The organism is Williamsia sp. R60 (assembly GCF_054063855.1).
The window spans coordinates 1250256-1365598 of record NZ_JBSSGR010000002.1; the positions used below are offsets into that span (position 1 = coordinate 1250256).

Sequence of the window (115343 nt, forward strand, 5' to 3'; positions counted from 1 at the left end):
TCGCAGGTCCGGTACGCCGAGCTGCACGCCCACAGCTCCTACAGTTTTCTCGACGGGGCCAGCAGTCCCGAGGAGATGGCAGAGGAAGCGCATCGGCTGGGCCTCGAAGCCTTGGCGATCACCGACCACAACGGGTTCTACGGTGTGGTGCGTTTCGCCGAGGCAGCCCTGGAATGGAAGCTGCCCACCGTCTTCGGCTCCGAACTCTCGCTGCTGCGTGATGCCCCTCGCACCGGTGTGGCCGATCCGGACGGTTCGCATCTGCTGGTCCTGGCCCGGGGCCAGGAGGGCTACCGCAGGCTGTCCCGGCAGATCGCCGCCGGACACATGGCAGCAGGTGAGAAGGGACTGCTGCGTTTTGACGTCGAGACGTTGGCAGGGGCCGCGGACGGGCATTGGCTGATACTCACCGGATGCCGAAAAGGCACTGTGCGCCAGGCATTGTCGTCGAGCGGGCCGGATGCCGCCGATGCTGCGCTCGGTGAGTTGATCGACCTGTTCGGCCGCGACAACGTGGCCGTGGAACTGACCGCGCAGGGGATGGCCGATGACGACGAACGCAACGCGGTGCTCGCGGGGCTGGCCCGGCGCAATCGGGTGATGACGGTGGCGACCACGGGCGCCCACTTCTCGGCGCCACATCGCAGGCGGCTGGCGATGGCGATGGCCGCGGTGCGTGCCCGCCGCAGCCTGGACGAGATGGATGGCTGGCTCGCGCCCCTCGGGGGCGCCCACCTGCGCAGCGGAGACGAGATGGCGCGGCTCCTCAGTGCTCACCCCGATGCCATCGACAACGCCGCGATGCTGGCCGGCGAGCTCGCCTTCGGATTGCACCTGATCGCACCGCAGTTGCCGCCGTTCGACGTACCCGAAGGGCACACGGAGAGTTCGTGGCTGCGAGAACTGACCGCACGCGGGGCCACCGAGCGGTACGGCACGCCGCAGAGCCATCCCAAGGCGTATGAGCAGATCGAGCATGAACTCGATGTGATCGACACCCTCGGGTTCCCGGGCTACTTCCTGGTGGTCGAGGACATCGTCAGGTATTGCCGCGACAACAACATCCTCTGCCAGGGCCGCGGCAGTGCAGCCAACTCGGCGGTGTGTTACGCACTGGGGATCACCGCGATCGACCCGGTCGGCAACGATCTGCTGTTCGAACGATTCCTGTCGCCCGCCCGCGATGGCCCACCCGACATCGACATCGACATCGAGTCGGATCTGCGAGAAGAGGCCATCCAGTACGTGTACCGACGGTACGGGAGGCAGAACGCCGCTCAGGTCGCCAATGTGATCACCTATCGGGGCAAGTCGTCGGTGCGGGATATGGCTCGCGCACTGGGGTATTCGGTGGGGCAGCAGGATGCCTGGAGCAAACAGGTGCATCGATACGATGCGGCGAAGGCCAACGAACACGACATCCCCGACGATGTGGTCGACCTCGCCAATCAGATCAACGGCATGCCGAGGCATCTGGGTATCCATTCCGGCGGCATGGTGATCTGCGACCGACCGATCGCCGACGTCTGTCCCACCGAATGGGCCAGGATGCCCAATCGCAGTGTGCTGCAATGGGACAAAGATGACTGCGCTGCCATCGGTCTGGTGAAGTTCGACATGCTGGGTCTGGGAATGCTGTCAGCCATCCACTACGCCATCGACTTCCTCGAGCAGCACCGCGGCATCCATGTGGACCTGGCGAAGATCGACCTGACCGAAAAAGCCGTGTACGACATGTTGTGCAAAGCAGACACCGTCGGGGTGTTCCAAGTGGAATCGCGGGCGCAGATGGCAACGCTGCCACGGCTCAAGCCACGCAAGTTCTACGACCTGGTGGTGGAGGTGGCGCTCATCCGCCCCGGGCCCATTCAAGGTGGGTCGGTGCACCCGTATATCCGGCGTCGCAACGGATTGGAAGAGCCGACCTGTGAACACCCTTCGATGGAGGCGGCACTCGCGCGAACGCTGGGGGTGCCGCTGTTCCAGGAACAGTTGATGCAGGTTGCGGTGGATGTGGCCGGATTCAGTGCGGCAGAGGCCGACCAGTTGCGCCGGGCGATGGGGTCCAAGCGATCGCCGGAGAAGATGAACCGGCTACGCGGCCGGTTCTACCAGGGGATGGAGGATCTGCACGGCATCACCGGGGAGATGGCCGACCGCATCTTCGAGAAGATGGCAGCGTTCGCCAATTTCGGTTTCCCGGAGAGTCATTCGCAGAGTTTTGCGTCCCTGGTGTTCTACTCGTCCTGGCTCAAGCTGCACCACCCGGCGGCTTTCTGCGCGGCGTTGATCAAAGCGCAGCCCATGGGCTTCTATTCACCACAGACGCTGGTTGCCGACGCCCGGCGCCACGGCGTCGCCGTACATGGTCCTGACATCAACCTGTCGCAGGTGGACGCCGATCTGGAGAACGACGGACTCGACGTGCGCCTCGGGCTGGCGTCGGTGCGGTCGATCGGTACCGAGTTGGCCGAGCAGATCGTCGAGCAGCGCTTGACCGGTGGCCCGTTCACGGGCGCAGCGGACCTGTCCCGGCGCACGGATGTGAGCACCAACCAGCTCGAGGCCTTGGCCACGGCCGGGGCATTCGACTGTTTCGGCATCAGTCGACGGCAGGCGTTGTGGGATGCCGGTTCGGCAGCTCAGGAGAAGTCCGACCGGCTGCCGCTGCATGAGAACAGTGCTGCGCCGGCACTTCCGGGGATGAGTGAGGTGGAAATGGCGGCGTCGGACGTATGGGCCACGGGGGTCAGCCCGGGCAGCTATCCCACCGAGTTCATCCGCCCCCAGCTCGACGCGCTGGGAGTGGTCGCGGCGGCGGACCTGTTGTCGGTGCCCGACGGTTCCCGTGTGCTGGTCGGCGGTGCGGTGACCCACCGGCAACGCCCCGCCACGGCGGCGGGAGTGACGTTCGTGAACCTGGAAGACGAGACCGGGATGGTCAATGTGGTGTGCTCGGTGGGTCTTTGGGCGAAATACCGCAAACTGGCCCAGACGGCGCCCGCCCTGCTGATCCGGGGGCGGGTGCAAAATGCCGAGGGGGCGGTGACGGTGGTGGCCGACCGCCTGCAGCGCATGGACCTCCGTGTCGGATCCCGATCTCGTGACTGGGCCTGACCTGGCCTCGTGACCCACTCGGCGGGATCGGTGGGCCGTTTGATGGATCGCTGCGAGTACCGGCCGGCATTAGCATGACGGGATGCGCGGTGGGAGGGGCGAGAGTGGGTTCTCCGAACCCGTCTCAGGGGCAACCCCTGGGTACATCTCACAGTTGGTATCAGCGTCCGACGCCGGCAGGCACGCTCCGCGTGCTACGCGGCGCCGCAGACGAGAGTTCTGGTCGCCCCGCCGCCGCGCATCTGTCTCATGACCACCGACTCGACCGATCCGGGAGACTCCACCGACTCCGTGCATCCTGACGATCTGGGTGGCCTCGGCCCTGGGATCCGGATCCCGGCACGGTCGCTCGACCTGCTCATCAACCGGCTCGAGGTGGATCCGCGGTGGTCGGTCCATGCGCTGGGCGACATGCTGGCGGCCACGACGGCGCCTGCCACGGCCACGGCCCTGCTCGGCCTGCTGCTCGAGAAGTTCCCCGAGAGGCCTGAGCCGGAGGCCGTTCGCAGGGCGTTCTGGTCGATGGTCATCGAAAACCGCAGCCACGTCTTCGGTGAACTGCCGACGCCCGAGATGACGTTCGGTCTCACTCCGCTGGCCGACGCCACCGATGTGGCGCGCTGGCTCGGCCTCACGGTGGGCGAACTGGAGTGGTTCGCCGATCGGGGTCTCTGGCTACGCTCGAAAAAGACTGCGCTCGCCCATTATCGGTATGTCACGATCCCCAAACGTGACGGCGTCAGGGTGATCGAGGCGCCAAAACCCCATCTCCGTGAGATCCAGCGCCGGATACTCCGGGAGATACTTGATCGCATCCCACCGCATCGTGCGGCGCAGGGATTTGTCGCGGGCCGGTCCACGGCGAGTTTCGCCTGGCCACACTCCGACCGCAACGTGGTGTTGCGGGTCGATCTGCGGAACTGCTTCCCGACCATCACCTCGGCGCGGGTGCGCGCGGTTTTCGCAGCTGTCGGACATCGGCGGACATCCCGGCTCTTGTCCGAGATATGCACCACCGCAACACCTCCCGATGTGCTTCGAGGACTCGACTTCGCCCACGCGTCGCTGCTGCGGGCGCGGCATCTACCGCAGGGTGCCCCGACCTCGCCGGCCCTGGCCAACCTGGTCATGCGCACCATGGACCGCCGGATCTGGGGTTATGCCCGGCACAACAACCTCCACTACAGCCGTTACGGCGACGATCTGGCCATCTCGGGCGACGTCATGGACGCAGGGCAGGTGCTCTGGACAGTGCTGCGCATCATCGCCGACGAAGGCTTCACCGTTCACCCCGACAAGACGAAGATTATGTACTCACACCAGCGCCAGCAACTCGCGGGGCTGGTGGTCAACGACCGGCCCAGGGTCGGCCGGGTCGACTACGACAACCTCAGGGCATTGCTGCACAACGCAATTCGCACGGGCGCCCACGCCCAGAACCGCGACGACCATCCGCGTTTCCGCGAGCACGTGTACGGCAAGATCGCGTGGATCGCCGCCACCAGCCCAGCCCGGCGAAACACGTTGCTGGCCATGGCCGAACGGGTTGACTGGGATCGCTAGCCCAGTGCCGGCAGGGTGGGCACGTTCGGCGGCCTGTATTTACCGGCTCACAGCGACTAGCCTCGGTAGATGACGCGCAGCAACTATTCGAACAATCTCAACCGCCAGACACCGGGCGCTGTCGAGACCACCGACAGCGAGAACTCGCTGGACACTCAGATCGCGATTGTCTGGGCGCTCGAAGACGGGTGGCAGGGTGCTGACTCGCTGGCCCCGAGCCCCCAAGCCAAAGAGTTCTACGAGATCTACCGCGATGGACTGCCCAGTTCTTACTGGAACGAGTCGGCGCCGAGCGCAACCGTCGACGGTGGTTTGCACCTCGGATGGGAACGCAGCGACCACATCTATTCCGCCGACATCCTGCCCGGCGGCGAACTGGTCTTACGGGTGACCGCACCTCATGAGTCGGACAACGCCGAACTCCGACTGGATCAGCCGACAGCAGGGATGCTCCGCCGTTTCGTGATGCGTGGCCTGCCCATCGACTGAGTCAGACCAGCCCGATAGTCAGACCGCCCCGATCGCTAGACCGCCCCGGCGAAACCGTGCTGTCGCCATGCCTCGTACACAACGATGCTGGCCGCGTTCGCGAGGTTGAGGGAACGTCGGCCGGCCAGCATGGGGATGCGGACACGTTCGGTCACGTGCGGGTCGGACATCACCTCTTCCGACAGCCCGGTGGGCTCTGGACCGAACAGCAGAACGTCGCCGGGTTGATAGTGGATGTCGGTGTAGAACGTGTCGGCGTGGGCGGTGAAGGCGAAAACCCGTTGTGGGGCAAGCGCACCCCAGGCAGCGAACAGATCCTCGTGCACGGTCACCGACGCCATGTCGTGGTAGTCGAGCCCGGCACGCTTCACCTTGGGTTCGGACAGGTCGAATCCCAGCGGTTCCACCAGGTGTAGCTCACACCCGGTGTTGGCCGCCAACCGGATCGCGTTACCGGTGTTGGGGGGTATGCAGGGCTCGTGGAACAGCAGTCGGAACACTCGTCAAGCTTGACTCACCGCCATGGAGGACTCTTCGGCGGTGTCGCCGTGGCGGTGTAGACATGCACTCATGAGCGATGAGGCCACCGTGGACGAACGGTTCGATTTTGCCGACCATTCCGGCGAGGCATGGGTGGGCCGGCAGTTCGTCGGATGCAGTTTTGTCGAATGTGACCTCAGTGAGCTGTCCACGGAGGGCACAACATTCACCGATTGTGACTTCACCGGCGCGAGTCTCGCCCGCTCCCGCCATCGGTCGAGTGCCTTCCGGAATTGTCACTTCGAGCGCACCCATCTCAACAAGGTCGAGATGGCCGACTGCAGTCTGGTCGGCTCGGTCATCACCCACTCGCGGGTCCGGCCCCTCACGATGATCGACTGCGACATGTCGCTGATGTCGATCGGCGGTCTGGACATGTCGGGCGTGGTGCTCCGGGGATGCCGCCTCCGGGAGGCGAACCTGACCGAGTCCATCTTGATCGGCGCGGATCTCTCCGGCTCAGATCTCACCGGGATCCGGGCTGTGGGTGTCAAACTCGGACAAGCGAACCTGCGCGGTGCGCGGTGCGATCCGCTGCTCTGGCTGCAGGCGTCGGTGACCGACGCCTCGGTCGATCCCGACCAGGCCATGGAGTTCGCGGTGGCACACGGTCTGCGGATCGGGGGAGGAGAGTTGTGACCCACACACCTGGTGAGGCCCGGAGGCCTGGCAACGAGCACATCAGTGCGCCGAAGAAGCCGGTCATCCACCCGGTGGCCTGGACGCCGCCTCCGGCGAACACCGCGGGCTGGCCGGCTCCGCTCACCCCTGAAGTCACGGTGATCACCCTGGACGACGATTCACCCGAAGACGTCGTCGTGGACCGCGAGGGACGGATCTACACCGGTGCCATCGGCGGCAACATCATCCGCATCGACCCGGTCGACCACTCGCGGCAGGTGGTGGCGAACACCGGTGGGCGCCCCCTGGGTATGGAGATGCTCGGCGACCACCTGTTCATCTGCGACAGCGAGCGCGGCCTGTTGCACATGGACGTACGGTCCGGGCGCATCGACACCGTCGTCGACCAGGTTGATGGCGAACGGCTGACCTTCTGTTCCAACGTGGTGGTCACCGCCGCCACCGACGGCCCCGATCCACGGCCACTCGAGCTCTACGTGACCCAGTCGACCACCCGCCATCCGTACGAGATGTTCATGGCCGACATCTTCGAGCACTCGGGCGTGGGCAGACTGCTGCGCGTGGTGCTGAACGATCCCGGTGATCCGGGCTCTCACGAATCATCGACCTCACCCTGGTCGGGTACTGCTGAGGTGGTGCTGACCGGTTTGCAGTTCGCCAACGGGCTGGTCGTGCACCAGGGTCGGCTGCTGATCGCCGAGACCGGCGCCTACCGGTTACGGTCCTTCGATCTGGAGACGGGAACCGATTCGGTGGTTCTCGACGGTCTGCCCGCCTTTCCCGACAACAGTTCGCTGGCACCGGATGGTGAGCACATGTGGCTCGCCCTCGTGGCCAACCGCAACGGCACACTCGACGCCCTGGCCGGCAGACCCGGCCTGCGCAAACTGCTCTGGCGGCTGCCGGATCGTCTGTTGCCGAAGGCGGTGGCACCGATGCGTCTGCTGAAGATCCATCTGGCCACCGTCCGGGTCGTCGCGGAGTACCGGGTCCCCGTCCCCGGTTTCGGTCAGAGCACGGGTGTGGTCGAACACAACGGGCGCGTCTGGGTCGGCGGGATCGAGGCGCCCGCGGTGGCGTGGTTCGATCTCGAATGACCGCTCATCGACCCCGCGCGTGCCCCTGGCACCAGGTATCACCGACGCCTGGAACAATGGCAGCGTGAGCGCAGCCGTACTGGATGGAAAAGCCACCCGCGACGAGGTCTTCACCGACCTCAAGGCCCGCGTGGACAAACTTCGGGCCGCGGGGGTCACCCCCGGACTCGGCACGGTCCTCGTCGGCGACGACCCGGGCTCGCAGGCCTATGTCCGCGGCAAACACAACGACTGCGCCAAACTCGGGATCGCCTCCATCCGCAAGGACCTGCCGGCCGACATCACCACCGAACAGCTCAACGAGGCCATCGACGACCTGAATGCGGACCCGGCGTGCACCGGGTACATCGTGCAGTTGCCGCTGCCGAAGCACCTCGACGAGAACGCCGCCCTCGAGCGGATCGACCCGGACAAGGACGCCGACGGTCTGCACCCGATCAACCTCGGGCGGCTGGTCCTCGACGGTTCCGGAACCTCGTCCGACGCGCCACTGCCGTGTACCCCGCGGGGCATCCTGCATCTGTTGCGGCGCTACGACATCCAGATCGCCGGTGCCCACGTGGTGGTGGTCGGCCGCGGAGTCACCGTCGGCCGCCCCATCGGTCTGTTGCTGACACGGCGCACCGACAACGCCACGGTGACCCTCTGTCACACCGGTACCCGGGATCTGGCCGCCGAGGTCAGGCGCGGTGACATCGTGATAGCTGCAGCAGGTGTGGCCGGGCTGATCACCGCCGACATGGTGAAGCCCGGCGCTGCCGTGGTCGACGTGGGCGTGAGCCGCACCGATGCCGGCCTGGTGGGAGATGTCGCAGGCGATGTCTGGGACGTGGCAGGCCACGTATCTCCCAATCCGGGCGGTGTCGGTCCACTCACGAGGGCGTTCCTGATGGCCAACGTGGTGGAACGCGCAGAGTCCGCGCTTGCACAGCGTTGATCGCCGACAGCAGATGACGCCCAGATCGTCCGACATCCGAGGTGGGGCCGATCGTGCCGCACGGAACCGTGCCCGGCGGCTGCACCAGGTGCGCAGGCTGCGGTGGGTTCTCGTGCAGATCCCATTCATGGCCGTCGTCGCCCTGGTCGTGATCGCAGCGGTGTTCCTGGTGTTCGACCGCTGGCGTCGTGGAGCCTTTGTCTTCGGGTCGGCTGCCCTCCTCGCAGCGCTCTTACGTGCGATTCTGCCCAGTTCGAGGGTCGGTCTCCTCGAGGTGCGTGGACGATTCGCCGACGTCGTGGCCATGTCCTCGGCCGGCGTCGCAATACTGTGGTTGGCTACCTCGATCGACCCTTTGGGCACAGATTGATTACAATCGTGTCTGTTACTGCACCAGTCGGTTGACCTGAGCCGCGACGGTCGTTGTCGATCGTCGGCCAGGAGCCGGCAACAAAAGTGCTGGGGGGCACGCCAGGAGAGCTTGTCGCACGATGTGGAAGAACCGCATCCGCGCAGGCAGGCGACACATCAACAGTTCGGAAGAGAGCAATGAACACCTCGCTGGGCCTGTCCGCAGGCAGTGGAATGGTCCACTGCGTTCTGCTGACGACCGACGAGAGTGGTCGTGTCGATGCTCTGGGCCGGGTGATCGACGTCGACCCCACCGATGGACTGACCCGGGCCGGAAGGATCAATTCCGGCATCGATCTGATGCTCACCCAGGCGCGAGAGCGCGGCGACCGCGTCGGCACCATCGGCGTCGCCTACCGAACCGATGAGCACGCCCGGGAAATCGCGTCCAAGGGGACCGGCGCCAAACGTCAGATCCAGTTGGTCGCGGAGACCGAGGCCGTGGCGCACCAGCTGATCAGTACGGGCGAGATCAGTCGCTTCGCACAGGTGGTCGTCGTCGACCTCGGCGACACCGGGATGGGCATGTACTGCCTCGACCCGTCGAGTCGTCGCATCACCGATTACCAACGCAGCGAATCGGTTGCCGGTATCGCACTGGATTCGCTGATCGCCGATGACGTCGTGGGTTCTGGCCGCCTACGCGGACGTCGCAAGTCCACGGTCCTGAGTGCCTGCCGTACCGCCAAAGAGGAACTGTCCATCAAGGATTCGACCGCGCTGATGGTCGGTAACCGCACCGACCCGGTGACCGTCACCCGCACCTCGCTCGAACGGCTGACCACTCCGATGGCCGAGCACGCCGCGCGCGTGGTCGGCGATTACGTGAACGGGCCGCACGCCTCGGGGGCAGAAGCAGTAGTGCTCGTCGGTGGCATTGCAAACATCCCGATCTTCCGTGACCTGATCGTCGACGCCGCCGGTCTCGAGGCAGTTCTGCCCAAGGCGCCGGAGTCGGTGGCGGCCACCGGCGCCGCGAAAATCGCCGCGCGCGGACGTGGCGGTGCCGATCTGGCGTTCATCGGTGGCAGGCGCAGTCGCGATTGGCTCTCGGCCGCGCCGCTTGCCGTCTTCGGAGCGTTGCTTGCCGGCGCACTGATGACCGTGTATGCAGTGGGTTCGTCGTTGGCCGGCAATCCGAGTACTCCGGAGTCGCAGCCACCCATTTCGTCCACCACGACCACCACGGTGGCGCCCACGACCACCATCGAGATCTCCAGTCCGCGCGTGAGCACACCGGACCGTCCACTCGTGCAACCTCAACCGGTGACGATCACCACAACTGTCGATCCGGCACCACCGGCCGCCGGTGGAGGTGGCGGCGGTGGCGCCGGCAACTCGGACCCGGGTTGGGCCACAACGGAATTGCCGGCGGGTACCGGACCGTCCCGGCCGTCGACGTCCACGTTGAGCCCCTCGCTGTGGCCGTTCCCGTTGCCGTCGCTCCCGTGGACCCCGACACTGGTTCCGCCGACACGCAATCCGACGACGCCGCCTCCGGACAGCACTGCCATCGAGCCGCCACCCACCATCACGCCGAGCAGCCCGACGACGATCCCGGACGCCATCGCGACCACGCCGCCAGCGCCCTGAGCGTCGAGCCAGCAGGACCAATGGTCGCGGGTCAGCGCCGCGCCAGATCGACGGTTTTCTTCAGAAGCTCTGAGACCGAATCGAATTCGGTCAGGAATCCGTCGTGGCCGTTGGCCGAGTGCACAACATGCAATCCGTCGACGCATCCCGGCATCAGCTCGGCCAGCTCGACCTGCTGACGGATCGGGTACAGACGGTCGGAGTCGATACCGCCGATGATCACCGGCACCTCGCAGCTGCGCAGAGCCGCCTCGACGCCGCCGCGACCGCGGCCGACGTCGTGGTGGTTGAGGACCTGCGAGAGCACCACGTAGCTGCCGGGATCGAACCGCTGGACCAACTTGTCGGCCTGGTGTTCGAGGTAGCTCTGGACCGCGTAACGGCCACCCTCGAGTGGATTCTCTTGTCCCTGCGGCGAATTCGCGAAGCGCTCGTCCAACTCGAGTTCGTGGCGGTAGTACATGTGCGCAATGCGCCGCGCAACTCCCAATCCCGCGGTCGGCCTGCGGCCCGTGCCGTGATAGTCGCCGCCCTGCCAGTCGGGATCGGCTTGGATGGCGGCGATCTGGGTGGTCTGGGTGCCGATCTGGTCCGCGGAGGCCCGGGCGCCCACAGCCAAGATGAGTGCACTGCGCACTCGTTCGGGGTAGCCGATCACCCACTCGAGCGATCGCGCGCCGCCCATGGATCCACCGAGGACCGCTGCGACGGTGTCGATCTCGAGGGCGTCCATCAATGCGACCTCGGCCCGAACCTGGTCGAGCACGGTGATCTGCGGGAAGCGTGAACCCCACACGCGCCCTTCGGAATCGAGTGATGCCGGTCCGGTGGACCCCCGACAACCACCGAGGACGTTGGCCGAGACCACACACCATTCGTTCGTGTCGACGGCGGCGCCCGGACCGATCAGCCCATCCCACCAACCAGGGGAGGGCTGACCGGGTCCGGCCGGTCCGGTGACGTGGGAGTCACCGGTGAGCGCGTGTAGCGCCAGCACCACGTTGTCGCGCGCCTTCGAGAGTGTGCCCCACCGCTGGAAGGCGAGGGTGACGTTCTCGATGCGCTCGCCGTTGTCGAGCTCGATGGGCCCCACCGACACACTGGTCAGCTTCCCGTCAGGCAGCGACTCCCAATCCGGGTGGATTCGCGGGGGCGTGTGCGGGTCGGTGCTCAATGTCGGCTTGGGGCTCGTCGTCACTTGGCTGCGGCGAAGCCTGCGTCGAGGTCGGCAATGATGTCGGCGATGTTCTCGATGCCAACTGCCAACCGGACCAGCCCGGGGGCGACACCCGCGGCGAGCTGCTCTTCCGGCAGCAGCTGCGAGTGGGTGGTGGAGGCCGGGTGGATCACCAGCGAGCGCACGTCGCCGATGTTGGCGACATGGCTGTGCAGGGTGAGTCCTTCGACGAACCGCTTGCCGGCATCGACGCCACCGGCGATCTCGAAACCGATGATGGCGCCCTGGCCGCGCGGGGCGAGTTCCTGACCTCGCTTGTACCAGCGCGACGATTCGAGGCCGGCGTACGCGACCGACTCGACCTGAGCGTGCTCGGAGAGATACTTGGCGACGGCCTGAGCGTTGGACACGTGCCGCTCGATCCGCAGGCTCAAGGTCTCCAGACCCTGCGCGATGAGGAAGGCGTTGAACGGCGAGATCGCGGCGCCGGTGTCGCGCAGCCACTGGACCCGGGCCTTGAGCGCGTAGGCCGGTGCGCCGAGATCTGCGAACACGGCACCGTGGTAGCTGGGGTCCGGGGTGGTGAAGCCCGGGAACAGGTCTTTGCCGTCTCGCTGTCCACGCCAGTCGAAGGTACCGCCGTCGACGATCACTCCGCCGATCGCTGTGCCGTGGCCGCCGAGGTACTTGGTTGCCGAGTGGACGACGATGTCGGCGCCGTGGGCGAGGGGATTTATCAGGTACGGGGTCGCGACGGTGTTGTCGACGATGAGGGGCAGGCCCGCCTCGTGCGCGACCGAGCTGATTCCCGGTAGATCAAGGATCTCGTTGTTGGGGTTGGAGATGGTCTCACCGAAGAATGCGCGGGTGTTCGGCTTGATTGCCGCACGCCAGCTGTCGAGATCCTCGGGATCCTCGACGAAGCCCACCTCGATGCCCAGCTTGGGCAGTGTGTAGTGGAAGAGATTGTAGGTACCGCCGTAGAGCCGCGGGCTCGAGACGACGTGCCCGCCGTTTTCGACGATGTTGAGGATGGCGTAGGTCTCGGCGGCCTGACCGGACGCGACCAGGAGAGCGGCGACGCCACCCTCGAGTGCCGCGATGCGCTGCTCGACGGCATCCTGCGTCGGGTTCATGATGCGGGTGTAGATGTTGCCGGGTTCGACGAGTCCGAAGAGGTTCGCTGCGTGCTCGGTGTCACGGAATGTGTACGAGGTGGTTTGGTAGATCGGCAACGCCCGGGCCGAGGTCTGCGAATCGGGGCTCTGACCAACATGGACCTGCTTGGTCTCGAAGCTCCAGTTGTCGGCGGGATTGACGTCAGTGTCAGACATGGCGAACTTCTTCCTTCATGGTCGGTGGTGCATCCAACTGTTGGGTCCGACCTTCGGACCCGCGCTTGCCGCGGCGAAAAACCGCTGGCCTGGTCATCACCCGGAGCACCCCACCGCGGTTGGAGGGTTGCCGATCAGCGAGCCGGGGCTTGTCGCTGATACTCATGACCTGGCGATAAGGATATAACACGCGTCACCCGGCCAAAAAAGCATCCTGCGCAGACTGATTCTGACCTTGCGTAACAGCACTTTTTGCCCGCGTGCCCGCGGAGATTCGGCGGGAGTCGACAGCTTCGTGAAGTGGCGTCAAGGCCGCGCTCGGCACGGACTGACCTCCATGGCCCGGCTGTGGGCGAGTTCACCTCACCGCAGGGAATCATCGCGGTGGCCACGCAGTTGAAACCTTGGTTGCCCGGCAGTGTCGCCGCCTCACCCCAAGCACCTTCGAGAGGATGAACCATGTCTGCCGTCAGTACCCCGGTTTCCATCGCGAACCCGCAGGGATGGCGGGGCCGGCGGGGAAGTCGTCGCAACGCCGTCCTGGCGCTCGCCCTCGGTGCCTTCGGGATCGGCACCACCGAGTTCGTGGCGATGGGACTGCTCCCGTCGATCGCGGATTCCCTCGGGACCACCGAACCCACCGCCGGACACGTCATCTCCGCCTACGCTCTCGGTGTCGTGGTGGGTGCACCGCTGATCGCTGCGCTGACCGCCCGGATGTCCCGGCGCACACTCCTGATCGCCTTGATGGTGGCCTTCACCATCGGCAACGCCGCCACAGTGCTCGCCCAGAGTTACGGCATGCTCATGGTGGCCCGCTTTGTCGCAGGCCTTCCCCACGGCGCGTACTTCGGGGTCGCGGCTCTGGTCGCCGCACACCTCGCCGGCCCGGATGCACGGGCCAAGGCGGTGGGGCAGGTGATGTTGGGCCTCAGCGTCGCCAACGTGATCGGCGTCCCTGCCGCCACCTGGCTCGGCAGCACTCTGGGATGGCGCGCCGCATTTGTCGTGGTGGTGGTGATCGGGCTGCTGACCATCGGTGCCCTGTCGGTGTTCCTGCCCACGTTGTCCGGCATGAAGATCACCAACCCCATCACCGAACTGGGCGCCCTCACCCGGCCTCAGGTGTGGTTCACGCTGTTCATCGGCATCGTCGGATTCGGCGGGATGTTCGCGTTCTACACCTACATCAGCACCACGCTGACCAGCGTGTCCGGAGTGTCCGAGTCGTTCATCCCCATCGCACTGATGCTGTTCGGCCTGGGCATGGTCACCGGCAACATCGCCGGCGGTGCCCTTGCCGATCGCGGTGTGGTCCGGGCCATCTTCATCGGGCTGGTGGCGATCACGGTGGTACTCATCCTGTTCGCGTTGCTCGCCGACAACCCGTGGGCCGCCCTGGTGCTCACGTTCCTGATCGGTGTCAGCGGAACCGCGCTGACACCGGCGTTGCAGATCCGTCTGATGGATGTCGCCGAGGACGCGCAAACGCTCGCCGCTGCGCTGAACCACTCGGCACTCAACATCGCCAACGCCGGAGGGGCATGGCTCGGCGGTCTGGTGATCGCGGCCGGGTACGGGTACCGCGCGCCGTCTCTGCTCGGCGCCGGGTTGGCAGTGGCAGGTCTGCTGGTCCTGGCGTTGGCCCTCGCGTATGCCCGGCGGGCCGGGACCAAGGCTCCGGTTCTTCCGCAGTCGGACGAGCTGGTCGCGGTCGACGCACGTTGACCCGCACCGAGTTCACGGACCCCTGCCGGTGATGTCGTGACCCGCACGTAGGGTCGTCGGACGTGACGACAATCGTGACCACGATCAACGCAAATGGCATCCGGGCAGCGGTGAAACATCGCTCTGAGCGCAACCTGGGGCTCCTGCCGTGGCTGCGCGACACCGACACCCACCACGTGCTGCTGCAGGAAACCCGGGCCACCGAAGAGCAGGTGGTCGAAGCACTCGCCCCCGCCCTCGCCGACGGGTGGCATCTCACGCTGAACGAGTCGACGGTCAAGGGTCACTCAGGTGTGGCGATCCTGTCGCGCTCTACTCCGGAGCGTGTTCGTAAGGGGTTCGGCAGCAACGAGTTCGACGGCACCGGCCGGTACGTCGAGGCCGACTTCGGCGATCTGACCGTGGCCAGTCTGTACCTACCCAAGGGCGCTTCGGACGGCCCGAAGCGCGAGGAGAAGTTCCGGTTCCTCGATGAGTTCGCTGCCCATCTCGCGGCATTGTCGCGCAAACGCCGCGACGTGGTCATCGGTGGCGACTGGAACATCGCACCCACCGAGCTCGACCTGAAGAACGCGAAGGGAAACGTCAAGAACCCTGGCTTCCTGCCCGAGGAGCGGCAGTGGGTCGCCGGACTGCTCGAGGCCGGATGGGTCGACGTCGCCCGCGAACTGGCGGGTGAGGTTCCTGGCCCGTACTCGTGGTGGAGCTGGCGCGGCAAGGCCTTCGACAACGACGCCGGCTGGCGGATCGACTACCAGCTCGCGAACAAGCGACTGGGGCAACGGGCCACCAAGTCGTACGTGCACCGGGCCGACGCCTATGACCTCCGCTGGTCCGACCACGCCCCCGTCACGGTGGAGTACTCGTGAATCCACCCGCCGCAGAATGGAAGAATCACGCAGGTGACTGAAGCGACTACCGAGACCGGGACAACAGAGCGGCGCAGACGCGTGCTGTCGGGTATCCAGCCGACCAGCGATTCGTTCCATCTGGGCAACTACCTGGGTGCTGTTCAGCAGTGGGTGGCCCTCCAGGACGAGTTCGAGGACGCCTTCTACTTCATCCCGGACATGCACGCCATCACCGCAGCGCACGACCCCAAGGCGCTCCGCGACCGGTCGCGCCGCAGTGTTGCCCAACTGCTCGCCCTGGGCGTCGATCCGGATCGCGCGACCATCTATCTGCAGTCCCACGTGCCGCAGATCGCGCAGGTGACCTGGGTGCTGTCGTGCATCACCGGATTCGGCGAAGCCAGCCGGATGACGCAGTTCAAGGACAAGTCGGCGAAGCAAGGTGTGGACCACGCGAGCGTGGGTCTGTTCACCTACCCGATCTTGATGGCCGCCGACATCCTCACGTTCGGGGTGGATCAGGTCCCCGTCGGCGAGGATCAGCGCCAGCACCTCGAACTGACGCGAAACCTGGCGCAACGGTTCAACTCCCGCTTCGGCAAGACGTTTGTGGTGCCGGAGGCCTACATCGTGGCCGACACGGCCAAGATCTACGACCTGCAGAATCCGACGGCCAAGATGAGCAAATCCGCCGAATCCGATTCGGGCTTGATCAACCTCCTCGACGATCCCAAACGCTCGGCCAAGAAGCTGCGCTCTGCGGTGACGGACAACGGTCGCGACATCGTCTTCGACCGGGAGAACAAACCAGGGGTGAGCAACCTGCTGACCATCCAGTCGGCATTGACCGGCAAGTCCGTCGACGATCTCGTCGCCGGGTACGCCGGCCAGGGTTATGGCCAGCTCAAGGTAGACACGGCAGAGGCGTTGAGCGAGTTCGTGATTCCGCTGCGCGCGCGATTCGACGAACTGATGGCCGACCGCGCCGAGATCGACCGGGTGCTGGCCGCCGGGGCAGATCGTGCCCGTGACGTCGCGTCCCGCACCGTGCAGAAGGTGTATGACAAGGTCGGATTCGCCGCTCCGGTGGCACCCGACTGACCAGACGCTCGCCAGACGCCAAGGGCTCGACGGACGAACCGAACGGGGATTCGATGTCCACTCCAGAGACAGACAAAGCGTCCGAGAAGCCTTCTTTCCTGGACAGGCAGCGCGCGCAGCGGCCGTGGCTTGATCACCTGGTGGCTGCGGGCACGCGTTACCAGGACAGCAAGGGGGACTTCTTCGCTGCGGGCGCAACCTATTTCAGTGTGTTCGCCCTGTTTCCGCTGCTGATGATCGGGTTCGCCACCGCGGGCTTCGTGTTCGCGGGCAACCCCGACCTCCTGGACAAGGCGAAGGACGAGATCGCCGAGTCCGTGGACGGCAGCATGAGTCAGCAGCTGACCGATCTGATGGACCAGGCGATCGAGTCACGTACCACCATCGGGGTCGTCGGGTTGGTGGTCGCGCTGTACGCAGGACTGGGGTGGATGGCCAACCTGCGCAACGCACTGACCGTCCAGTGGGGACCCGAGCCGGAGTCCGCAGGGATGGTGAAGACCAAGCTGGCCGACCTCGGTGCGCTGGCGGGACTGTTCCTCGCGATTGTCCTGACGTTCTCCCTTTCGGCGTTGTCCAGCAGCGGACTCACACTGAAGATCCTCGAGTGGTTGAATGCCGACGACCTGCCCGGGGTGTCGGTGGGCATCCGGGCCGCGTCGTATGTGTTGTCGATCCTTGCGTCGTGGTTGCTGTTCACCTGGGTCATCGCGAAGTTGCCCAGGGTGGCACTGCCGCTCCGGAATGCGGCCAAGGCCGGCCTGCTGACTGCCGTGGTCTTCGAGATCTTCAAATTCGTGGCCTCGTTCTACCTCAAATCGGTCCTGACGGGTCCGGCGGGGGCGACCTTCGGGCCGATCCTGGGAATCATGGTCTTCGCCTTCATCACCACACGGATCATCTTGTTCGCCACGGCGTGGGCTGCCACTGATCCGATCAATCGCAGATTCGAAGCGACGCGGGTTCCCGATCCGGTGGTCATCAGTCCTCGGGTAGACGTCCGCGATGGCTTGTCCCCGCGAGGCACCGTGGCCGCCATCGGGGCGGGAGTTGTCACCGCGCTGGGCATCTCGGCATTACGGGGACGCAAACGCTGAGAGTGTCCCGGGTTCGCCGCACCGATTGACACCACGCGGTATCGGGTACGCACACGTCATGACGAATTCGCCCAGCACACCAACCGGTAAACCACTTGCCCTCGTGACCGGCGCCTCGAGCGGAATCGGCTACGAACTCGCGGCACTGTTCGCCGCAGATGGTTACGACCTCATCATCGCTGCCGACAGCAAGAAGATCGACGCCGTCGCCGAGCGTCTCGGTGAGACCGGTGCTCACGTTCGGTCGGTCACCGCCGATCTACGGACCGAGGACGGCGTGGCGCAGGTCTACGAAGCTGTCGCAGCAGACGAACGCCCCTTGGCCGCAGCGGCTCTCAACGCAGGTGTCGGGCGGGGCGGCGCCTTCCTCGACACCCCGTTGCCCGACACCATGTCGGTCATCGACCTCAACGTGACATCGACGGTGCATCTGACCAAACTCGTCCTCGAGGACATGGTGCGGCGCAATGAGGGCAAGCTCTTGGTCACCTCGTCGATCGCTTCCACGATGCCGGGGCCGTATCAGGCGGTGTACAACGCGTCGAAGTCCTTTGTGCAGTCGTTTGTCGAAGCGCTGCAAGGAGAGTTGAGTGACAGCGCGGTCACCGTCACATCACTGATGCCGGGTCCCACGGGTACCAACTTTTTTCATCGGGCGCAGATGGACGACACGAAGATGGGGCAGGCGAAGAAAGACGACGCCGGTGAGGTAGCGCGCCAAGGTTATGAGGCGATGATGAGCGGGAAGCGCAGAGTGGTGGCGAGCTCCATCATGTCGAAGGCGATGGCGGCGGTCGACGCTGTGACGCCGGACGTCGCGAAAGTGGCAGCGCACAAGTTCTTGGCCCGGCCGGGGTCGGGACGCTGACGCGGGCCGGATGAGCTTCTCGCTCAGGCCTTGTCGCGGGTGGCCACGCCACGGCCGCTGAGTACCTTGCCCACTTCGCCGATGAGGTTGCGGCGTCGCAGTGGGGGGCTCGCCCCGTCCTCGGATTCGAGCACGGCATCCACTGATTGTTCGATGGTCTCTGTTCCGCTGAACCTGGGAGCCCAGTCGAGTTCCTGCCGTGCTCGGGTGCAATCGAGAAGGGGTACCTGGTAGGCCAACTCGATCCAGCCCCGGTCCACCGGTTGCACGTGCAGCCGCCACGACAGGGCAACCGCGCCGGCGACCACCGGCTTCGGAACGTGAACCAGACGGGCGCCCAGCGCTGTGGCGATGTCGGCCGCGGTCACCGGCGGATCGGCGGCGAGGTTGAAGGCGCCGTCAGCGCGTCGATCGATGATGGTGCCGATCGCCACGGCAACGTCGCGGGCATGGACCGCGGGGATGGTCAACGAGCGATCCAGGGGCACTATCGGGAGCATCTTGAGCAGGCCGGCGGGGAAGTAACCGGGGAGGGCGTAACGGAGCAGTTCGGCGCCGATTCCTCCTTGGCCGATGAAGCCGGGTCGAAGTCTGGCAACGGGCGGCGTGTTCGGATGCGTCTGCTCCCACTCGTCGATCGACCGTTCCGCGTCGACCTTGCCGATGCTGTAGACCGACTCCTTGACGCCTGATCGCGACCACGATTCATCGACAGCGCGATGATCGTCGACGCCGCTGTACACCGCGCCCGACGACATGTGCACCAGGTGGCCGATGCCGGCGGCCGCCGAGGCGGCGAGCACATTGCCGGTGCCTTGCACTCCGGTCGCACGCAATTGGCCCACTCGATGCGACGGCTGGAATTGCCACGCCAGATGGACAACAACATCGACCCCTTCGAACGCCGCCGTCAGTTGCCGGACCGCATCCCGGCCACCGACGTCTATCGCAAGCCATCGGGCGCTGTCATACGGCGGCACCGACCGGGGAATCCGTCGCGCGATCCCGATCAGGTCATGTCCGGACCCGGCAAGCTCGGACAGGAGTGCCGTGCCCAGGTTGCCGCTGGCTCCGGTGATGGCGATACGCATGCCGCAGCATTACCCCGCGCGTTCTGATCGCAACCGGGCCGAGGTGTCAGCGCCGCCTGTTCACCCGTGCCCCGGCGTAGACCAGCCCGATGACAACCAGTGTTCCGACAAGCCCGATGGTGATCCGGGCCGTCCATGACGAGCGGCCCGAATCCTGGACGGATGGGGGCCCCGCCACGCCTTCGTCGGTGCCACCGGAGTACTCCACCGAACTCTGCGATGCGGGATCGTCGGTGAGCGAGCCGACGAACAGATCCGGTGACTGAGCGAACCCGTAATCGAGCATCGCCTCGGCCTGTCGCCAGAACGAGCCATAGGAGTCGTTGAGGCCGTACATCTGGACCACGAGGATGGTGCGTCCGTCCCGCTCCGCCGCGCCCACGAAGGTCTTTCGGGCATCGTCGGTGTAGCCCGTCTTGCCTGCCAAGGTGCCGGGATAGTCGTACAGCAGCTGGTTCATGTTGTAGAGGTCGATCCCGGGGTCCCCGGCAGGAGTCGACTGTGTGGTGGTCTCGGTGACCGCGCCGTCGACGCTCTGGTCGGTGGGGGTGGGCGTCGGCATGCCTGGGTAGCCGGGGAACCTCATCTGCGTCTGCTGCGAGATCTCCACGAAGTCGTCGTTCTTCAGGGCCTCGGCGAAGATGAGTGCCTCGTCGTACGGGGAGCTGCTCATCCCGGGACCGTCCAGACCGGAGGCCGACGCCGCGCGCGTGTCCAGGGCGCCCAGCTCGCGGGCCTTCTCGTTCATCCTCTCGACTGTCTCCTCAGGGCCGCCGAGAGCGCGGGCCAGGGCGTTGGCGCAGTCGTTGCCGGACACCATCATCAGACCTGCGAGGAGTTCACGCACCGTGTAGACGCCACCCGGCCCGACACCGGCAGCATCGCCCTCCACCTCGTCGTCCTCCTGCGTTCCGGTGACCGTGTCGTCGAGATCCAACTCGTCGAGGACCACCAGGATCAGCAGGACCTTGATGGTGCTGGCGGGACGGTACCGACCGTGAGGGTCTTTGGCCGCCAGTACCTTGCCTGCGGTCAGATCGGCGATCAGCCAACCTGCGGCGGTGAGTCCGGCGGGTGGGGGAGCCGCATTCGGTGCCGTGACCACGCCACATCCGCCGAGTGCTTCACCACCGACCGGTGGGCTGGGCACGGGCAGAGGTGCAGGTGAGGATGAGCCCGGCGGAACCACCTCGGATTCGTCGACAGGAGGAATCGGCAGCGTCCTGTACGGGCAGCTGTCGGTGATGGTCTCGGGTGCCGGCGCACCTGCGGTCGGTGTGCCCTGGATCGGCGCAGCGGTCACCTCGGCGGCGCCGAGCGAGAGAGACGTCAGCATCACCACGGTCGCCAGGGCTGCGGCACGCGTCATCGGTCGGATCATCGCCTGCAGGGTACCCGGGTCCGCAGACCGGGTGTGCTGCCTGTCGACAGTGTCCGTATTGAACCGACCCGGTGGTTTGCGAGCGGTAACGGTCGTCGAAATGTCGTTTATCCGAGTACGATTCGCTGAGTGACCCCCGCCGAGAGCACCGTCCCCGGGACGCGCCTGCCCGGCCGGCTGTGTCTGGCGGCGATTGCCGTTGTCCTCGCAGTGGCCATCGGGACGGCCGGGTGCGGATCGTCCGAACCAGAACAGGGTTCGTCCGTCGAGCAGTCGAGGGTGACCGCAACTGCCCGCGGGATGACTTTGGACGGAAAACCCTGGTGGCCCATCGGTTTCGCGGCCTATCAACTGGGTACCGATTGGCAACTCAACGAAGGTTGTGGCGCTCAGGTCGATCTGAACAAGTATTTCGCCTCGCTGCCCCCGAACGCGGTCACCCGGTTCAATCTCTTCTCGTCGTTCGCCAGGGACAAGGACACCGGTGAGATCGACTTCGGACGCCTGGACAAGATCTTCCAGGAGGCTGCCGACCACGACCAAATGCTCGTCGCGGTGCTCTCGGCGGGTGAGGGTGTCTGTGAGGACTTCGAATTCAAGGATCACTCGTGGTTCGCCGACCGCTGGGACGATCCCGCGACAGACGATTCGCTGATGGCATATACGTCCTGGCTGGATGCGGCGGTGGCCCGGTGGGGAAACTCTCGCGCGCTCGCCGGGTGGGAATTGGTCGGGGAGGCCGAGCCGAGCAATTGCAACGACAGTCGGTGTTCGTGGCAGAACCGGCTCTGTCCGCCTCGTTCGGCCGAAGTGCTCCGGAAGTTCTTCGATGTCGCCGGCGCGCGGCTGCGTGCACTCGACCCGGACACGCCCATCTGGGCCGGGCTCGCAGGCGGCGGTCAGTGTGGTTCGCGCGGCGACGAGTACCAGTATGTCGCTGCATCGCCGGGGATCGACGTACTCGATTATCACGACTACGGACCGCGGGGTGAGCCGCTGCCGGGAACGGCGACCGACGGACTGCAGCGACGGATCCAACAGGCCGGTCTGGTCGGCAAACCGCTGGTGGTTGCCGAGATGGGCCAGATGGCGGGGTCGTGTGGGCCGTTGCAGGGCCGGGCGGACGACCTGACGCGGAAGATCACCGCCCAACGGGCAGCGGGTACCGCCGGTGCGTTGTTCTGGGCGTTTGTGCCCGACCCCCGGCTCGGCGAGTGCACGCTCGACATCGGCCCCGGGGATCCCATCTTTGCCGTGATCCGGGCGTTGAGTCCCTAGAGCGTCGGAGCGTCCTCAACCCGGTAGACCCGCCAATCGGGCTGATCCTCACCGTCATTGGGTACCTCGAGCTCCAGAGTCGCGATGTCGGCGCCGGTTTCGTACAGCGTCGGATACCGCAGGTTCACCGCGTCGGACTCGCCGCGACCGGTGTTGGGCACCGACAACAGGTATCGGACCTGATTTCTGCTGGGATCGTTCAGGTAGGCGGTGAAATCCAGATCAGAGGGGACCACAAAAGTCTTGGGCTTTCGAGATGCGGCGACAACAGCGAATCCGTAGACGGTGTCGGTCAGCACCGAGCCCTCTGGCAGGTCGAGGCTGTCGAGATACTTCGCCAGCTCCCGTTCGGTGGAAAACGTTGACGCAATGCGGTGTTCGGTTGCCTTGCGTTCGGTGACGTTGTCCGGGTCCGGGTCGAGTACCGCACCCAGCGCATACTCCTGCGGGGCATATTTGGGTTTGCTCATGCCGTACGCCGAGGCGGGCACGGTGATCGCCACCAAGGCAACGGCCACTGCGAGTCCAGGCCACGTGCGGGCAGTACCCACCCGGTGGCGAGCGGGCGAACGGCGGGCCTCCGGTGGTTGCGGTGCGTATTTGCCCCGCCGTTTTGTGATCGTGCACGCCCGCGCAGGGACCAGGAGGATGGCGAGCGTGGCGGCCAACGGGATCGCGACGATGTAGAACCGCAGGAAGCCAAAGGTCGATCCACTGGCGTAGCTGTACCCCTGAAAGCCCAGAACGCTGCCGAACAACACGATCGGCACCAGCAGCGGAGCCCAGTCGCCACGCCACCATCCGGCGACTCCGGCAGCGAGGGCCAGCGGGATAAGCGTCGGTGCCAGGAGCACAGTGGACACCACCGCGAACTCGACACCGGGCACGAAATCTGTTCCACCGCCTTCGGACTGCTGGAGAATCGCCGAGTTGCCGTACTGAGAACTGAACTGTGCAAACGCCTGGCCCGTGATGAGCCAGCTGCTCGCAGCCCAGCCGATGAAGGCGAAAAAGCCCGGTGCGGCGACCAATCCGCCGTCCAGCAGGGCTCGTCGCCATCGCAGCCGCGGCGAGGCGCGGATGGCCGTGGTCGCTGCGACGAGCAGCGAGGCACAGGCGATGGCGGCGACGGCGTCATAACGGGTGAGGTAACCCAGACCCAGCGAGATGCCGGCAGCCGCGAGGTGGTGTACGTCGTCGTCTGTGGTCCAGGCGATCAGCCGGCGCACCGCCCAGCACACGAAGAACACAAATGGCGCCTCGCTCATACCGTTCGACCCGTAGAAGACGATCATGGGGTTGAACGCGAACAGCGCGGTGACGATCAAGGCGAACGACCGCGGCAGTCCACGGTCCGCGGCAGTTGCGAAGATCTGTACCGCGGCACCGGACATGAAGGCCGCCGACATGAGCACCCCGGAAAAGGCTCGTTCGGTCAACGGTGCCCACAGTGGGCTGAATGCCACTGCGGGCAACTGGATCAGCGAGGTCAGAGGCGTGAAGACGAAACCGATGGCCGCGACGTGCGGATCGCGACTGAACAGAACGGTTTGTGCAGCAGACACCCGGGACAGCGAGTCGCCGATGATGAATCCTTCACGCACGCACAGTACGTAGCCGACCACCACGTAGACGGCGAGACTGACGAAGTAGATGGTCCGGCCGAGTCCGCGATCAGACATTGCCGCCCGCCGCGTCGAGAGGAACCTGGCTCGGCCCGTTCTTCGATGCGGCTGCCGCCGCATCTGGTTGTCCGACACCGGAGTCGCTGTCCGGCTTCGCGGACAACCCATGGAAGGTCTTCTCCCAGTACGAGGGATTGCGGATCAGCTGGTAACACCCTTTTGCCGAGGCCACACTCATCATCACCCAGTAGAGCGGCACGGTCAGGGCAGGTAACAGCAGATCGGGACGATCGTCTTCGCGCAGCGCGATCAGGTTCATGTAGATGGTGGCGCCGTTGCCGAAGATCAGCGACACCAGTGCCGGGAAATAGATGTACCAGGGGAAGACTTCGCCGATGACCGCGGGCTGGCCGAGAAACCACGAGACGGTGATCAACCAGAAGACGAGATTGAGGCAGGCGATGACGGGTGTACCGGCCAACAGCAAGGTGAACCGGATGAAACTCACGGTACCGATCGCCCGCCACAGTCCCACCGGTCGTCGGACATGCACCAGCCAGGTCTGCAGATAGCCCTTGTACCACCGTGATCGCTGGCGGACCCAGTTGATGGGATCGCTGTTGGCCTCTTCCAGAGTCACCGAATCGATGACGGCCGTGCGGTAGCCGGTCTCGGCGATGCGGACACCGAGGTCGGCGTCTTCGGTGACGTTGAACGGGTCCCACGCACCGATCTCACGGAGTACCGAGCGCCGGAGATGATTGGACGTGCCGCCCAACGGGATCGGGGCCTTGCTGCGCATCAGGCCTGGCAACAGGTATCCGAACCACAGTCCGTACTCGGCGGTGAACCACCCGGTGAGCATGTTCTGCCTGCCGTTGTGGAACGCGAGTTTGGCCTGGACGCACGCCACCGAATCATCTTCTGAGGCAAAGGCTGCCACCACACGCCGGAGCTGAAGGGGATCGGGCAGGTCCTCCGCGTCATAGATGGTGACGATCTCACCGGTTGCCAGGTGCAGACCGTAGTTGCAGGCCTTCGGTTTGGTTCGGGGGTCGGCCGCCGGGACCAGCACGATGGTGATCATCTCGACGTCCTGACACCCCTCGGCCGCCGAGATCGTGACGTCGTCATCGGCCTCGAGTAACAACAGGACCTGCAACTTGTCCGACGGGTACTCGAGCGCGGCCATCGCGCCGATGAGATCGGCAACCACCTCTGGTTCGTTGTAGGCGGGTACCAGGATGGTGTACAGCGGGAGGTCGGCGTCGGGGATGGCCCGTGCCCGTTCGTCGCTGATGTTGATCGGGCCCGATGCCAACCCGCGCCGGAACAGCAGCAGCCTGTCGATCATCGACCAGACGTAACCGAGGGTGCAGACACCGATCAGGGCAGTTGCTGTCGGAATGGGTTGCCAGATGGCGAACCCGACAACCACCACGAGGAGCCCGATCAGGAAGTTCTTCTGCCATCCCAGAACTGCGATCGACGCCGATCTGAGCGGATCGGCCTCACGGAGCCCCTCGATGGCATCGTGCAACGCCGCGGCCTTGAACTCCTCGCTCAGTTCACCGGGAACCGAGGGACCCGTGGGGTGCTCCGGTGGCCCCGTCATGCGGGTACCTGCTTCTTGAGCGGCGCGAGCTGCGCCTCGACCAGGTCTCTACCGAACTCGGTGAGCAGCCCCTCGTCCTTGAACACAGGGTCGTTGTTGGTCACCACGGAATTGCCGCGGAGCAGCACGGTGAAGACCGTGTTGAGGTTGCTGACCAGTGCGTTGGCCGGCTCGGGAAATGGCGCATTCGCCTCGTGGTTGTCGACGGTGAGCACGGTCACCCGCTGTGCGGCGCCACCGTTTTCCCAGGTCCAGGTGAGCTTGGTCCAGGTGACGAGCAGCTTGTCGTCGACCACCGCGTACATCCGCCCGATGATCCCGTTACCGAGGTTGACGTCACGTCCTGCACTGGAGCGGGTCTGCGACATATCGTAGAGGACGTTGTCGGGGTAGATCGTGAACGAGATCGGCCGCCGGCTGGTGACGCTGTCGACCACCACCTCCCGCGGGCGGGACAGCTTGTCCCACTCGAAGTTCCCCTCTTCCGCGAGCATTCGCTGCCGGATCAGGACCGAGTTGGTGCCGAAGAACCTCTTGACCCACCGGTATTCGACGGTGCTCGTCGTCTGCCACTGCGGAGGGGAGATGAGCGGTGTACGGAACGGAAGGCCGTCCACCTGACGTACCGGGGGAAGGCTGGGAACGGGAAGCGTGATGAAGGCCAGAAGAATTGCGATGACCCCGACCACCGGCACCGATCGCCACACCTCGCCGGCGGTCAACGGGTTGATCGACCGTTCGAGTGGACGTTTCTTCTCTCCCCGGCGTGAGTAGAAGTAGAGACCGAGGCTGACCACCACCGTTGCGGTCAGTGTGGGGGTCTGCTGGTACACCATCACCGGCGCATTGGGATAGAACTCGATGAGTACCAGCAGGATTGCCCCACCGACCGCAAACGTCAACGCCGCGCCGGTCACCGCGCGTTGCCAGGTGCGTCCGACGGCGATGGCGGTCGCGAACGCAGCGAGTCCGAGGGCGACCAGCCCGGCGATCTGACGGCCGCCGCCAAGAGTGATCACCATGATCCGATAGGGCAGCGGGAACATCATGAGCAGGAGGAGCCATACCCACGCGAATCGGGTGACCGGCCGAAGACCGAACAGCATGATGCTGGCGCTGATGAGAAAGATCCACATCGCGAGCAGATCGAGATGGAGAAGGCTGAAGTCGTCCGAGTATCGGCGCAGCAGAACGCCTTTGATGAGCAGTGCCAGTACCAGCCCCATGAACCCGACGATCACGTCCGTCTGCCGGTCGTGAATCGGCAACTCGCCGGTACGGCGCCGGGCCACGCCCTGCGCCGCCAGCAACGCCAGCCACGGCACCGAGAAGACGTAGCCGATCAAACTACCCGAGTACGCCTCTTCGGAGATGTTGCGCCACGTCGAGTAGAAGGCGATGAACGTTGCGGCGAGAATGATGGCCCATCGCAACGCGATTCGCGATGCGGGGTGCCACCGCGAGAAGATCGATCCGGACGACGCCGCCACAGATCAGCTTCCCGGTTCGCGCCGGCGACTGCGGATCACGACGATGGCGACAACTATCGCGATCGCCACGAGAACACCCGCCCCGATCCATCGGATCAGTGAACGGTTGTCTTCGGTGTCGGAGGTGTTCGCCGTGGAGCCGATGTCGACGGTCAGCGCCACGGGGTCGCGGTCGGGAACCGCCACAAGGGCGTTGCCGTTGAGTCGGACCCAGCGATCCCGATCGGCGCCCAGCCATCCCAGCAACGCGTCGAGCTGGCCAGGGGCACCGGTCGAGGTGGCCACCAGGACTGTCCGCTCACCGTCGACCACGGTCTGCAACGAGCCGAAGTTCACCGCCGGGTCGAGTGTCAGTGTCGTCTCGTCGCCGTTTCCGTCGACCCCGGCGAAATCGATGGGGTTGTTGCCGGACTTGCTGACCGGCAGGTCGATGGTGGGATCGTCCCAGTTGTCGGCGGCGATCAGGATGGCCGGGAGCTTCGAGGCTGTCGCGGTCTCGAGCGGCACCACACTTGTTCCCAGCGGTACCGCGCTGAGTCGCTGAACACCCTCGATGATGGACACGGCACGGGCGGTGTCGGCGAAAGACCCGACTGTCAGACCGATTTGGAGTTCGGGCATCAACGTCTGCGGCACCGACTGGAACCCAGGCGGCACCGGCGGTGTGGCCGGACTGCTCTGAACCGGGCTGTCGCCACTGATGTCGAGCGTGATGGGGCTGGCCTCACCACATGCCCCGGTGTCACCGGCGGCGTCCACGGCCACGTTGAGGTCGGTGAAACGCTGGAGTAGCCGGTCGGGGATGGTGATCATCTTGTCGATGGTCCCGCTGGGCTCGGTGGCCCATCGGGTGACGACCTCATCACCGACCGAGACCACCACCTGGCCGCCATAGTTCGGCGGAAGCGGCGTGTACGACCCCTTGAGGTTGACCTTGATGTCGCCGGTGGGCCGGCCGAGGCGTGTCTGATCGAGGCCGATCGAGACCTCGGGATCGGTGAGGGCGGTGGCGCTGGCACCCGGCTCACCCAGGTCACGCAGCGTGGTCGCATCGGGCGGCAGTTGCGGGCTCGCGCGCAACGGCCCGGCTACTGCCTTCGAACTGACCGCCAGCCGCGACATGTCGCTGGTCAACAACCGCGTCTGGTTGGTCAGGTCTGTGGCCGGACCACTGAGCAACAGCGCCGGCACTCCCACGGTTCCGAGGAGGGTCACCGCGCTGTCGGGGCGTTCGATGACGGCAACCTGCCTCTCGAACGCCGTGGATGGTGTGGTGAGCGCGGACTGACCTTCCGGAAGTGTCTCCATCACGACGTCGACGGGTTGCTCGCCGTAATAGCCGACCACAGCAGATGCCAGCGCGACGGCCGCGTTGGATTCTGCCTGCGTCGGTGTTGCGGGGGTCGCGATGGTCAATCGCTGGAGGATCGGTGGCAGGAAGTCCGCGACGACGGTGGGCGCGATCTCGGTTCCGGAGAAGACCACCGACGGCGTGAGAAGCATGAGCTGATCGGTCTCGTCGAAGACACAGAAACCTGCCGGTGGCACAACAAAACTGCGAATGGTGACGATGACTGCGTTGTCGATGACCTCGGCGCCGCGCAACCCGATCGTGACCGGCGTCCGGTCGGCTGACGGCACGTCGATGGATGACAGTGTCTCGCCGTCTTGGACGACGGTCAGGGTGGCGCCCTGCGCATTCGGCGGCAGCTGAACTGTGGCTCGGATATCTGTCGGCGTCAGCCCTTCGGGCACAGGAATTGTCACCGTTGTCGAACCCTGCTGGCCGGGAAAGGCGAGATCTTCTGCTGCGCCCAGTGAATCGAGGCTCAGGGTGGGAGCGGCCGACACGATGCCGCCGTCGCCTGGCGCGGCGCCGGCGTGTGGCGCGGCAATAATGGCTGGGGCCGCTGCAAATGTCGCCGTGGTGATCGCGGCGAACAGGCGAAGTAATCGAGAGTGTGCCGTTGTCATCACGGCAATACTAAGCAGTAATCACTATCTGGCCCCGGACGAACGCGCTTTTTCTTTTACCGTGCCCGAAAATGCCCAGGTGACGTGCGAAGACCGGCGCCTTTCGGCGCGCCCAGGATTAATTCGCCGGAAGATCTGCGTACCCGCGAATACTCGCATTGCTGGCCGGTTCCCAGCCGATCAGCGGGCTGGGGGTTTCGACAACGGAGTAATCCGAGGCATCACCGGTGATGATCGTCGACCGATCGCGGTGCACTCCCACCGGGATGTCCCCGGCAAGGGTGACCCGGTTGACCCGACGGTATTGATCACCGAAGTCAGCGACGCCGTAATGCTGCGTGGACCGATTGTCCCAGATGGCAACATCGCCTTCATTCCAATTCCACCGGAATGTATTGTCGGGCCGTTCGATTCTGGCCTGAAAGAGTCTGAGTAGGTCTGCTGTTTCCGAAGTTTTGAACCCGGTGAATGACTGGACGAAGTGCCCGAGCGTGAGTGCGCGCTCCCCGGTCTCGGGATGAACGCGAACCACGGGGTGCTCTGTTCGGTAGATGGTCTTCCCGAACTCTGCTCGGTACTCGGGATCGGAACTGTCGCCGACCGTGAGGTGTTCGGCGTAGTCGTAGTCGTTCGAGTGCACAGCCCGCAACCGGTCGGCAAGCGCGCGCAACGGAACGGGGAGTGCAGCGTAGGCGGCGACGGTCGATGCCCACATCGTCGCGCCGCCGTAGCTCGGTCGCTGGATGGAACGCAGGACCGAGATCTTCGGGATTCGGTCGACGAATGTCACATCGGTGTGCCAGGAGTTCGCGGCCCCTTCGAGCGGCAGGAGGTCCTCACCGCGGGACAGCACGGTGGGGTGCGCCTTGGTGGGGCTGCCCAGGACGGATGCGAATGCGTACTGCGCGTCGTCGTCGAGGTGGTGCTGGCCGGTGAAGATCACGGCCTTGTGAGTGGCGATCACCGAGCGGATGGCCTCGATGGTGGCCGCATCGAGGTCTGCCGACAACCGCACGCCGTCAACCCGTGCGCCGAGGTGCTCGCCGAGTTTGGTCACCGACAGGGCAGTGCGCGGGACCGCGATGGAACTGACGGTGGTGGAACGCGATTCGGCGATGGCAGTCATATCGTCGAGTCTGTCCGAGCATGCCGCCGCGGGACAGGGTTCGGCTCAGGCTGAGTGAAAGTCGGGGCTCGGCGACCGCCGCCGAAGCCTGGTCCGGGAGGGGTCACCGGACCAGGCCTCGGCGCAGGTCAGATCTTGCTGTACGCCTCGGTCAGAACCGAACGCAGGATCTGCTCGATCTCGTCGAATTCGGCCTGTCCGCAGATCAGCGGTGGCGCGAGTTGGACAACCGGGTCGCCGCGATCGTCGGCCCGGCAGTAGAGGCCCGCGTCGAACAGTGCCGTGGAGAGGAAGCCGCGCAGGACGCGTTCGGACTCGTCGGGAGTGAACGTTTCCTTGGTCGTCTTGTCCTTGACCAATTCGATCCCGTAGAAGTAGCCCTCGCCACGTACATCCCCGACGATGGGCAGATCGTTCAGCCGTTCCAGGGTCGAGCGGAACGCCGGCGCGAGGTCCCTCACCCTGTCGTTGAGGCCTTCGCGCTCGAAGATGTCGAGGTTCGCCAACGCAACGGCGGCCGAAACAGGATGTCCGCCAAAGGTGTATCCGTGAGCGAACGAGGTCGAGTTGTCGTTGAAGGGTTCGAACAACCGATCCGAGGCGATCATCGCGCCGATCGGGGAGTAGCCCGACGTCATCCCTTTGGCGCACGTGATCATGTCGGGGATGTAGTCGAAGTCGCTGCAGGCGAACATGGAACCGATCCGCCCGAAGGCACAGATCACCTCGTCCGACACCAGCAAAACGTCGTACTCGTCGCAGATCTCGCGGACCCGCTGGAAATAGCCGGGTGGGGGCGGAAAACAGCCGCCGGCGTTCTGTACCGGCTCCAGGAAGACCGCCGCGACGGTGTCGGGGCCCTCGAACTCGATGGCTTCGGCGATCCGGTCGGCCGCCCACCTGCCGAACGCCTTCGGGTCGTCGCCGTGCTCGGTCGCGCGGTAGATGTTGGTGTTGGGCACGCGGAACGCACCGGGTGTCAAAGGCTCGAAGGCCTCTTTGAGTGCCGGGATGCCGGTGATCGCGAGCGCTCCCTGCGGTGTGCCGTGGTAGGCGATCGCCCGCGAGATCACCTTGTGCTTTCCGGGTTTGCCCTTGAGCTTGAAGTATTGCTTGGCCAGCTTCCATGCACTCTCGACGGCCTCGCCGCCGCCGGTGGTGAAGAACACCCGGTTCAGGTCGCCGGGGGCGTATCCCGCGAGGCGCTCGGCCAGTTCGATCGCTGGTGGCGTGGCGTACGACCACAAGGGGAAGAAGGCCAGTTCCTTTGCCTGTCTGGCGGCGGCGTCGGCGAGCTCGTCACGTCCGTGCCCGGCCTGCACCACGAACAGGCCCGAGAGGCCGTCGAGGTAGCTTTGCCCGCGATCATCGAAGATCCGCGCCCCTTCGCCGCGGGTGATCACGGGAGGGATGGTCTGGTCGCCGTGCCGGGAGAAATGTCCCCACAGGTGGCGTGCCGAGCGGGTGCCCAGGCTTGTTGTCTCGGTGTCGACAGCGGTCATCGCGTACCCCAATTGTATTGTTGTTTAACCAATTTCAGGTAGACCAGGGTCTCGGTCCCGGTCACACCAGGCTGCGATCGGACCTTCTTGTTCAGTACGTCCAGCAGATGCTCGTCGTCCTCGCACACCACTTCGATGACGATGTCGAAGGAGCCGGCCGTAAGCACGACGTAATCGATCTCCTCGATGGTTGCCAGTGCATCAGCCAACTCGGCAGTGTCTCCGGTGCAACGGATCCCGATCATCGCCTGGCGGGCGAATCCCACCTGCATGGGATCGGTGACCGCCACGATCTGCAATACCCCGGCATCGCTGAGTCGCTGAACCCGGTTGCGCACCGCAGCCTCCGACAGTCCCACCGCCTTGCCGACCGAGGCATAGGAACGTCGGCCATCGGCCTGCAGCTCCTCGATGATCTGCTTGGAGATGTCGTCTAGGGCTATCGGTTGCTGATCGGTCATGGTCCCGATTCTTCTCGATGCGCATCCTGGTTCGATCTTCGCATTGCCATGGTTACGGATTTCGTAGCCGACTGCAACAACAACGGGCGAATTGGTCGTTCAAAAGGCAATACGGTCGCGGAATTCGCAATCGGTCAGTAAGGTGGCAGGCACCGCTGACCAATCGACCACGCATGTGCGAGGACCTTCATGACCAAGACATCGTCGTTTGCCGCCAGCTGGGTGGGTGGTGCCGAGCTCGTCGGCGCAGGGCCCACGCACAACGTCATCGATCCGGCCACCGGTAAGGCTGTCGCCTGCACGTCCCTCGCCACGGCGCAGGACGTGGACACCGCGGTGGACGTCGCGCGAGATGCGCTGCGGGACTGGGCGTCCGCGACACCGGCGCATCGTGGTGCGGTGCTGGCCGAGCTCGCATCCGCCATGTCGGCCGCCGGCGACGCCCTCGCGGCCGAAGAGGTCAGTCACACCGGAAAGCCCATTCGGCTCGCCACCGAGTTCGACGTGCCCGGATGTGTCGACAACACCACCTTCTTTGCGGGTCTGGCCCGCAACCTGGAAGGGAAGGCGACGGCGGAGTACTCCGGTGAGCACACCTCATCCATCCGGCGCGAACCCGTCGGTGTGGTCGGGTCCATCACGCCGTGGAACTATCCGTTGCAGATGGCGGTCTGGAAAGTCATGCCTGCATTGGCCGCCGGATGCACCGTGGTCCTCAAGCCCGCCGAACTCACGCCCCTGACCACGTTGACGTTGGCCCGTCTGGCCTCGGAGGCCGGACTGCCCGACGGGGTGTTCAACGTGTTGACCGGTACCGGCGCGGAGGTGGGTGCCGCCATCGCCGGACATGCCGGCGTCGACGTGGTCACCTTCACCGGATCGACCGGGGTCGGCCGTCAGGTGATGGCGCAGGCAGCGGTTCACGGCACCCGGGTGCAATTGGAACTAGGGGGCAAGGCCCCGCTGGTGGTGTTCGACGACGCCGACCTAGAGGCAGCCATCCACGGCGCGGTCGCCGGGGCGTTGATCAACTCCGGCCAGGACTGCACTGCCGCCACGCGAGCCATCGTGGCTCGACCCCTATACGACGACTTCGTGGCCGGTGTGGCCGAGTTGATGTCCGCCGTGAGGATGGGTGATCCCACCGATCCGGCGACCGATATGGGCCCGCTCATCTCGGCTGTCCATCGCGACAAGGTGTCGGCGATGGTGGATCGCGCCCGCGACGGTGGCATCAGGGTGGTCACCGGCGGCACCGTTCCAGAGGGCCCAGGGGCCTTCTATCCGCCGACCCTGCTCGCCGACGTACCCGAGGATGCCGAGGTGTACCGAGACGAGGTCTTCGGACCCGTACTGACCGTCAGCGCTTTCGACGACGATGACGATGCACTGCGCCGCGCCAACGACACCGTGTACGGATTGGCCGCATCGGCATGGACCCGTGATCTGTACCGCGCTCAGCGTGCCTCCCGCGAGATCCGGGCCGGGTGCGTCTGGATCAACGACCACATTCCGATCATCAGCGAGATGCCGCACGGCGGAGTCGGTGCGTCCGGATTCGGCAAGGACATGTCCACCTACTCGCTGGACGAGTACCTCACCATCAAACACGTGATGAGCGACATCACAGGAGTATCGCAAAAGCCATGGCACCGAACAATTTTCACCCTGCCGCAGTAGAGAAGTCCGCGGCGTGGGCATCCTCGCCCACCGCCCGCGGAACGGCCGTGGTCGCCGAGGCGGCGCCGGCGCCCTTCTGGCTCGACCGGCCCGAACGCCCGATTGCCCGGGGGCGGCTGACAGGATCGGCCACTGCAGACCTGGTGATCGTCGGCGGTGGGTTCACCGGTCTGTGGGCAGCGGTGCAGGCGGCTGAGGCAGATCCTGCGCGGTCAGTCATCCTGCTCGAGGGCGCGCGGATCGCCGAAGGAGCGTCTGGACGCAACGGCGGGTTCTGTTCGGCCAGTCTGACCCACGGCCTGGTGAACGGACTGGACCGCTACGCCGATGAGTTGCCCGAGCTGCTCCGAATGGGTGTGGAGACACTCGATGAGATCGAGGCGGCGATGCGGCGCCTTGGCATCGACGCCGACGCAGAGCGCAACGGTGAGCTCGACATCGCCAATTTCCAGTGGCAGGTGGACGACCTGAAAGAGGTTGCGCGCCAGGGTCGAGCACTCGACCAGCCGTTGCGGTTCCTCGATGCCGACGAGCTCGCCCGCCACATATCGAGCCCGATGGCGCACGGGGCGGTGTACGACCCCGACGTGGTCCTGATCGATCCTGCGCGCCTCGCCTGGGGTCTGGCCGCGGCAGCCGAACGCCTCGGTGTCCGCGTGTACGAACACAGCGAGGTCACCGATCTCCGTTCGGTGGGTGATCGTGTGCACCTGCAGACGGGCTACGGCACGGTTGATGCCGCCAAGGTGATACTGGCGACGGCAGCATCAAAGCCGCTGCGCCGCAAGCTCGGTCATCTGATGGTGCCGGTATGGGACTACGCGATCATGACCGAACCGCTCACCGATGCGCAGCTCGCGGCCATCGGCTGGACGGGCCGTCAGGGACTTGCCGACTCGGGCAACCGTTTCCACTATTTCCGGCTCACCGCCGACAACCGCATCCTGTTCGGCGGCTGGGATGCGATCTACCACTACGGTTCGGACACCGATCCCCGGCATGCCCAGCGCCCGGCGGAATTCGCCCTGTTGGCCGAACATCTGTTGCAGGTGTTCCCGCAGCTGGAAGGGATCAAGGCCAGCCACGCCTGGGGAGGTGTGATCGACACCTGCTCGCGGTTCAGCAACTTCTGGGATGTGAGTATGGGCGGCAAGGTGGTGTCCGTACTCGGTTTCACCGGGCTCGGTGTCGGGGCCTCGCACTTCGGGGCGCGCACCGCGCTAGACCTCGTCGACGGCAAGGACACCGAACGAACCCGGCTGAAGATGGTGAAGAAAAAGCCGCTGCCCTTCCCGCCGGAGCCGCTGCGGTGGTTCGGGATCACCGTCACCCGCCATGAGTTCGCGCGTGCCGACCGCAATCAGGGCCGGCGGGGCCTGTGGCTCAAGACCATGGATGCGCTGGGCCTCGGCTTCGACTCCTGACCCGCCCTGCCAGCCCGAAGATGTGCCCTTTTGGCGAACAAAACAGCAGGTCGCGCCCGCCAAAACAGCACATCTTTGGGATGGTCAGGGCGTGAAATCCTTGGGTACGACGATGATCGGCGCATCGGTGTTCCTCAGGATGCGGGCCGACATGGAACCCAGGAAAGCCCGGCGTGGGGGAGCGAGCCGTCCTGATCCGATCACCACGACATCTCCCGGTCCCCAGCGCAATTCATCGAGCGCTTCCTCGACCGTGTCGCCGTCGGCGACAAGCGATTCGATGCCGACGGCTCCACCACAACTTTCTTCGGCGAGCCTGAGGTTGGCCTGCGCCGCGGCGACGTGGCGGGCGCGAACCTCGGATGAGCCGTCGTCGGTACCGGCGTAGCCGTCGTGGGAGACCAGCGACAGGAGGCGGAGATTCAATCCGCCTTCCCGCGCGAGGCCGAGGGCAAACGGGAGTGGATTGTCTTTCGATTCGGCAGTCGGCACGGCCACCGTCAGCGTGTCGATGGTGGGGATGTCGACGCGGCTGTATCCGCGGGGCGCCAGAGCGACCGGTACCGGTGAGGCGTGGGTCAGAGCCGACGAGATGGTTCCGAGGGTGTGTTTGCCCAGGATGCCGTCGCTCGTGCCGCCCACCACGATCATCGCTGCCTTGGTCTCGAGAGCGAACTCGATGAGACATTGGGGGAACGATTCGGCGACCGGGGTGTGCGTCTTCACATCGATGCCGTCTGGGATGTCCTCGACCACCTCGTCGAGCCACTGCTGTGCTTTCCGGACCAGTGCCTCTTGGTAGCTCGTCCGACCCGGTGAACCATCCGGCTCGGTTTCACGCACCACGCAGACGAGGTCGATCGCAGCCCCGGTGGCACGAGCGATGGCGATGGCGAGATTCACCCCGTCATCACCGGTGTCGGTGTAGAGGTAACCCACTGTCAATCTCATGAGTGTGAACCGGCTTTCGTTACAGGCGTTGTGGTCAGGGTGTGAGCAGGCACTGCGGGTGCGGACGGCTGTCCGACCTCAGTACACATCAGGGACCTTGACTTCGGTGCGGGCATTTAGGGTCTTGCCCTTCCAGAAGTCCTTCGGCCCGAAGGCGAAGCACAGCAACATCAGTGGGATCCCGAGCACCAACATGCCCACACCCATGACGAACACACCGCCGACGCCGCCGACGGAGGTGTACCCGTAGTCGATCGAGTACATGTCGACAGCGCTCTTGATGAAGGCCCACGTCATCGCAAGGGCACCGAGAAGCGGGAAGATGCCGCGGAAGAACAGGTTCCGGACAGACGTGAACAGTGTCTTGCGGAAGTACCAGACACAGGCATACGCGGTGATCCCGTAATAGAACGCGACCGCCAGGCCCAGAGACGCCACCGAGTCGCCGAGGGTATTGGCGCTGACGAGTGACAACACGAGGTAGAACGCGAGCGCGGCCCCGCCCATGACGGCTGTGCCGAATGCCGGTGTCATGTAGCGCGGATGGATGGTCGCGAAGCGTTTGGGGATCGCCCCGTAGACGGCCATGGACAGCGTTCCGCGGGCGGTCGGCAGGATGGTGGACTGTGTGGACGACAGCGCCGATATCGACACGGTGAGCAGCAGTAGCGCCGAGAGCACGGCGCCGGCAACCGGGTCACCGAGGATGGTCAGCACGTCGTCGGCGTTCTCTTCGTTGTTCAGGCCGATGCCGGTGTCGCCGAATCCGGCAAACGACTGGATGGCGTAGGCGACCAGGACGTAGGTGCAGACCAGGATGATCGTGGTGAGGACGGCGGCCCGGCCCGGTGTTTTAGCGGAGTCCTTGGTCTCCTCGCCGACGGCCAGGCAGGCGTCCCAGCCCCAGTAGATGAAGATGCAGAGGATGACGGCTTCGGCGATCGCCGACGAACTCAGGCCACTCGGCCACAGCCAGCTGAGCTCGGGATTGATTGCCTGGGGGCCGGCCTTGTCGAGCCCGACCTTGACGAGGGCGATCACGCTGGCGGTGATGAGGACACCGAACTGAACGGTGATCAGGACGTTCTGCATCCGCTCGCTGATGACGATGCCGCGGATGCTGACCCAGGTCATCATCACGATCAGGGCGCTGCCCAGCAGCACCTTGATCCAGATGTTCTCGGCCCAGGAATCGAGGTGGAGGAACCGCAGTAGGTAGACGCCGGCGACCTCGGCCACGTTGGCGAGCACGATGATCGCCGACACCGCCAGGCCCCAGCCACCGATCCAGCCGACCCAGGGCCCGAACGCCTTGGTGCCCCATGTGAACGTGGTGCCGCAGTCGGGGGTGTCCTGGCCGAGCTCGCGATAGGCGAACGCGATCAGCAACATGGGGATGAATGCGAGCACGAACATGGCCGGAGCCTTTTCGTGCACTGCTGCGACAACAAAACCGAGAGTGGCGGCGAGGCTGTAGGCGGGTGCCACGGCCGACAGGCCGATGACGACGTTGCCCACCAATCCCAGTGAGCCGGCGCGCAGACCCTTGTCTGAGACGGCGGTACCGGGTGCTTCCGAAATGGCCATGGGTATCTCCGGACGGTGAGGGGATCGAACATGCTTACCGTACGGTTTCGACAGTCAAACCGCGCCACAACAACGAAATTGTTTCCAGATCAGTAACACAACGACTGATTTAGTTGATGAACCCGCCGCGGACTCGACTATTTGCGCGTCTCGCGGGCTTCCTGGTCGGCAACAACGCGCAGGCCCTTGCCCCCGTTAATCCGACGTGGATCGATAGAGGACCATTGTGTGTTGTGAACGCTCCGAAGAATGCCACCGCCATCGACCCCGACGACATCGGTTTTCGTATAGACCCGGTGCTGGCGCGCAGCTGGCTGCTGGTGAACGGTCTGCAGTACGAGAGGTTCCAGGCTGCTGTCCAGTCGCGTGCCGACATCGTCGTTCTCGACATCGAGGACGCTGTCGCCCCGAGGGACAAGGTGGCCGCTCGTGAGAACGTGGTCCGCTGGCTCGGCGACGGAAATCGCGACTGGGTACGTGTCAACGGCTTCGGTACGCAGTGGTGGGCCGACGATCTCGACGCGCTGAGCAAGGTGACAGTCGGAGGCGTGATGCTGGCCATGGTCGAGTCGGTCGACCACGTGACCGAGACCGCCAAACGACTACCGGGTGTGCCGATCGTCGCGTTGGTCGAGACCGCCCGCGGTTTGGAGCGGATCAGCGAGATCGCTTTGGCCAAGGGTACTTTCAGACTGGCCTTCGGTATCGGCGACTTCCGGCGCGACACCGGTTTCGGCGATCAGCCCGCCACACTCGCGTACGCTCGATCGCGCTTCACCATCGCCGCGAAAGCGGCCCACCTGCCGAGTGCGATCGACGGGCCCACGGTCGGGTCGTCGGCGCTCAAGCTGAGCGAGGCCACGGCCGTGAGTGCCGAGTTCGGGATGACGGGAAAGATCTGCCTGACGCCCGACCAGTGCGCTGCGGTCAACGAGGGTCTCTCACCGTCGCACGAGGAGATCGCCTGGGCGCTGGAGTTCTTCGCCGAGTTCGAACGTGACGGCGGCGAGATCCGAAACGGGTCCGATCTGCCACGCATTGCTCGCGGCACCAAGATCCTCGACCTCGCGCGTGCCTACGGCATCGAATTCAGCGAAGAATACGACGACCCCGACCACATGCCAGCCCCGTCGGACACCTACCACTACTGAACCGGCCCCGGACAGCACAATGGCCGTCACCTCGAGGTGACGGCCATCGTGTGTGTAGCGAACTTGCTCAGATCAGCGGGCAAACATCAACGCGCGCTTGACTTCCTGGATCGCCTGGGTCACCTGGATGCCGCGAGGGCAAGCGTCGGTGCAGTTGAAGGTGGTGCGGCAACGCCACACGCCGTCGACCTCGTTGAGGATGTCCAGACGCTCTGCAGCACCTTCGTCGCGGCTGTCGAAGATGAAGCGGTGAGCGTTGACGATGGCTGCGGGGCCGAAGTAGCTGCCCTCGCTCCAGTACACCGGGCAACTGGTGGTGCAGCATGCACACAGAATGCACTTGGTGGTGTCGTCGAACCGGGCGCGATCGGTCTGGCTCTGGATGCGCTCACGGGTCGGCTCGTTGCCGCTGGTCATCAGGAACGGCTTCACGGCGCGGAACGCGTCGAAGAACGGCTCCATGTCGACCACCAGGTCCTTTTCCACCGGTAGGCCGCGAATCGGCTCCACCGTGATGGTGATCTCCTTGGACTTGTCCTTGGGGAGCATGTCCTTCATCAGCAGCTTGCAGGCCAGCCGGTTCACGCCGTTGATCCGCATGGCGTCCGAACCGCAGACGCCGTGAGCGCACGAGCGGCGGAACGTCAGGGTGCCGTCGAGGTAGCCCTTCACGTACAGGAGCAGGTTGAGCAGGCGGTCGGTCTGCAGAGCAGGCACGCGGAAGCTCTCGAAGCCCTGTGCGTCCGGATCTTCCGGGTTGAACCGGCGGATCTTCAGGGTGACCATGGTCGCCTCATCGGGGACCGGGGGGAGTGCGGGGCCGTCGGGTGCTTCGCCGGCGGCGACATCAGTGGTTACGGTCATCAGTACTTCCGCTCCATCGGCTCGTAACGGGTCTGGACCACTGGCTTGTAGTCCAACTCGATGTCGGAGAGAAGGGTGTCGCCCTTCTTGTACGCCATCGTGTGCCGCATGTAGTTGGTGTCGTCACGATCGGGGTAGTCCTCGCGGGCGTGACCGCCGCGCGATTCCTTCCGGTTCAGCGCGCCCACGACGGTGACCTCGGCCATCTCCAGGAGGAAGCCGAGTTCGATCGCCTCGAGCAGGTCGCTGTTGAAGCGCTTGCCCTTGTCGTGAACACGAATGTGGTTGTAGCGCTCCTTGAATCCGTGGATGTCGGTGAGCGCCTGCTTCAGCGTCTCTTCGGTACGGAACACCGAGGCGTTCGCGTCCATCGAGGCCTGCAGTTCGGTACGGATGTCGGCAACCCGCTCGTGTCCGTGCTCGGAGAGAATGGTCTCGAGCCAGCCGTCGACCATCTTGGTCGGCTCCTCGGGCATCTCGTGGAACTCGGTGTTCTGCGCGTACTCGGCCGCAGCGATGCCGGCGCGACGACCGAAGACGTTGATGTCGAGCAGCGAGTTCGTACCGAGGCGGTTCGCACCGTGGACCGAGACGCACGCGCACTCGCCGGCGGCGTACAGCCCGTGCACGACCTCGTCGTTGTTCGCTAGCACCTCGCCGTTGATCTTGGTGGGGATGCCGCCCATGACGTAGTGACAGGTGGGGAACACGGGGACGTACTCGGTGACCGGATCGACGCCGAGATACGTGCGGGCGAACTCGGTGATGTCGGGCAGTTTCTCGTTGAGGACTTCCTCGCCGAGGTGGGTCACGTCGATGTAGACGTAATCCTTGTTCGGTCCGGCGCCGCGGCCTTCGAGAACCTCCAGAACCATGGAGCGGGCGACGATGTCGCGGGGAGCGAGGTCCTTGATGGTGGGGGCGTAGCGCTCCATGAACCGCTCACCGTCCACGTTGCGGAGGATGCCGCCCTCTCCGCGTACGGCCTCGGAGATCAGGATGCCCAGCCCGGCGAGACCTGTCGGGTGGAACTGGTGGAACTCCATGTCTTCCAGCGGCAGACCCTTGCGGAAGACGATGCCCATGCCGTCACCGGTGAGGGTGTGCGCATTGGACGTGGTCTTGTACATACGTCCCGAGCCGCCGGTCGCGAAGACGATCGACTTCGCGTGGAAGACGTGGATCTCGCCGGTGGCCAGCTCGTAGGCGACCACACCGGTGGCAACCTTCTCGCCCTTGTCGTTCTCGGTGAGGCAGATGTCGAGCGCGTAGAACTCGTTGAAGAACTCGACGTCCTGCTTGACGCAGTTCTGGTACAGCGTCTGCAAGATCATGTGGCCGGTGCGGTCGGCCGCGTAGCAGGCCCGGCGGACCGGGCTCTTGCCGTGGTCGCGGGTGTGCCCACCGAATCGACGCTGGTCGATCTTGCCCTCGGGGGTCCGGTTGAACGGCAGACCCATCTTCTCGAGGTCGAGCACGGCGTCGATGGCCTCTTTCGCCATGATCTCGACCGCGTCCTGGTCGGCGAGGTAGTCGCCGCCCTTGACGGTGTCGAACGTGTGCCACTCCCAGTTGTCTTCCTCGACGTTGGCGAGCGCGGCGCACATGCCACCCTGGGCCGCGCCGGTATGGCTACGGGTGGGGTAGAGCTTGGTCAGCACGGCTGTTCGGGCGCGCGGCGCGGCTTCGATGGCCGCGCGCATTCCGGCGCCGCCGGCGCCGACGATCACCACGTCGTAACGGTGTTCCTGCATCTATGGCTTCTCTCTCATCAGTGTCACCGGATGCGGCCGGTGGGTGCTCGCCGGAGGCATGCGGTCGTGGCCGAAAGGCGGATCGGGGTCAGCCCACGCTTGTGATGTCAAAGGTGAGCAGGGCGTACGTGCCCGTGAGCAGCACCAGGATCATCGACAGCACCAGCAGGACGTTCAGCCAGAAACGTGTCGAGTCTTTACGCGAGTAGTCCGCGATCACCGTGCGGACACCGTTGCCACCGTGTAGCTGGGCCAGCCACAGCATCGAGATGTCCCAGACCTGCCAGAACGGTTCTTTCCAACGCGCCGCGACGAACGAGGCGTCGATCCGGTGAACACCGTCGTCCCAGGCCAGCATGATGAACATGTGGCCGATGGTCAGGATGATCAGCGCGAGACCGGAGAAACGCATGAAGAGCCATGCGTTCTTCTCGAAGTTGCCGCCCTTGGGGCGGCGCGGTGAGCGCGGGTTGTCCAGACTGGCCGGCCGGTCGTGGTCGGTGCCGTACGTCTTGGCTATCCGGGGGGTTTGTGATGTGGTCATCGTCCGGCCTCCCTAGATGTGTTCCACGATGAGCTGCAGCAACCGGACCGTCGCCGCGCCGAACAGGATGACGAACAAGCCCAAGATGATCCACAGCATCTGACGCTGGTACTTGGGACCCTTCGACCAGAAGTCGATGAGGATGATGCGAACACCGTTGAGAGCGTGGTAGAGCACACACGCCACGAGGCCGATTTCCATCAGGCCGACGATCGGGTTCTTGTACGTCTCGATGATCTCGGAGTACTTGTCGGGGTCGATCCGGATCACTGCCGTATCGAGCACGTGTACAAAGAGGAAAAAGAAGATCGAGACACCGGTGATCCGGTGCAGCACCCAGGACCACATGCCTGGGTCACCCCGATACAGGGAACGTTTGCGCACCGGGGCGGGCGCGGTCTCTGTAGGAATGCTCATCGAGAAATTGGCCTCCAACATCGTTGGTGGACGCGTCGAGCGCGGTTCCGGCAGCTCGATCGTGGACCCACAAAACAAACCTTAAACCTAAGCTGAACGAGGGTGGAATCCTCCCCGAGTCGACAAGAGCCCCAAGGCATCTCGAATTAGGGTTGCCTTACCATTCTTCACATCTCAGGCGCGGATGCGTCCGCGCTGTCCGTCGCGAGCGAAAGGCTGCGAAATGTCGGCCAGTATCGATTGGAATCTATTGCGGGACAGAGCAATAGAGGTAATGAAGGGTGCCTACGTCCCCTACTCGCGGTACCCGGTGGGCGCGGCCGCCTTAGTCGACGACGGGCGAATTGTTACCGGTTGCAATGTGGAAAATGTCTCATATGGTTTGGGGCTTTGCGCCGAGTGCACGCTGGCCGGAAACCTCCACGTTTCCGGTGGTGGGCGCCTCGTGGCGCTCAGTTGCACCGACAGCCGGGGCCAGATCCTGATGCCTTGTGGGCGCTGTCGACAAGTGTTGCTCGAACACGGCGGGGACACGATGCTGATCGATCACCGCGACGGGCCCAAGCCGTTGGGCGTTCTGCTGCCGGACTCGTTCGGGCCCGCCGATCTCGAGGCCGGCCGAGTGGTCGATGGCGGAGTGGTTGATGGCGGAGTGGCCGATGGCGCTGACGGGAACAAGGAGGTCGGTGGTGCCTGAGATCCATGACGCGGTCACGGTGATCGCCACCAAACGAGACGGTCACGCATTGACCGACGGACAGATCGACTGGGTGATCGATGCGTTCACCCACGGGTCGGTGCACGCGGAGCAGATGTCGGCGCTCGCGATGGCGATTCTGTTGCGCGGCATGAACCGCCGGGAGATCGCCCGTTGGACGGCGGCCATGATGAACTCCGGAGAACGGATGGACTTCACCCATCTCCGGCGCGACGGCAAGAAGCTGAAGACCGTCGACAAGCACTCGACAGGTGGGGTGGGGGACAAGATCACGTTGCCGCTGGCGCCGCTCGTCGCGTCCTTCGGCGTCGCGGTGCCGCAACTGTCCGGCCGCGGGCTGGGGCACACCGGTGGCACGTTGGACAAGCTCGAGGCCATCGCCGGCTGGCGAGCGGACCTGACAAACGACGAGATCGTCGCGCAGCTCGAGTCCGTCGGCGCCGTGATCTGCGCCGCGGGTGCGACTCTCGCTCCTGCCGACAAGAAGCTCTATGCACTGCGCGACGTCACGGGGACGGTCGAATCGATTCCGCTCATCGCGAGTTCGATCATGAGCAAGAAGATCGCCGAGGGAACCGGCGCGCTGGTACTGGACGTCAAGGTCGGCTCCGGCGCCTTCATGAAGTCCGAGGCCGATGCACGCGAGCTGGCCGAGATCATGGTGGAGCTGGGTAACCAAGCAGGTGTGCACACCTCGGCCCTGCTGACCTCGATGTCGGAGCCTCTGGGGCTCACGGCAGGGAACGCGCTGGAGGTCGCCGAATCCGTGGACGTACTTGCCGGTGGTGGACCGCCCGACGTCGTCGAACTCACCGTGGCGTTGGCGGCCGCCATGCTCGACGCCGCGGGGATCACCGGGGTGGATCCGGCGGACAACCTGTCGAACGGCAAGGCGATGGACGTCTGGGACGCGATGATCCGGGCCCAGGGCGGCGACCCCCGCGCGCCGCTGCCCGTGGCCGCCGAGTTTGAGGTCATCCGCGCACAGACCGCCGGAGTGGTCGAAACGATCGATGCCATGGCTGTCGGCGTGGCCGCATGGCGACTGGGTGCGGGCCGAGAACGACAGGGCGAAGCAGTCCAGGCGGAGGCCGGGGTGAAGCTGCATGTGAGTGCCGGCGACCGCGTGGCCGTGGGCGACCCGCTGTTCACCATGTACACCGGAACGCCGCAACGTTTTGCTGCCGGGTCGGCGGCACTGGCCGGGGCCGCCGTGATCGGTTCGACAGCGCCGCAAGCCCGGTCGCGGGTGATCGATCGGGTTACCGTCGACACATGACACCCGCGCCGCTGGACTTGCCGACGATCTCCCTCGCGCCGAAGGTGCTCTTGCACGACCATCTCGACGGCGGACTGCGCCCGGGAACCGTGCTGGAGTTGGCTCGCGATGTGGGGTACGAGGATCTTCCCGCTGAGGACGTCCCCGGCCTGGCGTCGTGGTTCCGCGACGCCGCCGACAGCGGATCCTTGGTGCGATACCTCGAGACGTTCACACACACCGTCGCGGTGATGCAGACGGCGGCCGCTCTGGAGCGGGTGGCCCGTGAATGCGCCGAAGACCTCGCCGACGACGGGGTGGTGTACGCGGAGGTCCGCTTCGCCCCCGAGCAGCATCTGGAAGCCGGCCTGACCCTCGACGAGGTTGTCGAGGCCGTCCTGCGAGGATTCGCCGACGGCACCGCACACGCGGCAGACCGGGGCCGGAAGATCCAGGTGCGCACTTTGGTGACCGCGATGCGGCACGCCGCTCGGTCGAGGGAGATCGCCGAATTGGCAGTGCGATTCCGCCACCGCGGCGTCGCGGGCTTCGACATCGCGGGCGCCGAGGCCGGTTACCCACCGAGCAGACATCTCGATGCGTTCGAGTACATGCGGGCGAACAACGCACCCTTCACCATCCATGCCGGTGAGGCGTTCGGATTGCCGTCGATCCACGAGGCGATCAGCTTCTGCGGTGCCGATCGCCTTGGGCATGGGGTCCGGGTGATCGAGGACATCGTCCTGCCGGCCGGCACCGATCTCGCGGCAGGCGCATTCCCCGACGCCCAGCTGGGCGATGTGGCGAACTACGTGCGCGACAAGCGGATTCCGCTCGAACTGTGTCCGAGCAGCAACGTGCAGACCGGTGCCGTCGAGAGTCTGGTGACCCATCCGTTCAACGTGCTGGCCCGACTGCGGTTCCGGGTGACGGTGAACACCGACAACCGGCTGATGAGTGACACCACCATGAGCCGGGAGTGCAAGGTGCTCGTCGACCAGTTCGACTACGGCTGGGCCGACCTCGAACGGTTCACGGTGAACGCGATGAAGTCGGCGTTCATCCACTTCGACGAACGACTCGCCATCATCGACGACGTCATCAAGCCGGGGTACGCGGTGCTCATCGGCTGAACGCCCTCGAGCGGGCCTTTACTGCCGCCGATCGGGCCGATACCGCCGTCGACCGGGCCGTTATCACCGTCGAGCGGGCCTTTACCGCCGTCCAGCGGGCCGACCCGTCGGCCGGCTAACCGCGTTTCTTGTCGAGCCGGGTCTCGAACTCGTGCTCCAGCGCCCGCCACGCCTCTGACTCGTTGTCGAAGGGCGGGCTCGGGGCCAAGCGCTTCGGGTCGGGGTTGAGCGCATAGTTGACGAACCAGCCCAGCGGTGTCGTGGAACCCAGCGCTTCCGCGACCGAATCGTCGTCGGCGAAATCGGCTGCGTCGGTGAACAGTTCGACCGCCAACTCCAGCTGGCGACGGTCGATGCGGCGGGGACCGTCCGCGATGTCCTCGGTGAGGCCGGGCAGCACGTAGACGTTGTCCTCGTACACCTCGATCTCCAGCGAACCGTCGGTTGCGGCGACCTGGATCTCCTCGAAGGTGCTGACCACGGAGAGATCGTGTTCGTTGTCGTCGGCGAGGAATCGCTCCAGTGCCCGGTGCGAGGGGAAGGCGAAGATCTTGCCGCGCGTCCCCAAGAAGACCGGGTCGTCGTCGAGATAACAACGCAGCGTGAAGAACTCGCCGTCGGCGGTGATGATCTGAATGGGATCGATGCCGACCGACGCCCAGAAATCGTCCTCGTCGATCTCGTCGTCATCATCATCTTCATCGTCGTCGAGGTCATCGTCATCTTCGTCGGAATCTGTGTCGTCCGATTCGCCGTCGATCAACTCGATGTCTTCGTCGGGCTCGTCTTCGTCTTCGGCACTGGCGGCGGCGAGGATCTCTGCCTCGGCCACCGACACCAGGTCAGCGTCGACCTCGGGGCTGGTGATCACCTCGTCGATGGCATCGACCACGTCGTCCCAGCGCTTGTCGATGAGTGTTCCGATGCGCCCCCACAGTTCTTCACCGTCACGGCCCTGGAAGTTGCGGGTGCCGGTGGTGACGGCACCGAGGATCGGGTTGCCGTTGAAGAACTTGGTGATCGGGGTCAGTTCGCAGACCTCGCCGATGATCCGGACGATCTCGAGTACGTCCTCGAGTTTGGCGATGACCTCGGGTGTGGGGTCTTCAGAGGCGAGCTCGGGAACGGCGATCAGATCAAAGGATTTGTCCTCGGCCGGTTCGAGTTCGTCGGCCTTGAGTCCGACAACGGTGTTCCACGCGGGGTGTTCCACGAGATCGTTGTCGTCGCCCGAACGGATGAAGGCCACCAGTTCTGCCACGGACGCGAAGCCGTACAGATCCTCGTCGAGACCGAGGAATGCCTCCCACTCATCGTCACCCTCACGCCAGCGTGGGGCCCACAGGGTGAATGCGTTGCCCTCGGTGATTCCGAGTTCGATTGGGACGATGTCTCCGGCCATGGCCACAGAGCCTAGTCACCGATCCTGAACGTCGGCTACATCGGGCATGGCCGGATCGTGACGGTGCCGGATCGCCGGTGGTGTCGCTCGAGTCATTGCGGTCGGTAGAACCCTTCGAAGGTCTGACCCATGTTGGTCGTACGCAGCGGGGACACACTGACCGGGTCACCGGCTTCCACCAGCTGGCCGTTGCCCACATACATGGCGACGTGTCCCGACCACACGGCGAGATCACCCGGCTGGAGATCGGACTGTGCGACCGCGATGCCGGCTGTGTCCTGTTCCTGGGCAAGCCTGGGCAATTCGACTCCGGCCTCCCGGTAGGCCCATTGGGTCAGACCGCTGCAGTCCAGACCCTGCCCGGGTGTGGTGCCGCCCCAGACATAGGGCACGCCCTGCTGGCTCAGTGCTGCCCGTACCGCTGTTGCGGCTCGTTCGTTCGGTGCGTAGGCCACCGACCCGTCGGGCAAGGTGATGGCGACGCCGGTGCCACCGGGGTTGGTTGCAGACAATCCGGCCGGCAGCGTCTGAGCTCCTCCGGCCGCGTCTGAAGATGTGACTGGGGCAGCAGCCTGCACCGGCCCAAACGCTGCGTCGGTGAGATTTCCGAGTTCGTCGCCGACTCGCGCAAATTGGGTGTCGACCATCGCTGAGCCCGCAGGGGTACGGCCGATGGCCATCAAGCGTTGGGTGTCGTCGGCCAATGCGGCTCGGGTCTTCTCGAGCACGGCGATGCCCCGTTGAATGTGCGTCATCGCGACCGGAATGACCGCAGCCACACCGGCGGGGGTGAAGAGTGACGGTCCCATGGCCGAGGCGATGGTGACAAAGGAGTCGAGGATCGACTGGAGTTCGACGGAGGCCAGGCGCACCTTGTCGGCTGCCGACTCGATCACTTCGGCGATGTCGGTACTGTTGTCGCAATGGTGCGCGGTGTCCCGGACCGCCTGGTCGAGTGTGGCGAGGGCCTGGGAGCCACCGGCGCCCGACCACTGTGGTGCCAGCTCGCTGTTCAATCGATGCTGCGTGGCCCTGGCGTCGTCGAGAACCGCTGCGGTGGAACGAAGTTGCGCCGCAGGAGCGCCCGCGGGCAGCACGCCGGTTCCCATCGCCGTGATCAGGGCGTTCAGCGGGGCGAGCAGGAGCTCGATGGGGATCATCAGATCGCCACGATCTGCGCCGCGCTGTTGTCGTCGGTGTCGGCGTAGGCGACCTGCGCGCCGCGCAGGCCATCACCGAGTGTCCGGACCCTGGCCGCGAGCTGTTCGATCTCGCGGCAGTGCCGGTCGGTGATCATCGCGGCCGCGGCCGCGAACTCGGCTCCGATGATGCCGAACACCGGAGCGAGCAGTGCCGCGTCGGCGCGGCCGGCCAAGGCCTGGGTGGCGATGTCCTCGCCGACGGCGCGGGTGCCGAGCGAAGCGGTTCGGAGGGCGGCGGGATCAACGGAGACCTGACTCATGGGCATTCGACGCGATCGCCGGGCGCGGCGGTTCCCTCGTATGGTTGGTCAATGCAGATCCGAGCTGTTGATCATCCATTGGCCGCCGCAAGGCTCACCACGTTGCGCGACGAGCGCACCGACAACGCCGCCTTTCGTGGCGCGCTTGCCGACCTCACCCAGATGCTGATCTACGAGGCGCTGGTGGGAGCGCCGGTCGCGGAGGTGCCGGTCACGACGCCGGTGACCACCACCACGGGGGTGCGTCTTGCAGCGCCGCCGCTGTTGGTTCCCGTTCTGCGTGCCGGCCTCGGGATGGTGGAACAGGCGCATGCGATGGTGCCGGAAGCGAACGTGGGGTTCGTCGGGATCGCCCGCAACGAAGAGACGCACCAGCCGGTTCCGTACCTCGAGTCGCTGCCGGACGATCTGACCGGCCAACCTGTTTTCGTGCTCGACCCGATGCTTGCCACGGGAGGGTCGATGCTGCACACGATCGAACTGCTGGTGCAGCGCAAGGCCACCGACATCACTGCGGTGTGCGTCGTCGCCGCGCCGGAAGGTGTTGAGGCGCTGGAGAAATCGGGCTATCCGGTGCGTCTGGTCACCGCAGCAGTCGATGACGGGCTCAACGCTGCCGCATACATCACACCCGGGCTCGGCGACGCCGGGGACCGCCAGTTCGGGCCACGCTGACCGGAGCTTGAGCCGGTGCATTCCGGCGCGGGGTCGGGCAGTTCGGTCAGACCGTGTAGAACTCGAGCGCGATGCCGTCGGGGTCACGGAAAGCGATGAGGTGGCCGGTGGAGCCGACGGCGATCCCGCTGTGCTCGACGCCCCCGGCGTCCAGATGGGCCAGCCAGCGCTCGAGTGCGCGCAAATCGGGGACCGCGAGCGCGAGGTGGTCCAGACCGCAACGGAACTCGGAGAAGCGACCCGATATGGCGTCGGTCCCATGGCCGTTGAGTACCACTTGAATCCCGCATTCGTGGGCGAGGAGGGCCTTTTTCAGGTTGTAGCTCGAGTGGCGTCGCCGTAACCGGAATCCGCACACATCCTGGTACCAGGTGATACTCCGGTCGACGTCGCTCACGGTGAGACTCACGTGATGGAGGCCGGTGATCGGCGGGAACGCTGCGGACACGGTTGGTTCCTCCGGTTCTCCTAGGGGTGACTGCGTGCGGACCATCGTCCGCCGTCGCGGCGCACCTGTACAGGATGGTCGAAGCAGGTGCTGATGGTGTCGGTCGTGAGGGCGTCGTCGACCTCGCCGCATGCCACCGTGAGGCCGTCGCGCAAAAGCAGGGCATGGCTGGTGCTGGTGGGCAGATCCTCGAGGTGGTGGGTCACCAGAACGCTGGCGAGATCGACGACTTCGCGGCGCAGTTGATCGATGCTCCCGAGCAGTTGTTCCCGGGCGGCGAGATCGAGTCCGGTTGCCGGCTCGTCGAGCAACAGCAGTGAGGGGCGTGCCATCAGAGCTCGCGCGATGAGTGTCCGGCCCCGTTCGCCCTGGCTCATCAGCGTCCACACCGACTTTCGGCGGTCCGACATCCCCAGCAGGTCGAGAAGCTCGTCGGCATGTTTGTTCTCGTCGGCGGTATACGTACGCCTGTGATCGAGTTCGGGTGTGTTGGTGAGGCCGGTGAGCACCACGTCGTGAGCGGACAACGGCAGATCCAATCGGTGCCGCGGGTCCACGTGCCCGATGTGCGTGCGCAATTCGCGCATGTCCACCCGGCCGAGGCGGCGACCGAGCACGTCCACCGTGCCACGGGTCGGGTGACCGAATGCTCCGAGAATGTTCAGCAGCGTCGACTTACCGGCGCCGTTGGGTCCGAGCAGTGCCCAATGTTCTCCGGCGTGGACGGTGAAGGTGATGTCGCGCAGGAGGAATCGCCCGCCGCGCACCACATCGATGTGTGCGGCGTGAAGCACCTCACGAGAGCTGGGACCGGCCACGAGATCAATTGGTCCAGTAGTAGATCATCGGCTCGGCAGCGACCACCGAACCGTTGGTCGAGATGGTCAGGGCTGCGGGCGTCATCTCGTAAGTGGTGTCGACATTGACGGCGACGAATTGATCACCCGACCGGGTGGGGAATTGCAGCTCGGTGCTCTGGCCGTCCGCGAGGCCCTTGTAGTAGTAGCGGCCGACCTGGGTACCGACTTGGCAGACAACAACATTCGACCGCGCGGTCTGGCCGATCATCACCGCCGGATCGCCGGCCGCGTTGCAGCGGGGCCCGCTGACGAAACCTTGCCAGTCGGTGCCCGGCACCGTGGGCGTGGCCCGCGGCGTCGAGATCGTCGGTGGTGTGGTGGTCGGAGGCGTCGTCGCGGTCACCGTTTCGGTTTTCGTCGACACCTGCTGCGTTGTGGTCGGGGGCGGCGCCGTGGTGCTGCTGTCGGACGCCGAGGACTTTTCGTCCGCGGGGATGAAGAGGAAACCCAGGACTACCGCGAGCGCCAGGACCAAGACGCCCGCCACGACAGCGCCGATGACCAGAGGAGAAGCCCACGGTGATCTCGGCGGGGGAGTCGGGTAGAAGTTGCCGCTCACGTGCTCACCCTACCGCTGGCCGACGTTGGTCAATGCCGACACCTCGTCGGTCAGCTGCGCCAATCGTCGCTGGGCAGCCGCGTGCGCATCGCCCAGCGGCCGTCCGGGAGATTCGGTCACCTCGAGATAGAACTTCAGCTTCGGTTCGGTACCCGACGGCCGTGCGATCACCCGGATCGTTCCGGTGTCGGTGGTGCCGGTGAACTGCACTGCGTCTGTTGATTGCGATGGCGGTCTCGAGAGAAAATCCTCCATCGCAACGACAACCCCCGCGAGCTCAGAAGGCGGATCGTGCCGAAGCGACCGCATGATCTCTGCGATCCGATCGAGGTCGTCGACCCGCAGCGAATACTGACCGGTCGTGTGGACGCCGTGGAGTTCGAACAGCTCGTCAAGGCGCTGGGCGAGTGTTCGGCTGGACCGGGCGAGATCGTCTGCCAGTACGCAGAGTGCCACTGCGGCGCTGATGCCGTCCTTGTCCCGGACGGCGTCCGGGTCCACACAGTGGCCGATGGCTTCTTCGTAGGCGTACACGAGTCCCTCGCCTGCGCGGACCAGCCATTTGAAGCCTGTGAGGGTGGTCGCATGGCGTGCACCTGCGGCCGCGGCGATCTTGCTCAGCAAGCTGCCGGAGACGATCGTGCTGGCAACCAGCGGGCTGCTCCCGGTTCCGGCCACGGTGTTGCGGGAAGCGAGGATGTCGGCGCCGAGGAGCGCGCCCGTTTCATCGCCGGTCAACATCCGCCACGAGCCCTCGACCAGGGCCCCGACCGCGCAGCGATCAGCGTCCGGATCGAGAGCGATGGCCAGGTCGGCGTCGATGTCACTGGCGAGGTCCAGCAGGAGATCCGCAGCTCCGGGTTCTTCCGGGTTGGGGAAGGTCGCAGTAGGGAAGTCGGGGTCGGGGTGTTGTTGTTCGGGCACCACAACAACATTCGTGAAACCGGCCCGACGCAGGGCTTCGACCGCGAGTTCGCCACCCACACCGTGCATGGCGGTCAGCGCGACCTTGAGATCGCTGCGTCGCGTGCCGAAGCGCGACCCGAGGCGTGCCAGGTACCTCTCGATGTTCGCGTCGGCGCGGGAGTCCGGGTCCACCGGGATACGGGCGATCGAGATTGCGGCGCCGGTGTGACCGATGAGCTGCTCGATCTCGTTGTCGGCGGGCGGGACCAGTTGGGCGCCACCGTCGAGGTACACCTTGTAGCCGTTGTCGGCGGGTGGGTTGTGTGATGCGGTGATCTGGATCCCTGCAGCCGCACCGAGATCGCGAACGGCGAAGGCGACCAGGGGTGTCGGGCCGGGATCGGGGAGCGCAACGACATCAAAACCCTGTGCGGCAAGCACTTCGGTTGTCGCGTGGAAGAACGGCTCAGATCCGTGCCGGGCGTCGCGGCCGACCACAACCGCGGCGCCGTGATGGCCATGGTCGATGAGCCACTGCCCGACGCCTGCTGTCGCCTTCGTGACCACTGCGACATTCATCCCCATCGGTCCCGCGCGAACCGGGCCGCGCAGTCCTGCGGTGCCGAAATGCAATGTGTCCGAGAAGCGCTCGGCAATCGAATTGGAGTCGAGGGTCTGCAGTTCGCGGCGGGTGGCCGGGTCCGGGTCCGCGTCGATCCAGGCCTGCACCTTGTCGAGGTGGCTCATCCAATGATCAGATCTTCTCGATCACCTGGGCCAGGAGGTGGCCCATCCGCGTCGCCGATGCGCGGCCGACCTCGAGTACTTCCTCGTGGTCGAGGGGCTCGCCGGTGATGCCCGCAGCGAGATTGGTGACCAGGGAAATGCCGAGTATCTCGAGCTTTTCCGCTCGGGCCGCGATGGTCTCGTGAACGGTGGACATCCCGACAAGATCTGCACCGATGACCCGCAGCATGTTGATCTCGGCGGGTGTCTCGTAGTGCGGCCCGGGAAGCCCTGCGTAAACACCCTCGGCGAGAGAGGGATCGACGGATTGCGCGATCCCGCGGAGCCGCGGCGAATAGGCGTTGACCAGATCCACGAACTGCGCGCCGACCAGCGGCGAGCGGCCGGTGAGGTTGAGGTGATCGCTGATCAGAACGGGTTGACCGACGGTCATGTCGGAGCGCAGTCCACCGGCGGCGTTGGTGAGCACAAGGGTTCGGACGCCGGCAGCCGCAGCTGTCCGGACGGCATGTACGACATTCGCGAGGGGATGGCCCTCGTACGCGTGTGTTCTGCCGAGCAACACCAGAACCGATTTGTCGCCGATGTGCAACGAATGGACGGTGCCCGAATGACCTTCAGCGCTGGGAGGGGTGAAACCGGGCAGCGTCGCCATCGGGATGCTGGTCTCGGCCGCACCGAGCGCGTCGGCCGCAGGCGCCCACCCCGAGCCGAGGACCACCGCCACGTCGTGGTTGTCGAGGCTGCTCTGCTGCGCGATGGCAGCAGCCGCGGTCTGAGCACTTGCCCTGGGATCGGTCGAGGGGTCCACGTCTGCGCCGTCGATTGCCATGGGCTCAACCCTAAGGCGATATGGTCACCGCATGCCGTATGTGACCACCGCCGACGTCGTGCACACCCTTCACCTGGGCGCCGGCGAGACCGAGGCCAGCGAGGCCAATCCCGAGATCCGGTTCACCATGGACTGGCTGGACACCGTCAACAACCTGCTCGACGAGGTGCCCACCTCGACCCCCGGCGCACTGGTCATCACCGGTGCCGGCAAGTTCTTCTCGAACGGACTGGACGTGGACTACATCGGCGCCAACGCCGACAAACTCCCCGCGTACCTCGACCGAGTGCACGCTCTCTACGTACGAGTGCTCACTTTCCCGCTGCCCACGGTCGCAGCCATCAACGGTCACGCGTTCGGGGCCGGCGCGATGCTCGCACTGTGCGCCGACCACCGTGTCATGCGCACCGAACGGGGGTTTTGGTCGCTACCCGAGGTGCTTCTCGGGATGCCGTTCACCACGGGCATGGCGTCGCTGCTGCGGACCCGCCTGCCCGACGCGACAGCCATCGAGGCGATGACCACGGGACGTCGGTACGGCGCCCTCGAGGCCGTCGATTCAGGCATCGTCGAACAGGCCGCTGCCATCGACGACCTGCTCACGGAGGCATCGGGTGTCGCGGCCGGACGTGCCGCCGTGGCCGGGCCCACACTCGCCGTGATCAAGCAGGGTCTTCGTGCGCCACTGTTGACCGACCTCGAGCGCCCCACCCCGGCATCGTTGATTGGCTAACTCCGTTCGGACCGCGGTGGCCAGGGGTGAGAGAATGGCCTGATGGCGGAGATCGAGAAACGAGCTGACCGTGCGGTGCGCGCGGTCGCCGGCGACCTCGTCGAGTTGTCCCATTCACTTCACGCCGAGCCCGAGTTGGCGTTCGCCGAGCATCGCAGCGTGTCCAAGATCACCGATCTGCTCGACGATCACGGCTTCATCGTCGAGGTCGGTGTGGCCGATCTGCCCACAGCTTTCACGGCCACCTACGGCTCAGGGGACCTCGTTGTCGGACTGTGTGCCGAGTACGACGCGCTGCCCGGAATCGGCCATGCCTGCGGTCACAACGTGATCGCGGCCGCTGCGGTGGGAGCCGCGCGCGGCCTCGCCGAGATCGCGGACGAGCTCGGCATCACCGTGCTTGTACTCGGTACTCCCGCCGAGGAGACCGGTGGCGGCAAGATCGCCATGGCCGAGGCCGGTGTTTTCGACTCGGTGGCAATGGCTTTGATGGTCCATCCCGGGACTGCCGACGAAGTCGCTTGCAGCTCATTGGCATTGGCGGATCTGGCGATTCGCTACACGGGCGTCGAGTCGCATGCCTCCGCCGCGCCCGAGCGTGGACGCAACGCTGCGGATGCGGCCACGATCGCTCAGGTGTCCTTGGGGCTGCTGCGTCAGCACCTGCGTCGTGGACAGCAGCTGCACGGCATGATCAGTGTCGGGGGCAGCGCCCCGAACATCGTTGCCGGACACAGTGAGTTGCTCTACTACCTGCGTGCGCGAGACGAAGCATCGTTGTTGGATCTGGCCGAGCGCGCCGAAGGTTGCTTCGCAGCCGGGGCCATCGCCACCGGATGTACCCATGAGGTGACCACCGTGTCGCCGATCTATCTCGAACTGAGGCACGACCCGCGCCTGCTCGGCGCGTACCGCGACGCGATCACCGATCTCGGTCGTGAGGTGCTGCCTCCTTCCGTCGAAGGCGTTCGGCCACTGGGTAGTACGGACATGGGCAACATCAGTCACATGCTGCCGTCGATTCACCCGCTGATCGGTATCGACAGCGATGGGGCCCGGACCCACGAGGTGGAGTTCGCCGCCGCGGCGGCGTCGGCCTCAGCCGACCAGGCAGTGGTCGATGGGGCAATCGCGCTGGCGCGCACCGCAGCAACGGCGGCGCTCGACGGCCGGTGGCGCGATGAGCTGCTGGAGGCGCACGAGAGACGGATCGGTCAGAGACCGCAGATGATGAGCAAATCGCAGATCGTGGGCAATCGATGATGAGTGTGTATTCGACATGAGTGGGCAGAGAGTGGATCCGGAGCGTTTCCTCAAGGAACTGGACAGCTGGCTGGCGCAGAACAGTGCGCAGCTGGTGGCGTGGCGTCGTGACTTCCACACCAACCCCGAACTGTCCCGGGGTGAATTGCGGACCACTCGGGTGGTGTTCGACGAGTTGACCAGCGCAGGTCTCTCGCCGCGCATCCTGCCTCAGGGAACCGGCGTCGTGTGCGATCTCGGGCCGGCAGGCCCGCTGGTGGGGCTCCGCGCGGACATGGACGCCCTTCCCATCGCCGAACGCACCGGGCAACCGTTCGCCTCCACGGTGGAGGGTGTGTCTCATGCCTGCGGTCACGACGGGCACACGGCCATCCTGCTGGGCGTCGGCAAGGCGCTCGCCTCGATGGACGATCTCCCGATCGGAGTGCGGCTGGTGTTCCAGGCCGCCGAAGAGGTGATGCCCGGCGGAGCGGTGGATGCGGTCGCTGCCGGTGTCACCCGGGGCGTCAGCCAGTTCTTTGCCCTGCACTGCGACCCCAAGCTCGAAGTGGGCAAGGTCGGATTGCGGCCAGGGGCCATCACGTCGGCGGCCGACCACGTCGAGCTGGTGTTGCATTCGCCGGGCGGGCACACCTCGCGCCCACACCTGACCGCCGACCTCGTCTACGCGATGGGAACCGTGATCACCGGCCTGCCGGGCGTGCTGTCGCGGCGTATCGACCCACGAACCAGCACGGTGATGGTGTGGGGGTCGGCGCATGCCGGCGACGCGCCGAACGCGATACCGCAGGAAGGCCGGTTGCGCGGCACCGTTCGCACCGGCGACCACGCGACGTGGGCGTTGCTGGAGCCGATGGTGCGCGAGATCATCTCGGGACTACTCGCTCCGCTCAGCGTGCGGTACGACCTGGTCTACAAACGCGGTGTTCCCCCGGTGGTCAACGACCCGATGTCCACTGAAATGATGCGGCAATCGGTGATGAACATCGGTCCCGAGGCGTTGGCCGAGACCGCACAATCCGGTGGTGGCGAAGACTTTTCGTGGTACCTGGAGAACGTTCCGGGCGCCATGGCCCGACTAGGGGTCTGGAGCGGGCACGGGCCGCAGACAGATCTGCACCAGCCGAACTTCGATCTCGACGAGCGGGCCCTGGCCATCGGCGTACGGGCACTGGCCGGAGTGGTACTCGCCGCCGGCCAGACCATGCGCTGACGTCGCGGGCCCCGGTCGTCTCTACTCGGGTCCTGGACCCACGTTGCGGGACTCACGAAGTCGCAGCTGGTGAACGTAATCGCTTGGCGCGCCCGCAATTTCGGCGGCTTCGGCCATCACGCCCAGGTAGCGGGCGGAGGGCAGGCCGCCTTCGAAGGCGTCGAGGACGTACAGCCATGCCAGCACGGGGCCGTCGGCGGTGTCGACACGTGCCCGGATCTTGCGGTGTATGCCGAGTTCGGAGCCTTCCCACCGGTCAAGGCTCGACTCGTCGTCCTCGGTCACGTCGTAGAGCACCACGAACACGCGAGCGTCGGGGTTGTCGCGGTCTTCGGTGACTGTTGCCAGCGCGCCTTCCCAGCCGATGTCGCCGCCGCCGAAGGTGAGCCGCCAGCCCGTCAGCCATCCGGTACCCGCCATCGGCGAGTGGGGAGCACGCTCCAGCATCTGCTCGGGGTGCATGTTCGAGCCGTATGCGGCGTAGATGGGCACGGGGAGGAGCCTAGATGGTCATCCGCCCATCGGGAAAGCAGGACTGCAGATCGACTAGATTCGTTACGTGGCAGCCCGCCGCTCGGGGCACCCGACATCTTCAGGGAGTTGAGCTGAATTGACCAAGATCGTGATCATCGGCGGCGGACCCGCCGGCTACGAGTCGGCGCTTGCCGCCGCCAGCTACGGGGCCGACATCACTGTGGTCGACAGCGACGGCATCGGTGGTGCCTGCGTGCTCTGGGACTGTGTTCCGTCGAAGACCTTCATCGCGTCCGCCGGTATCCGCACCGAGGTCCGCCGGGCCGTCGACCTGGGCATCAACCTTCGTTACGACGGCGCACTCGTGTCGCTGCCGCAGATCCACCAGCGGGTGCGTGACCTCGCATTCGCGCAGTCGTCCGACATCCGGTCGCGGCTGCTGACCGAGGGCGTCCGGATCATCGCGGGCCGCGCGAAGCTCGGAGAGCAGGAGTCGGGACGAGGCCGGCACCGCGTGATCGCGACAACGATCAACCCGGACGGATCCGACGGCGCCCAGGAAGTCCTGGACGCCGATGTGGTGTTGATCGCAACCGGCGCGTCGCCGCGGGTGCTGCCCGACGCGCAGCCCGACGGTGAACGCATTCTCACCTGGCGCCAGATGTACGACCTGAACGAATTCCCGGAGCACCTCGTGGTGGTCGGTTCGGGTGTCACCGGTGCCGAGTTCGTCCACGCCTATACCGAGCTGGGCGTTCCCGTCACGATGGTGTCCAGCCGCGACCGTGTGTTGCCCGGCGAAGACGAGGACGCTGCTCTTGTGCTCGAGGACGTGTTGGCCGAACGCGGCGTGAAGCTGGTCAAGCACGCGCGCGCCGACAAGGTCGAACGCACGGCCGACGGGATCAAGGTGATCTTGTCCGACGGCCGGACGGTGGAGGGATCGCACTGCTTGATGACGGTGGGCTCGGTCCCCAACACCGACCACCTCGGCCTCGAGGCCGTCGGGCTCGAACTCGCCAAAGGCGGCTATCTCCAGGTGGACCGGGTCTCGCGGACCGGCGTGCCCGGAATCTATGCGGCCGGCGACTGCACGGGTCTGTTGCCGCTGGCGTCTGTCGCCGCCATGCAGGGCCGAATCGCGATGTACCACGCACTCGGTGAGGGCGTCACGCCCATCAAGCTCAAGACCGTGGCCTCGGCCATCTTCACGCGCCCGGAGATCGCGACCGTCGGGGTGAGCCAGCAGGCGATCGACTCGGGGGAGTACCCGGCCCGCACCGTGATGCTGCCGTTGGCCACCAACCCGCGAGCGAAGATGAGCGGGTTGCGGCGCGGTTTCGTGAAGATCTTCTGCCGACCCGCGACGGGTGTGGTGATCGGTGGCGTGGTGGTGGCCCCGAACGCGTCGGAGTTGATCTTACCGATCGCGCTGGCGGTGCAGAACAAGCTGATGGTCAGTGACCTGGCTGCCACGTTCTCGGTGTACCCGTCGTTGTCCGGATCGGTGACCGAGGCGGCGCGCCAGTTGGTTCGACACGACGACCTCGACTAGCCAGTCTCACTGGCTGAGAAACCGGTTTCACATATCGGTCACGCCCGCTAACGTACGGTGTGGGCGCTGACCTGACGTGCCCTGCTCGGTGACCACACTCATCACCTTCTGTGTCCTCGTACTTTTCAGAATGTGTTGGAGTGAATCGAATGGTTGTCCTCAGTCCTCGGTACGCAGCGTCGCACGCACTCGCCAACGTGCGCGGGTCGGCGATCCGTGACCTGCTCAAGCTCACCGAACAGCCGAATGTGCTGAGCATGGCGGGCGGGCTTCCGGCAACGGAACTCATTCCCGCGCAACGGATCGCGGAGTCGGCCGCCCGGATCATCGCGGACCCGACCGCCCTGCAGTACACCGCGAGCGCCGGTGTGTCGTCGTGTCGCGAGGTTGTCGCCGAATACACCGGCACCGACGACCCTGGGCGGGTGTTGCTGACGCACGGGTCGCAACAGGCGTTGTTCTTGCTGGCGCACGCGCTGGTCAATCCAGGTGATCTGGTCATCGTGGACGACCCTGTCTACGTGGGAGCTCTTCAGGTGTTCCAGTCGGTGCGGGCGCGGGTTCGTGCCCTGCCCATCACGCCGAGCGGAATTGATGTCGACTTGCTCAGGGAGTGGCTGCAAGAGGGTGAGCGCCCCCGAATAGTCCACACTGTCAGTAACTTCCACAATCCTGGCGGTGTGAGCGCGTCTGAGGATCGTCGGGTGGAGTTGGCCCGGCTGGCCGACGAGTTCGGCTTCGTGGTGGTGGAAGACGATCCGTACGGCAAACTCCGCTTCTCGGGCGCGGAGGTGAGACCGATTGCTGCGCACAGTGATCGGGTGGTCCTGCTCGGTACTGCGTCCAAAGTTCTTGCGCCTGCACTGCGGGTGGGATGGATGAGCGGCCCGCCCGAGCTGGTCGCATTGGTGGAGCGACTACGCCAGGGGGCTGATCTGTGTGGGTCGACGTTCAGTCAGTTGATGGTCGCGGATCTGCTGGCCGACCGAGAGTGGTTCTCCGGACACATCGCTGATGTTTGCTCCGAGTATTCCTCTCGGGCAACTGCTTTGACCGAATCGCTGCAGCGGACGTTTGGCGAGGCGGCTCAGTTCACGGCTCCTGAGGGGGGCATGTTCTGCTGGGTTCGACTGCCCGGAATCGACACGACGGAATTATTGCCTGCTGCGGTTGATGCCGGCGTGGCCTTTGTCCCCGGCGCCGCGTTTGCTGTGGACGCCGACTTCGGGGACTGTCTCAGACTGAGTTTCGCCACGCTTCCTCCTGATCAACTGGCCGAAGGGGTGCGGCGGTTGGCGGCCGCGTATGAGGCGGTGCAACCTACCCAGTAGTCGAACAGGTGTTCGACAAAATCGAGTTCCGCTGATAGAATTGCCCTAAGCGTTCGACAGGCTGGGGGGCTTTTCGATGAGTGATTCGGTGACGGTGGATCCACCGCCAATGCCGGTGTTGGTGGGGTTGTATCGCGATCTTGATGCGGTGCTGCAGCGGATTGCTGCTACGTCAGCAACTGATGTTGATGATGTGCAGGTTGCTGAGTTGGTGCGGGTGAACGAGAGAGTTGTTCGGGCACTGACGTTTCAGGGCCTCAAGCGGTTGCAGGAGGTGAATGATCGAGGCCTGTTCCGTAAGGCTGGTCATTCGACGTTGCACCGGTTTGTGATGAGTGAACTGCGGGTGTCTCGTGGAGATGCCTCCTCGCGGTTGAAAGCACTTGATGCTGCTGGTGTGTTGTTGTCGATGCAGGGGCAGCCGTTGCCCCCGAAATGTCCAGCCGCTGCGGAAGCGTTCGCCGAGGGTGCGATTGGGTTGGCGCACATGGATGTGATGCTCAAAGTCCGCGATCGCATTCCGCACAAATCAGCGCCGGAAGTGTATGACGTGGTCGATGCCTGGCTGACCGACAACGCCCACACATTGACTCCGACTGAGCTCGAAGTGTGTGGGCGAGAAGTCCTGGCTCGAGTCGATCCGGACGGATCATTCACCGACGACGCCGACCGCAAACGCAACCGGGGCCTATCTGACGGTGCGCAAGGGTTGGACATGATGGCCAAAATCAGTGGCAATCTCGACCCGGCGACGTTGGCATTGTTTCGAACGGTGATGGATGTATGGGCCGCACCGGGTATGAACAATCCCGACGACCCCAACTCACCCACCGGTGCCGTCGACGACCCGACCATGGATGCGGCGATCATCGAAGCTGCGGCCGGCCGCGACACCCGTTCCCGTGCGCAACGTCAGCACGATGCTTTCAAAGCGATCCTCAAGACCGTTCTCGAGTACAAACTAGTCGGCACTTCACACCGTGGCCTGCCGGTGCAGGTCATCATCACCATGACCAAACAACAGCTTGATGAGGCCGCAGGCATCGCCCACACCGCCTCCGGCGTTGATATGCCGGTAAAGGACGCTGTCGCACTCGCGGCGCGGGCGGATTGGTCGTTGGCAGTGTTCGCCAACCACTCCGCCGACGTCCTCTACTTCGCCCGCGCCAAACGCACCGCCCAACAAGGCCAGCGGATGGCGTTGTTCGCCAAAGACCGAGGCTGCACCAGTCCGGGTTGTCGTAACCCGATCTCCTGGACCGAAATCCATCACACCACCGCATGGGCCGACGGCGGACACACCGACATCGACGTGCTAGCGCCCGCGTGTCCGCCTCACCACAACATGATCGGGCCCGGCGAGGATCAGTGGCAGACGGTGATGGTCACCGACGGCCCCGATACGGGCCGGGTGGCGTGGATCCCACCGAAGTACATCGACCCCGACCAACAACCGCGGATCAACCGGGCCCACCACACCGACCACACCATCGAAACGGCATGGCAAAACGTCATTGCCGAACGCCAAGCGGCACTCAACGAACGCGAAGAACGCATGCAGCTCCAGCAACACAACCTGACCGAGTCGATTGCGAACCCAGAGCTAGACGTCGCTGACGCGGATTGCGAGAAACCTGTCGAACAACCGGAGCACTAACCGCGACCGGGTTTGGTTTACGACGGGTGCGACTGGCGCTGGATGTCGCCCAGTCGTTGGTATGCGTACTCGTGCGGGTCGCACGGGCGCCGGCCACTAGATGGCCAAGGGGTCGACGGCCTGGCTACAGCCAAAACGGGAACGCCAGCCGAACACGGCGGTGCAGCCACCAAACTCGGACGGATCGGACGGAACCAGCGAGGACCGGTTAACGTCTAACCCCGAGCGAGGGGTCTAACGGGGGAGTGATCTGTGACAGACGAAGTGAAGTTCACCGATGCGCAGTGGGAAGAACTAGCTAGAGCAGGTGAGGCGTTCGCGACGGTTTTGGAGGAGCAACAATCACTCCTTCGTGCTGTCCTCGTCCAAAACTGGGCAGGGCAGTGCGAAGAGGGTAATGGACTTCTCGAGAACCTACGAGCCATTGTTCATGGGGGCAATAGCTCGTTCGTTCAAGCGATCGATGCTGAGGCGAAGTACCTGAGAAGCCACGCCGCGGTATGCCGAAGTTCGCGAGATGCTCTCCAATCTGTTGATGACCAGAACTCGAACGACCTGGTCCGTTGATTCGCTTCATTGCAATTGGCTTAGTCATCGTCGGATTGGCGTCCGGATGCGCGGTTGATGATTCGTCAACCCGTGCGGTGCCAGCTGGTGAGCAGGGACAGGTGGATGGCGCTGCGGAAACGCAGACCCCCCTACCTTTCGAAAGTAGGTTCCCTAACAGGACGAATGCCGCGAACGACGGAACTCCTTACGAACCTTGTACGGCGTTTGCAGCGGCTGATTTGGAAAAGTTCAATATCGATTACACAGTTGTAGAGGACGCCGCACAGGTGGATGGCCAGGGAACGCGGGGTTGTCACTGGTTCATGCCGCAAGCATTTGGGTTCGGCCAGGTGGTCGCCAATTCGGCGTCGTTGGACATCTATAAACGGCACACGCCAGAACTTGACTGGCGGCCTGACGTCGTCATTGGAGGTCGAACGGTCGGTGTTTTCGGATTGAAAGACCACGGCGGGACATGTTCGACGTACGTGCAGTCATATTCAGCGGGTGTGGTAACGAACATCCTTACGTCGACTGAGCCCGAGGCGCGAACAATGGACGCGTGTCAGATGGTTTTGGACTTCACGCGCGCATATATCGACAAGATCCCTAACTGAGGTCGGCAGGGCAGGCTACGAGTAGCGGAGCCTGCCTTAGACTCCATGTCAGCGAGGTGTCGGGGAGGGCACTGACTAGGTGAATCGGGGGAGTTCATGCCGCCTAAGCCAATTGGGCAGACGGACTGGTTCGGGCATGCGATCGACGAGATGCGGTCGGTGTGCGCGACCATGGCGCCGAGTTCGGCGGAAGCAGACGCTGAAGCAATCAGGTTGATCGCGGCGAGGATCAGGGCAGCGTCGGACACCTACTACGCCACGCTAGGACGGCTGTATCCCGAAGGGGAGTTCCACGGTGAGTCGGTCACCGGCTCGCGGCACGCGACGATGGATGCGATTCGTCATATGGACGACTCTGCATCGGTGGGAATGCAGATAGCAGACCAGATCTCGGCCATCTCAAAAATCTTGTCGCAGACACAAGGCAGCGTCGCAGACCTCGACGCCCAGTACAGCGGCAACGCCGCCAGCGTTGCTCGGCAGGTACTGCAACAATCCGAACTGGCCACCACGATGACCGACATCTACAGCAACCCGGTCATCGGCGCCAACGGCTCGCTACCCGAATACACCGGAGTACCACTGCCACAGCTGGGCGCTGACTTCCAACCGATCAACACCCATCCAGCCGGCCTCAACGGCAGCAGTTCGGGCAGCGGCGACAACTCAGGGCTACTCGGAGGGGTCGGCGGCGCCAACAACACGGCGGGCGCAGCAGGACCCGCCGGTCCCGGGGGCCCCACAGGTGGACAAGAGACCTTCCGCGGCGACCCGGTAGAAGACAAACCGCTCTCACTCGGTGACGTGGGCCAAACCGAGCCTGCACACGCCGGCGGATCAACACCCGGCCCGCTCAACGGGGCTTTCGGGTCACCGATTGCCGGACAAGCAAACGGGGCCGGCGCGACCGGCGCTGCGACGACCTCTGCTCGAACCCGGCCGGGGACCGCGGGCGCAGGATCAGGTGGAGGGGCTGGGACCGCAGCACGCGGCGGCGGAGGACTCGGAGCAAACGGTGCAGGCGGGGCCGGCGCCGGTGCCGACCCGAAATCGCTTGCCGCACGCCCAGTTACACCCCTCGCGACGCCAACCGCCGGTGGCGGGCCCATGCCGGGATCCGGCCCGACCACGTCGACTCGTGGTGGGTCGCCGATGATCCCGCCGGGCGCAGCCGGACGCGGCGCAGGCAGAGACAAAGAAGGCGAACACCGCGCACCTTCCTACCTGCACACCCGCGAGAACGCCGAGGAGATCATCGGGCGCCTTCCGCTGGTCGGACCACCTGTCCTGGGCGACTGGGCAAGGCCGGGCGAGACAGGCTCGGACGCGGTGTCTGCACCAGGTACGAATCCGGAAGCCGGAAGCCCCAACGCGAACGACCCCGACGGCCCTGACACCCCCGACAGGACCTGAGGTCAGGCCAGGTCGTAGCTACGCTCGACTGCTTTGTTCCACTCGGCGAATCGCTTATCCCGGTCCTCTGCTGCCATGGACGGTTCCCAGGATTTGTCTTGCATCCAGTTGTCGCGAATGTCCTGCTCAGTGCCCCAGTAGCCCACAGCCAGCCCGGCCGCGTACGCCGCACCGAGAGCCGTGGTCTCGCTGACAACCGGGCGTACCACGGGAACCCCGAGGATGTCCGACTGGAATTGCATGAGCAGTTCGTTGACCACCATGCCGCCGTCCACCTTCAGGGTCGACAGCTCGACACCGGAATCGGCCTGCATCGCCTCGATCACCTCACGGGTCTGAAACGCCGTGGCCTCCAGGGCCGCCCGCGCGATGTGGCCCTTGTTCACGAACCTGGTCAAACCCACGATCACGCCCCGGGCATCGGGCCGCCAACGCGGCGCGAACAAGCCGGAGAAGGCGGGCACGAAGTAGGTGCCGCCGTTGTCCTCCACGGTCTTGGCCACCGTCTCGATTTCACTTGCGGCGCCGATCAATCCGAGATTGTCCCGCAGCCACTGCACCAGCGAACCCGTGACGGCAATCGAGCCCTCCAGGGCGTACACGGGTCGCTTGTCGCCGATCTTGTAGCACACGGTGGTGAGCAATCCGTGGCTGCTGCGGACGACCTCCCCACCGGTGTTGAGGAGGAGGAAGTTGCCTGTGCCGTAAGTGTTTTTCGCTTCGCCGGGCTCCAGGCACGCCTGACCGAACGTCGCCGCCTGCTGATCACCCAAGATGCCCGCGATCGGCACGTCGGCGAGGGCCCCACGCTCGCGTACCCGTCCGTACACCTGCGACGAACTGCTGATCTCCGGCAAAAGACTCATCGGGATTTGCATCTCGGCACAGATCTCCTCATCCCACTGCAACGTCTCGATGTCCATCAGCATGGTCCGCGACGCATTGGTCACATCGGTCAGGTGTCGACCTCCGTCGGGACCTCCGGTCATGTTCCAGACCAGCCAGGTATCCATTGTGCCGAAACATAATTCACCGGCCTCGGCACGCTCGCGGGCGTCATCGACGTTGTCGAGAATCCAGCGGATCTTCGGCCCGGCGAAGTAGGTGGACAGGGGGAGGCCGGTGCGCTCCTGATATCGGGCGGCACCGTGTTCGCCGCCGAGTTCCTCGCAGAGTGCCGCAGTCCTGGTGTCCTGCCACACGATGGCGTTGTAGATCGGCTCACCGGTCGCGCGATCCCACAGCAGCGTGGTCTCACGCTGATTGGTGATGCCCACGGCATGGATGTCTGCGGTGGACAGATCTTCGGCGGCCATCGCGGCCGCGGTCACCCTCCGGGCGTTGCGCCAGATCTCCGCACCGTCATGTTCCACCCAACCGGACTTCGGGAAGATCTGCTGATGCTCGATCTGTTCAGAACTGACCACTCGGCCGGCGTGGTCGAAGATCATGCAGCGGGTGGACGTGGTGCCCTGATCGATGGAAGCGATGTAACCGGTGCTGTTGCTCACAGGAACGAGTTTCGCATGACCATCCGCGCAGATTGTCGACTTGGACACGGCCGGTCCACTTGCGGTGGCGGACCGGTTACCAGCGGGTAGCGTTGTCGTCGGTAGTCCGGTCGGTTCGCCCGCTTCGGAGTTCGCGGCGGCAGGTGATCGACCCGTGACCAGAGGAGATAGCGATGAGCGCAGCGGCATTCGACCCCGATCGACCGTCCGACCTGGGCCCTCGATACCGGGAGAACTCCTGGCATCGGCTGTCCACAGAGCTGTTCGACGTGGTGGTGGTCGGTGGTGGCATCGTCGGTGTGGGCACTGCGCTCGACGCCGCAACCCGGGGTCTGCGTGTGGCCCTCGTCGAAGCCCGCGACATCGCATCGGGAACATCGAGCCGCTCATCGAAGATGTTCCACGGTGGTTTGCGGTACCTCGAGCAGCTCGAGTTCGGTCTGGTTCGCGAAGCGCTCCATGAGCGTGAGCTGTCGCTGAGCACGCTGGCGCCGCACCTGGTGAAGCCCCTTCCGTTCCTGTATCCACTGAGCCACCGGGTTTGGGAACGGCCGTACGTGGCCGCCGGCCTGTTCCTGTACGACTCACTCGGTGGAGCCAAATCCGTTCCGGGACAACGTCACGTGTCACGGTCGGGCGCACTGCGGATTGCGCCTGCGCTCAAACGCAACTCGCTCACCGGTGGAATCACGTACTACGACACCGTGGTCGACGACGCACGTCATACCCTGACGGTGGCCCGCACCGCATCGCACTACGGCGCCGTCATCCGAACCTCCACCCAGGTCACGGGTTTCCTGCGGGAGGCCGACCGGGTTAGCGGAGTCCGCGTGCGCGACACCGAGACCGGTGAGACCGCCGACATTCGCAGTCACTGCGTCATCAATGCCTCCGGTGTCTGGACCGACGAGATCCAGGCTCTGTCGAAGCAGCGCGGGAGGTTTCGGGTCCGCGCGTCCAAGGGCGTCCACATCGTCGTCCCACGGGACCGCATCGTCAGTGAATCGGCCATCATCCTGCGCACCGCCACGTCGGTACTGTTTGTCATCCCCTGGGAGACGCACTGGATCATCGGGACCACCGACACCGACTGGAATCTCGACCTCGCACACCCGGCCGCAACCCGCGCAGACATCGACTACATCCTGCAGAAGGTGAACGAGGTGCTGGTCACGCCGTTGACCCACGACGACATCGAAGGCGTCTACGCGGGCCTGCGACCGCTACTGGCGGGCGAGAGCGACGAGACGTCGAAGCTGTCTCGCGAGCACGCGGTGGCCGAGGTCGCGCCCGGCCTCGTCGCCATCGCCGGCGGGAAGTACACCACTTACCGGGTGATGGCCGCCGACGCGGTGGACGCGATCACCGACTTCATCCCGGTGCGGGTGGCCCCGTCGGTCACCGACAAGGTCCCGCTGGTCGGGGCCGAGGGGTACCACGCCCTGATCAACCAGTGCGATCAGCTCGGGCAGCGATTCGGGTTGCATCCCTACCGCATCCGTCGCTTGCTGAACCGCTACGGCTCGATGATCGATGAGGTGTTGGCCTACGCCAAGAAGGACTCGAGCCTTCTCGAACCCTTGGCTGCGGCGCCCCAGTATCTGCGTGTCGAAGTGGTCTACGCCGTGGTCAGCGAAGCCGCACTGCACCTCGAAGACGTGCTGGCCCGGCGGACACGGATTGCGATCGAATATCCGGACCGCGGTGTGAAGAGCGCGCGCGAGGTTGCCGATCTCGTTGCGCCGCTGCTTGATTGGGACAGTGAACGTATCGACTTCGAGGTGCAGACCTATCTCGCGCGTGTCGAGGCGGAGGTGGCATCGCAGCGGCAACCCGATGATGAATCCGCCGATGCCCTGCGTGCAGCTGCGCCGGAGTCGCGCGCCGAACTGCTGGAACCCGTGCCGGTCCCGGACTGACCGCCCGCCGGCACGACGTCAGTCGGCCGGCTCGTACCGCAACAAGGTGACGTCGTCATCGGGGTAGTCGAAGAACACCGGCTTGACCCGCATGCCGATGTGGATTTCTGAGGGGTCGACGTTGACCAACTCGGTGGATACCCGCGGTCCCTCGTCCCACTGCACCACGGCGAGCAGCTGCGGCACGGAGTCGGCGAAGTGCGGAGACACCGGTTTACGCGCGATGGTGAACGTGTACAGCTTTCCCAGCCCGGAGATCTCTCTCCACTCGAGATCGTCGGCCAACGTCCCCGGCGCCAAGATCCGAGGATAGAACACGTGACGACCCAACGAGGGCGAGTACTGGATCCGGATCCTGTGTTCGGAGAGTGCGTCCCAAAAAGGGGCGCTGACAGGGGTTTTCACCGGCATCGGCTTGGCGAACGTCATGAGGTCATCGCTTCCTAGTCGCCCTGCAGTACGAGTGTGGTCTGTTCGCCCATCACGCCGCCGTTGCCGGAGACGAAAGCCCGGTTGCAGTCGGGCACCTGGGCCGCACCCGCACGACCCATGATCTGTCGCGTCGCATCGCATACGTGGTGCATCCCGCCCGCCAGGCCGGCCTGACCGAAACCCAGTTGTCCTCCCGCGGTGTTGAGCGGAAAGTCGCCCCGGAACGTAAGGTCGTGCGAGTTCACGAACTCCATGCCCTTGCCCTTGTCGCAGAATCCCGCGTCTTCCAGGCTCATCAACACGGTGATCGTGTAGCAGTCGTAGATCGACACCATGTCCATGTCGGAGCGGTCGAGCCTGCTCATGTCGAACGCCGTTTCGGCAGCACGCGCGATCGGACTCTCCAGGAGGTCCTCGGCATACGTCGGTGTCTTGTACGCGACGTGTTCGCCGAAACCTTTGATCCACACCGGGCGGTTCTTGCTCCGACGGGCCAGGTCGGCCGACGTCACCAGAACCGCGGCGCCTCCCGAACAGGGCATGACGATCTCGAGGCGCCGCAACGGGTCGGCGATCATCGGGCTCGCCAGAACATCCTCGATGGTCAGCGGCTTGTCGTGGAACACCGCATCGGGAGTGTTGTTGGCGTTGACGCGCTGATCCACCACGATCTTGGCCATCGCCCGCTCGTCGTAGCCGTACACCGATCGATACAGCTGCGCGATCTGGCCGTACGGGCCGTTCTGACCCAGATTGCCGAACGGGATGTCGAACTCGGCCTGCGGTGAACCGAACCGGTTCGACGACGAACCGTAGAGCAGGATGTCGGTCAGACTGTCGGGAAGCGGTTTCTTCTCGTTGTACGGCACTCCGTAGTCAGCGGGGATCACACACAGAACAGCCTGGCAGATACCCAGTTCCACGGCGGCGGCAGCGCGCCAGACCATGGCGGCGGCCGACGCGCCGCCGAGGTCGACGGTCTCCGCGAAATTGATTCGCGCACCCAGGTATTCGGCGATCGTGGACGTTACGAACATCTCGGACTCGAGCAGGGTGGAGGTGACGATCCCGTCGATCTCGACACCAGTGAGGCCAGCATCAGCGATCGCGGCCGCTCCCAGCGTCGCCCACTGCTCCAAGGTGAAGCGCGGCGTACGAGTCGAGACCTTTTGCGGCGCAAGCTCTTGGAAACCGACCACTGCGGCATCGCCCCGAAAACCCATGGATACTCCTGCGCGTCAGATCGGAAGGTGGAAGTCTTCCGGCCAACGTACTAGAACTTGAATCTAGTTTTCAAGGGAGGGGTCGATGGGTGCGCCGAACAGGAAGTCGATGAAGCGGTTGCACAGTCGATAGACGTCGTCCATGGATCCCTCGTTGTACACCGTCCCGGTGAGCACGGTGTTGATGATCGACCACAGCATGATCGCCGCATCCTTGGCTGCCTCGGGACCCAGCCGCGCGAAGTCGTCGGCCAATGTGTGCTGGCAGACCTCGAAGAATTGGGCGAGCAAGGCCTTGGCGTTGGGGTCGGCACTGGACTGCAAGATGACGTGCACCTTGAAGAAGTGCGGTCGTCGCTCGAACGAGGAGATGACGGCATTCATCTTCGCGCGGATCTGGTGCTCGGACAATTCCTCGCCCGACCTGGCATAGGCGGGTGCCGCCCAATCGAGCAGTACCGCGGCGTAGAGATGCTCTTTGGACGAGAAGTACCGGTAGAGCGTGCCCAACGCGACGCCGGCTCCATTGGCCACGTCGCGGATCTGGATCTGCTCGTACTCCTGCTCTTTGAGGGCGGCATTGGCAGCCTTGATGATCCGCAGGCGGCGAGCCTGCTGCCAGGCGGGCAGCTCCGAACTGAGCGTCGCCGCTGCAGTTGTCGTTGCCTGTTGCGTCATGGTCATCCTTCAGTGGTGCGTCCCGGCCCGGGTACAGCCTAAAACGCCCGACCCGGCAGCATGTGCATCACCGGCCACTTCCGTATGCGAGTTGTCATCCGGTGCGGCGCAGTCGCAGACCGCGAGGCGTGGCCGAGAAGCCGCTTTCCCGGAGATGCTCGGCGAGGTCACCGGTCAGCACAGGTTCTCCGTTGACCTTCTCCACATACAGCCGATCGACCTGACCTCGGATGACCACCCGTGCCAGCGCGGAGGTGGCTGCGGCGAGGGTATCGGCGTCCTCGCTGAACGTGAGCACTGTTTTTCCGCCGCGTTCGACGAACAGCACGAGGTCGCCGTCTACCAGCACCACCAGCGCACCCGGTTTGCGGCCGGGGCGGTGGCCTTCTTTTTGAGGCGGCCAGCCCAGTGCGGAACCGTACGGATTGGCCGGGTCGGTGGCGGCGAGGGCGATGGCGGACTGACCGATGGTCTCCACCTCGTCGCGTAGTCGGTCGACGGTGGTGGTGGCGGCGAACTGCGCACCGCCGAGTCCGTCGATGTAGTAGCCGCGTCGCACCTTACCGCTGTCTTCGAACCCGGTGAGGGCCTTGTAGACACGAGAGAAGCCCCCTTCGACGCCCTCGGTCATCACCGCTCCCTTGGTGACGACGCCATAGCGGTCCAGCAGCGTCGAGCACTGCGCGGCGATGGCCAACGTGGGGTCGCCCAGCGGCGGGGGCAGGACAAACCATCGCCCCGTCATCGACATCGGCGCAGTACGGGGAGTGCGCGCGAATCTGCGCCGCCCGCGGTGGGCCGGTACGCCCCGGACGGCTCCGGGTTTGCGGCCCGGTCCGAGGAGGGCGCGCACCGGTGAGAACGTGTCGTTGCTGATGCGACCCGCCCACGCCAGGTCCCACAAGGCCATCTCGAGGTCCGACCCCAGCGGCGCCACACCGTCGACGGACAGCGAGTCGCTCAGCTGACGGAAGAAGAAGGCGCCGCCCGGAGCGAGTTGGTCCAACACTCGCTGATGCAGATCGCCCATGTCGATCTCGGTGGGTGCGGGCAGACTGTCCTCGGCGAGATCGGCGGGGTGCAGACTGATCCAGCCGTCGGATCCGGACAACCGTCCGTGCCCGGCCCACAGCACCTCGCCGCCCGCGGTGAGCTCGTCGAGCATGTCGGGCCGGTAGTCGGACACCCGGGCGGGCAGGATCAGTGACTCCCACGCCGACGCGGGGATGGGAACCCCGGCCAACTGGTCGATCACCGCAGACACCCCGTCGATGCCGCGCAGACGCGTGCGGTCGGTGACGTGCTGCCAGCCGGTGACGAATCGCGCGTAGGTCTGGTGACTGACGGGAGCTATCTCCGCCCGGCTCGCCGCGAGCGAGGCCCGGCGCAAGCTGGACAGGACCTCGGTGTTGCACCACTGCTCGCCGCTGCGCAGGGTGCCGGCAGGTTCCGGCCGGAAGTCGCCTTCGACAACTCGTCGCTGGCCGGCCAGCCGAACCAGGGTGTCGCGGACAACAGCGATGCCCAGTCCCAGCGCCTCCGCGACATCGGCTGCGACAAACGGACCATGGGTGCGCGCGAACCGGCCGACGAGGTCGCCGAGCGGGTCGTCGACCGGGTCGAGGAACGCCATCGGAAGGCCCTGCGGTGGCGGGATCCCGAGCCCGTCCCGCAACCGGCTGGCGTCTTCGGCGGCAGCGAACCACACGACGTCTCCGCCGCGGGGGACCTCGATGGCCCGGCCGGCGCCGACCAGCTCGGTGAGCAGCTCGCGTGAATCGTCGCCGGAGTAGCGAAGCGCCACGGCATCTGCGGTGAGTGGACCGAGCCAGCGCAAGAGGTCGGCGATGCCTTCGGCGTCTTTCGCCTGCCGATCCGGGTGCAGGCGTTGGAGCTTGGCCTCGGTGTCGGCGATGACGTTCTGGTCGAGCAACTCTCGCAGGTCGACACGCCCGAGCAGCTGCGCCAGCAGCGCGGTGTCGAGGGACAGGGTGGCGGCGCGACGCTCGGCGAGCGGCGCGTCGTCGGCGTACATGAAGGCGCCCACGTAGCCGAACAGCAACGAGGAGGCCATCGGAGACGGCGTCTCGGTCTCGACCTCGATGACCCGCAGGCGCCGATTCTGGATGCGGGTGAGCATGTCGACAAGGGCCGGCAGGTCATACACGTCCTGCAGACATTCGCGGAACGCCTCGAGGATGATGGGGAACTGCGGGTATTTCCTTGCCACATCCAGCAATTGAGCACTGCGCTGACGCTGCTGCCACAGCGGCGCACGCTTGCCGGGGTTGCGCCGTGGCAACAGCAGTGCCCGGGCAGCGCATTCGCGGAACCGTGACGCGAACATGGCCGAGCCGCCCAGCTGTTCGGTGACGATCTGCTCGATCTCGTCGGGCTCGAAGCTGAACAGCGACGCACCGGGAGGCTGGTCGTCGGTGTCGGGGAGCCTGACGATGATCCCGTCGTCGGCGGCCGAGACCGCCCCGTCGATGCCGTAGTCCTGCTGCAGTCGTGCGGTGACGGCACTGGCCCACGGCGCGTGAACCCTCAGGCCATAAGGGGAGTGCAGGATCACCCGCCAGTCGCCGAGCTCGTCGCGGAAGCGTTCGACCAACAACGTGCGGTCGGTGGGCAGGTGGCCGGTGGCCGCCTGCTGTTCGGAGATGAGCTGGGCCAGATTGTCTCGGGCGAACGCGTTCAGTCCGAGGCGTTCGGCGTGGTCGGCCATCTTGTCCGTGCTGCTGAGTTCGCCGACGAATTTACCGATGGCGGCCCCGAGTTCGGCGGGTCGGCCGATGCTGTCACCGTGCCAGAACGGCAGCCGGCCCGCCTGGCCGTACGCCGGGGTGACCAGCACCCGGTCGTGCGTGATCTCCTCGATCCGCCAGCTGGTCGCGCCCAGGGCGAAGACGTCGCCCACCCGGGACTCGTAGACCATCTCCTCGTCCAGTTCGCCCACCCGCGTTTGCTTTTCGCCCACCATGTAGACGGCGAACAGGCCGCGGTCCGGGATCGCGCCGCCAGAGGTGACCGCCAGACGCTGTGCACCGGGACGTCCGGTGATCGTGCCCTTGGCGCGGTCCCAGACCACTCGCGGTCGGAGTTCGGCGAACTCGTCGGACGGGTAACGGCCGGACAGCAGATCGAGCGTGGCGTCGTAGACCGGACGGGGCAGGGTGGCGTAAGGCGCACTGCGCCGGACGATGTGGTACCACTCGTCGACGTCGATGCTTCCCGTTGCGCACACCGCGACGGTCTGCTGCGCCAGTACGTCGAGCGGATTGGCCGGAACGACCAGTTCTTCGATGAGTCCGTCGGTCATCCGCTCGACCGCCACAGCACACCGCAGCAGATCGGTGCGGTGCTTGGGGAACAGCACACCCTGACTGATCTCGCCCACCTGGTGCCCGGCACGACCGATGCGTTGCAACCCGCTGGCCACCGACGGTGGGGCCTCCACCTGGATGACCAGATCGACAGCACCCATGTCGATGCCGAGTTCCAGACTGCTCGTGGCCACCACACACCGCAGGCGGCCGGACTTGAGGTCGTCCTCGATCTGTCCGCGTACCTCTTTGCTCACCGATCCGTGGTGGGCGCGCGCGAGCAGGGGCTCGGCACCTTTACTGGCGCCACTGCCCATCACCTGAGCCGGCGCACCGCCGGGCACCCGCGGATTGGATGCGGGCTCCGGTGCCTGCCCGAGCCGGGTGGCATGGACCTCGTTGAGGCGGGCCGTGAGCTGCTCGGCCAGGCGACGGGAGTTGGTGAAGACGATGGTCGACCGGTTCTTCTCGATGAGGTCGACGATCGAGCTCTCCACAAAGGGCCACAGCGATCCGGCCGCCGGAGCGGAGGCCTCGTCGTCGATCTCTTCGTTGCCGGCGATCACCGGGATGTTGGTCATGTCCGCGACAGGGACGTCGACCGAGAGGTCGAACGTCTTGGACGCCGGCGGCTGCACGATCGTGTAGGGCCGGCTGCCGGAGAGGAATCCCGCGACACGTTCGGGTGGCCGGACGGTTGCCGACAACCCGATGCGCTGTGCCGGGTTCTCCAGCAAGGCGTCGAGACGTTCGAGCGACAACGCCAGATGTGTGCCCCGCTTGGTGCCCGCCACGGCGTGCACCTCGTCGACGATGACCGTCTGAACCGAGGTGAGCGTGTCGCGCGCAGACGACGTGAGCATCAAGAAGAGGGATTCGGGGGTGGTGATCAGGATGTCGGGCGGGGTGCGGAGCAATTGACGGCGCTGTGCGGCCGGGGTGTCGCCCGATCGCACACCTACCGTGATCTGGGGGACGGGCAGGTTCAGCTCCTGCGCGGCCCGGGTGATCCCGATCAGAGGCGCGCGTAGGTTGCGCTCGACATCGACGGCAAGAGCCTTCAGCGGCGACACGTAGAGAACGCGCGTGCCGGCGGCCTTGGCGCCGTCGGGAAGCGGGTCGGCGCCGAGACGATCGAGTGCCCACAAGAATGCCGAGAGCGTCTTGCCCGACCCGGTGGGGGCGACGACCAGGGTGTTCTGGCCGTCCGCGATGGAGTTCCATGCCCCGAGCTGTGCTGATGTGGGTGCCGGGAAGGCCGCGTCGAACCACGTACGGGTCGGCGCTGTGAAGCGGCCGAGCACCTGCTGTGCGCTGGGCACGCCGGATACCGAGGTGGGGGACTTGCGGGCGGCCATTGCTCCATGATCCACGACGGGTCTGACAGAGCGGCAGAACCGGTGCCCGGGATCGTCGGCACCAGATCATTCGGCAGGTCGGTGTTGACCGGGCAAAACGCCGCGGAATAGAGTCAGCGCACGTCGTGCGAACGGGAAATCCGGTGCAAATCCGGAGCGGTCGCGCCACTGTGAGCTGATCTCAACCCACCGGGTGGAGCCGCAAGTCAGGGGACCGGGGCACGACACCCAACAGGTCGACGCGGGGCGCGCATCCCGCGAGAGGAGATATCAATGTCGAGTTCTTCGGTCTCGCAACCGGTTTCGAATGCCCCCACGTTGGCCGTCGCGGTCCCGGATGTGTCGGTTGTGAACGCCGCACTCTGGCTGACCGCCACCACCATGGTCGCGTCCCTCGCCTACTACTTCCTCGGCTTCGACCAGGGCGCGGTGTCGGTGTTCGGCAGCGACACCCATGTCCACGAGTACATCCACGACGCGCGGCACTTCCTCGGCTTCCCCTGCCACTGAGCAGGCGAGCAGGTGGAAAAGAAGTTCATCGGCGCCGGACTGCTCTCAGGTCTGGTCGCCGGAATCGTCGCGTTCGTCTTCGCCCGGATCTACATCGAGCCCCTTGTCGACCGTGCCGTCGGGTATGAGGAAGGCCGGTCGCACGCCGAACTCGAACTGACCGGCGGATCTCACGCGCACGACCACGAGTTGTTCTCCCGGACTGTGCAGCAGAACTTCGGCGCCGGTGTGGGGTCGGTGGTGTTCGGCCTGATCATCGGGGCGTTCTTCGCTGTTGCCTTCACGGTTGTGTGGGCCTACATCGGCCGGCGGTACCCGACAACCGACCCGCGGACGGTGGCGGCTCTGCTCGCAGTCTGCGGATTCGTCGCGGTGTATCTCATTCCCTTCAGCGCGTATCCCGCGAATCCGCCCGCTGTGGGTGGTGACGACACGATCGGGTCTCGCAGTGGCGCGTACCTGACGATCCTGCTGCTGTCGGTGGGCTTCATGATCGCTGCAGCGGTCTTGGCGTTCTGGCTGGCGCCGAAGATCGGTGGCCTGTATGCGGCAGTGGTGGCGGGCGTCGCGTATTTGGCCGCGATCGCGGTCACCGTGGTTCTGTTGCCGAGTTTCGACGAGGTGCCGGGCCCGCTGATGGACGGCCAGTCGATGGTGTTCCCTGGGTTTCCGGCCGATTTGCTCGGCGACTTCCGGTACTACTCGGTGATCAATCAGGTCATCTTGTGGGCAGTCCTCGGCCTCGGATTCGCGCTGGCGCTCAACTGGATCGGCAAACAGACGGCCCGCACGGCCGGTGCAGGTGCTCGCAACGGGGCGGAAGGCGGAGCCCGCCCGACATGACGGGCCAACCCCCACTGGATCTCACAGTGGTCGTGGCTGCACGAACGGGTCCGAATGCAACGTTGGCCTTCGGGTCGCATGACGAGCCGCTGGACACGCGCGGGCAAGCCGATGCGACGGGTCTGCGCCTGCACTCGGGCGCGAAAGTCTTTGTTGCTCCGGACGTTTCTGCGCGCGACACGGCCAGGTTGATGGGCGCGCGGGACGCAGACGTGGAACCGGCACTGCGGGCCATGGACCTGGGTCGATGGGCCGGCCTGCGGCCCGATCAGGTAGATCCCGTCGAACTCGGTCAGTGGTTCACCGACCCGGCAGCCGCTCCGCATGGCGGCGAGAGTGTCGTCGGTTTTGTTGGGCGCCTTGCTGAGTGGCTGCAGAACCGAGGCGGCGACGATGTCGCAGTGGTCGTCGCCGGGGGTACCGCGCAGGGCATTGTCGCGGCCGCGATCGGAGCGGACTTCTTCAGCATCGAGGTCCGGCCTGCAGATGTGATCCGCATACGTCGTCGCGGTGGCCGCTGGCGTCTGCGGCCGGGCATTCGGGAATCGGTGAACCGCCTCGAAAAGTGATCTCGGATTCTAGTGTTGGTCCAGAACGTCGACATCCGAGGGGAATCTGCATGTACGAGTGGTCCGAAGAAGATTTGATGGTGCGCGATGCCGTGCGCGGCTTCATCGACAAGGAGATCCGTCCGCACATCGATGAGCTCGAGACGGGCGTCCTCCCGCCCTACGACATCATCCGGAACCTGCTCAAGACCTTCGGCGTGGATGCGATGGCCTCCGATGCCCTGGAGAAGGAGTTCGCCAGGGATGAAGCGGTGGCCCGCGGAGAAGCCGAGCCCAAGACCGGTTCGGGAGGCGGCCCGGGGATGACTTCGATGGGCGCCATCCTCAACATCGAACTGTCGGGCGTGAGCCTGGGCATCGTCGCCTCGATGGGTGTGAGTCTCGGACTAACCCCGTCGACGATCCGATCCAAGGGCACGCTCGCCCAGAAGAAGCGGTGGCTGCCCGACTTGGTCACCATGAACAAGGTGGGCGCCTGGGCGATCACAGAGCCGGATTCGGGATCGGATGCACTGGGTGGCATGAAGACCACCGTCCGGCGAGACGGCGACAACTACGTCCTCAACGGCCAGAAGACATTCATCACCAACGGTCCGTTCGCGGACACCGCGGTGGTCTTCGCCAAGCTCGACGACGGCGATTCATCGGTCGATCGGCGCCAGCGCAAGGTCTTGACCTTTGTCCTCGACAAGGGCATGGAGGGCTTCACTCAGGGCAAGCCGTTCAAGAAGATGGGCATCATGTCGTCGCCCACGGGCGAACTGTTCTTCGACAACGTGAAGCTCGACAAGGACCGACTCCTCGGCGAGACGGAGGAGGTCGGTGCCAAAGGCGGCGGTGAGGGCGCCAAGGCCGGTTTCGTTCTCGAGCGGGTCGGTATCGCCTCGCTGTCGCTCGGCATCATCAACGAGTGTCAGCGACTCTGTGTCGAATACGCCAAGCAGCGCACCCTGTGGGGCAAACCCATCGCCGATCTGCAGCTCATCCAGCTCAAGCTGGCCGAGATGGAGGTCGCCCGGATAAATGTGCAGAACATGGTCTTTCATGCCCTCGAACGGTCGCAGGCTGGCAAGCCGGTCGACCTCGCCGAGGCGTCGGCGATGAAGCTCTACTCATCACGCACGGCAACCGAGGTCGCGATGGAAGCCGTCCAGTTGTTCGGTGGCAACGGCTACATGGCCGAGTACCGGGTCGAGCAACTGGCCCGTGACGCGAAGTCGCTGATGATCTACGCAGGCAGCAACGAAGTACAGATCACTCACGTCGCCAAGGGTGTCCTGGCGCGTTAGTTCTTCTGGACCGAGCCCACCTCCGCCGGGAAAGCAATACCCGGGTCCGGAGGTGGGCTTGTTCAGTTGTATGGCCAACTTACAAACAGACTGGACTGTTTCTTAATTCTTCGCTAACCTCACCGATGTGGCGACCAACACAGGCGTGACGGAGGAGGCCGGCCAGGCTCCGTCGCAGAGTCGAACCCAGGCCGAGCGCACTGCGCAGATGCGGGCGCGACTGCTCGACGCTGCCATCTCGTGCCTGATCGACAACGGTTATTCCGGGACCAGCACGCAGGAGATCTCTCGACGCGCGGGGGTGTCCCGCGGCGCCCAGTTGCACCATTTCCCGACCAAGGAGTCGTTGGTCGTCGCGGCGGTCGAGCACCTGGTGGAACAGCGGCTGGATGAGTTGCTCGGAGCTCATGCGAGTGGCGAGGTTCCCGGGGTCGAGGTATTCCTCGACGCCTTCTCGGGTCCGCTTTTCTACGCCGCCCTCGAGTTGTGGATCGCGGCCCGGACCGATCCTGCGCTGCATGCAGCTGTGCTGCCGCTCGAGGCGCGGGTCAACGAGGCCATCCACACCGGTGGAGCCGCAATCTTCGGTGACCGGATGTCGCCTGAGGCCATCGAGATCAGTGTCGAACTCGCCCGTGGACTGGCGGTCTCGGCACTGTTCCGCAACGAGAAGTCCGACCGCGAGCTCCGCAAGCGGTTGATACCGATATGGGAGGCAATGGTGACCACCACATGACCGCGCTGAGTTCAGATCCGATCGAACAGCACGATCTTCCGGCGTCCGTGCACACGTTGATCGTCGGCACCGGCTTCGCCGGCCTGGCTGCCGCACACAAGATTCTCGCCGACACCCCCTCGGCCGACGTCCTGATCATCGAGCGCGCAAGCGATGTCGGCGGGACGTGGCGAGACAACACGTACCCGGGCGCCGCGTGCGACGTGCCGAGCAATCTGTATTCGTTCTCGTTCGCCCAGAGCCCGGAGTGGACGCACAACTACGCTCGCCAACCGGAGATCTTCGCGTACCTGCGATCGGTCGCGGACCAGCGCGGCCTGCGCGATCGCACCGTCTTCGAGTGTGAACTGCTCGGCGCGCGGTGGGACGCAGACAAGGCGCGCTGGTCGGTGTCGACCTCGCGTGGACCGATCGAGGCGCAGGTCCTGATCGCCGCCACCGGTACGCTGTCCAACCCCAGCTTTCCCGACGTCCCCGGCATCGGCGAGTTCACCGGGACGATGTTCCACAGTGCCACCTGGAACCACGACTTCGATCCGGCGGGTAAGCGCATCGCCGTTGTCGGGACCGGGGCCTCGGCAATTCAGTTCGTACCTGAATTGGCCGGGCCTGCAGCGCATGTGACGGTCTTTCAGCGGACGCCCGCCTGGATCATCCCGCGGCTCGACCGACAGATCGGCAAGCTCGAACGCACGCTGTATCGCCTGGCGCCGTTCACCCAGCGATTCGCACGCAACAGTCTCTACTTCTACCGCGAGGCCTACGTCGTCGCCCTGGCGAAGTTCACGTTCCTGCTGCCGCTGTTCAAGCTCTTGGCCATGAGCCAATTGCGCAAGCAGGTCAAGGATCCGGGGCTGCGTAAGAAACTGACGCCGAAGTTCACCATCGGTTGCAAGCGAATGTTGCTCAGCAACACATGGTTGTCCACGCTTGCGCGCGAGAACGTCACCCTCGTGGACACCGGCATGGCGGCGGTGACCGCCAACGGCGTTGTCGACGGTGCCGGCCGCGAACACGAGGTCGACGCCATCGTGTTCGGCACCGGGTTCACCGCCACCGAGCCGCCGGTGGCCAGCGTGCTCTACGGCGAAGATGGGCGCACGCTTGCCGACACCTGGAACGGCAGCCCGAATGCGTATCGCGGCACCACCGTTCACGGCTTCCCGAACCTGTTCCTCATGTATGGGCCGAACACCAACCTCGGTCACAGTTCCATCGTCTTCATGCTGGAGTCGCAGGCCGCGTACATCAGCTCGGCGATCACCCAGATGCGTTCTCGCAACATCGCTTCGGTGAACGTCAACAAGCGCAAGCAGGCCGAATACAACCAGGGGATCGACGAGCAACTCGAGGGCACAGTGTGGAACTCGGGCGGCTGTTCGAGCTGGTATTTCGACAAGAACGGTCGGAACTCGGTGATGTGGCCGACGTTCACGTGGGAGTTCCGACAAGCGTTGCGCTCGGCTGATCTGAGTGACTACGACCTCGGCCGCGGCACGGTGCGCGCGCCTCGACCACGCGAAAGTGAGCCGGCATGAACGACTATGACGTGGTGGTGGTCGGATCAGGTTTCGGCGGATCGGTTGCCGCGCTACGGCTGGCCGAAAAGGGCTACAAGGTGGCCGTTCTCGAGGCCGGCCGCAGATTCACCGACGACCAGCTGCCCAAGACGAGCTGGCGACTTCGCAAGTACCTCTGGGCGCCGTGGCTGGGATGCTATGGGCTGCAACGCATCCACCTCCTGCCCGACGTATTGGTGATGGCCGGCGCGGGAGTGGGCGGCGGGTCGCTCAACTATGCCAACACGCTCTATCAACCACCGAAACGCTTCTTCGAAGACCCGCAGTGGGGACACATCACCGACTGGCAGGACGAGCTCAATCCGTACTACGACCAGGCCCGTCGCATGCTCGGGGTGGTGGACAACCCGCTGGTGACGGCGGCGGACAAGGTGATGCGCGAGGTGGCCGACGACATGGGCGTCGGGGACACGTTCACCACCACGCCGGTCGGCGTGTTCTTCGGCAACGGCACCGAGCGGGAGTCCGACCCGTTCTTCGGCGGGGTCGGGCCCGAACGCACAGCGTGCACCGAGTGCGGTTCTTGTATGACCGGCTGCCGCGTGGGCGCCAAGAACACACTGGTCAAGAATTACCTGCACCTCGCCGAGAACGCCGGGGTCACCGTGTTGCCTCTCACCACGGTGCGGGCAGTGCGGCCGTCCGCCGACGGGTACGAAGTCGTCACCCGCCGCACCGGTGCCAAACTCCGGCGCAAGGACACATCGATCTCCGCCGGTCAGGTGATCTTCGCTGCCGGCACATACGGCACACAGAAGTTGTTGTTGGCCATGAAGGAGACCGGCGAGCTGCCGGAGCTGTCCGACCAGCTCGGGTCGGTGGTCCGCACCAACAGCGAAGCAGTGCTGGCCGCGACAGCTCGTGACCGAAAAGTCGACTACACACAGGGCATCGCCATCACGTCGTCGTTCCACCCCGACGACCACACCCACATCGAGCCGGTGCGATACGGCAAGGGCAGCAACGCCATCGGCTTGCTCCAGACCGTGCTGTCCGATGGCGGCGGACCGGTCCCACGAGTGTTCAAGACCATCGGGGTGGCATTGCGGCACCCGGCAGCGTTCATCCGCAGTCTGTCCGTACGGCACTGGTCAGAGAAGACGGTGATCGCGCTGGTGATGCAGACCGACGACAACTCGCTCGAATTGGGCTCCAAGCGTACGATTTTCGGTCGGCAGCTGACCAGCCGACGCGGAGCGGGTGATCCGCCGCCGTCGTGGATACCCCAGGGCCACAAAGCCATCAGATTGCTTGCCGACAAGATCGACGGAGACCCGGGTGGTTCCATCGCCGAAGTGGTCAACATCCCGATGACCGCGCACTTCCTCGGCGGCTGTGTGATCGGCGCCGACGCCGACCACGGTGTCGTCGATCCCTACCATCGCATCTACGGTCATCCGGGTCTGCATGTGGTGGATGGCTCGGCGGTGAGCGCGAACCTCGGTGTCAATCCGTCGTTGACGATCACCGCGCAGGCCGAACGAGCGATCGCGATGTGGCCCAACAAGGGTGAGCAGGACAAGCGCCCGGGCCTGGGTGAGCCGTACCGACGCGTTGCTGCCACGGCGCCACGATCGCCGGTGGTCCCCGAGAGTGCGCCCGGAGCTCTGCGCCTGCCCCTGTTCGTCACGATGCCGGAGTCCGCGAAAGGGGCATGCTGATGTGGAGTGTTGCCGAGTCGGCGATCGAGCCAGGAGACGTGCCGATCAGTTCGCCGCCGCCGTGGCCGGCCGCAGTGCGCGCCACCCTGTGGTGGCATCGGAGCACAGAGCAAGCCAGGGCCATCGGCCCGAAGGGCTCTGTCCTCCCGATCACCATCGGCATGGTCGTCGACTATCTCGACTCGCCCGTGGGCCCGTACCGGGAGATCCTGGCGAGCCCGGTACTGCGACGACCCGGCAGCGGCCTCGGTGCGCTGCCGCGAATGTCGGTGCCGTTCATCGCCGTCGATTCCGCGGCCTCGGTCCATGGCGGGCGTGAGCACTGGAGTCTGCCGAAGGTCCTGGCCGAGTTCACAGGCGACGTACTCGCGGGTTCTGGTGCCGGAGGCCCGGACTGGACCGTCCAGACACAATCCGAGGGCCGTGGCCCGGCATTCCCGATCAAGGGCGGTCTCGGATTCGCCCAGCCGGTGGACGGTGCGCTGCTGCTGGCCGGGTCGAAGCTCACCGGCAAGGCGCGCTATGCCCGGGTCACCGTGCTCTCGGAGGGCCCGACGTTGTCGCAGTGGCTGAAACCCGGGACCCACCACGGACTCCAGATCGTCTCCGGCCGGATGGAGACAGGTCCGGCGACCCGGCTCGCCATCTAGAGCGGAGCCCGCTCGACGGCGGTTAGGGCCCGGTCGGCGGCGGTTAGGGCCCGCTCGGCGGTCATGACCCGGGTTGGTGTGGCTGACCATTGCTGATGGCCCGCCACACCCGTGACGGGTTCATCGGCAGTTCGTACACCCGGACGCCCACCGCGTCGCGAATCGCACTCTCGAGTGCGGGGGCCACCGGGTTGTAGGGCGCCTCGCTCATCGACTTGGCGCCGAGAGGGCCGATCGAATCGTAGGTGTCGGCGAAGTACACCTCGGTCTCCGGCACATCGGCGAGTTGGGGGATGTGATAATTGCGCAACACCTGGGTGAGCACCTGGCCCTCGTCAAGGATCATCTCCTCGTAGAGGGCGCTGCCGATCGCCTGTGCCGCACCGCCTTCGACCTGTCCCCGGCACTGCTGCGGGTTGAGCACCACTCCGGCGTCCGCGGACTGCACCGACTGCAGGATGCGCACCTCGCCAGTGGCGGAATTGACCGCGACACGAAACGCATGGACGTTGAAGGCGATCGAGCGCGGGGTGCCGTTCTGAGTGCTCGTGGCGTGCAGTGGTCCTCCGTGGACGGTGACGATCCCGGCGAGGTCGATGAACTCCGCGCCCGCCTGCACGCCTTGCGGTCCGAGGGTGCACTCGGCGAGATCGGCGTCGAGTGCTCGCGCTGCAATGGCGAGGATCTCGCCGCGCAGCTGAGCGCACGCGAGGCCGAGTGCCTTGCCGGCGACCACCGTACCGGCTGATCCGAAGGCTCCGGTGTCGTAGCCGACCTCATCGGTGTCGGCCTGCCTGATCACTATCTGGCCCGGTGAACACCCGAGCGCCGACGACGCGATCTGGCTGTGAACGGTGGTGGTTCCGTTTCCGAACTCTGCGGTGCCGACCGCGGCGATGTACGTGCCGTCATCGGTCAGCGTGACCGAGACATCGGCAAAATGTCCACGCGGCGGAATGGTGGCGATCATCGCCGTCCCCATGCCTTCGCCGATGTGCCACCCGGGCCGGCCTGCCAGGTCTTCGCCCGCCCGGACCGGGTCGGCACGCCCGGCGATCAGCGCTCGCTCGGCCAGATCTATGCACTGGTCGAGTCCGTAGCTTCCGAACTCGAGGTCGCCCTCTTCGACCTCCCAGGCGACGAACTCGTCTCCGGGGACGACCACGTTACGACGGCGCATCTCGAACGGGTCGATGCCCAGCTGTGCCGCGAGTTCGTCGATGGCGCCCTCGATGCCGAACGCGACCTGGCCCAGACCGTAGCCGCGGAAAGCGCCCGACGGAATGTTGTTGGTGTACACAGCTTGTGCGTCGACGTGCTTGTTGGGGCAGCGGTAGAGCACCATGGTCTCGTTGCAGGCGTGGAACATCACCCCGCTGCTGTGGTTTCCATAGGCGCCGGCGTCGGACAGCACCGACACCGAGAGCGCGGTGAGGATTCCGTCGGCGCCCGCTGCCGCCGTCACCCCCACACGCATCGGATGGCGGCACGGGGCCCGGGTGAACTCCTCGGTGCGCGTGAACTCGTATACCGCGGGGCGCCCGGTCTTCATGAGCGCGAGCACCACCACGTCTTCGGTGAGCAGTTCTTGCTTTCCCCCGAAACCGCCACCCACCCGAGCGGCGTACACACGGACGTTGTCGCCGCTGAATCCGAAGATGTGACACAGCTCGGCCCGCACCAGAAAGGGGACCTGTGTGCTGGACCGCACCACCACCCGGCCGTCATCATCTCGCCAGGCGACTGCGCCATGGGTTTCGAGGTGGGCGTGCTGGACGCGTGCCGTCTGCCAGGTTCCCGAGACCACAGCGCCCCCGTTGTCACGAGCCTGCGCGAGACCGGCCTCGATGTCGCCAACCGTGCCGTCGACGGAGGCGACGAGATTGCGGGCCGGGTCCGCAATCCGGGAATCGGGCCCCTTCTCGCCGTGCACTGTCGGTGTCGCGGGATCGGTGGCCAGCGCCGGATCGAAGTTGGCGGGCAGCACGTCGTACTCGACCACGATGAGTTCGGCGGCGCGACGGGCGATGGTGATCGAGTCGGCGACCACTGCAGCCACCCGCTGCCCGATGAATCGCACCGTGGTGTCGAAGACGTATCCGTCGTCGGGGTCGTCGTAGCGGTGGTCGTGGCGCGCGGTCGAGAACGGCACCCCCGGATCGTCGCGGTACGTCAGAACTGTTCGTACTCCGGGCATCTGCTCGGCCGCCGAGGCATCGACGGACAGGATCCGGGCGTGCGCATGTGGACTCCCGAGCACCGAGATGTGGCCGACGTCGTCGGGCAATCCATCCATCGTGTACGGCTCGGTCCCGGTGACGATGCGTGGTGCGGCCGGAGCCGACACCGAGCGGCCGATCGATGGACCGGAATCTCCCGGCGACACCTTCTCCGTGCCGACCACGCCGTCGATGGCGTCGCGGATCGCGCGGTATCCGGTGCACCGGCACAGGTTGCCCTTGAGGCTGTTCGGCAGGTCGTCTCGCTGATCTTTGTTGAAAGTGCTTGCGGTGACGATCATTCCGGCGGTGCAGAAACCGCACTGAAAGCCGGCGGCGTCGACGAACCGCTGTTGCACAGGATGCAGATTCTCCGGCGTACCGAGACCGGTGACCGTGGTGATCTCGGAGTCCATCACTCGGAACGCCGGAATGAGACACGAATGGTGCGGCTCGCCGTCGATCAGTACCGAGCAGGCACCGCAATCGCCTGCGTCGCAACCCTTCTTGACCCCGAACTCTCCTTGGTCGCGCAGAAACGTCCGTAGACACTGCCCGGCCGCGGGCGTGGCGGCCACGTCTTCACCATTGATCTTCACAGCCCGCTCCTCACAGTCCGGCCAAGTGCGCGACGACGTCCCGGGTGAGCACTCCGGTGACCTGGTGGCGCCAATCGGCCGCCCCGTGGGCATCCGAGTAATAGGCGCCGGCCGGGACCGCGGAATCGACCTGCGCTGCCACGGCCTGGGGGTCCAAGGAGTCGGTGAACACCACATACGGGCGATCGGTCGCCGCCGTCACCGAGATCACGACGCCATCCGGTGTCCGGCGCCCGACGACCACGGCTCCGGACCGGCCGAGGGGGGACAGGGCCACCTTCCGCAGAACGGTCGGCTGGCGGAGGCTGGAGGCGGGAATTCGCACCGAGCGCAACACATCTCCTTCGTCGAGGACCGTGGTGGAGTTGCCGGTGACGAAGTGGGGGACCGTGCATCGGACGTCGGACCCGTCCGCCTTCCAGATCAACAACTCGGCGTCCAGCGCCGACAACATCGAGATCATCGAACCCACCGGGAACCCGAGACAGATGTTGCCGCCGACAGTGGCGCTCTTCCAGATCTTGTACGAGGCCAGCAACGCCTGCGCGGCCTGACCGAACACCGCGGTGGCCACCCAGTCACCGGGGTAGGCGGTGGACTGCAACGTTTCGATGGTGCAGGTGGCGCCGATGTCGAGGCCGTCCTCGGCGATCGTGAGGTCGGGCCACCGAAGTCCCCGCAGGTCGATCAGCCGGTTCAGGTGCATCTGCGGTTCACTCATCAGCCAGGTGCCGCCGGCCATCAGGCCGTCGGCGCCGGACAGACCGGCCAGATCTGTACGGTTCCGCGGCACCACAACGGAATCGACCGAATGCAGGTCCATCAGCCGGCCTTCGCGATCAGGACGTCGTGCGCCGCAGCCACCTCGGCGGCGGTTGCCTCGACATCGATGGTGGTCAGTTCTCCCGCCCGGACGACGGTCTTCCCGTTCACCCACAGACGTTCCACCGGGGGAACCGCACCGAGAACGAGGGCGGCGACAGGGTCTGCGATACCGGCGTGCCCCAGGCCGTCCCGTCGCCACAACACCATGTCGGCGAGTTTGCCGGCTTCGATGGAGCCGATACTGTCCTGGCAACCCAGTGCACGCGCGCCGCCCAGCGTGGCCATCTCGAGTGCTTGTCGAGTGGTGAGCGCCGTCGGTCCGCCGGTGGCACGCGCCATCAACACCGCCTGATGCGCTTCTTCCAGAATGCGGCTGGATTCGTTCGAGGCCGCGCCGTCCACACCCAAGCCGAGCGGGACGCCCGCCGCCAAAAGGTCACGGGCGCGGGCGGTTCCGGCACCGAGGCGGCCGTTTGACGACGGGCAGTGAGCCACCGAACTCCCGGATGTGGCCAAGGTCGTGATCGCGTGGTCGTCGAAGTGGACCCCGTGGGCAAACCAGACATCAGTGCCCAGCCAGCCGACCGTTTCCATGTATTCGATCGGTGTGCATCCGAAACGGTCTGCGGTATAGGCGGACTCGTCCTCCGTCTCGGCCAGATGTGTGTGCAGACGTACTCGCCTCTCTCTGGCGAGTTCGGCAGAGGCACGAAGCAGGTCGGCAGTCACCGAGAACGGTGAACACGGTGCAAGAGCGATCTTCACCATCGCATCGGGACCCGGGTCGTGCCAGCGGTCGATCGCATCTGCGCTGGCGGACATGATCTGGTCGATGGTCTCGACCACGCTGTCCGGGGGCAGCCCACCGTCCTTCTCGCTCAGGTCCATCGAGCCGCGCGTGGGGTGAAAACGCAGGCCGACGGTCTGCGCAGCGATGATCTCGGCCGCCAACATGTCGCCACCCTCTTTCGGGAAGACATAGTGGTGGTCGGTGCTGGTGGTGCACCCCGAGAGGGCCAGCCAACCGAGCGCGCCGGTTGCGGCCACGTTCACGGCGTTCTCGTCGATGCCCGCCCACACGGGATACAGCGTGGTGAGCCACTCGAACAGGGTGTGATCAGCGGCGAGGCCGCGAGTCAGCCACTGATAGAGGTGGTGATGGGTGTTGACCAGGCCCGGGGTGAGGATGCAGCCGCGTCCGTCGACGATCTCGGCTCCGTGTGCCACCGCAGGATCGACCCTGCCGTCGACGACATCCGTGATCCGATTGCCGTCGAATACGACGGACCCGGAGGCGATCTCACGGCGGCCGGCGTCCATGGTGATGACGTAGGCGTTCTCGACGACGGTGGTCATGCTCGCCACGCTACGGCGAAAGCGTTACGGAAAAATGACATTCGAGCTGGGCGGTACCACTTGCGGGCCGGACGAATGGGGTAGAGGCTGAGTGAAATCAATTCCCGGCGAACGGATGGTTGACGATGACGGCTACGACTGTTGATCCCGCTCCGGAAAAGAGCGAGCCGACCGAACTCAAACGGGTGATGGGCCCCAAACTGCTCTTGCTGTTCATCGTCGGCGACATCCTCGGTGCCGGGGTCTACGCGGTGACCGGCAGCATGATCGACAACGTGGGCGGTATGGCCTGGCTGCCGTTCATCCTCGCCTTCGCGGTGGCGACGCTGACGGCTTTCTCCTACCTCGAGTTGGTCACCAAGTTCCCGCAGTGTGCCGGCGCCGCCCTGTACACGCAGAAGGCATTCGGTATCCACTTCCTGACCTTCTTGGTCGCGTTCGCGGTGGTGTGCTCGGGCATCACCAGCGCATCCACATCGTCGAATGTGGTGGCCGCCAACCTCCTGGCCGGGCTGAACGAATCATTCAGTGATGCCAACGGACTCGGCTGGTTCGACGTGCCGACCGGGACCACCGCCCAGCTGGTGGTCGCTCTGGCCTTCATGATCGTCCTGGCCCTGATCAACCTGCGCGGCGTGGGTGAATCGGTGAAGTTCAACGTGATCCTCACCCTGGTCGAGATGACCGCACTGATCATCGTCATCGTGATCGGCTTCGTCGCGGCCGGCCGGGGTACCGGAGACGGTGACATCAGCAACCTGGTGGTGTTCGAAGACGCCAACGACAAGGGCTGGTTCCTGGCGGTCACGGTCGCGACCACCATCGCCTTCTTCGCCATGGTCGGGTTCGAGGACTCGGTCAACATGGTCGAGGAGACGAAGAACCCCGAGAAGATCTTCCCGAAGGTGATGCTGTCCGGTCTCGGGATCGCCTGCCTCATCTACGTCCTCGTGGTGGTCGCGGTGATCGCGGTACTCCCGCTGGACTTCGAGCCGGAGAACTCCGACGAGGGCATCCTGCTGTCGGTGGTGAAGCTGGGCGCGCCGTCCGTCCCCATCGAGGAGATCTTCCCGTATCTGACGGTGTTCGCGGTCGCCAACACCGCGCTGATCAACATGCTGATGGCGAGCCGGTTGATCTACGGCATGGCCAACCAGCGAGTGCTGCCTCGCGGGCTCGGCAAGGTGCTGCCGGGTCGCCGCTCGCCGTGGACCGCGATCATCTTCACCACGCTGCTCTCGTTCGTGTTGATCATCGTGGTGAATCAGTTGTCGGAGAACTCGGTCGTGGGCGCGCTGTCGGGCACAACCGGCCTGCTGCTGCTGTGCGTCTTCGCTGTGGTCAACATCGCGTGCCTTGTTCTCAAGCGAGGTGATGTGAAGGCGTTCTTCCGGGCCCCGGTGTGGATCCCAGTGCTCGGCGCGGTGCTCTGTCTGTTCCTCGCCGGCCCATGGGCGAGGACCGACGCGCAGATGATCCAGTACAAGATCGCCGGTGTGATGCTGCTGCTCGGCGTCGTGTTGTGGGCGGTGACGTGGGCGGTCAACAAGTACGAGAACCGCCCCGGTGGCTTCTATGACACCGACTCGTCGCTCGAGGACGAACCTGCCAGGAAGTGAACGGCGAGTTCGGCCTCCGACCACCCCTGCAGGTGCATACCGGGTTTCGTCTTACGCACAGATGCCATGTCCGGCGCTGTGAGGTTTCGGCCGCCCCTAGGATTCGTGAAGCTCCATCCCGGTCGCAATTCGCGACAATCCGCACCTGGTGTCGGGTCGTCATGGTGGAGTGATGGTTTCGTGGGCGATGTGGAGGTGCGTTGATGTTTCGCAAGGTGTTGGTGGCCAACCGGGGCGAGATCGCGATTCGTGCTTTTCGTGCTGCGTATGAGTTGGGTGCGGGGACGGTGGCGGTGTTCCCGTTCGAGGATCGCAATTCGATTCACCGTTTGAAGGCTGACGAGGCGTATCAGATCGGTGAGCCGGGGCATCCGGTGCGGGCGTACTTGTCGGTGGAGGAGGTCATCGCGGCGGCGCGGCGTGCGGGTGCTGACGCGATTTATCCGGGGTACGGGTTCTTGTCGGAGAATCCGGATCTGGCGGCGGCGTGTGCGGACGCGGGGATCACGTTCGTGGGGCCCAGTTCGGACATCCTCGAGCTGACCGGCAACAAGTCGCGTGCGATCGCGGCGGCTCGGGAGGCGGGTCTGCCGGTGTTGGCCTCGAGCGAGGCATCGGTGGATGTTGATGAGTTGATGGCGGCGGCCGAGTCGATGCGGTTCCCGGTGTTCGTCAAGGCGGTTGCTGGTGGCGGCGGCCGGGGAATGCGCCGGGTGGAGACCATCGACGGTTTGCGGGAGGCGATCGAAGCTGCTGCCCGCGAAGCGAATTCGGCGTTTGGTGATGCGTCGGTGTTTTTGGAGCAGGCGGTGATCGCCCCGCGTCATATCGAGGTGCAGATCCTGGCTGATCAGCACGGCAATGTGATGCATTTGTTCGAGCGGGATTGCAGTGTGCAGCGTCGCCATCAGAAGGTGATCGAGCTGGCGCCGGCACCGAACATGCCGCCGGGGTTGCGGGAGAAGATCTGCGCGGATGCGGTCGCGTTCGCGAAAAAGATCGGGTACTCGTGTGCGGGCACGGTGGAGTTTTTGGTCGACCGTGACGGCAACCATGTGTTCATCGAGATGAATCCACGGATTCAGGTTGAGCACACGGTCACTGAAGAGATCACCGATGTGGATTTGGTGCAGTCCCAGTTGCGGATCGCCGCGGGTGAGACGTTGGCCGAGTTGGGGTTGTCGCAAGATGCGGTGACGATCCGCGGCGCGGCGATGCAGTGCCGGATCACCACCGAGGATCCGACCAACGGCTTCCGCCCGGACACGGGTCGGATCACCGCGTACCGCACCCCGGGTGGGGCGGGGGTGCGTCTGGATGGTGGGGCGACGTTGGGTGCGGAGGTCAGTGCGCACTTTGATTCGATGCTGGTCAAGCTGACGTGCCGGGGCCGTGATTTCGAGACCGCGGTGGCGCGGTCGCGGCGGGCGTTGGCCGAGTTCCGGATTCGTGGTGTGGCCACGAATGTGCCGTTCCTGCAAGCAGTGTTGGACGATCCCGATTTTCGGGCCGGGAACGTGACGACCTCGTTCATCGAGGAACGCCCGCAGTTGTTGACCTCGCGGGTCTCGGCCGACCGCGGCACCCGGATTCTGAACTATCTGGCGGATGTGACGGTGAACAAGCCGCACGGCGAACGGCCGGCGACGGTCTATCCGCGCGACAAACTCCCCGACATCGATGTGAGTGCCCCCGCCGACGGGTCGCGCCAGCGTCTCCTCTCGTTGGGCCCAGAGGGGTTCGCTGCCGATTTGCGGGCGGCAAAGGCTTTGGGTGTCACTGATACGACGTTCCGTGATGCGCATCAGTCGTTGTTGGCGACCCGGATTCGTACGACCGGTTTGGTGGCGGTGGCCCCGTATGTGGCGGCGATGACTCCGCAGTTGTTGTCGGTCGAGTGTTGGGGCGGCGCGACTTATGACGTGGCGTTGCGGTTCTTGAAGGAAGATCCGTGGGACCGATTGGCGCAGCTACGTGAAGCGATGCCCAACATCAACCTGCAAATGCTCCTGCGGGGGGCGAACACGGTCGGGTACACCCCGTATCCGCAGAAGGTGACCCGTTCGTTTGTGGCCGAGGCCGCCGCGACGGGGATCGACATCTTCCGGATTTTCGACGCGTTGAACAACGTGGATCAGATGCGGCCGGCGATCGACGCGGTCCGCGAGACCGGCACCACGATCGCCGAGGTCGCCCTGTCGTATACCGGGGATCTGTCGAATCCGGCCGAGAACCTGTACACGCTGGACTACTACCTGCGTTTGGCTGAGCAGTTGGTGGAGGCCGGGGCGCACATCTTGGCGATCAAGGACATGGCCGGACTGCTACGCCCGCAGGCCGCCGCGACCCTGGTCGGTGCACTGCGCTCGAGGTTTGATCTGCCGGTGCATGTGCACACCCATGACACCCCGGGTGGGCAGCTCGCGACGTATCTGGCGGCGTGGCAGGCCGGCGCGGACGCGGTCGACGGTGCGAGTGCGGCGATGGCCGGGACCACCAGTCAGCCCGCGCTCTCGGCGATCGTCGCCGCGACCGCGCATACCGAGTACGACACTGGCCTCGATCTGGCCGCGGTGTGTGAGCTCGAGCCGTATTGGGAGGCTCTTCGGAAGGTGTACGCGCCGTTCGAGTCCGGGCTCCCGGCCCCGACGGGCCGGGTGTATACCCACGAGATTCCTGGTGGTCAGTTGTCGAATCTGCGTCAGCAGGCCATCGGGTTGGGGTTGGGGGATCGGTTCGAACAGGTTGAACATGCTTATGCCGCCGCGGACCGGATGCTGGGGCGGTTGATCAAGGTGACTCCGTCGTCGAAGGTGGTGGGGGATTTGGCGTTGGCGTTGGTGGGGACCGGGGTCAGTGCCGATGATTTCGCGCAGGACCCCGCGTCGTATGACATTCCGGATTCGGTGATCGGATTTTTGCGCGGTGAGCTCGGTGAACCTGCCGGCGGGTGGCCCGAACCATTACGGACTCGGGCGTTGGCCGGGCGGGCCCCGGCCAAACCGGTCACCGACCTGTCCGCCGAGGACGAGGCGGCCCTCGACGGCGACAGCGCCACCCGGCGACAGACGTTGAACCGGTTGTTGTTTCCGGGCCCGACCAAGGATTACGAAGAGCACCAGACCGCTTACGGCGACACCTCTAGTCTCTCGGCGAACCAGTTCTTCTACGGACTGCGGTACGGCGATGAGCATCGGGTGGAACTTGAACCCGGTGTCGAGCTGCTCATCGGTCTGGAAGCGATCAGCGAGGCCGACGAACGAGGCATGCGCACGGTGATGTGCATCCTCAACGGCCAACTCCGGCCGGTCCAGGTCCGTGACCGTTCCCTCAAGGTTGATGTCCTCGTCGCCGAAAAAGCAGTGTCCGGCAATCCCAAACACATCGCCGCACCCTTTGCCGGGGTGGTCACCACCGTCGTCGAAGCCGGTCAACAGATCGAACCCGGCGCCACCATCGGCTCGATCGAGGCCATGAAGATGGAAGCCGCCATCACCACCCCCACCGGCGGCACCATCAAACGCATCGCCATCAGCACAGTCGCCCAAGTCGAAGGCGGAGACCTGCTGGTGGAACTGGAGTAGTCCTCGATCGACCAGACGGCCGCCCGCAGTGTCAGCTGGGCGGGAAGTTGCCTGCCCGGCCGAGCTGTGCGGGAACGTCTTTGGACAATCGGGCACCGAGCCAGGTCGCTGTAGAGGCGAGCGATTCGAGGTCGATGCCGGTATGAACGCCTGAGCGGTCGAGCGCGTAGACGAGGTCCTCGGATGCGATGTTGCCCGTGGCCGCCGGGGCGAAAGGGCAGCCTCCGAATCCACCGATGCTCGCGTCCAGTGCTGCCGCACCGGTTTCCAGTGCGGCAAGCGCGTTGGCGTAGCCGGTGTTACGGGTGTTGTGGAAGTGCCAACGCACCGGAATGCCCGGAGCGGCGCCTTGCGCACCGGCTGCGAGCGCGCGCACCTGGGAGGGGACACCCACCCCGATCGTGTCCGCGAACGCGATCTCGTCGGGGCCTGCGGCCGCCACACGCTGTGCCACCTCGATGACCCACGCGGGATCGACCTCACCGCTGAACGGGCATCCGAACGACGCAGCAATCGTGACCGTGGTGGAGATTCCGGCGGCCCGGGCGTCCTCGGCAATGTGTTGCCATGCCGAAATGCCCTCTGCGACAGTGCAGCCCTGATTCCGCATGCTGAACTCATCGGTCGCGACGACCACGGCGTTGATCTCGTCGACTCCCGCGGCCAAAGCCCGATCCAGGCCGCGACGATTGAGCACCAGGCCGATGTAGGAGACACCGATACCGCGGGGTAGCTGCGCCATCACCTGCTCGGCGCCGGCCATCTGGGGGACGCGTTTCGGATTGGCGAAACTGACGGCTTCGATCCGCCGGACTCCCGCCGCCACGCTGCGGTTGATCAGTTCGACCTTGTCGTCCACCGACAACACGGTCTTCTCATTCTGCAGTCCGTCGCGCGGACTGACCTCCACCAATTGCACAGTGTCCATCGGCTCATCCTTCCTGCACTCCAGATTGTATGCAACGCCGCAACCGAAACAGGCTGTTTACAAAGAAAACCGAGACATCAGCTGGCGGGAGCTCTAGATTGTGAACAATCAAGCCGAAAGGAACTGGCGTGACGCGAGCAGTGGACCGGGTGTACTCACATATTCGTGAGGCCATCATCGACGGTCGATACGGGCCAGGAGCACGGCTCGGTGAGGTCGAGATCGCCGAACTGACGAGCACGAGTCGAACTCCCGTGCGCGAAGCGTTGCGGCAACTGGAGATGGAGGGGCTCGTCGAGGTCCTGCCACACCGGGGTGCTCGTGTCTACGAGTGGAGCGCAGAAGATCTCGAGGAGATCTACGACCTTCGAATGGTTCTCGAAGCCATGGCTGCATCGCGTGCAGCGAGCCGGATCGAAGGCAAGGACATCGACCGGATGGCCGAGCTGTGTGACCTGATGGAGAACGCTGCCGACCGCCACCACCTCGATCTCGTCGCACAACTCAATGACGAGTTCCATGCGATCGTCCGTTCGGCGGCCGCGAGCACTCGGTTGATGACGATGCTCAACGCGGTCATTCAACTACCCCTCGTGATGCGGACCTTTCATCAATATGCGCCGGATGACCTTGCTCGCAGCTGCGCCCATCACCGCGACCTCGTGGCCGCGCTGCGCAGCGGAGACGAGGTGTGGGCGGATTCGGTGATGCGCGCGCACGTACGGGCGGCCAAATCCGTTCTCCTTCAGGCATTGACGGCAGGGAACGTGCAGGCAGGGCAGGTCGAGAGTGAAACCGGCGACGAAGGAATGAGGGACGCGTAAGTGACCGAGGGAACAGCAAGCGCCGGACCGTTGACAGACCTGCGGGTGGTCGAGATGGGCCAACTGCTGGCAGGACCGTTCTGCGGGCAACTTCTCGCCGACTTCGGGGCGGAGGTGATCAAACTGGAGTCACCTGGATCGGGAGATCCCATGAGACAGTGGGGCCGGGAGAAGCCCCACGGCAAGTCGTTGTGGTGGCCGGTGGTCGCCCGCGGAAAAAAATCCGTGACCTGCAACCTGCGGACCCCTGAGGGGCAGGATCTGGCTCGGCAGATCATCGCGAAAGCTGACGTGGTGGTCGAGAACTTCCGGCCGGGGACTCTGGAACGGTGGGGTCTCGGTGTCGACCAGCTACAGGAGATCAACCCGGGGCTCATCGTGGCGCGGGTCAGTGGCTACGGCCAGACCGGCCCGTATTCCGCCCGCGCAGGGTTCGGGTCGATCGGAGAGGCCATGGGCGGAATCCGTTACATCACAGGTGATCCGGGATCAGTGCCTTCGCGGGCGGGGATCTCGCTGGGCGATTCACTCGCTGCCGTGTTTGCCACGGTTGGTGTACTGGCTGCACTGCACCACAGGGAGAAGACCGGCCGCGGTCAACTGGTCGACTCGGCGATCTACGAGGCCGTCCTGGCGATGATGGAATCTCTGTTGCCCGAATGGGCAATCGGGGGATACCAGCGTGAACGCACCGGCTCGGTTCTGCCGAACATCGCGCCGAGCAACGTCTACCCGACGAAGTCGGATGACATGATCCTCGTTGCGGCCAACCAGGACAGCGTTTTCGGGCGGCTGGCCACGGCGATGAACCGAACCGAACTCATCGGCGATCCCCGCTACCGGGACCATGCTTCGCGCGGAGCGAACATGGCCGAGCTCGACGACCTCATCGCCGACTGGACGAGATCCTACGAAGCCGGAGAGCTCCTCGACCTCCTCCACGAGGCCGGGGTCCCCGCAGGAAAGATCTACACCGCCAGCGACATGTTCAACGATCCGCATTTTGCAGCGCGCGACGCCATCGTAAAACTCGCCCACCCCGACTTCGGCGAAATCCCCATGCACGGCGTCTTTCCCAAGCTGAGCGAGACGCCCGGCGGGGTGCGCCACCCTGGGCCCGCGTTGGGCCAACACAACCGTGCCATCTACGGCGACCTGTTGGGGCTGAGCGATGCAGAGCAGACAGCGTTCACCGACCGGGGCGTGATCTGACGGTCGGCAGTCCCGTCGGCGTCCGGCACCGCCCCACAACTTCAACCTTCACAACCTCAAACACTGGGAGACCGTATGCGATACCGGCTCGGAGTTGATGTCGGTGGCACGTTCACCGACGTGCTCCTCCTCGAAGAAACGTCCGGAACGACGTGGCGGGCGAAGACGCCATCGACGCCGGCCGACCAGTCTGTCGGCGTTCTCAACGGCGTGAGAAAGGTCTGCGCCGAGGCAGGCATCGAACTCTCGGAGGTCGGACAGGTACTTCACGGCACCACGGTCGCCACCAATGCCATCCTGCAGAACAAGGGGGCCAGGGTCGGGTTGGTCACCACCGACGGCTTTAGGCAGGTGTTGCAAATTGCCCGGTCATTCGTTCCAGGGGGCTTGGCGGGGTGGATCATCTGGCCCAAGCCCGAGCCCCTGGCACGACTGGAGGACACGATCGAGGTGGTCGGCCGGATAGCAGCCGACGGGTCGGAGGTGACGCCACTGGACGAGTCGCAGGCGCGCACCGCGCTCGCTGCGCTGAAGGGGGAGGGCATCGAGGCGCTGACCATCTCGTTGATCAATTCGTACGCCAACGATGATCATGAGCAGCGTGTGGCGGTCTGGGCGGCAGAGGAACTCCCGGGTATCCCGGTTTCCATCTCGAGCCACGTCCTGCCCGAGATGCGCGAATACGAGAGAACCCTGACAACCGTGGCGAACAGCTACGTGCAGCCGGAGGTCTCCCGGTACGTGAAGAACCTCGACACTTCGTTGCGCGAGACCGGCGTCGAAGCACCGTTGTCGATACTGCGCAGCGACGGTGGCCTCGTGCAGTCCGCGAAAGCGGCGGAAGACCCTGTGTCACTGCTGTTGTCGGGGCCTGCCGGCGGGGTGACCGGTGCCGTGTGGTTCGCAGAGCAGGCCGGATTCTCCGACTTCCTCACCTTTGACATGGGCGGCACCTCCACCGATGTCGCACTCGTTCTCGGCGGTGAACCCAGGATCGGACGCGAGACCAAGGTCGGCGATCTCGCTGTTCGAGCCACCAGTGTCGATGTGCGCACGGTCGGCGCCGGTGGTGGTTCGATCGCCCACGTTCCCGAACTCACCAAGGCGCTGCGGGTAGGGCCTCAATCGGCGGGTGCCGATCCGGGGCCCGCGTCGTACGGCGGCGGTGGGACCGAGCCCACCGTCACCGATGCCAACGTGGTTCTCGGATATCTGCCCGGCGAATTGGCCGGCGGTGAGGTGACTCTCGACGTCGAGGCCGGGCGGCAGGCTGTGGCAACGGTGGCCGACGCCATGGGCCTCGAGAGCATCGAGTCGGCGGCGGCAGGGATCGTCGACATCGTCAACGAGAACATGTTCGGCGCGCTGCGCCTGGTGAGTGTGCAACAAGGCTACGACCCAAGGGATTTCGCGCTCGTGTCCTTCGGTGGTGCCGGGCCGCTGCACGCAAACGCGCTGGGGCGGCTCACCGGTTCGTGGCCTGTCATCGTGCCGCCCTCACCCGGGGTGCTGTGTGCCTACGGCGATGCCACCACGTGCGTGCGCGACGAGAGTGCCCGCACTCTGGTTCGTGCATTCTCCGCCACAACAGACGAGGAAATACGTTCGGCTCTGGCCGAACTCGCCGAGTCGGCCGCCGAACGACTGGCCTCCGAAGGCGTGTCCGTCGATGAGCAGACGGCCAAGTATCAGGTGGATCTGCGCTACCACGGGCAGGGTTTCGAGATCCCGGTCGACCTCGACCCCGGGGTACTGGAGGGCGGCGAGGTGCTCGCCAGTCTGGGCGATGCTTTTGATGCCGAGCACCAGCGGCTCTTCTCGTTCCTGCTCAAGAACGAGCGTGAGGTGATCAACCTCAGGGTGACCGTCAGCGGACCCCGGCCTGAGGTGGCGTGGAAAGAGTTGCCCGACGGGGGGTCCGACCCATCGGCGGCATTGATCAAGGAGACCGAGGTCTGGATGGACGGTGGTCACGTCTCCGCCGGGATCTACGACCGCGACAAATTACTCGCCGGCAACGTGGTGCCCGGGCCGGCAGTCATCACCGAGATGGACTCCACCACCTTGGTGCTGGCCGGCCACGCCGCAACCGTGCACTCGAGCGCCAGCCTCCTCATACGGCCCGTGTGACCGCCTCGCCCGGCTTCGTCGGATTCGATCCCACCCTCAACTCGCCCAAGTTTCAGGAGATGTGATGGCCACCATCATCGAAAGCACCACCGCACCCGTGAACAAGGTGCCGGTCGACCCGGTCACCCTCGACATCATCGAGAACGCCTTGCGTAATGCCCGGTACGAGATGGACGAGGTGCTGTTCCGCACCGCACTGTCGCCAGGTATTCGAGAGCAACACGATGAGTTCCCTCTCATCGCCGATCCAGCCGGAAAAATGGTTGTCGGACAATTCGGTCTGTCGGTACCGGACTTCCTCGACAACTTCGACGGCAAGGTGGGAGAGGGCGACATCCTGCTGACCTCGGACCCGTATGCCTGTGGGGCCGCCATCAGTCATGCCAACGACTGGCTCATCGTCCTGCCCATCTTCCACAGCGGCCGGGTGGTGGGTTGGTCGTCCATGTTCGGGCACATGTCCGATGTCGGTGGAAGCACACCCTCGTCGATGCCGGCGGACGCCCACACCATCTACGAAGAAGGCGTGATAATCCCGCCGTTCAAGCTCTATGACAAGGGTGAACTCAATGAGACCGCGCTCGACATCATCCTCAACCAGGTGCGGATGCCGGACTGGAACCGAGCTGATCTGAACGGCCTGGTAGCCGCCTGCACTACCGCCTCACGGCGGATCGTGGAGCTGTGTGACCGGTTCGGGGCGGACGTGTACCTCTCGGCGCTCGACGCCCTGCTCGATCGGAACTACCAGGCGATGAAGGTGCTCCTGGCAACGCTGTTCGTCGACGGCGAGACAATCGAGTTCAGTGACTACATCTGTGATGACGGTTGCGGCTACGGGCCTTACAAACTGACGATCAAGTTGACCCGGCATGGCGAGAAGATCCATCTCGACTTCTCCGAGGAGGCGCCGCAGGCCGTCGGGCCGATCAACTACTTCATCAACGAGAACCTCGTCCGGATGTTCTTCGGCATCTACGTGATCACGATCGCCGATCCCCAGATCCTCTGGAACGACGGGTTCTATCCGCTCATCGACGTGACGATTCCCGAGGACTCCTTCTGGAAGCCGAGGTTCCCGGCAGCACTCAACGGGCGGAACCACGGCATCGGGCGGGTGTTTGATCTGTTCGGCGGCCTGCTCGGCCAGAACAACCCAGAGATACTCAACGCAGCCGGGTTCTCGTCGTCGCCGCACTTCATGTATTCGGGTCACTACGACGGCGGACCTCGAGATGGAGAGTGGTTCCAGCTCTACTCGATCGGCTTCGGAGGCATCCCCGGGCGCCCGGTAGGGGATGGGCCAGATGGTCATTCACTGTGGCCGTCGTTCGTCAACATCCCCTGTGAGTACCTGGAGTCCTACTACCCGCTGCGCATCGAACGATGGGAGACCATCGCCGACACCGGTGGTGCAGGGCTGCACCGAGGGGGAAACGGCGTCGATGTCGCGTACTACTTCGAAGAGCCGGGGACCATCGCGATCCACGACGACCGTTGGCTCACCTACCCGTGGGGTGTCAACGGCGGCAAACCCGGTGCGCGCGGCAGGAAGTGGCTCATCAGGGCGTCAGGTGAGACCGAGGTACTGCCCAGCAAGATCCACGACGTAGAGGTCGGACGGGGGGATGTTCTGCACTTCGTGACCTGGGGCGGAGGCGGCTGGGGAGACGCACTCGCGCGCGATCCCGAACTGGTTGCGTTGGAGGTGCGCCGGGGGCTCGTGAGCGTCGACGGTGCGGCCGAGGCGTACGGCGTGGTGTGTGACGACAGAGGAGCGATCGACGCCCCGGCGACCGAGGCGAAGCGACAAAGGCTCAGCGCCGACCGCGGTGAGTTGCCCGTCTTCGACATGGGTCCGTCCATCCCTGAGATCCTCGAGCGGTGCGAAGCAGAGACGGGCCTGCCCGCACCGAGGCCCCCGGTGAACGTTCGAAAAGCCGTGCGCGCGTGAAGGACACCCTCGAGGACTATCGCGCATCCGGATTCGGTGGGTCGCTGGGACCGGGACGTAGTGCTGCAGTTCTGGCGATCGATCTCGCCAGGGCCTACCTTGACGACGACTCACCCCTGAGGGCTCCGGTGGAGAATGCGGTAACATGCGCCGGAACCCTGGTGTCCGCGGCTCGAGACGTCGGGGTCCCGGTGATCTTCACACGTGTCAGTTACCAGCCCGGCGGGATCGACGGCGGCCTGTTCACCCGGAAGATCCCTTCGCTCAGGGTTTTCGAGGAGGGATCACCGCTGGCGGACTTCGTTACCGATCCGCGTCCTGAGCCCGGCGAGACCGTGATCACGAAACAGTATGCGAGTGCCTTCTTCGGAACGTCGTTGGCAGCCACGTTGACGGCCCGAGGGATCGACACTCTCTACATCTGTGGTCTCAGCACCAGCGGGTGCATTCGAGCGAGCGCGACCGACGCGCTCCAACACGGATTCCGGCCACTGGTGGTCGCCGACGCGTGCGGCGATCGAGAACAGCGCCTACACGACGCCAACCTGCTCGATCTGCAGGCGAAGTACGCAGACGTCCTGGGTCTCGACGAAGCGATCGCGCAACTGAGGTCCTAGCCCAGCCACGCCATCTGCGGGTTCCATGCCGGACCTGCGTCCGGCGCATCGTCGCGGGTCACCGTGCCCTGGATCAAACCGTAGGGACGGTCGTCGGCATTGAAGACCTCTTTGTCGTTCTCCAGGCCGAACGGGGACAGGTCGTAGATGAAGTGATGCTTGTTGGGAGCCGACAGGCGTACCTCGGCGATCACGTCGTAGGTCTCCAGGATCGTCTTGCCGATCTCATAGAGGGTCTGTTGCAAGGCAAGGGATTGAACAGTCGCGAAGCGGTTGATGATGATCTGTTTGATGGCCGGGTAGACCGCCTCCCAATCGACATCGGTCGTGGTGAAACGCCATTTGGCCACCAGCGATATGGCCATCACCCGGTCGGTGGTCGGTTCGAGGATCGTGTATTCGTCTTCGAGGAAGTCATGGAACTCCGAACCGGTCGACTTCAGCAGCACGAGGTCTTTGAGGCCCCCGATCACCCACGTCTGCTGGGTATCGCCCTTGCCTTCCACGGTGATGTCGGCGGTCCGGGTCTCCTGGCCCTTGCGGACCCATGTGTGGTCGTGCTCGGCACCGTTGACCACGGCGCGTTCCCAGGCGTACTCCTCGACCTCGATCCTGGCCCCGGACACCGGTTCGAAGTCGTCCACGAAATGGCGGGCGAGTTCGAGCGCGTACTTCTCGATCGACTCGATGCCCTTTTCTTTGGCGTAGGCATAAGCGGTCTGTTTCTGCGTGTCGGTGGGCAGCACCTTCCGCTGGTCACCGTCGGTGTAGGCCGCGGCGAAGTCGCCGCGAAGGGCGCTGCCGACGTTGATGTCCTTGATCTCGTGCCTGGGGGTGTCGCGATAGATCCGTACCACCCGGTTCTCGGCTTTCCCGTACTGGTTCTCACCCAGGATGATGCCCATGAGCTCTGTGTCTTCTCCTTTGTGTCGTCAGCTGCCACGGTACGTCGAGTAGGCAAACGGACTCAGCAACAGGGGTACGTGGTGGTGCCTGGTGGTATCGGTGACAGAGAACGTGATCGCCACCTCCGGATAGAAACCCTCGATGTGGTTGTCGGCGAACCACTTGCCGGTGTCGAAGAGCAGCCGGTAGACGCCCTCGGTGAGCCCGCGACCGGCGAGCGATCCGACACGGCCATCAGAATCTGTTGTGCTGGAGGCGAGTTCGGCGCCATCTGAATCGTAGAGAATGACCGTGAGTCCGCTGGCCGGCTTGCCCGTGACCGCATCGAGAACGTGGGCGCTGAGGTCACTCACGACGCGGCATCCTCTCCTTCGTCGACGTATCTGATCGCCGGCTCCAACATGAGTCGCAGCCGCCGACGATTGATCTTCGCCAATTCCATTCGCATGACCCGCCTTTCGGTTTCCGGATCATTGTTCATGCGTTCGTGCAGAATTGCCAGCAGCTCCGTGGCGGGTCGCCCATCGGCGAAGACCAGGTACACATGGCCGAACTTCTCCTCGTACTCGGCGTTGAACCGCTTGAGCTCGGCCAGAACAGCATCGTCCGCGCCGGCGACCCCGGACTGCTCGCGGGCTGACGACGAGTTCGTCGGCCGGTCACCGATCCGGGGGTGCCCGTCGAGCGCCTCTTCCAGGTCTGCCTCGGACAACTCGGCCAGGATCAGATCCGAGCGGTTGTAGAGGGCTTCTTCGTCCGGGAACGGCCGGCCCGCCGCCACCCGAATCGCCCAGATACACGACGTGCAGCACTGGTAGAGGGCGTGGATCGCCTGGCGCTCGCGCAACTCGTTGAAACTCTCGAGTCCTTGCCAGTCAACTCGTCGCACGTCAGGTCCCGTCCTCTCCGATTTCTCGTGGTGCTGCTGCCTTCATCGCAGCGCCCGCTCTGGTTGTTGCACGCGTCAATGGTCGAAGTCTGTGCCTGTTCAGCCCATCACGTCCTGAAAGCGGTTGAATCGGGCCGAAACGATCGGGGTGGCGTCGGATGATCCGGCCTCGGAGTCGGTGCTCATTCGGTGGTACCTCTGGTGAGATGGTCATGTGGGTCTCTTGGGCACCGCCATCCGGCGGGGTGCCATCGCTTCCCATGAGGATCTCGCGAAGTCTGCTCGTCCGCTCGGCGAGCAGAACCGATATATCCATGGCCGTCAGGCCCGGAGGAGGTCGACCGTTGGAGCGCACGGCGGGCGAGACGGCCACCGGAGACGCCGGTGACAGGGCAGCACCATCAAGTGCGAGGGCGGGCCCCGGCGGCATGCCAGAGCATGGAACGGTGGTCGGGATTCTGTTGGCCGCCGGCGCGGGTACTAGATACGGGATGCCGAAAATACTTGCGCATCAGGGTGATTGGCTGCGTGCCGGGGTGGATGCGCTCGGCGACGGCGGATGCGGACAGGTGCTCGTCACCATCGGTGCCGCTGCCCCGGAGATGCCCGGGGGAGCGCGGGCCGTACAGGTGCCGGACTGGCGCAGGGGCTTGAGCGAGTCGGTGCGCACGGCGCTTCTGGAAGCTGCCGACGTCCCCGATCTCGTCGGAGTGGTTTTACATGTTGTTGACATCCCGGACGTGACGGGCGAGCAGGTGCGGCGACTTCTGGGCGCGTGCGGCCCCCGACCCGGCCGACTGGGCAGAGCCGGATTCGCTGGGTCTGCCGGGCATCCGGTCTACCTCGGGGCAGACCATCTCGATGGGGTCCTGGAGTCGTTGTCGGGGGACCGTGGGGCGGGTCCTTATCTCGCTGCCCGCACCGACGTCATCGAGGTCGACTGCACCGACCTCGGCACCGGGCTGGACCACGACCGTCCAGACGTCTGAAGCGGGGACTGCGCACGAATTCGCGCCACCTGCCCGCGTCCGCGCCGGTTGCAACCGGCGCGAATGTGAGGAGGTGGCGCGAATTTTCTGCGGTTTCTGCGGGTTCCGTGGAACGGGTCAGTCGAACGTGTAACCCAGTGCGCCTTCACCAAAGCGCTGCACCACGATTCGTGCTGCCGCCAGCGGTTCGTCGTAGCCATCCCGGGCGAAGCCGGTCAATCGGGCTGCGTTACCGGTTCCCTGGGGCTCGATGGCGACCTCGGCGAGCATCTCGCCGGTGGTCGGCTCACACACGGCCCAGGTGAAGCGGGTTTCCTCGTCCCAGCCGCGCTCGCAGGCGCGCACGTGATCGGGGTCGGTGACACCGGCCAGAGCCAGCGCCGGCCGATCCGACACCCGATCATCGTCACGCAACGCCCGCAGGTACCACGCGCCGGCGTTGATCTCGACAGCCTCGATGGCGTACGCCTACTTCAGCTCGAACAGGACCGTGCCCTGGGTGACCGCGGCGCCGGCCTCCACGGCCAGGCCTGTCACGACACCGTCCTTGTGGGCTGTGACCGGGTTCTCCATCTTCATGGCCTCGAGAACGACAACCAGATCGCCCGCGGCGACTTCCTGGCCCTCGGTGACCGAGACCTTGACGACGGTGCCCTGCATGGGCGCGGTGACGGCGTCACCGGACACAGCGGCGTTACCGCCCTTGGCACGTGTGCGTGCCTTGGGCTTCTTCGTGGCGACGCCATTGGATCCGCCACCACCCAGGGCCAGATCGCCCGGCAGCGACACCTCGAGGCGCCGTCCGCCGACCTCGACCACCACGGTCTTGCGGGGCTCGTTGTCGTCGTCCTCGATGGGCTGTCCACCGGTGTAGGGCTCGATCGGGTTGTCCCAATCGGTCTCGATCCACTTGGTGTAGATGTCGAAGCCCTCGCCGTCACCGATGAAGGCCGGGTTGGACACGATGTGGCGGTGGAACGGGATGACTGTCGCCAGACCTTCGACCTGGAACTCGGCCAGTGCGCGTCGTGACCGTTCAAGCGCCTGCTCACGGTTCTCACCGGTGACGATCAGCTTGGCGAGCATGGAATCGAACCCGCCGCCGATCACGTCGCCTTCGACGACACCGGAGTCGACGCGGACGCCGGGGCCGGTCGGCTCCTTGTAGACCGAGATCGGTCCGGGAGCCGGGAGGAAGCCGCGGCCGGCATCCTCACCGTTGATGCGGAACTCGAACGAGTGACCGCGAGGGGTCGGATCCTCGGTGAACTCGAGCTTTTCGCCTGCTGCGATGCGGAATTGCTGGCGGACGAGGTCGATGCCGGCGGTTTCCTCGGTGACGGGGTGTTCGACCTGCAGACGGGTGTTGACCTCGAGGAACGACACCAGACCGTCGGCCCCGACGAGGAACTCGACCGTGCCGGCGCCGTAGTAGCCGGCTTCCTTGCAGATGGCCTTGGCGGAGGAGTGGATCTTTTCGCGCTGCTCGGTGGTGAGGAACGGTGCGGGCGCCTCTTCGACGAGCTTCTGGAAGCGGCGTTGCAGCGAGCAGTCGCGGGTGCCTGCCACGATCACGTTGCCGTGCTGGTCGGCGATGACCTGGGCCTCCACGTGGCGCGCCTTGTCGAGGTAGCGCTCGACGAAGCACTCTCCGCGACCGAATGCCGAAACTGCCTCACGGGTGGCCGAGTCGAACAGTTCGGGGATCTCTTCGATCGTGTAGGCGACCTTCATGCCGCGGCCGCCGCCGCCGAATGCCGCCTTGATGGCGACGGGGACACCGTGCTCCTCGGCGAAGGCCACGACCTCACCCGCGTCCTTGACAGGGTCCTTGGTACCGGGGGCCATCGGTGCGTTGGCCTTCAGTGCGATGTGACGTGCGGTGACCTTGTCACCGAGGTCGCGGATCGACTGGGGCGACGGCCCGATCCAGGTGAGCCCGGCGTCGATGACAGCCTGGGCGAAGTCGGCGTTCTCCGAGAGGAAGCCGTAGCCGGGGTGGATGGCGTCGGCCCCGGACTTGGCCGCGGCGTCGAGGATCTTGTCGAAAACCAGGTACGACTCGGCCGAGGTCTGACCGCCCAGTGCGAAAGCCTCGTCGGCGAGCTTCACGAACAGAGCATCGGCGTCCGGTTCGGCGTACACCGCGACGCTGGTCAATCCGGCGTCCTTGGCAGCCCGGATGACCCGTACCGCGATCTCGCCCCGGTTGGCGATGAGGACTTTCGTGAGTGCTGTGCTGGCGTGACTTGGCACTTGATCTCCTGTTGGGCGCTGGTCGATGCGCGTCGGTGACACTGTCTCGGATTTCGATGTGTTGTTACGTGGGCATGCCTTCCCGCGGGATGTGGGGGACGGCACTAGATGGAGTCTAAGCACCCCGCCGAACAGGCACGACTGCTGGCCCACAGATCGCTCGTTCGGTCACCGATACCTACTCACCGGTAACGTTTTTCAAAGCGCCGATTCGTGCTCGGGGGCGCCCGGTTGCGGCCCGTAGGTGCTGCGATTGCCGACCTCTTTGAGAAAGTCTCCGAAGGCGCCGAGATAACGTCCGACCTGCCGATGGGTGCGGCCTTGTGCCGGGAAGCGCGACGAGATGCGGATGCCCGAAGCAGTGCGATGCACCCAGATGTACACCTCTTCGTTCGAGTAGTTGTGGCTACGCAGCACCCTCGCCCGGCCGGCGTCCGCCTCGGCGTGTCCGGGGGCGAAACGCAGATCGATGAACGAGACGACGAATCTCGGGTCGGGGATGTCTGTGTCTCCCGTGTGTCCGAGGATCTCGCCGACCCGCAGGTAGGGCAGGTTCCCGGCTTTGCGGACGCGACGCATCTCGTCCGCCGCCCGGGCGATGATCTGTCCGAAATCGGTCGCGCCTGAGGTGTCGAGACGAAAAGGGACCGTGGCGACGAACCAGCCGAGTGCCCCGAACCACTGTTGATCGGTGCGCGTGTGCCGGGGGATGACACACCGGAACACCGGGCCTCCGCCGAGCTCGGCGTAGACAATCGCCAGTGCCGCCATCACCCCGGACAGCAACGAGCCGCCCGCCGCTGAGCACACCGCCGTGAATCGGTTGGTCTGCTCGTCGTCGAGTAGATCCGCCGTGATCGAGCCCTGGGGGATCAGATCGGTACCCGGCTGCGGTGACGGGGTCGGGGCTTCGACCGCCGTCCCGTCCTCGTCGGCGATGTCGAACCGGGGCAGTTCCCCGCCCGAGTCGCGCAGGAAGTCGGCCCACACCGCAACGGCCTCGTGCTCGGCGCCTGCCGAGTCTGCCTCTCGCCGCTGATGGGCACTGAAGTCCACGTACGAACCCACCGGCGGCAGGTCGGGCTCCACCTTGCGCCGGTGCGCGGTGTAGAGCGCCACGAGTTCGTACTGGCCCATGATCAGGGAGTAGCCATCCACCAGAGAGTGATCGGCCGCGAAGAGCAGCGTGAACGAGTCCTCGCGCGCAACGGTGGCAAAGATGTAAGCGGGCCATTGCAGCGGCGCGGTCGCCCGGTCGAAGGAACCTGCCAGCTGATCCAGCAGGGGGCCGGGTTCGCCGTACCAGCCCACTCGCCCCATCTTCAGCTTCACCGATCCGGGCGGGGTGGTCAGCCGGGCCAGGCGGTCCGCCCAGATGACAACATGGCTGCGCAGCACCTCGTGCCTGTCGATCCAGGTCGACAGTGCCGCGCGGATGGCCGGTACCGACATCGGCTCGTCGAAATCGATCGCGAGCCCCAGCCACGATTCGCGGCCGCCCTCACGTTTGGTGCGCAGCCGGTATTCGAACGCCGCGCGCAGATGCTGCTCGTGATTGTGCGACGTGGGCCGCGAATCAGCCGTCCACTGCGCAAATCCGCCCTCGGTGAAGGGCGACCACTCGACCAGCCCGCCAGGTTCGACGGGCTGATCCATCATCTGGATGAACTTCATGACAACGCGATCTCATCGTCCCGGCACCGGGCTCGATGGGCCCAGATGTGCCTTGATCCGCGACAACATGGCCGACATCCCACGCAGTCGCAGCGGGCTGATCGCCGATTCCAGTCCCAGCCGTGTGTAGAAGTCGCCTGGTACGGCAAGGATCTCGTCAGCACCGGCACCGTTGAGGCCCTGGTACAGGATGGACGCGAAGCCACGTGTCGTCGGTGCCTGAGGCGGCGCGCTGAAGTACAGCTGCACCGAATCGCGGTTGCTCGCGTCCACCGAGAGGAACAGCGGGGACTGGCATTCGGGAACGGGCTCCATCGCCGCTTCGGCGAGATCGTCTGGCAGCTCGGGGAGTTCGTCGGAGAACTCGAGCAGCAGCTGGATCTTCTCGGAGTCGGTGAGCGCCGAGAAGTCCTCGGCGATCTCATCGAGGGCGGCCGTCACCTCTTGCCACTTGTCGAGGGGGCGGTTCCGGGTTCGGTTCCGGTCACGATGGGGGCGCGCACGGCGTTGCCCCATTCGGTCCAGGAGCCGTCGTAGTTGCGTACCTTCTCGAACCCGAGCAGGTGGGTGAGCACAAACCAGGTGTGCGACGACCGCTCGCCGATCCGGCAGTAGACGATGGTGGGCTCATCAGATTTGAAGTCGGCGTACAACTCGTCGAGTTCGGCCTTCGGCTTGAACCGGCCGTCCGGGGCGGCCGCCTTGGCCCACGGGATGGAGACCGCGGTGGGGATGTGTCCGCCACGCAGCGCACCCTCTTGGGGGTACTCGGGCATGTGCGTGCGCTCACCGGAGTACTCCTGCGGCGAACGGACATCGATCAGTGGTTCGGTACCGAGTGCTCCGCGCACCTCGTCGGCGAACGCACGGATCAGCGAGTCGTCTCGTTCGACGACCGGGTAGTCGGACTCCGGGTACACCGGGACGTCGAGGGTGATGTCGCGGTCCTCTGAGAACCAGGCGTCGCGGCCGCCGTCGAGCAGTCGTACGTCTTCGTGACCGAACAGGGTGAAGACCCAGAGTGCGTACGCGGCCCACCAGTTGCTCTTGTCGCCGTAGATCACCACGGTGTCGTCGCGGCGAATGCCCTTGCTGCGCATGAGTTCTGCGAACTGTTCGCCGGAGATGTAGTCGCGGGTCACCGGGTCGTTCAGGTGGAGGTGCCAGTCGACCTTCTGTGCGGTGGGGATGTGGCCGATGTCGAACAGCAGCACGTCCTCGTCCGATTCGATGATCTTGAGGCCGTTGGTTCCCAGGTGGGCGCTGAGCCATTCGGTGCTCACCAGGCGCTCTGGATGAACATAGTCGGCGAAGCCGGGATTGTTGTCGATCTCAACGGTCACGTGCGGTGCTCCAAATCGGGCTGGACGATGCGTGCGGGTGTACCCCCTGAGCGTAGTGCCGACGGCAACACCGACGCAGTGGACGGGGCCGGAGGACCTGATGCCGGACGTGTCACCACTCGGTGGCGAGCCTGCGACCCAGTTCGTCGAGGAAGGTGCCCATGACGGATACAGCCGTTTCGGTGTCCGGGTAGCGGGTGCGCAGAGCCAGCCCCCGATCTGTGCGGGAGATCCAGAACTGGACGTCGTCGGCGGTGGTGACGTTCGAGATGTGAGTCGCCCCGATCTCCTCGTGTGTGCCCGAGCCGGGCAGTCTCCGGTAGTCGACGTACGAGACCATGAAGATGTCGTCGCGACGGCGGTGGATTCCGCCGATCGCCTCGAGCACCTGGGGCACTGGCACCTCGCCCAGCTTCACCGCCGCGCGTAACGCGGGGCCCGTGCGGGCGACGGTCTCATCGAAGTTCTCGTCCGCGACAACCTCGAGTGGTGCATTGGTGGTGAACCACCCGACCGCGTTCTGCCACGGCTCCGTGCGTCGGGTGTGTACGGGGAAGAGCATGGACATCTGTGGTCCGCCGCCGAGGCCGCGGACTGTCTGTGCCATCGCCGAGAGGACGCCGGCGAAAGTGCTCGCCCCGGCGCTCCGACACCGGCTGTCGAAGCGGTCGGTGGCCTCGGGTCCGAGCAGATGACGTAGGTCGACCGCCTGCGGCGCTTTCTCACCCGGGAGCAGTCCGAGGTCGAGTGGAAACGACGGGGCGGTGTTCTCGTGCTCGTCGAAGAAGGTCAGCCACGCCCGCATGCGGGGGTCGGACCGCCCGATGGGCGCAGCGTCGGATTCCGCGGCGCAGTAGTCGACGAAGTTGCCTGCCATCGGCATTTTGTCGGCGATGGAACCACCCGGTTCGGCCTTGGCCGCGTGGTAGAGCTGGTGCAGATCGCCCACGATGATCGACATGGAGTAGGCGTCCACGTGTGAGTGGTCGAATCCGCAGAATACCGTAGAGCCCTCGGCGCGGTCGATGGCTGCCAACAGGTAGGCCGGAAAGCCGAACGGGTGACAGGCATCGTTCAGTGAGTTCCACAGCAGATCGCGGAGATCGGCCGACGACGTCGTCTCGATCCCGGTGCGTGCAACGAGGGTGATGTGCGACGCGTCGTGCAGTTCGCGAGCTATTCCGCCGTCGGTTCGTACGAACCCGCTGTGCAAGGTGCCGTGCCGTGCGATCAGTAGGCGGTACGCCCGTTCCAGTGCTTTGGTGTCGATTCGGCCGTCCACATCGAAAGCTGCTGCCAGCCAGATGGTTCCGTCTTCCGCGCCGGCGAGATGAAAGGTCTGATTGAACGAGGGTGGCACCGCGGAGGCGACCACGCGATCCGCGGAGCTGTCCACCGACCACCGCAGGAGGACACCGGGGTCGGGCGAGTAGCGGTCAATCGTGGTGACGTGCAAGCGCAAGCTCCTCGACGGGGGTACTCGCAACAGCGTAGTCACCTTCGCGTGCGACGGTGTCGATCACCTCCCAGAGGCGCTGCAGATATCGCTTGATCTCGAGCTGCGCCGTTGCTGTGTCGGGGGTCTGGAGTCCCAGGTAGAGCCGTCTGCGGTCGCGGTTGAACCACATCGATGCGTTAGCGGTGCGACCCTCGCCGGTGAATATGACACCACGATCGTGCGCGGGCCGGCCATCACCCGGAAATCGCCGAAAGTCGAGGTAGGACAGGAGGTTCGGCGTACCGGCGACATCGCGGGGATCCACTCCTGAACGCAACAGGGCGGTGATGACCACGGGCAGAGGCACAGATGAGAGACGTTTCGCCCGCACGTGGCCGGCGTGGGCCGCCGCGGTGACCTCGGTGAACGAACCAGCGGACGCCACGTCGAACGCAACCGGTGCGAAGTTGCAGAACCATCCCTGGGACAGCGCGAACTCCCTCGACCTGGTGCCCAGCACGGCGATGGCGAAGTAGTCTGCGCGGCCGGTGAGTTCGAGTGCGGTTATCGCTGCGGCTGCGTATATGCCGCCCATCACGCCTGCGCCGGACTGTCTGCACACGCGTTCGAACCGATCGGCACCTGCGGCGTCGAGCAGGTCGAACTCGATCGGTCGCACCGGCGCGGTTTCTCCCGGCTCGAGCCCGAGATCGAGTGGGAACCGCGGCATCGCGGCGCCGTGGGAGGTGAAGATGTCCACCCACTCTGCGACCTCGGGTGAGTCGTCGGTGAACCGTGCGGCGACGTCGTTCTGCAGGCTCGCGTAGTCGAGAAAGCTCCCCGTGGCTGCGCTGACGTGCGCGGGTAGCGCGGTCCCCTTCTTCCCGGCTTCGTATAGTTCGGCGATCTCGTCGAGCACGAGTGCCTGTGAGACACCGTCCGACAGGGCGTGGTCGCAGCCGTAATACATCGTGAAACCGCCCGGTCTGCTGATGGCCCCGAACGCGAAACCTGGCCAACTCGTCGAGATTGCCTCGGTGCCGAGTCTGGCGTGGATGTACCGCCGGAACTCGGTATCGGTCGTGAAGTCGCCCACGCGGTGCGCCTCGAACTCGACCGCGTCGGGCTCGGTCAGCATGCGCGTGATCTGCGTGGTGTCGGTGCGGAACCAGGTCCTCAGTCCCTCGTGCCGAAGGGTGAGAGTGCGCAGGGCCCGACTGAGCGCCGCAAGGTCGATCGGACCGTCCACTTCGGTGGCTGCTCCCAGATATGCGTTGTGTTCGCCACCCGCGGCGGCGGTCGCGTGGCAACCGCGAAGGTGGTTCTCCTGCAAGAACGTGAGTGGGCCCGGCGCGGTCGGTGCGGCCAGGGCTCGCGAGGCCGACGTGGGACTCGGGTGCCACTCCAGCAATACGCCGGGGGCGGGCGTCCACCAATCCATCGCGGTGAGGATCACGTCCTGGCTCCTTGTCTGAGAGGGAGATGTGTTCGGGGGGACTCGACTACGCGGGGAACTTGTCCTCCGAGTACGTCAGCGAGAACGGGGCAGGTGTCAAGGCGTGGAACCGGTGTTCCTGGGTCAGCTCCGCCAACTTATTGTTGAGACCCGAGATGAAGGCCGCCACGTTCGTAGAAGCCACATCGGTGGCCGGGTATCGAGCCGAGATGTTCAGTCCCTCGGGCGTCCTGGAGATCCAGAGGTAGACCTCGTCCCCGGAATAGGCCGCGCTGCGGAGCGTGTGCGCGCGCCACCGGACCCAATCGTGCGCCCCCGGAACGAATCGCACGTCGAGGTAGGACACGACGAATCGCGGAACCGCCCGGTTCTCGAGCAACTCGGCGACCCGCGGGTACGGGTAGCGAGACAAGTCCTTTCGCTCCGCAATTGCCGCCGCGGCTGCGGACATGCAGTCGGCGAACGATTGTGCGCAGGTGATGTCGATCTCGACCGGGATGATGCCCACGTACCAGCCGACCGACTCGGCGTACTGCGACTCGTGGCGGGTGTGCACCGGCATGGTGAAACGCAGGGTGTTCATGCCGGTGAGTTCGCGCGTAGTGGTCGCAAGAGCAGCAAGGACGGCTGATTGCAGTGTGAACCCGAGTCGTCTGCAGTGTGCGTTCACCACCGCGGCAGTCTCGTTCGACAAAAGCCATGACGACGTGCCCGCCTGTGGCCGGTCCGAGATGTCGCAGTCGGTGACGTGTGGTGCGCCTACGGCCTCGACGGGCAGAGGGAAGGCGGGGAACGCGCCGGTGCCGACGCCCAGGAAACGGTCCCAAGCCCGTACCGCCACATGATCGGCGGTGAGGCATCCTCCGGCGAGCCGGTCGGTGACACTGAAGTCGATGTGGCTGCCGATCTGCGGCAACTGATGCTCTGCCCCGCGCACCTCGAACGCGTACAAACGCTGTATTTCATTGATGGACAACAACATCGAGTAGGCGTCCATCACCGAATGGTCCGCCGCGAACACCAGGACGAATCCGTCTCCCGGCAGAGCACCTTCGACCTCGGTGATGGAAGCGACGAGACAGTGTGGCCACCGCAGTGCCGAGATCCGGGAATCGAACAGGCCTGTGAGGTGGTCGTGGATTTTCGATGCGTCGATGGGCCCCGCAACACGTGGCCGCATGTCGAGAACGCATCCGGCATTGGTGAGCCTGGTCATCGAGATGGCACCCGTCGTGTCGACCCCGGTGGCCACCGTGGTTCGGAGGGCTTCGTGCCGGAGCATCCAGCTTCGCAGGGTGCGGGCGAGTGCCCGGTCGTCGTAGCGTTCGTGAACTTCGAAAACGCCTCCCAGCCACGATGATTCGTCAACGTCACGCGTCTCGTAGGCCAACCCCCGGACCACGTGGTGTTCGTGGACATAGGTCAGCGGCCGATTGTCGACCGCCCAGCACTCGCCGTCACCCTCGGTGCTCGGAGTCCATTCGGTCACCCGCCCGGACGGGAGGTGGTATTCAGCCAGTTCAGTGAATTCCATGTTGCAGTATCCGATTCGGGATGATCACGCACGACAGGGGAACCCGCGGGAAGAAGGGGGAGGTGGGCGACGCCGCACTGCGCCGGATGCGCGGGAGTATTCGCTGCGCTCCTCAACACTAGGACCGGATATGGGTCTTTGCCTCAGCAAAAGGACGTGGTGTTCGTCACGCAGGCCCGAAGTTCCTGCCATTCGTTTTGCTACCACGTGTCGATGGTGTGTCGTGCATGTGAAATACAGTGTTGGACAGTGTTTTAGCGACACCACAGAATCTGACGTCGGCGCAGGCACGCGTCATCGCAGCGGTTGCCACCCAGTGTTCGACAGGGCTATGTTCGTCACAGGCGGGTGCGCATCGCGGCCCTACTCGTCTTCAGGTTCAGCTGGGGTGCACGGCGGCCGGGTGCTGTGCCGGAACAGATTTCGGGAACGGGTGCTCCGCCGATCTGTTCGTCGGCACCGGTGACGCCGGACATCGGCGAAACAGGTTGTCCTTGAACGTGATCGTCGTGATGATCCAACAGTCGTGATGCACCAACAACTGTCAGATGAGGGAGATCGAGATGGCAGTCGGTTCTGGTCTGGCCATCGAGGCAACCGGTCTGAAGAAGAGTTTCGGCGATTTCCATGCGGTCGACGGCGTCGATCTGGCGGTGCCGGCGGGGACGGTCTACGCAGTGCTTGGTCCGAACGGTGCGGGGAAGACCACCACCGTTCGGATGCTTGCGACCTTGCTGCGGCCAGATGAGGGGCGGGCGCAGGTGTTCGGATTCGACGTCGTCCGACAGGCCAACGCGGTCCGGTCGCTGATCGGGGTCACCGGACAATATGCGTCGGTGGACGAGGATCTGACCGCCGCGGAGAACCTGAACATCTTCTGTCGACTCCTGGGCTTGTCGAAGACCCAGTCCACGAACAAGACCGACGAGATGCTCGCTGAGTTCGGTCTCCAGGATGCTGCCGACCGTACGCTCAAGCACTTCTCCGGCGGCATGCGACGGAGACTCGATCTGGCGGCAAGCCTCATCTCGAGGCCGCCGCTCATCTTCCTCGACGAACCGACCACCGGATTGGACCCCCGCACGCGGGCTCAGATGTGGTCGACTATCAGGGAACTCGTCTCCGGAGGGTCCACCGTCTTGCTCACCACCCAATATCTCGAGGAGGCCGACCAGCTGGCCGACCGTATCGCGGTCATCGACAACGGTCGCCTCGTCGCCGACGGCACGGCCGACGACCTCAAAGCCGCGGTCGGCACCTCCACCTTGATGCTCCATCTGATCGATGCGGCAACGGCATCGGACGCTGCTCGGATCGCAGGCGCCATCACCCACTCGGAGGTGAGCATTGCCGGTGCGGCCGTGGCGGTGCCCGTCACCGACATGGAGCCTGTGCCCGAGGTGCTCTTCGCCCTGCGTGCGGCAGGGATCGGTGTGCGTGAGATGACCGTACAGCGGCCGAGCCTCGATGAGGTCTTCTTCGCGATCACCGGGAATCAACAGACAAAAGGCCGGGACGGCGACCGAAAAGCGATACCGGACCAGGGGAAGGACGCGGCCTGATGGGGCTGGAGACATCCACTCGCGGCACGATCTGCGTCGAGGGGTACGACCCCAAGGTCGCGGCACTGCTGGCCGACCGGGTGATCGCCGATCACGTGTCGGTCTCCGAGTCGGTGTCCCAGGCACTGACGATGGCCCGTCGTGGTCTGCTCAAACTCAAACACAACCCACAGCAGTTGTTCGACGTCGTTGTGCTGCCGATCGTGCTGACGGTGCTTTTCTCCAGCATCTTCGGTGGTGCCATCGCCGGAGACGTACCCGCCTACCTGCCGATCTTGATCCCAGGAGTGCTGGTGCAGGTCGCGGTGGCGGCGTCGGTCACCACCGGCGTGCAATTACGGGAGGACCTCGACAAGGGCGTCTTCGACCGCTTCAAATCCCTGCCCATCGCCCGTATCTCACCACTGGCCGGGTCACTGCTCGCGGATGTCGTGCGATATGTCATCGCCACCGGCGTGACCGTGCTCGTGGGGCTCGCGATGGGATACCGACCGGGCAGCATCGCCGGACTGATTGCCGGATGTGTACTGGTGATCGTCGTCGCATTCGCACTCAGTTGGATCTTTGCGCTGATGGGGGTGTTGATGAACAAGGCGTCCACCGTCCAGGGGGTCTCGATGCTGGTGCTCATGCCGCTGACGTTTGTGTCCAACGCTCTTGTGCCGGTGGATACCCTGCCCGGGTGGATGCAGGCGTTCGCGTCGGTCAATCCGGTCTCACACCTGGTCTCCGCAGTCCGTGAACTGGCGGTCGACGGGCACTTCGGCCCGGAGATCGCATGGTCGCTGGCCGGGGCATTCATCGTCTTGATGGTCTTCGCCCCGCTGACCCTGCGCGTCTACATGGTGAAAACCTGAGCGTCCGTTGGGCATCCCGGAC

General features: G+C 65.1%; 95 protein-coding genes, 1 pseudogene and 2 riboswitches (1 of these 98 only partly in view). Of the genes and pseudogenes, 49 read left to right on the forward strand and 47 right to left on the reverse strand.

The genetic code is table 11. The annotated features are described in order from the left end of the window. The 3 genes from ACVWY6_RS12745 to ACVWY6_RS12755 all read left to right on the forward strand — a co-directional run. Nucleotides 1–3117, forward strand: partial view of an error-prone DNA polymerase gene (locus ACVWY6_RS12745; protein WP_457538383.1) — the 3' portion only. Its footprint begins 171 nt before the window's first position; 3117 of the gene's 3288 nt are visible here — the last part of the coding sequence; its start codon lies beyond the left edge, outside the window; the stop codon is at nucleotides 3115–3117. A gap of 249 nt (nucleotides 3118–3366) precedes the next feature. Beyond that, a complete protein-coding gene (locus tag ACVWY6_RS12750; RefSeq protein ID WP_457538385.1) occupies nucleotides 3367–4680 on the forward strand; it encodes a reverse transcriptase family protein in 1314 nt (437 codons plus the stop codon). A gap of 69 nt (nucleotides 4681–4749) precedes the next feature. Further along, entirely contained in the window at nucleotides 4750–5169 is a 420-nt protein-coding gene (locus ACVWY6_RS12755) for a hypothetical protein (RefSeq protein ID WP_062800042.1), read from the forward strand. A gap of 35 nt (nucleotides 5170–5204) precedes the next feature. On the opposite strand, the gene ACVWY6_RS12760 is transcribed toward ACVWY6_RS12755, so the two are convergent. Beyond that, nucleotides 5205–5669, reverse strand: a complete 465-nt coding sequence (locus ACVWY6_RS12760) for a tRNA (cytidine(34)-2'-O)-methyltransferase (protein WP_457538387.1) — start codon at nucleotides 5667–5669, stop codon at nucleotides 5205–5207. A 70-nt stretch (nucleotides 5670–5739) separates the two neighbouring features. Here ACVWY6_RS12760 and ACVWY6_RS12765 point away from each other — a divergent pair, with 70 nt between their 5' ends. The 5 genes from ACVWY6_RS12765 (at nucleotide 5740) to ACVWY6_RS12785 (ending at nucleotide 10389) form a co-directional block, all read left to right on the forward strand. Next, nucleotides 5740–6348: a pentapeptide repeat-containing protein gene (locus ACVWY6_RS12765; protein WP_457538389.1), complete on the forward strand. Its 609-nt coding sequence runs from the start codon at nucleotides 5740–5742 to the stop codon at nucleotides 6346–6348. Then, entirely contained in the window at nucleotides 6345–7448 is a 1104-nt protein-coding gene (locus tag ACVWY6_RS12770; protein WP_457538391.1) for an SMP-30/gluconolactonase/LRE family protein, read from the forward strand. Before ACVWY6_RS12765 ends, ACVWY6_RS12770 begins: the two co-directional genes overlap by 4 nt. A 64-nt stretch (nucleotides 7449–7512) precedes the next feature. Continuing rightward, on the forward strand, nucleotides 7513–8385 hold the full coding sequence (locus tag ACVWY6_RS12775) for a bifunctional methylenetetrahydrofolate dehydrogenase/methenyltetrahydrofolate cyclohydrolase (RefSeq protein ID WP_457538393.1): 873 nt from the start codon (nucleotides 7513–7515) through the stop codon (nucleotides 8383–8385). Between the two features lie 13 nt (nucleotides 8386–8398). After that, the gene (locus ACVWY6_RS12780; RefSeq protein WP_457538395.1) at nucleotides 8399–8755 is read left to right on the forward strand and encodes a DUF3017 domain-containing protein; all 357 of its coding nucleotides are present in this window, start codon (nucleotides 8399–8401) and stop codon (nucleotides 8753–8755) included. 179 nt (nucleotides 8756–8934) lie between these two features. Further along, on the forward strand, nucleotides 8935–10389 hold the full coding sequence (locus tag ACVWY6_RS12785; RefSeq protein WP_457538397.1) for an Hsp70 family protein: 1455 nt from the start codon (nucleotides 8935–8937) through the stop codon (nucleotides 10387–10389). Nucleotides 10390–10420: 31 nt separating this feature from the next. Here ACVWY6_RS12785 and metX read toward each other — a convergent pair whose 3' ends face one another. Beyond that, nucleotides 10421–11563 (reverse strand): homoserine O-acetyltransferase MetX, encoded by a 1143-nt coding sequence (gene metX / locus ACVWY6_RS12790; protein ID WP_317713762.1) that lies wholly within the window; start codon nucleotides 11561–11563, stop codon nucleotides 10421–10423. A 20-nt stretch (nucleotides 11564–11583) separates the two neighbouring features. Further along, nucleotides 11584–12900, reverse strand: a complete 1317-nt coding sequence (locus ACVWY6_RS12795; RefSeq protein WP_030171167.1) for a bifunctional o-acetylhomoserine/o-acetylserine sulfhydrylase — start codon at nucleotides 12898–12900, stop codon at nucleotides 11584–11586. Nucleotides 12901–12956: 56 nt separating this feature from the next. Beyond that, nucleotides 12957–13070, reverse strand: a riboswitch (SAM riboswitch). A 289-nt stretch (nucleotides 13071–13359) separates the two neighbouring features. On the opposite strand from ACVWY6_RS12795, the gene ACVWY6_RS12800 reads away from it, so the two are divergent. The 5 genes from ACVWY6_RS12800 (at nucleotide 13360) to ACVWY6_RS12820 (ending at nucleotide 18545) form a co-directional block, all read left to right on the forward strand. Continuing rightward, nucleotides 13360–14628, forward strand: a complete 1269-nt coding sequence (locus ACVWY6_RS12800) for an MFS transporter (RefSeq protein ID WP_457538399.1) — start codon at nucleotides 13360–13362, stop codon at nucleotides 14626–14628. A gap of 62 nt (nucleotides 14629–14690) precedes the next feature. Then, nucleotides 14691–15497 (forward strand): exodeoxyribonuclease III, encoded by an 807-nt coding sequence (locus ACVWY6_RS12805; RefSeq protein WP_457538401.1) that lies wholly within the window; start codon nucleotides 14691–14693, stop codon nucleotides 15495–15497. Nucleotides 15498–15530: 33 nt separating this feature from the next. Next, nucleotides 15531–16580 (forward strand): tryptophan--tRNA ligase, encoded by a 1050-nt coding sequence (gene trpS, locus ACVWY6_RS12810; protein WP_400726331.1) that lies wholly within the window; start codon nucleotides 15531–15533, stop codon nucleotides 16578–16580. Between the two features lie 53 nt (nucleotides 16581–16633). Next, nucleotides 16634–17677: an inner membrane protein YhjD gene (gene yhjD / locus ACVWY6_RS12815; RefSeq protein ID WP_457538404.1), complete on the forward strand. Its 1044-nt coding sequence runs from the start codon at nucleotides 16634–16636 to the stop codon at nucleotides 17675–17677. A 58-nt stretch (nucleotides 17678–17735) separates the two neighbouring features. Then, nucleotides 17736–18545: an SDR family NAD(P)-dependent oxidoreductase gene (locus ACVWY6_RS12820; protein WP_457538406.1), complete on the forward strand. Its 810-nt coding sequence runs from the start codon at nucleotides 17736–17738 to the stop codon at nucleotides 18543–18545. Nucleotides 18546–18568: 23 nt separating this feature from the next. On the opposite strand, the gene ACVWY6_RS12825 is transcribed toward ACVWY6_RS12820, so the two are convergent. Together ACVWY6_RS12825 and ACVWY6_RS12830 are read right to left on the reverse strand one after the other, a co-directional pair. After that, nucleotides 18569–19636, reverse strand: coding sequence for an NAD-dependent epimerase/dehydratase family protein (locus ACVWY6_RS12825; protein WP_457538407.1), 1068 nt, complete (start codon nucleotides 19634–19636; stop codon nucleotides 18569–18571). Between the two features lie 46 nt (nucleotides 19637–19682). Further along, entirely contained in the window at nucleotides 19683–21005 is a 1323-nt protein-coding gene (locus ACVWY6_RS12830) for a D-alanyl-D-alanine carboxypeptidase family protein (RefSeq protein ID WP_457538409.1), read from the reverse strand. A 141-nt stretch (nucleotides 21006–21146) separates the two neighbouring features. Here ACVWY6_RS12830 and ACVWY6_RS12835 point away from each other — a divergent pair, with 141 nt between their 5' ends. Next, nucleotides 21147–22295, forward strand: coding sequence for a beta-mannosidase (locus ACVWY6_RS12835; RefSeq protein ID WP_457538411.1), 1149 nt, complete (start codon nucleotides 21147–21149; stop codon nucleotides 22293–22295). Here the strand turns inward: ACVWY6_RS12835 and ACVWY6_RS12840 are convergent. The 7 genes from ACVWY6_RS12840 to ACVWY6_RS12870 form a co-directional block, all read right to left on the reverse strand. After that, entirely contained in the window at nucleotides 22292–23977 is a 1686-nt protein-coding gene (locus tag ACVWY6_RS12840) for an ArnT family glycosyltransferase (RefSeq protein WP_457538412.1), read from the reverse strand. The two genes, ACVWY6_RS12835 and ACVWY6_RS12840, sit on opposite strands and share 4 nt — an antisense overlap. Then, on the reverse strand, nucleotides 23970–25535 hold the full coding sequence (locus ACVWY6_RS12845; protein WP_116915787.1) for a glycosyltransferase: 1566 nt from the start codon (nucleotides 25533–25535) through the stop codon (nucleotides 23970–23972). The genes ACVWY6_RS12840 and ACVWY6_RS12845 overlap by 8 nt, the downstream gene beginning before the upstream one ends. Next, on the reverse strand, nucleotides 25532–27025 hold the full coding sequence (locus tag ACVWY6_RS12850; RefSeq protein ID WP_457538413.1) for a hypothetical protein: 1494 nt from the start codon (nucleotides 27023–27025) through the stop codon (nucleotides 25532–25534). Before ACVWY6_RS12850 ends, ACVWY6_RS12845 begins: the two co-directional genes overlap by 4 nt. 3 nt (nucleotides 27026–27028) lie before the next feature. Then, nucleotides 27029–28999 carry a hypothetical protein gene (locus tag ACVWY6_RS12855; RefSeq protein ID WP_457538415.1) on the reverse strand — a complete coding sequence of 657 codons (1971 nt, stop codon included), beginning with the start codon at nucleotides 28997–28999 and terminating at the stop codon, nucleotides 27029–27031. 118 nt (nucleotides 29000–29117) lie between these two features. After that, entirely contained in the window at nucleotides 29118–30125 is a 1008-nt protein-coding gene (locus ACVWY6_RS12860) for a TauD/TfdA dioxygenase family protein (RefSeq protein ID WP_062800064.1), read from the reverse strand. 128 nt (nucleotides 30126–30253) lie between these two features. Then, nucleotides 30254–31627, reverse strand: a complete 1374-nt coding sequence (locus ACVWY6_RS12865) for an aspartate aminotransferase family protein (protein ID WP_457538417.1) — start codon at nucleotides 31625–31627, stop codon at nucleotides 30254–30256. Continuing rightward, nucleotides 31624–32088 carry an Lrp/AsnC family transcriptional regulator gene (locus tag ACVWY6_RS12870; RefSeq protein ID WP_023962114.1) on the reverse strand — a complete coding sequence of 155 codons (465 nt, stop codon included), beginning with the start codon at nucleotides 32086–32088 and terminating at the stop codon, nucleotides 31624–31626. Before ACVWY6_RS12870 ends, ACVWY6_RS12865 begins: the two co-directional genes overlap by 4 nt. A 189-nt stretch (nucleotides 32089–32277) precedes the next feature. Here ACVWY6_RS12870 and ACVWY6_RS12875 point away from each other — a divergent pair, with 189 nt between their 5' ends. Together ACVWY6_RS12875 and ACVWY6_RS12880 are read left to right on the forward strand one after the other, a co-directional pair. Further along, nucleotides 32278–33768 carry a gamma-aminobutyraldehyde dehydrogenase gene (locus ACVWY6_RS12875; RefSeq protein WP_457538419.1) on the forward strand — a complete coding sequence of 497 codons (1491 nt, stop codon included), beginning with the start codon at nucleotides 32278–32280 and terminating at the stop codon, nucleotides 33766–33768. Beyond that, nucleotides 33735–35192, forward strand: a complete 1458-nt coding sequence (locus tag ACVWY6_RS12880) for an NAD(P)/FAD-dependent oxidoreductase (protein ID WP_457538421.1) — start codon at nucleotides 33735–33737, stop codon at nucleotides 35190–35192. Before ACVWY6_RS12875 ends, ACVWY6_RS12880 begins: the two co-directional genes overlap by 34 nt. 84 nt (nucleotides 35193–35276) lie before the next feature. Here the strand turns inward: ACVWY6_RS12880 and ACVWY6_RS12885 are convergent, their stop codons facing one another. After that, nucleotides 35277–36143, reverse strand: a complete 867-nt coding sequence (locus ACVWY6_RS12885; RefSeq protein ID WP_023962120.1) for a universal stress protein — start codon at nucleotides 36141–36143, stop codon at nucleotides 35277–35279. 78 nt (nucleotides 36144–36221) lie between these two features. Continuing rightward, a complete protein-coding gene (locus tag ACVWY6_RS12890; RefSeq protein WP_116915783.1) occupies nucleotides 36222–37730 on the reverse strand; it encodes an APC family permease in 1509 nt (502 codons plus the stop codon). A 233-nt stretch (nucleotides 37731–37963) separates the two neighbouring features. Between ACVWY6_RS12890 and ACVWY6_RS12895 the strand changes: the two genes are divergently transcribed. Continuing rightward, nucleotides 37964–38881 carry an HpcH/HpaI aldolase/citrate lyase family protein gene (locus ACVWY6_RS12895; protein ID WP_062800291.1) on the forward strand — a complete coding sequence of 306 codons (918 nt, stop codon included), beginning with the start codon at nucleotides 37964–37966 and terminating at the stop codon, nucleotides 38879–38881. A gap of 72 nt (nucleotides 38882–38953) precedes the next feature. Here the strand turns inward: ACVWY6_RS12895 and ACVWY6_RS12900 are convergent, their stop codons facing one another. The 4 genes from ACVWY6_RS12900 to sdhC form a co-directional block, all read right to left on the reverse strand. Next, entirely contained in the window at nucleotides 38954–39745 is a 792-nt protein-coding gene (locus ACVWY6_RS12900) for a succinate dehydrogenase iron-sulfur subunit (protein ID WP_023962124.1), read from the reverse strand. Continuing rightward, the gene (gene sdhA / locus ACVWY6_RS12905) at nucleotides 39745–41499 is read right to left on the reverse strand and encodes a succinate dehydrogenase flavoprotein subunit (RefSeq protein ID WP_023962126.1); all 1755 of its coding nucleotides are present in this window, start codon (nucleotides 41497–41499) and stop codon (nucleotides 39745–39747) included. Before sdhA ends, ACVWY6_RS12900 begins: the two co-directional genes overlap by 1 nt. An 88-nt stretch (nucleotides 41500–41587) precedes the next feature. Continuing rightward, nucleotides 41588–42043, reverse strand: coding sequence for a succinate dehydrogenase hydrophobic membrane anchor subunit (locus ACVWY6_RS12910; protein WP_023962128.1), 456 nt, complete (start codon nucleotides 42041–42043; stop codon nucleotides 41588–41590). Between the two features lie 12 nt (nucleotides 42044–42055). Continuing rightward, nucleotides 42056–42460 carry a succinate dehydrogenase, cytochrome b556 subunit gene (gene sdhC / locus ACVWY6_RS12915; RefSeq protein WP_038254497.1) on the reverse strand — a complete coding sequence of 135 codons (405 nt, stop codon included), beginning with the start codon at nucleotides 42458–42460 and terminating at the stop codon, nucleotides 42056–42058. A gap of 223 nt (nucleotides 42461–42683) precedes the next feature. Here sdhC and ACVWY6_RS12920 point away from each other — a divergent pair. From ACVWY6_RS12920 to ACVWY6_RS12930, 3 genes and pseudogenes are all read left to right on the forward strand, one after another. After that, nucleotides 42684–43085 (forward strand): annotated as a pseudogene (locus ACVWY6_RS12920) (cytidine deaminase); the annotation flags it as partial. Nucleotides 43086–43119: 34 nt separating this feature from the next. Further along, complete coding sequence (locus ACVWY6_RS12925; RefSeq protein WP_457538618.1) at nucleotides 43120–44457, forward strand: thymidine phosphorylase; 1338 nt, start codon at nucleotides 43120–43122, stop codon at nucleotides 44455–44457. Beyond that, nucleotides 44454–45569, forward strand: a complete 1116-nt coding sequence (locus ACVWY6_RS12930) for an adenosine deaminase (RefSeq protein ID WP_317713025.1) — start codon at nucleotides 44454–44456, stop codon at nucleotides 45567–45569. The genes ACVWY6_RS12925 and ACVWY6_RS12930 overlap by 4 nt, the downstream gene beginning before the upstream one ends. Nucleotides 45570–45684: 115 nt before the next feature. Here the strand turns inward: ACVWY6_RS12930 and ACVWY6_RS12935 are convergent, their stop codons facing one another. The 3 genes from ACVWY6_RS12935 to ACVWY6_RS12945 all read right to left on the reverse strand — a co-directional run bounded on the left by ACVWY6_RS12935 (nucleotide 45685) and on the right by ACVWY6_RS12945 (nucleotide 48433). After that, nucleotides 45685–46971 carry a primosomal protein gene (locus ACVWY6_RS12935; RefSeq protein WP_457538425.1) on the reverse strand — a complete coding sequence of 429 codons (1287 nt, stop codon included), beginning with the start codon at nucleotides 46969–46971 and terminating at the stop codon, nucleotides 45685–45687. A 92-nt stretch (nucleotides 46972–47063) separates the two neighbouring features. Next, on the reverse strand, nucleotides 47064–48131 hold the full coding sequence (locus ACVWY6_RS12940) for a C40 family peptidase (RefSeq protein WP_457538426.1): 1068 nt from the start codon (nucleotides 48129–48131) through the stop codon (nucleotides 47064–47066). Beyond that, nucleotides 48131–48433: a type VII secretion target gene (locus ACVWY6_RS12945; RefSeq protein ID WP_457538428.1), complete on the reverse strand. Its 303-nt coding sequence runs from the start codon at nucleotides 48431–48433 to the stop codon at nucleotides 48131–48133. The genes ACVWY6_RS12940 and ACVWY6_RS12945 overlap by 1 nt, the downstream gene beginning before the upstream one ends. Nucleotides 48434–48484: 51 nt before the next feature. Between ACVWY6_RS12945 and upp the strand changes: the two genes are divergently transcribed. Beyond that, nucleotides 48485–49108 (forward strand): uracil phosphoribosyltransferase, encoded by a 624-nt coding sequence (gene upp / locus ACVWY6_RS12950; protein WP_247208326.1) that lies wholly within the window; start codon nucleotides 48485–48487, stop codon nucleotides 49106–49108. 46 nt (nucleotides 49109–49154) lie between these two features. Here upp and ACVWY6_RS12955 read toward each other — a convergent pair whose 3' ends face one another. Genes ACVWY6_RS12955 through ACVWY6_RS12975 form a run of 5 tightly spaced genes read right to left on the reverse strand, consistent with a single transcriptional unit; the run spans nucleotide 49155 to nucleotide 53439 of the window. Continuing rightward, entirely contained in the window at nucleotides 49155–49556 is a 402-nt protein-coding gene (locus ACVWY6_RS12955; RefSeq protein WP_457538430.1) for a VOC family protein, read from the reverse strand. A 20-nt stretch (nucleotides 49557–49576) separates the two neighbouring features. Further along, a complete protein-coding gene (locus tag ACVWY6_RS12960) occupies nucleotides 49577–50374 on the reverse strand; it encodes an ABC transporter ATP-binding protein (RefSeq protein WP_457538432.1) in 798 nt (265 codons plus the stop codon). A 4-nt stretch (nucleotides 50375–50378) separates the two neighbouring features. After that, nucleotides 50379–50975, reverse strand: coding sequence for a hypothetical protein (locus ACVWY6_RS12965; RefSeq protein ID WP_023962149.1), 597 nt, complete (start codon nucleotides 50973–50975; stop codon nucleotides 50379–50381). Nucleotides 50976–50984: 9 nt separating this feature from the next. Continuing rightward, complete coding sequence (locus ACVWY6_RS12970) at nucleotides 50985–52628, reverse strand: phospho-sugar mutase (RefSeq protein ID WP_457538434.1); 1644 nt, start codon at nucleotides 52626–52628, stop codon at nucleotides 50985–50987. Nucleotides 52629–52635: 7 nt separating this feature from the next. After that, nucleotides 52636–53439: a purine-nucleoside phosphorylase gene (locus tag ACVWY6_RS12975; RefSeq protein ID WP_457538620.1), complete on the reverse strand. Its 804-nt coding sequence runs from the start codon at nucleotides 53437–53439 to the stop codon at nucleotides 52636–52638. A gap of 52 nt (nucleotides 53440–53491) precedes the next feature. On the opposite strand from ACVWY6_RS12975, the gene ACVWY6_RS12980 reads away from it, so the two are divergent. From ACVWY6_RS12980 to ACVWY6_RS12990, 3 genes are read left to right on the forward strand one after another with little or no spacing between them, the layout of a single operon-like run. Beyond that, on the forward strand, nucleotides 53492–54193 hold the full coding sequence (locus ACVWY6_RS12980) for an enoyl-CoA hydratase/isomerase family protein (RefSeq protein WP_457538436.1): 702 nt from the start codon (nucleotides 53492–53494) through the stop codon (nucleotides 54191–54193). Between the two features lie 42 nt (nucleotides 54194–54235). Continuing rightward, nucleotides 54236–55456 (forward strand): amidohydrolase, encoded by a 1221-nt coding sequence (locus tag ACVWY6_RS12985; RefSeq protein ID WP_457538437.1) that lies wholly within the window; start codon nucleotides 54236–54238, stop codon nucleotides 55454–55456. 16 nt (nucleotides 55457–55472) lie between these two features. After that, on the forward strand, nucleotides 55473–56669 hold the full coding sequence (locus tag ACVWY6_RS12990) for an amidohydrolase (protein WP_051406681.1): 1197 nt from the start codon (nucleotides 55473–55475) through the stop codon (nucleotides 56667–56669). Nucleotides 56670–56690: 21 nt separating this feature from the next. On the opposite strand, the gene ACVWY6_RS12995 is transcribed toward ACVWY6_RS12990, so the two are convergent. Beyond that, a complete protein-coding gene (locus tag ACVWY6_RS12995; RefSeq protein WP_023962161.1) occupies nucleotides 56691–57161 on the reverse strand; it encodes a gamma-glutamylcyclotransferase in 471 nt (156 codons plus the stop codon). Nucleotides 57162–57279: 118 nt separating this feature from the next. On the opposite strand from ACVWY6_RS12995, the gene ACVWY6_RS13000 reads away from it, so the two are divergent. The 6 genes from ACVWY6_RS13000 (at nucleotide 57280) to ACVWY6_RS13025 (ending at nucleotide 64265) form a co-directional block, all read left to right on the forward strand. Further along, nucleotides 57280–58698 carry an NAD(P)H-quinone dehydrogenase gene (locus ACVWY6_RS13000; protein ID WP_457538438.1) on the forward strand — a complete coding sequence of 473 codons (1419 nt, stop codon included), beginning with the start codon at nucleotides 57280–57282 and terminating at the stop codon, nucleotides 58696–58698. Between the two features lie 149 nt (nucleotides 58699–58847). Then, nucleotides 58848–60029 (forward strand): aminotransferase-like domain-containing protein, encoded by a 1182-nt coding sequence (locus ACVWY6_RS13005; RefSeq protein WP_457538440.1) that lies wholly within the window; start codon nucleotides 58848–58850, stop codon nucleotides 60027–60029. Nucleotides 60030–60105: 76 nt separating this feature from the next. Further along, the gene (locus ACVWY6_RS13010) at nucleotides 60106–61686 is read left to right on the forward strand and encodes a DUF222 domain-containing protein (protein WP_457538442.1); all 1581 of its coding nucleotides are present in this window, start codon (nucleotides 60106–60108) and stop codon (nucleotides 61684–61686) included. Between the two features lie 252 nt (nucleotides 61687–61938). Beyond that, nucleotides 61939–62253, forward strand: a complete 315-nt coding sequence (locus ACVWY6_RS13015) for a hypothetical protein (RefSeq protein WP_457538444.1) — start codon at nucleotides 61939–61941, stop codon at nucleotides 62251–62253. Nucleotides 62254–62288: 35 nt separating this feature from the next. After that, nucleotides 62289–62852 (forward strand): DUF3558 family protein, encoded by a 564-nt coding sequence (locus ACVWY6_RS13020; protein ID WP_457538622.1) that lies wholly within the window; start codon nucleotides 62289–62291, stop codon nucleotides 62850–62852. Between the two features lie 96 nt (nucleotides 62853–62948). Continuing rightward, nucleotides 62949–64265 (forward strand): hypothetical protein, encoded by a 1317-nt coding sequence (locus tag ACVWY6_RS13025; protein ID WP_457538446.1) that lies wholly within the window; start codon nucleotides 62949–62951, stop codon nucleotides 64263–64265. Nucleotides 64266–64267: 2 nt separating this feature from the next. Here ACVWY6_RS13025 and glpK read toward each other — a convergent pair whose 3' ends face one another. Next, nucleotides 64268–65755: a glycerol kinase GlpK gene (gene glpK, locus ACVWY6_RS13030; protein ID WP_457538624.1), complete on the reverse strand. Its 1488-nt coding sequence runs from the start codon at nucleotides 65753–65755 to the stop codon at nucleotides 64268–64270. 194 nt (nucleotides 65756–65949) lie between these two features. Between glpK and glpD the strand changes: the two genes are divergently transcribed. Continuing rightward, nucleotides 65950–67695, forward strand: a complete 1746-nt coding sequence (gene glpD, locus ACVWY6_RS13035) for a glycerol-3-phosphate dehydrogenase (protein ID WP_023961656.1) — start codon at nucleotides 65950–65952, stop codon at nucleotides 67693–67695. An 18-nt stretch (nucleotides 67696–67713) separates the two neighbouring features. On the opposite strand, the gene ACVWY6_RS13040 is transcribed toward glpD, so the two are convergent. From ACVWY6_RS13040 to ACVWY6_RS13055, 4 genes are all read right to left on the reverse strand, one after another. Then, nucleotides 67714–68124, reverse strand: coding sequence for a Zn-ribbon domain-containing OB-fold protein (locus ACVWY6_RS13040; RefSeq protein WP_457538448.1), 411 nt, complete (start codon nucleotides 68122–68124; stop codon nucleotides 67714–67716). 14 nt (nucleotides 68125–68138) lie between these two features. Then, nucleotides 68139–69350: a thiolase family protein gene (locus ACVWY6_RS13045; protein WP_457538450.1), complete on the reverse strand. Its 1212-nt coding sequence runs from the start codon at nucleotides 69348–69350 to the stop codon at nucleotides 68139–68141. 63 nt (nucleotides 69351–69413) lie between these two features. Then, a complete protein-coding gene (locus tag ACVWY6_RS13050) occupies nucleotides 69414–70028 on the reverse strand; it encodes a TetR/AcrR family transcriptional regulator (protein WP_030171295.1) in 615 nt (204 codons plus the stop codon). Nucleotides 70029–70122: 94 nt separating this feature from the next. Then, a complete protein-coding gene (locus ACVWY6_RS13055) occupies nucleotides 70123–74712 on the reverse strand; it encodes an ATP-dependent helicase (protein WP_457538452.1) in 4590 nt (1529 codons plus the stop codon). A 104-nt stretch (nucleotides 74713–74816) separates the two neighbouring features. Then, nucleotides 74817–74945: riboswitch (cobalamin riboswitch) on the forward strand. A 40-nt stretch (nucleotides 74946–74985) separates the two neighbouring features. On the opposite strand from ACVWY6_RS13055, the gene ACVWY6_RS13060 reads away from it, so the two are divergent. The 8 genes from ACVWY6_RS13060 to ACVWY6_RS13095 all read left to right on the forward strand — a co-directional run bounded on the left by ACVWY6_RS13060 (nucleotide 74986) and on the right by ACVWY6_RS13095 (nucleotide 82550). Further along, nucleotides 74986–75222 (forward strand): CbtB domain-containing protein, encoded by a 237-nt coding sequence (locus tag ACVWY6_RS13060; protein ID WP_023961645.1) that lies wholly within the window; start codon nucleotides 74986–74988, stop codon nucleotides 75220–75222. 12 nt (nucleotides 75223–75234) lie between these two features. Further along, nucleotides 75235–76065 (forward strand): CbtA family protein, encoded by an 831-nt coding sequence (locus tag ACVWY6_RS13065; RefSeq protein ID WP_457538454.1) that lies wholly within the window; start codon nucleotides 75235–75237, stop codon nucleotides 76063–76065. Continuing rightward, nucleotides 76062–76634, forward strand: a complete 573-nt coding sequence (locus ACVWY6_RS13070; RefSeq protein WP_457538456.1) for a histidine phosphatase family protein — start codon at nucleotides 76062–76064, stop codon at nucleotides 76632–76634. Before ACVWY6_RS13065 ends, ACVWY6_RS13070 begins: the two co-directional genes overlap by 4 nt. A gap of 50 nt (nucleotides 76635–76684) precedes the next feature. Then, nucleotides 76685–77923 (forward strand): acyl-CoA dehydrogenase family protein, encoded by a 1239-nt coding sequence (locus ACVWY6_RS13075; RefSeq protein WP_099381927.1) that lies wholly within the window; start codon nucleotides 76685–76687, stop codon nucleotides 77921–77923. 208 nt (nucleotides 77924–78131) lie between these two features. Then, a complete protein-coding gene (locus ACVWY6_RS13080) occupies nucleotides 78132–78659 on the forward strand; it encodes a TetR/AcrR family transcriptional regulator (RefSeq protein WP_099382124.1) in 528 nt (175 codons plus the stop codon). After that, nucleotides 78656–80197 carry a flavin-containing monooxygenase gene (locus ACVWY6_RS13085; RefSeq protein WP_457538457.1) on the forward strand — a complete coding sequence of 514 codons (1542 nt, stop codon included), beginning with the start codon at nucleotides 78656–78658 and terminating at the stop codon, nucleotides 80195–80197. The genes ACVWY6_RS13080 and ACVWY6_RS13085 overlap by 4 nt, the downstream gene beginning before the upstream one ends. Next, nucleotides 80194–81900, forward strand: a complete 1707-nt coding sequence (locus ACVWY6_RS13090) for an FAD-dependent oxidoreductase (protein ID WP_457538459.1) — start codon at nucleotides 80194–80196, stop codon at nucleotides 81898–81900. Before ACVWY6_RS13085 ends, ACVWY6_RS13090 begins: the two co-directional genes overlap by 4 nt. Beyond that, on the forward strand, nucleotides 81900–82550 hold the full coding sequence (locus ACVWY6_RS13095) for a hypothetical protein (RefSeq protein WP_457538461.1): 651 nt from the start codon (nucleotides 81900–81902) through the stop codon (nucleotides 82548–82550). Before ACVWY6_RS13090 ends, ACVWY6_RS13095 begins: the two co-directional genes overlap by 1 nt. A gap of 61 nt (nucleotides 82551–82611) precedes the next feature. Here ACVWY6_RS13095 and ACVWY6_RS13100 read toward each other — a convergent pair whose 3' ends face one another. The 3 genes from ACVWY6_RS13100 to ACVWY6_RS13110 are packed head-to-tail and all read right to left on the reverse strand — an operon-like array spanning nucleotide 82612 to nucleotide 87549. Continuing rightward, a complete protein-coding gene (locus ACVWY6_RS13100; RefSeq protein WP_457538463.1) occupies nucleotides 82612–85368 on the reverse strand; it encodes a molybdopterin-dependent oxidoreductase in 2757 nt (918 codons plus the stop codon). A gap of 10 nt (nucleotides 85369–85378) precedes the next feature. Further along, the gene (locus tag ACVWY6_RS13105) at nucleotides 85379–86191 is read right to left on the reverse strand and encodes an FAD binding domain-containing protein (protein WP_457538465.1); all 813 of its coding nucleotides are present in this window, start codon (nucleotides 86189–86191) and stop codon (nucleotides 85379–85381) included. Next, nucleotides 86191–87549 (reverse strand): 8-oxoguanine deaminase, encoded by a 1359-nt coding sequence (locus tag ACVWY6_RS13110; protein ID WP_457538467.1) that lies wholly within the window; start codon nucleotides 87547–87549, stop codon nucleotides 86191–86193. The genes ACVWY6_RS13105 and ACVWY6_RS13110 overlap by 1 nt, the downstream gene beginning before the upstream one ends. A gap of 125 nt (nucleotides 87550–87674) precedes the next feature. On the opposite strand from ACVWY6_RS13110, the gene ACVWY6_RS13115 reads away from it, so the two are divergent. Further along, the gene (locus tag ACVWY6_RS13115) at nucleotides 87675–89168 is read left to right on the forward strand and encodes an APC family permease (protein ID WP_023961625.1); all 1494 of its coding nucleotides are present in this window, start codon (nucleotides 87675–87677) and stop codon (nucleotides 89166–89168) included. A gap of 203 nt (nucleotides 89169–89371) precedes the next feature. Beyond that, the gene (locus ACVWY6_RS13120; protein ID WP_457538469.1) at nucleotides 89372–92752 is read left to right on the forward strand and encodes a pyruvate carboxylase; all 3381 of its coding nucleotides are present in this window, start codon (nucleotides 89372–89374) and stop codon (nucleotides 92750–92752) included. A gap of 31 nt (nucleotides 92753–92783) precedes the next feature. Here ACVWY6_RS13120 and ACVWY6_RS13125 read toward each other — a convergent pair whose 3' ends face one another. After that, nucleotides 92784–93680, reverse strand: coding sequence for a hydroxymethylglutaryl-CoA lyase (locus ACVWY6_RS13125; protein WP_457538470.1), 897 nt, complete (start codon nucleotides 93678–93680; stop codon nucleotides 92784–92786). A 128-nt stretch (nucleotides 93681–93808) separates the two neighbouring features. On the opposite strand from ACVWY6_RS13125, the gene ACVWY6_RS13130 reads away from it, so the two are divergent. The 5 genes from ACVWY6_RS13130 (at nucleotide 93809) to ACVWY6_RS13150 (ending at nucleotide 100417) form a co-directional block, all read left to right on the forward strand. Next, nucleotides 93809–94504 carry a GntR family transcriptional regulator gene (locus ACVWY6_RS13130; RefSeq protein ID WP_457538472.1) on the forward strand — a complete coding sequence of 232 codons (696 nt, stop codon included), beginning with the start codon at nucleotides 93809–93811 and terminating at the stop codon, nucleotides 94502–94504. Next, complete coding sequence (locus tag ACVWY6_RS13135) at nucleotides 94505–95716, forward strand: CaiB/BaiF CoA transferase family protein (RefSeq protein ID WP_400726443.1); 1212 nt, start codon at nucleotides 94505–94507, stop codon at nucleotides 95714–95716. Nucleotides 95717–95791: 75 nt separating this feature from the next. Then, nucleotides 95792–97846 (forward strand): hydantoinase/oxoprolinase family protein, encoded by a 2055-nt coding sequence (locus tag ACVWY6_RS13140; protein WP_457538474.1) that lies wholly within the window; start codon nucleotides 95792–95794, stop codon nucleotides 97844–97846. A gap of 64 nt (nucleotides 97847–97910) precedes the next feature. Continuing rightward, nucleotides 97911–99800, forward strand: coding sequence for a hydantoinase B/oxoprolinase family protein (locus tag ACVWY6_RS13145; protein ID WP_457538476.1), 1890 nt, complete (start codon nucleotides 97911–97913; stop codon nucleotides 99798–99800). Further along, nucleotides 99797–100417: an isochorismatase family protein gene (locus ACVWY6_RS13150; protein ID WP_457538477.1), complete on the forward strand. Its 621-nt coding sequence runs from the start codon at nucleotides 99797–99799 to the stop codon at nucleotides 100415–100417. The genes ACVWY6_RS13145 and ACVWY6_RS13150 overlap by 4 nt, the downstream gene beginning before the upstream one ends. On the opposite strand, the gene pucL is transcribed toward ACVWY6_RS13150, so the two are convergent. From pucL to uraD, 3 genes are read right to left on the reverse strand one after another with little or no spacing between them, the layout of a single operon-like run. Continuing rightward, entirely contained in the window at nucleotides 100414–101322 is a 909-nt protein-coding gene (gene pucL / locus ACVWY6_RS13155; protein ID WP_457538479.1) for a factor-independent urate hydroxylase, read from the reverse strand. The genes ACVWY6_RS13150 and pucL overlap by 4 nt on opposite strands. Nucleotides 101323–101349: 27 nt before the next feature. Then, the gene (gene uraH / locus ACVWY6_RS13160) at nucleotides 101350–101676 is read right to left on the reverse strand and encodes a hydroxyisourate hydrolase (RefSeq protein WP_457538481.1); all 327 of its coding nucleotides are present in this window, start codon (nucleotides 101674–101676) and stop codon (nucleotides 101350–101352) included. Beyond that, nucleotides 101673–102212 (reverse strand): 2-oxo-4-hydroxy-4-carboxy-5-ureidoimidazoline decarboxylase, encoded by a 540-nt coding sequence (uraD, locus tag ACVWY6_RS13165; protein WP_457538483.1) that lies wholly within the window; start codon nucleotides 102210–102212, stop codon nucleotides 101673–101675. Before uraD ends, uraH begins: the two co-directional genes overlap by 4 nt. 428 nt (nucleotides 102213–102640) lie before the next feature. On the opposite strand from uraD, the gene ACVWY6_RS13170 reads away from it, so the two are divergent. Then, the gene (locus tag ACVWY6_RS13170; protein ID WP_317713757.1) at nucleotides 102641–103201 is read left to right on the forward strand and encodes a nucleotidyltransferase family protein; all 561 of its coding nucleotides are present in this window, start codon (nucleotides 102641–102643) and stop codon (nucleotides 103199–103201) included. A 117-nt stretch (nucleotides 103202–103318) separates the two neighbouring features. On the opposite strand, the gene ACVWY6_RS13175 is transcribed toward ACVWY6_RS13170, so the two are convergent. From ACVWY6_RS13175 to ACVWY6_RS13210, 8 genes are all read right to left on the reverse strand, one after another. After that, a complete protein-coding gene (locus tag ACVWY6_RS13175; protein ID WP_031333148.1) occupies nucleotides 103319–103660 on the reverse strand; it encodes a hypothetical protein in 342 nt (113 codons plus the stop codon). Between the two features lie 9 nt (nucleotides 103661–103669). Further along, nucleotides 103670–105457: an acetyl/propionyl/methylcrotonyl-CoA carboxylase subunit alpha gene (locus tag ACVWY6_RS13180; RefSeq protein WP_062800134.1), complete on the reverse strand. Its 1788-nt coding sequence runs from the start codon at nucleotides 105455–105457 to the stop codon at nucleotides 103670–103672. Nucleotides 105458–105655: 198 nt separating this feature from the next. Further along, on the reverse strand, nucleotides 105656–107131 hold the full coding sequence (locus tag ACVWY6_RS13185; protein ID WP_457538486.1) for a condensation domain-containing protein: 1476 nt from the start codon (nucleotides 107129–107131) through the stop codon (nucleotides 105656–105658). A gap of 12 nt (nucleotides 107132–107143) precedes the next feature. Beyond that, nucleotides 107144–107572, reverse strand: a complete 429-nt coding sequence (locus ACVWY6_RS13190; protein WP_023961605.1) for a SufE family protein — start codon at nucleotides 107570–107572, stop codon at nucleotides 107144–107146. Then, nucleotides 107569–108474: a sulfurtransferase gene (locus ACVWY6_RS13195; RefSeq protein ID WP_116915749.1), complete on the reverse strand. Its 906-nt coding sequence runs from the start codon at nucleotides 108472–108474 to the stop codon at nucleotides 107569–107571. Before ACVWY6_RS13195 ends, ACVWY6_RS13190 begins: the two co-directional genes overlap by 4 nt. 112 nt (nucleotides 108475–108586) lie before the next feature. Continuing rightward, nucleotides 108587–109930 (reverse strand): condensation domain-containing protein, encoded by a 1344-nt coding sequence (locus ACVWY6_RS13200; RefSeq protein ID WP_457538488.1) that lies wholly within the window; start codon nucleotides 109928–109930, stop codon nucleotides 108587–108589. Continuing rightward, nucleotides 109911–111368, reverse strand: coding sequence for a condensation domain-containing protein (locus ACVWY6_RS13205; RefSeq protein WP_457538490.1), 1458 nt, complete (start codon nucleotides 111366–111368; stop codon nucleotides 109911–109913). Before ACVWY6_RS13205 ends, ACVWY6_RS13200 begins: the two co-directional genes overlap by 20 nt. A gap of 46 nt (nucleotides 111369–111414) precedes the next feature. Further along, nucleotides 111415–112902, reverse strand: a complete 1488-nt coding sequence (locus tag ACVWY6_RS13210; protein ID WP_457538492.1) for a condensation domain-containing protein — start codon at nucleotides 112900–112902, stop codon at nucleotides 111415–111417. A 563-nt stretch (nucleotides 112903–113465) separates the two neighbouring features. Here ACVWY6_RS13210 and ACVWY6_RS13215 point away from each other — a divergent pair. Together ACVWY6_RS13215 and ACVWY6_RS13220 are read left to right on the forward strand one after the other, a co-directional pair. Next, entirely contained in the window at nucleotides 113466–114464 is a 999-nt protein-coding gene (locus ACVWY6_RS13215; protein ID WP_457538494.1) for an ATP-binding cassette domain-containing protein, read from the forward strand. Then, nucleotides 114464–115321, forward strand: coding sequence for an ABC transporter permease (locus ACVWY6_RS13220; RefSeq protein WP_400726483.1), 858 nt, complete (start codon nucleotides 114464–114466; stop codon nucleotides 115319–115321). The genes ACVWY6_RS13215 and ACVWY6_RS13220 overlap by 1 nt, the downstream gene beginning before the upstream one ends. The last annotated feature ends 22 nt before the right edge of the window (nucleotides 115322–115343 follow it).

Excerpts from the sequence above, each read along its gene's own strand:
- ACVWY6_RS12890 (WP_116915783.1), bottom strand. The coding sequence starts at position 37,730 with ATGGCCATTTCGGAAGCACCCGGTACCGCCGTCTCAGACAAGGGTCTG.
- upp (WP_247208326.1), top strand. The coding sequence starts at position 48,485 with ATGCAGATCCGAGCTGTTGATCATCCATTGGCCGCCGCAAGGCTCACC.
- ACVWY6_RS13090 (WP_457538459.1), top strand. The coding sequence starts at position 80,194 with ATGAACGACTATGACGTGGTGGTGGTCGGATCAGGTTTCGGCGGATCG.
- ACVWY6_RS13185 (WP_457538486.1), bottom strand. The coding sequence starts at position 107,131 with ATGAAGTTCATCCAGATGATGGATCAGCCCGTCGAACCTGGCGGGCTG.
- ACVWY6_RS13050 (WP_030171295.1), bottom strand. The coding sequence starts at position 70,028 with ATGACGCAACAGGCAACGACAACTGCAGCGGCGACGCTCAGTTCGGAG.
- ACVWY6_RS13060 (WP_023961645.1), top strand. The coding sequence starts at position 74,986 with ATGTCGAGTTCTTCGGTCTCGCAACCGGTTTCGAATGCCCCCACGTTG.
- ACVWY6_RS12990 (WP_051406681.1), top strand. The coding sequence starts at position 55,473 with ATGAGTGGGCAGAGAGTGGATCCGGAGCGTTTCCTCAAGGAACTGGAC.
- ACVWY6_RS12855 (WP_457538415.1), bottom strand. The coding sequence starts at position 28,999 with ATGACAACGGCACACTCTCGATTACTTCGCCTGTTCGCCGCGATCACC.
- ACVWY6_RS12970 (WP_457538434.1), bottom strand. The coding sequence starts at position 52,628 with ATGAGCCACCTCGACAAGGTGCAGGCCTGGATCGACGCGGACCCGGAC.
- ACVWY6_RS13095 (WP_457538461.1), top strand. The coding sequence starts at position 81,900 with ATGTGGAGTGTTGCCGAGTCGGCGATCGAGCCAGGAGACGTGCCGATC.
- ACVWY6_RS13045 (WP_457538450.1), bottom strand. The coding sequence starts at position 69,350 with ATGGGTTTTCGGGGCGATGCCGCAGTGGTCGGTTTCCAAGAGCTTGCG.
- ACVWY6_RS12765 (WP_457538389.1), top strand. The coding sequence starts at position 5,740 with ATGAGCGATGAGGCCACCGTGGACGAACGGTTCGATTTTGCCGACCAT.
- ACVWY6_RS12925 (WP_457538618.1), top strand. The coding sequence starts at position 43,120 with ATGGCGCTGACGGGAACAAGGAGGTCGGTGGTGCCTGAGATCCATGAC.
- ACVWY6_RS12930 (WP_317713025.1), top strand. The coding sequence starts at position 44,454 with ATGACACCCGCGCCGCTGGACTTGCCGACGATCTCCCTCGCGCCGAAG.
- ACVWY6_RS13140 (WP_457538474.1), top strand. The coding sequence starts at position 95,792 with ATGCGATACCGGCTCGGAGTTGATGTCGGTGGCACGTTCACCGACGTG.
- ACVWY6_RS13005 (WP_457538440.1), top strand. The coding sequence starts at position 58,848 with ATGGTTGTCCTCAGTCCTCGGTACGCAGCGTCGCACGCACTCGCCAAC.
- ACVWY6_RS12875 (WP_457538419.1), top strand. The coding sequence starts at position 32,278 with ATGACCAAGACATCGTCGTTTGCCGCCAGCTGGGTGGGTGGTGCCGAG.
- sdhA (WP_023962126.1), bottom strand. The coding sequence starts at position 41,499 with ATGCAGGAACACCGTTACGACGTGGTGATCGTCGGCGCCGGCGGCGCC.
- ACVWY6_RS13075 (WP_099381927.1), top strand. The coding sequence starts at position 76,685 with ATGTACGAGTGGTCCGAAGAAGATTTGATGGTGCGCGATGCCGTGCGC.
- sdhC (WP_038254497.1), bottom strand. The coding sequence starts at position 42,460 with ATGAGCATTCCTACAGAGACCGCGCCCGCCCCGGTGCGCAAACGTTCC.
- ACVWY6_RS12985 (WP_457538437.1), top strand. The coding sequence starts at position 54,236 with ATGGCGGAGATCGAGAAACGAGCTGACCGTGCGGTGCGCGCGGTCGCC.
- ACVWY6_RS13115 (WP_023961625.1), top strand. The coding sequence starts at position 87,675 with ATGACGGCTACGACTGTTGATCCCGCTCCGGAAAAGAGCGAGCCGACC.
- ACVWY6_RS13120 (WP_457538469.1), top strand. The coding sequence starts at position 89,372 with ATGTTTCGCAAGGTGTTGGTGGCCAACCGGGGCGAGATCGCGATTCGT.
- ACVWY6_RS12840 (WP_457538412.1), bottom strand. The coding sequence starts at position 23,977 with ATGTCTGATCGCGGACTCGGCCGGACCATCTACTTCGTCAGTCTCGCC.
- ACVWY6_RS12825 (WP_457538407.1), bottom strand. The coding sequence starts at position 19,636 with ATGCGTATCGCCATCACCGGAGCCAGCGGCAACCTGGGCACGGCACTC.
- pucL (WP_457538479.1), bottom strand. The coding sequence starts at position 101,322 with ATGGGCATCATCCTGGGTGAGAACCAGTACGGGAAAGCCGAGAACCGG.
- ACVWY6_RS12940 (WP_457538426.1), bottom strand. The coding sequence starts at position 48,131 with ATGATCCCCATCGAGCTCCTGCTCGCCCCGCTGAACGCCCTGATCACG.
- ACVWY6_RS12785 (WP_457538397.1), top strand. The coding sequence starts at position 8,935 with ATGAACACCTCGCTGGGCCTGTCCGCAGGCAGTGGAATGGTCCACTGC.
- ACVWY6_RS12865 (WP_457538417.1), bottom strand. The coding sequence starts at position 31,627 with ATGACCGCTGTCGACACCGAGACAACAAGCCTGGGCACCCGCTCGGCA.
- ACVWY6_RS13170 (WP_317713757.1), top strand. The coding sequence starts at position 102,641 with ATGCCAGAGCATGGAACGGTGGTCGGGATTCTGTTGGCCGCCGGCGCG.
- yhjD (WP_457538404.1), top strand. The coding sequence starts at position 16,634 with ATGTCCACTCCAGAGACAGACAAAGCGTCCGAGAAGCCTTCTTTCCTG.
- ACVWY6_RS12860 (WP_062800064.1), bottom strand. The coding sequence starts at position 30,125 with ATGACTGCCATCGCCGAATCGCGTTCCACCACCGTCAGTTCCATCGCG.
- ACVWY6_RS12780 (WP_457538395.1), top strand. The coding sequence starts at position 8,399 with ATGACGCCCAGATCGTCCGACATCCGAGGTGGGGCCGATCGTGCCGCA.
- glpD (WP_023961656.1), top strand. The coding sequence starts at position 65,950 with ATGAGCGCAGCGGCATTCGACCCCGATCGACCGTCCGACCTGGGCCCT.
- ACVWY6_RS12820 (WP_457538406.1), top strand. The coding sequence starts at position 17,736 with ATGACGAATTCGCCCAGCACACCAACCGGTAAACCACTTGCCCTCGTG.
- ACVWY6_RS12870 (WP_023962114.1), bottom strand. The coding sequence starts at position 32,088 with ATGACCGATCAGCAACCGATAGCCCTAGACGACATCTCCAAGCAGATC.
- ACVWY6_RS12750 (WP_457538385.1), top strand. The coding sequence starts at position 3,367 with ATGACCACCGACTCGACCGATCCGGGAGACTCCACCGACTCCGTGCAT.
- ACVWY6_RS13105 (WP_457538465.1), bottom strand. The coding sequence starts at position 86,191 with ATGGACCTGCATTCGGTCGATTCCGTTGTGGTGCCGCGGAACCGTACA.
- ACVWY6_RS12795 (WP_030171167.1), bottom strand. The coding sequence starts at position 12,900 with ATGTCTGACACTGACGTCAATCCCGCCGACAACTGGAGCTTCGAGACC.
- ACVWY6_RS12910 (WP_023962128.1), bottom strand. The coding sequence starts at position 42,043 with ATGACCACATCACAAACCCCCCGGATAGCCAAGACGTACGGCACCGAC.
- ACVWY6_RS13210 (WP_457538492.1), bottom strand. The coding sequence starts at position 112,902 with ATGGAATTCACTGAACTGGCTGAATACCACCTCCCGTCCGGGCGGGTG.
- ACVWY6_RS12980 (WP_457538436.1), top strand. The coding sequence starts at position 53,492 with ATGCCGTATGTGACCACCGCCGACGTCGTGCACACCCTTCACCTGGGC.
- ACVWY6_RS13010 (WP_457538442.1), top strand. The coding sequence starts at position 60,106 with ATGAGTGATTCGGTGACGGTGGATCCACCGCCAATGCCGGTGTTGGTG.
- ACVWY6_RS13125 (WP_457538470.1), bottom strand. The coding sequence starts at position 93,680 with ATGGACACTGTGCAATTGGTGGAGGTCAGTCCGCGCGACGGACTGCAG.
- ACVWY6_RS12800 (WP_457538399.1), top strand. The coding sequence starts at position 13,360 with ATGTCTGCCGTCAGTACCCCGGTTTCCATCGCGAACCCGCAGGGATGG.
- ACVWY6_RS13220 (WP_400726483.1), top strand. The coding sequence starts at position 114,464 with ATGGGGCTGGAGACATCCACTCGCGGCACGATCTGCGTCGAGGGGTAC.
- ACVWY6_RS13085 (WP_457538457.1), top strand. The coding sequence starts at position 78,656 with ATGACCGCGCTGAGTTCAGATCCGATCGAACAGCACGATCTTCCGGCG.
- ACVWY6_RS13070 (WP_457538456.1), top strand. The coding sequence starts at position 76,062 with ATGACGGGCCAACCCCCACTGGATCTCACAGTGGTCGTGGCTGCACGA.
- ACVWY6_RS13215 (WP_457538494.1), top strand. The coding sequence starts at position 113,466 with ATGGCAGTCGGTTCTGGTCTGGCCATCGAGGCAACCGGTCTGAAGAAG.
- ACVWY6_RS12900 (WP_023962124.1), bottom strand. The coding sequence starts at position 39,745 with ATGACCGTAACCACTGATGTCGCCGCCGGCGAAGCACCCGACGGCCCC.
- ACVWY6_RS12945 (WP_457538428.1), bottom strand. The coding sequence starts at position 48,433 with ATGAGTCAGGTCTCCGTTGATCCCGCCGCCCTCCGAACCGCTTCGCTC.
- ACVWY6_RS12880 (WP_457538421.1), top strand. The coding sequence starts at position 33,735 with ATGGCACCGAACAATTTTCACCCTGCCGCAGTAGAGAAGTCCGCGGCG.
- ACVWY6_RS12830 (WP_457538409.1), bottom strand. The coding sequence starts at position 21,005 with ATGACGCGTGCCGCAGCCCTGGCGACCGTGGTGATGCTGACGTCTCTC.
- ACVWY6_RS13145 (WP_457538476.1), top strand. The coding sequence starts at position 97,911 with ATGGCCACCATCATCGAAAGCACCACCGCACCCGTGAACAAGGTGCCG.
- ACVWY6_RS13055 (WP_457538452.1), bottom strand. The coding sequence starts at position 74,712 with ATGGCCGCCCGCAAGTCCCCCACCTCGGTATCCGGCGTGCCCAGCGCA.
- ACVWY6_RS13025 (WP_457538446.1), top strand. The coding sequence starts at position 62,949 with ATGCCGCCTAAGCCAATTGGGCAGACGGACTGGTTCGGGCATGCGATC.
- ACVWY6_RS12755 (WP_062800042.1), top strand. The coding sequence starts at position 4,750 with ATGACGCGCAGCAACTATTCGAACAATCTCAACCGCCAGACACCGGGC.
- ACVWY6_RS13110 (WP_457538467.1), bottom strand. The coding sequence starts at position 87,549 with ATGACCACCGTCGTCGAGAACGCCTACGTCATCACCATGGACGCCGGC.
- ACVWY6_RS13080 (WP_099382124.1), top strand. The coding sequence starts at position 78,132 with ATGCGGGCGCGACTGCTCGACGCTGCCATCTCGTGCCTGATCGACAAC.
- ACVWY6_RS12935 (WP_457538425.1), bottom strand. The coding sequence starts at position 46,971 with ATGGCCGGAGACATCGTCCCAATCGAACTCGGAATCACCGAGGGCAAC.
- ACVWY6_RS12885 (WP_023962120.1), bottom strand. The coding sequence starts at position 36,143 with ATGAGATTGACAGTGGGTTACCTCTACACCGACACCGGTGATGACGGG.
- ACVWY6_RS13040 (WP_457538448.1), bottom strand. The coding sequence starts at position 68,124 with ATGACGTTCGCCAAGCCGATGCCGGTGAAAACCCCTGTCAGCGCCCCT.
- ACVWY6_RS12845 (WP_116915787.1), bottom strand. The coding sequence starts at position 25,535 with ATGACGGGGCCACCGGAGCACCCCACGGGTCCCTCGGTTCCCGGTGAA.